The following is a 115343-nucleotide window of genomic DNA, read 5'->3' as shown; positions in this document are numbered from 1 at the left end:
GGGGCCGTCCGATCCGCGTCCGTAATCGGGTCGTCCGAACGGCGTGCCAGGTCGCCGGTCACCGCCGCGTCGTCGAGGACCAGCCAATCGACCGCGCCGTCGGGGAGTTCCCCGCGGTGCCCGGCGACGGTAAGTCCCACCCGGACATCCGAGTCGGTGAGCATGTGCCGCTTGCGCGGCATCGGGTAGTTCGGGTCGACCGGCAGGAACGCCGCGCCCGTCTTGGTCACCGCCACCAGGGCGTACACGGACTCTATGGAGCGGGACAGAGCAAGCGCGACAGTGCTTTCCGGTCCGACACCGGAGGCGATGAGGAGCCGGGCGAGTCGGTTCGAGATCCGGTCCAGCTCACCGTAGCTCAGCTCCCGCTCACCGGCTCGGACGCCGGGGCGGGCCGGGTCGATGGCGGCCGCGGCGGTGAAGATCTCGGCCAGCGTCCGCACCGGCGCGGCCGCCGCGCCGAGTACCGGTGTGAGGGCGTGGGTTTCCTCGGCGGTGAGCAGCGGCAGCTCCCCTACAGGCAGTTCCGGTTCGATCGCCGCGACGGTGAGCAGCCGGATGAAACGCTCGACGAGGCGACGTGCGGTCTCGGGGGCGAACAGATCCGTGGCGTAGGTCAACTCGAGATCGATGCCCGCCGGGTCGCCTGTGGCGGTATGCCTTTCGACGAGGGTGAACTGAAGATCCCACCGGGCGGCTGCGATGTCGAGTGCGGTCGCGGTCGCACGCAACCCCGGCAGTTCCACCGTGTCGGCCACCGCGCTGTGTACGGACAGCATCACCTGGAACAGCGGGTGATGCGCCGCCGACCGGACCGGGGCCAGTGCCTCGACCAGCCGCTCGAACGGCAGCTCGGCATGGGCGAAGGCGTCCAGATCCGTATCGCGCACGGTGTCCAGCAGTGCGGCGAACGGCGCGGCGGTGTCCACGGGCGTGCGCAGCACCAGGGTGCCCACGAACATGCCGATCAGGTCGTCGAGGCGGGGATCGGTGCGCCCCGCCACCGGTGTGCCGACGGCCACGTCGTCGGTGGCGGCGAGCCGAGCCAGCAGCGCGGCCAGGGCCGCGTGCAGCACCATGAAGACGCTCACACTCCGACTACGTGCCATCGCCGCCACCTCGGCATGCGTGTGCGCCTCGAGCCGGGTGCGGACCGTCGCCCCGCGCTGGGACGCCACCGGCGGCCGCGGCCGGTCGGTGGGCAGGTCCAGGCATTCGGGCAGCTCCGCGAGGCGTGCCCGCCAATGGGCGAGCTGACGCGCGGCCAGGCTGTCGGGATCGTCCGGTTCGCCCAGCGAATCCTGCTGCCACACCGTGTAATCCGCGTACTGGATCGGTAGTGGCGGCCAGTGCGGCGCGACACCGGAGAGCCGTGCGCGGTAGGCCACCACCAGATCCGCGGCCAGCGGCGTCAGCGACCAGCCGTCGGCGGCGATGTGGTGCACGACGACCACGAGCAGGTGCTCCTCCGGCGCGAGACGCAGCAGGCCCACGCGTATCGGCGTCTCGGCCGTCAGATCGAATCCGGCCGCGGCGAATTCGCGTGCGTCGGCGTCGGCGGTGTCGGGGGTGGACGCGATCCGCGCGACGGGCACCGCGGCGATCGGCCGCACCACCTGGTGCGGTCCCTCGGCATCCTCCGGGAACACCGTTCGCAGTACCTCGTGGCGAGCAACCACATCGGTAACGGCGGATTCCAGCGCAGGGTCCGTCAACCGGCCCGACAACCGCAGGCCGACGGCGATGTTGTACACACCCGATGCGGCGTCCAGTCGGTTCAGGAACCACAGCCGTCGCTGCGCCGACGACAGCGGAATCCGACCCGGCCGCTGCCCCGCCGTCAGGGCCGGGCGGCCGCCGCTGCCCGCGGCCGTCTCCAACCGTGCGGCCAGCCGCGCCACCGTCGGCGCGTCGAACAGCGCCCTGACCTCGACCGCCGTCTCGAGCGATCGGCTCAGGCGGGCAGCGACCTTCGTCGCGAGCAGGGAGTTGCCGCCGCGGGCGAAGAAATCGTCGTCCAGACCGATTCGCTCCACCCCGAGCACCTCGGCGAAGACCGCCGCCACCAGCCGCTCCGCCCGGCTCAGCGGTGCGCGGTAGCGAGCGGGGGCGAAGACCGGGTCCGGCAGCGCCGCGCGGTCCACCTTGCCGGTGGCGGTCACCGGCAGCGCGTCCAGCACCACGAGCGCCGCGGGCACCATGTAGGCGGGCAGCACGGCGGCCAGGCGGGCCCGCACGGTCTCGGGGTCCGGGGTGTGGCCCGGTGCGGGTGCGAGGTAGGCGACCAGCCGGTCACCGCCGTCGGCATCCGGACGGGTGACGACGACCGTGGCGGCGATGCCCTCCTGAGCGAGCAGCGCGGCCTCGATATCGCCCAGCTCGATCCGGAACCCCCGGATCTTGACCTGAAAGTCGGTGCGCCCGTGGTACTCCAGCTCTCCGGTCGTGGTCCAGGCCGCGAGATCGCCGGTGCGATACATGCGTTCGCCCGGGGCGGCGAACAGGTCGGGCACGAATCGTTCCGCGGTCAGCGCCCCCGCTCCGACATAGCCGTGCGCCAGCTGCACACCCGCGAGATAGAGTTCACCCACCACGCCGGGCGGAACGGGCCGCAGCCGTGCGTCCAGCACGTAAGCCCGGGTATTCCATTCCGGGCGGCCGATCGCGACCGTCGCGGTATCGCCGTCGTCCACCCGATGCGCGGTCACCGAGACCGCGGCCTCGGTGGGGCCGTACAGATTCCACAACTGGACGTGTGGATTGACCCGACGGAAGCGCTGTGCCGTCGCCGCGGGCAGTGTCTCACCGATGGCGAGCACCAGCCGCGTCGTGGCGGGCAGGTCGGCGGGCGATCCCGCCAGCAGCGCGGTCAGCAGAGACGGCACCAGATGCAATACCGACACTCGCTGTGCGTCGATGAGGGTGCGCAGATACGCCGGATCGCGATGGCCGTCCGGGGCGGCGATCACGGTGCGACCGCCGACCAGGGCCGCCGAATACAGCTCCCACACCGACAGGTCGAAGGTCGCGGCGGTCTTCAACAACACTGTGTCATCGCTGTCGAGGCCGAATGTGGCTTGTTTCCAGAGCAATTGGTTCACCACCGCGCGATGGGGCACCGCGACGCCCTTCGGGCGACCGGTGGACCCCGAGGTGAACACGATGTAGGCGGTGTGCTCCGGTCGCAACGGGGAACGCCGCTCCCCGTCGAGCACCGGGTAGGGCGGCAGAGCGGACAGGTCCAGGGCATCGATCGCCACCACCGGCACGGTGGTCGACGGCAACCCGGCGCTGTCGGCGACGGTGCTCAGCAGCACATGTGGTCCGGCGCCGCGCAGGATCCGATCGAGGCGTTCCGCGGGTTGGTCCGGGTCGATCGGAATGTACGCGCCCCCGGCCGTCAGCACCGCGTACACGCCGACCATCAGCTCCGTGGAGCGGCGCACCGCCAGCGCCACCCGCGTTTCCGGGCCCACCCCCAGTGAGATCAGGTGACGCGCGAGGCGATTCACCCTCGCCGAGAACTCCCGGTAGGTCAGGGTCAGGGGTTCGCCCGTGCCGTGATCCGCCACCAGAGCCACGGCGGCCGGTGTCCGCGCGGCTTGCGCGGCGAAGAGCGAGGCCAGCGTCTGGCGGTCCGGCACCGCATGATCGGTGGCGTTCCACTCGCGCAGGATTCGCGTCGCCTCGACGGTGCCCAGCAGATCCAGATCACCGACCGGCAGGTGCGGACGGGCGACGGCGTCGGTGAGGACGCGCGTGAAGCGCGTCGCGAGATCGGCGACCGTCGTCTCGTCGAAAAGGTCGGTGGCATAGACGATGTGCCCGGCGATCCCGGTCGGCGATCCGGTGTCGTCGTAGTGGTCGGTGAGCACCAATTGCAGATCGAACTGCGCGACACCGGTCTCGATCGCCGATCCGGACACGGTCAGGCCGGGCAGGTCGACCGTCACGGCACCCAGGTTCTGGAAAGAGAAGCCGATCTGCACCAGCGGATGCCGGGCGGTGGAGCGGACCGGATTCAATTCCTCCACCAGCCGCTCGAACGGCAGCCGCGCATGCGCGAAGGCGGCCAGGTCGGCGGTTCGCTGCCGGGACAGCAGCGCCCGGAAGGACTCGCCCGGATCCAGCCGGGCGCGGAATACCACCGTATTGACGAACATGCCGATCAGAGCGTCCAACTCCCGTTCGCCGCGCCCCGCCACCGGTGTGCCCACCGCGATGTCGTCGCCGCCGGACATGCGGGCCAACAGCACCGAGAACGCCGCGTGCACGACCATGAACGGTGTGGCATCGGTGTCGCGGGCCAGTCGCAGCAGTTCCGTATGGACAGCGGCATCGATCGTGACGGCAACCTTGGCGCCCCGGAACGACTGCACGGCCGGGCGCGGCCGGTCGTACGGCAGCGACAGTTCGTCGGGGAGGTCGGCCAGCTGATCGCGCCAGTAGGCGAGCTCGGCCGCGGCCGCGCTGTCGGGGTCGGTCGCGTCGCCGAGTGCCTCGCTCTGCCACACGCTGTAGTCGGCGTACTGGACCGGCAGCGGGGACCAGTCCGGGCCGTGACCGGACAGCCGGGCGGTGTACGCCGTGGAGAGGTCGGCGAGCAGCGGCGCCAGCGACCAGCCATCGGCGGCGATATGGTGGATGACGACGACAAGAACGTGCTCATGCGCTGCGACGCGCAGTAGTTCGATGCGTAGTCCCGGCTCCACGGTCAGGTCGAAACCGACGCGGGCGATGGCGCGCAGGCACTCGTCCGATTCCTCGGCGCGAACGTCGCGCACGTCGAGGCGCGGGGTGACAGCCTCCGGGGGCAGGATCAACTGCCGCGGACCGTCCGGGCCATCCGGGTATACGGTGCGCAGCGGCTCGTGACGAGCGACGAGATCGGCGACGGCCGCCCGCAGCGCGTCGCTGTCCAGCTCACCGCACATACGCACGGCGAACGGGATGTTGTAGGTGTGGGCGCGCTGGTCGAATCGGTTGATGAACCACAGGCGCTGCTGTGCCGGGGACAGCGGAATGCGCGCGGGACGCGGCCGGACCGCCAGCCGCGTGTCCCGGCCGTCGGGGTGCAGCGCCGCGACCCGCTCGGCCAGCGCGGCCACCGTGGACTCCTCGAGCACCAGGCGGATCGGCACGGTGACACCGAGCTCCGCGCCCAGGCGCGCGGCCACCCGGGTGGCGCTCAGGGAATTGCCGCCCAGGGCGAAGAAGCCGTCGTCCAGGCCGACCCGCTCCACCTCGAGCACCTCGGCCAGCACCGCCGCGGTGGCTCGCTCCGCCCGGCTGACCGGGGCGCGATAGGCCACCGTCACCGCGACCGGCTCGGGCAGCGCCCGGCGATCCAGCTTTCCGTTGGCCGTCAGCGGAAGGGCATCGAGCGGCACGAACGCCGCGGGCACCATGTAGTCCGGGAGCCGTCGTGCCAGATCTGTGCGCAGCTCCGGGAGATCCAGCGCCACGGTAGATTCGGGTACCAGATAGGCCACGATCCGCGGATTGTCGGTCTCGTCGTGTCGCAGGATCACCGCCGCCTGGCGCACCCGGCTGTCGGCCACCAGCGCCGCCTCGATCTCACCGAGTTCGATGCGGAAACCGCGCACCTTCACCTGTTCGTCCGCCCGGCCCAGATACTCGAGTTCGCCGGCGGCGGTCCACCGCCCGAGGTCGCCCGATCGGTAGAGCCGGGTACCGGGCGGCCCGAACGGATCGGCGACGAACCGAGCGGCGGTCAGCCCCGGCTGGCCGAGGTACCCGCGTGCGAGCTGGCCGCCGCAGACATGGATCTCCCCGGCGACGCCGAGCGGCACCGGCCGTAGCCGCTTGTCCAGCAGCAGGATTCCCAATCCCGGCAGTGCCCGGCCGATGCCGCCGCCGGATGCCGCGACGTCACGGTCGAGCGCACGGTGTGTGACGTGCACCGTGGTCTCGGTGATGCCGTACATGTCGACCAGCCGCGGCGCGGTGTCGTCGTGGCGGCGGTACCAGTCGGCGAGCCGGCGCACGTCCAGCGCCTCACCGCCGAAGACGATGTAGCGCAGCGATAGTGGTGCTGCGTCGGGATCGGAGTCGGTTCGTTCGACATCGGCGAGCTGGTGGAAGGCCGACGGCGTTTGATTGAGCACGGTGACCCGCTCGCGGCGCAGCAGAGCCAGGAAGGTCGCCGGGGATCGCGACGTCTGGTAGTCGACCACGACCAGGGTGCCGCCGGTGAGCAGCGGCCCCCACAGTTCCCAGACCGAGAAGTCGAAGGCATAGGAGTGGAACAGCGTCCATACGTCGTCGGGCCCGAACCCGAAGGCGGGCGCGGTGTTCCGAAACAGGGTCACCACATTGGCGTGCGGGATCTGCACGCCCTTCGGGCGACCGGTCGAGCCCGAGGTGTAGATGACGTAGGCGATGTGCTGCGGGGCCAGGATGGCCGGCCGCTCGGCGGCCGTGATCGGCGCACCGTCGGTCTCGGCCGCGTTCCAGCGCTCCAGATCGACGACCGGAAGCTCCGGAGGCAGTGTCAGGGGCGCGGTTCCGGCGGTGACGACGCAGGTCGGACGGGCATCGGAGAGCATGTAGGCGATGCGGTCGGCCGGATAGTCGGGGTCGACCGGCAGGTAGCCACCGCCCGCTTTGATCACGGCCAGCAGCGCGACGACCAGCTCGGGCGAGCGGGGCAGTGCGACGGCGACCAGCGCCTCCGGACCGACGCCCCGCCGAATGAGCTCGCGTGCCAGGCGATTCACCCGATCGTCCAATTCCCGATAGGTCAGGGTGCGGCCGTCGCCGCGCACCGCCACGGCCGTGCCGTGCGCGGCGACGGCGGCGTCGAAGAGGTCGGCGAGGGTGGCGGTGGGAGCGAAGCCGCCGTCGGCGGCGACCGCCGGCGTCAACGCCCAGTCCCGCAGCACCAGCTGTCGCTCGGCGGCCCCCAGCACCGACAGCTCCGACACCCGGGTCGGCGGTGCGGCACTGAGGAAATCGGCGAGAAAGGCCAGGAAGCGCCCATGGTGCGCGCGCAGTTCGTCGACGGTGTAGCGCGCCGGGTTGCCGATGAAGTCGATATGCAGCTCGCCGTCTCCGGAGCCGTTGTAGATGTTGACCGACAGATCCTCCACCGGGCCGGTCGACAGCAGATGCATGGTCGCGGCCGCGTTTCCGAAGCGAATGCCGTTGTGGAACAGCATGATATTGACCACCGGCCCGAGGAACCCACGGTCCGTACCGGCCGCGCCCCGGTCGCGGGCCATATCCTCGTGCCGATACCGCTGGTGCCGCAGCGCGTCACGAATGCCGGGATCGACCCGCCCCACGAGATCCTCGATCGAGTGGTCGCCGGTGACCTCGAAGTGCAGTGGAACCACATTCGATACGTAGCCCGCCGACATCCGCAGTCCGGCGGTGGTGCGCGCGGTGACCGGCAGGCTCAGGGTGACCTCCTGACGGCCGGTGACGGCGGCCAGATACGCGACCACCCCGGCCGTCAACAATGCCGGGCGCGAAGCTCCGAAGCGCGAACGTACCGCCGCGAGTTCGGCGGTCGCGGCCGGGTCGAGCAGGCCGCCCTCGATCAACCGTTCGGCCCCCACCGGACCGTGGCGGTCGCTGAGGCTGAATTCGGAACCGATGGCGGCCAAACGTTCGCTCCAGAACTGCCGGTCCCGTTCGAACTGCTCGGAGTCCCGGTAGTCGCGTTCGGATTCGTAGATCGAATACAGGTCCCTGGCCACCACCGGGCTCGCGGCGGTGCCGCCGATCAGCGCGGTGTAGTGTTCGGCGATCCGCGCGACCAGCAGCATCGCGCCGTAGCCGTCGATGGCGATGTGGTGCATCTTGGCGTACCACAGGTATTCGTCGTCCCCTACCCGCAGCGCGGCGGTTTCGAACAGCCGATCACCCAGGACCGGGATCGGAACGGCCGCGTCCCGTCGCATCCAGGACATCGCCGCCGCGCGTGGGTCGGCACAGGATCGGAAGTCGTGCGGTATCACCTCGATCGGGCTGTCGGGACCGACCAGCTGCCGCGGTTCCCCCGCCACCTCCACAATGCGCAGCCGCAGGCTCTGCAAATCGGCAGCACACAGCCGCATGGCCCGACCGAGAACGGATGCGTCGAATTCGCCGTGGATTTCGACGTACTGGGCAACGGTCAAGGGCACCTGCGGAGCAATGTGCTGCGCGTTCCAGATCCCGATCTGAGCCTCTGACAAGGGGAAAGAGAATTCGGTGTTCGATGCGTCACGACCTGCGGGCTCCGAGGCCAAGGCGGTCATCAAAACACTCCAATCGCCGATAAAAACCGTGGACTATCTCCGGACATGGCAGCAACTTCCCTGCAACGAGCTAGACAGGAAGTCGCACCGAACACCCGGACGGATTGGTCGTTTCGCTGAAACGATTTGGCAATCGCCATAATTCAGACAAAATGCGCGGTCACTGGCGCGATGCGCTCGGAGCCACGCACGTGATCACGGTCGTATGACCGCGATCCGCGATGTGCAGCCGTGCTCAGCGCACGGTGATCACGCGGTTGTGCCACCCGGTGGAGCCGTCGGGGAAGGGCGGGGTGCGCTGCTCGGTCTGCCGCTCCCCCGTGCCGTCGGTGGCGCGGACGCGCAGCGTGTGCGTGCCCGGTGTGGCAGTCCACTGCCAGGTCCACTGCCGCCAGGTGTCGACGGAATACTCCGCGGCGAGGGTCGCGGGCTGCCAGGGCTGGTTGTCGACCTGCACCTCCACGCTCGCGATACCGCGGCGCTGCGCCCAGGCGACTCCGGCGACCGTCAGCGGCCCCGCGGGCACGGTGGCGAACGACGCGGGGACGTCGATCCGGGAGGCGATCTTGATCGGGGCGCGGTCGGCCCAGCCGCGCTCGGTCCAGTAGGCCCGGGCGCGGTCGAAACGAGTCACCTCGAGCTCCACCACCCACTTGGTGGCGGAGACATAGCCGTACAGTCCGGGCACGATCAGCCGCGCCGGATAACCGTGCTCGATCGGCAGGGCCTCGCCGTTCATGCCGATCGCGAGCAGTGCGTCGCGGCCGTCCAGCACCGTCGACAGCGGAGTTCCGGCCGTGAACCCGTCGATACTGCGGGACAGCAGCATATCGGCGTCGGGCCGCACCCCGGCCTCGGCGAGCAGGTCGGCCAAGGGATAGCCGAGCCAGCGGGCGGTGCCGACCAGGTCGCCGCCGACCTCGTTGGACACGCAGGTGAGCGTGATGACGCGCTCCACGGCGGGGCGTCGCCGCAGCTCGTCGACATCGAATTCCACGGTGCGGTCGGTCATTCCGTGTATTCGCAGTCGCCAGTCGGCACTGGCCAGCGCGGGCAGTTGCAGTGCGGTGTCGACCCGGTAGAAGCGGTCGTTGGGGGTGAGCAGCGGGGTGATTCCCGGAACGGGCACTTCGGCCTCCGGCGGGATGGGCGGCGCCGTCCGGCGGGCAACGGGGAGCACGAATCGCGCCCGATCGGCCACCACGTCGCGCAGGCGCGCACCCAGCCAGCGACCGGTCGCCGCCGCACCGGCCGCGACCGCGCCCACGGCGACCGCGCCGGTCAGGAATCGCCGCCGCGACAATCCCTCCGGTTCCCCCGGGCGGGACATCGCGGTCCACACCAGGGCGCGCAGGGCCAGGATGCCGGCGGCGATCCCCACCACGGTGGGCAGCGCGAACCACGGTGTGGCAGTGGGCCGTTGCAGCGCCGCCAGCGCGGTGACACCGCCCAGCAGGAGCAGGAGCGCACTGCCGATGGGCCGGCGGCGTTCGAGCAGGCCCGCGATGGCCGCGCCGCTGGCCATCACCACGGCCATGGAGACGAACAGTGCCAGCTTGTCATTGCTGCCGAAGCGTCGAATCGCGGCTTCTTTCAAGGCAGTCGGAGTGTGGTCGACCATGGTCGCGCCGAGCGCGAAGAACGGCGAGGACGCCGGATCGACGAATACCGCGACCAGATGCCCCACCCCGAGCACCGTGGCGGCACCGAGCATCCCGGCCAGCGCGGCCCGGCCGCGACCGATCCCGGCGGCTGACGAATGCCGTGGGGAGCCGAGGGCGGCACTGTTCGGTTTCGACATCACGACTCCTTCGATCGAGTCGGCTCAGGTGAGGTTCAGGCTGGCCACCGGGGTGGTGGTCGGCAGCGGGGAGCCGCCGGCGGGTTCGATGGTGACGGCCAGGGTGTCGGTGGGGCCGAAAGCAGTAACCACCGGCATGGTCGACAGCGCGTCCACGATGGCGGCCGACCGCGGTTGGCCGCCCAGTTCGACCAACCAGATCTGATAGCAGCGGCCGACGGGCGGAACCGGTACATCCCGGAGGTCGACCGCCGCGGCACCCAGCATCGCCGAGGTGCGGATCGACAGTTCACCGCCGCCGGTGACCTGGACGGTCCGGGTCAGCGCGTCCGGCTGCCGCTCGATCATCGCCGCCGTAATCTCGCCGGGACCGGGTGGCTCCCCGGGGCGTTGCACGACGAAGCCGATCCCCGCGCCTAGCGCGATCACCAGGACGAAGGCCGCCGCCAACCAGTCCAGCCGGGAGAACGGACCCAGGCCACCGTGCCATCGGTATCGCACGCCGCGCCCGGCGACTCGGATGACACGGTCGAGCGCGCGCAGCAGCCGATCCTCCAATTCCACCGGGGGAGGCACGGAATCGACCACGGTGAGATCGGCCATGGTGTCGCGGATGGCGACGACCGTGGCGTCGAACTCGGCGGCGGTGAACCGGTCGGCGCGTTCCCGCCGCTCCTCGATGACGGCGCGCTCCTCGTCGGATACGGCGTCGATCGCGTACAGGTAGGCGAGTTCGAGCAGGTCCAGATCGGGCCGCTCGGTGGTGCTCATCGGACGTCGCCTCCTGTCAGGCAGGCCGCCAGGCGCTTCAGCCCGTCGCGGATACGGGTTTTCACGGTGGGCACGGGCGTGCCCAGGTGGTCGGCGACCTCGGAGTACGTGCGGCCGCTGTAGTAGGCCAGGGCGAGGGTCTCCCGCTGCAACGGCGTCAGTGTTTCCAGGCACCCGCGCACCGCCCGCTCGTCGAAACTCTGCTCCACGGCTTCCAGTACGACGTCGTGGTCACGACCCAGATGCAGGTGGCCGTAGGCGTTTTCCCGTCCGGTCGCCGACCGCTCCATGCGGATGCGGTCGACGGCCCGGCGATGGGTCAGCATCATCAGCCAGCCCATGGGACTGGCCATCCGCTCGTCGTAGCGACCCGCCAGTGACCACGCCTGGAGATACACCTCCTGGGCGATCTCCTCGGCGGTGGATCGGTTGCGCAGCATGCGCAAGGCCAGGCCGTAGACGCGGTGGCTGGTCAGGCGGTACAGCTCGGTGAACGCCGCCCGATCGCCCCCGCCCACCGCCGCCAGCAGGCCGACGAGGCGTTCGGCGAGTTCCCGGTCCCGCCCCGGGCGGTCGGCGGGACAGGACGGCTGCGCCACCGCGGTCTGCTCCAGGTCACGGAACAGCGGAACAACCGTCGAATGCTCGTCTTCGGTCATGCGGGCACCCGCGGCATTCCTCCGAACTCGGCCGAGTTGAACGGGATTCGCGGCGTCGGCATCAGACTCTCGTTTCCTGGCGGCGTGGTGGACGTGAGCGACCACGGGCGTGTCGGACCGTGCGCTCAGGCGGGCGGCATCAGCACGGAGTCGATCATGTAGACCGTCGCATTGGCGGTCTTGACCCCACCGCATACGACCGCGGCGTCGCCGACCTTGATGTCGTCCCCGTTCCGGGTGACCGTGACCGATCCGCCCTCGACGGTCTGATGCGTTCCGGCGATCTCGTCGGGCGCGATCTGTCCGGGGACCACGTGGTAGGTGAGGATCTTGGTCAGCGTCGCCGAATCGGTCTTCAGGCCGTCCACGGTCTCGCTCGGGATCTTGGCGAAGGCCGAATCGACGGGCGCGAAAACGGTGAACTGCCCGCCGTTCAGGGTGTCGACCAGGTTCACCTCCGGGTTGAGCTTGCCCGACACCGCCGACACCAGGGTGGTGAGCATGGGGTTGTTGGAGGCCGCCACGGCGACCGGATCCTGCGCCATACCGCTCACCGAACCCGCGCCGGTGGGCACCTGCTCGGCATATTCCGTACAGCCGGGCCCGACCAGGTCCGAGGCCGCGTCGGCGGTGGTCGTCGCGGCCGCCGCCGTGGTGGTCGACGAGGTCGCCGCCGTGGTGGTCGACGAGGTCGCGGCGGTCGAATCGGACTGGTCATCGGAGCACCCGGTCACGACCGCGGTGGCGGCGGCCAGGGCGACGGCCACCGCGAGGGTGCGCTGCGACATCTTCATGATCATCTTCTTTCGTCGTGCGGCCCGCGTGCGCGACCGCGGAATTCGGGACGGGAGGGACTTCGGCCAGCCGTGCCGGTCGGATTGGTGTCCTTTCCGCTCGGGCCTTCGCCTGGTCACCGGCCGCGGGTCGGGGGCGGCAGCGACCGGTGACGTCCAGCAGCGGGGCGGCTGAGACCCCGAGTACTCATGGCCGTCCACGAGTACCGGAAGGACTTCGCCCAGCCCTCGCCCGCGGTTTGGTGCCCGACGAGATTTCTTCGGGCAACCACCGAAACCGACAGAATCCGCGCACCGACCACACCGCGACGACGAGCGTGCCGCAATCGAGACACGAGTGGCCGACGCACAGCTGCCCGGTGGCCGAGGAGATCACCCAGGAGGTGCGCCTTCAGATCCGGGCCGAGGCGAGTCGGTACGCCGAGCGGTTGACCAGCCCGCTCGGATGGCTGATGATGCCGCTACTCCCGAGCGTCCTGGTCGGTGCCGGTCGACGGTTCGGCGCACAGCGCGTGCAGGGCGGTCGTCATCGCGGCCACCGTGGACTCCACCGTGCTGTGCTCGAAAAGCTCTGCGGCATACACCATCTCGCCTCGGATTCCGGCGTATTCGCCGTTCGGGCCGTATTCCTCGCGCAGGTTCAGCAGCAGTTCCCAGGGGGTATGGCGGACCGGGACGGGGTGATGGCGGATGGTGAGGCCGGTGTCGGCGGTGTCGATTCGGGTGCCGCGCAGGTAGGTCACCATGACCTGGAACAGGGGGTGGTGGGTCCGGGAGCGTGGCGGGTTGAGCAGGGCCACGAGATCGTCGAAGGGGAATTCCTTGTTGTCGTATGCGGCGAGGACGCGTTCACGGACCTGCGCCACCAGGTCGCCGGGGGTGGGGGCGGCGGACAGGTCGGCGCGGACGACGGCGGTGTCGACCACGCAGCCCACCAGGTCGTGCAGGCCCGCGGTGTCCCGGGCGCTCAGGGCCACGCCGATGGGCAGGTCGGGGCCCGCGCCGCGATCGTGCAGGGCGAGGGCGAGGGCGGTGTGGACGAGCATGTAGACGCTGGCGCGGTGGGCGCGGGCGGTGTGTGCGAGCTCGCGGTGGGTGGCGGCGTCCAGGTGGATGGGCAGCGACGCCGCGCTGTTGTCGCGGCGGCCTGCGCGGGGGCGGTCGGTGGGCAGTACCGGGTGCGGTGGCAGGCCGTCGAGTGCGGTGCGCCAGTAGCGCGCCTGTCGTTCGAGGAGGGGGCCGTCGGCGTGCGTCAGTTGCCGGAGCCACAGCGTGTAGTCGGCGAATTGGGTTGCGGGAGATTCCCATCGGGGCGGGTGGCCGACCGCCCGCGCGCGGTAGGCGGTGAGCAGGTCGTGCTGGAGCACGGCCAAGGATTCGCCGTCGCCCGCGACATGGTGCAGGACGCCGAGCAGGATGTGGTGTTCGGGGCCGGTGCGGTAGAGGCGGATGCGCAGCGGTGGACGCGTGGTGAGGTCGAAGCCCACGGCGAGTTCGGCGTCCATCGCCCGGTCGACGCTGTCGCCGGTGGGCAGGTCGACGATCCGGAAATCCGGGTGTGCGGATGCCGTCGGCAGGATGTGCTGCACGGGCCCGTCCGTGCCGTACGGCAGGACGGTGCGCAGGATTTCGTGCCGTTCGACCACATCGGTGACCGCCGCCGCCACGGCCGTCGGATCGAGCGGCCCGGATATCTCGAGGCCGGTGGCGATCAGGTAGTCGGGGCGGTTGCCGCCGAGGTAGTTCACGGTCCACAGGCGTTGCTGGGCGGGTGCGAGCGGGATCGGGTCGGTACGGCGCACGGTGGCAAGGCCGTTCGGGAGGCGTTCGGGCGCACGGTCGGCGAGCGCCTGCTCGAGCGCCGCGACGGTCGGCGACTCGAACAGGTCGCGCAGCGATACGGCGACCCCGAGCCGGGACCGCAGCGCCGCGACCACCCGGATCGCCGACAGCGAATTGCCACCGAGCGCGAAGAAGTCGTCGGTGACGCCGACCTCCGCAATACCCAACGCCGCCGCGAACTCGCGCACGAGGACCCGCTGGCGCGGTGTGCCGGCCGGAATCCGATCACCGTTCGCGGGTACGGGAAGCGCGTTCACGTCGATCTTCCCCATGGGCGTCAACGGCAGCGCGTCCAGGGCCACGATGGCCGAGGGCACCAGGTAGGACGGCAGCGTCGACGCCAGCCGGGTCCGCAGCGCGGCGGTGTCGACCGTATCGGTCGCGACGATGTGCGCGATGAGCGACTGCCCGCTGGCGGCCCGGCGCGCGGTGACGATCGCGGCGTCGACGCCGGGCTCGCGCCGCAGCGCCGCCTCCACCTCGCCCGGTTCGACACGAAAACCGTTGACCTTCAACTGCCGATCGGCGCGGCCGAGGAAGTGCAGCAGGCCGTCGGCGTCCCAGCGCCCGATATCGCCGGTGCGGTACATGCGTCCACCGGCGGGGCCGAACGGGTCGGCGACGAAGCGCTCCGCGGTGCGGGCCGGGGCGCGGTGGTAGCCGTTGGCCAGTCCCGCCCCGGACAGGTAGATCTCCCCGGCGACACCGACCGGCACCGGTCGCAGCGCCGGATCCAGCACCGCGACCCGGGTGTTGTCGGCTGGACGTCCGACGGGTACGGGTCGGTCCGCCGCCATATCCGCCGGAATCGCGAAGCCGAGCGCGTAGCTCGTCGCCTCGACGGGTCCGTACAGATTCGTCACCACGGGCGGGCGCGCGCCGCGCCGTATCGTCGCGGCGGCGCGCGGCGGCAGCACGTCACCGGCGGACGCGATCATCCGCAGTCCGGCGAGCGCATCCGGTATCCGTTCGGCCAGCAGGTCGAACAGCCCGGCCGGCAGCATGATCGAGGTGACCGCGCCCGCGCGCAGGATCTCGGTGTAGTCGTGCACGTCGAGGACGCCGGGGCGGGCGATGACCGTCGTCCGGCCGGTGAGCAGCGGCAGCCACAGCTCCCAGACCACCATGTCCCAGTTGTGCGGCAGGTGCATGAGCATGCGCCGGTGCCCGTCGTCGCGGCCGATCCGGTCGCGGGCGCGGGCCACGATATTGCGATGGGTGACCTCGACGCCCTTGGACGCACCGGTCGAGCCGGAGGTGAACATGAGGGTGGCGACGGCATCGGCCGGTACGTCCACGCCGAGGTTGCTGTCATCGAATTCCGCTGCCACGCCATCGAGTTCGTGTAGCACCAGCTCGGTTTCGGTGAAGGCCAGCAGCTGTCGCACCCGCGCGGGCGGATAGCGGTCGCTGATCGGCACGCACAGTGCGCCCAGTTTGGCGATGGCGAGGAAGGTAACCACCAGGTCGACCGACCGCGGCAGCGCCAGACCGATCGGCACACCGGGGCCCGCGCCGCGGGTGCGCAGCCACCGGGCTACCCGGTTGGCGCGCGCATTCAGCTCGGCGTAGGTGACTTCCGTTCCGTCGTACCAGAGCGCGATGTCGTGGGCGTGCTCCCGTACCGTCGTCTCGAAACACCGACCGAGGCCAGCGTTCTCGACATCGGTGTCCGCGCCGCGTCCGGCGGCCAGCAGTGCGGCGCGGCGGGCGGGCGGCAGCAGTTCGAGCCGACCGACCGGGGACGGGTGCGGCGCGGTCAGCGCCGCCGCGGCGGTGCGGATGCGCGCCCACAGCTCGTCGATATCGGCGAGGGCGTCGATGCGGTCCAGATGCGCGCCGATGCGGAAGTCCAGGTCCTCGGCTCCGGGCACCACGACCACGGTGAGCGGAAAGTGCGTGCCGCCGATGACATCCACCGAGGTGACCCGCACGTCGGCGTCCGAGCCGTCGAGCAGCGGGGTGTCGAACAGCGCGGTGTCGAGCGGGAAGTTCTCGAAGACGAGCGAGGTGTCGAACAGATCGCTCACCCCGGCCGCCGCCATGATGTCGGGCAGTCCGAGATGGTCGTGGTCCATCAGCGCCACCCGGTCGCGCTGTATCCGGGACGCCAGTTCGAGCGGCGTCCACGCGGGATGGCGGCGCACCCGCAGCGGCACGGTGTTCATGAGCAGTCCGACGGTGTCGTGCAGATCGCCGGTGTCGCGGCCGGAGACGGTGATGCCGAAGACGACGTCGTCGGTGCCGGTGAGATCGGCCAGCACCAGCGCCCACAGGGCCTGGATCATCGTGTTGAGGGTCAGGCCGTGCGCGGCGGCCCGTTCGCGCAGCGCGGTGACGACGGGGGCGGGCAGGGTGAACCGATGTTCGGCGGGTCGCCGCCACCGTCCCAGGTCGGCGCGGGCGACCTTGCCGGGTTCGGCACCGCGCAGCGCCCGCGCCCAGGCCGCGCGGGCCCGCTCGCGGTCCAGGGTGGCGGACTGGTCGAGAAATGCGGCGAAGGCCGGGGCGGCGGGCAATCCGTGCCCGTGATAGCTCAGCAGCAGTTCGCGCAGCAGGATGCCCAGCGACCAGCCGTCGAGCAGCGCGTGGTGGTGGGTGATCAGGAGGGTGGCCGACCGGGGGCCGGTGCGCACCAGGGTGGCGCGCAGCGGTGGGGCCGCGAGCGGATCCATGCGAGCGTCCTCGGCCAGTGCCACGCGCACCGCGCCGTCCCATTCGGTGGCCTGGTGGTCGACCATCGGGCGGTCGGCGGACGCGCGGTCGCCGAGATCTACTACGCGCCAGGGCAATTCCAGATCGGCGCGGATCTCGTAGCGCGGACTCTCGCCGTCGATGACGAAACGTCCCAGCAGGTGCGGATGCCGGCCGAGCACCATGCGCAGTGCTTCGGCCAGCCGTTGCGCGTCGATTCGACCATCCAGCGTCACTACGGCCTGGACGAGATAGGGATCCTCGCCCTCCCCCGCCTGGAGCAGCGAGTGGAACAGCAGCCCGGCCTGCAAGGGCGTGGTCGGCAGCAGGGTGCGGCCGTCCGGCGGGGCGGGGGCGGGGCGGGTGAGGCTGGGTGGGAGTGCCCCGGCGCTGCCAGCCAGTGCGCGAATGTGCTGCTGTTCGAACACATCCCGCGGCGTCAGAGCGAATCCGGCCGCGCGAGCGCGGTCCGCCAACCGGATGGCGAGAATGCTGTCGCCGCCGATGGCGAAGAACCCGTCCTCGACCCCGAAGCCGTCGTACCCGAGCACCTCCGCGAAGACCGCGTGCAACCGCGCCTCGGCGTCGGTGCGCGGCCGGGCATCGGCCGTGCTCCCGCCGGTCGCGAGCGCGCGCAGTCGGCGTTCGTCGACCTTGCCGTTGGGGGTCGTCGGAATGGCGTCGACGGTCACGATCGTGGCGGGTACCGCGTGGGCGGGCAGCCGTTCGGCGAGACCCGCACGAATCGCGCCCGTATCGATGCCGTCCCCGGCGACGAAGGCCGCCAGCCGCCGGTCCCCGGGCCGGTGTGCCACGGTCAGCACCACCGCCGCCCGCACGGCCGGGAGCGCGCACAGCGCGGCCTCGATCTCGCCGGGCTCGATGCGGAAGCCACGGATCTTGACCTGCCGGTCGGCCCGCCCGAGGTAGTCGAGCGTCCCGGCCTCGGTCCATCGCGCGATATCGCCGCTGCGGTACATGACCGTGCCGGGTGCGCCGAACCGGTCGGCGACGAATCGCGCCGCGGTGACGCCCGGCCGACGCAGGTATCCGGCGGCGACACCCGGACCCGCCACGTAGAGCTCCCCGGGCACCCCCGGCGGGCACGGGCGCAGGGCGGCATCGAGCACGTACACCGCCAGATCGGCCAGGGGCGTGCCGATGTCGCTCGCCGCGGCGGCGTCGGCCAGTTCGGTTCCGGTGGTGAACACCGTGGTCTCGGTGATGCCGTACATATTGACCAGCCGCGGCCGTCGCGGATCGTGCCGCGACCACCACTCGGCCAGCCGCCACGGCTCCACCGGCTCCCCGCCGAAGATGATGTGACGCAGGGCGAGCCGGTCGCCGTCGACCGGTCGGTCCGCCTCGGCGTCGACCAGCATGCCGAATGCGGACGGCGTCTGATTGAGCACCGTAACCCGCTGTGCCACCAGCAGATCCAGGAAATCGCGCGGTGAACGCGCCACCTCGGCGTCGACCACGACGAGCTTGCCGCCGTGCGCCAGCGCACCCCACATCTCCCAGACCGAGAAGTCGAATGCGGTGGAGTGGAACAGGGTCCAGACATCATCCGCGCCGAAGTCGAACCACGATCGGGTCGCGGTGAGCAGCCGGACCACGTTCGCGTGCGTGACCACCACGCCCTTCGGCGTCCCGGTGGTGCCGGAGGTGTGGATGACATAGACCGGGTGCGCCGGTCCGGGTCGCCGCGGCTGCCGGGGCGCGACCTGGGGCGGGTCGCCGATCCGCAGTACGTGCCGCGCCGCAGTGGATTCCGGGAGCACCACCTCCGCCCCGGCGATGACGAGCGTCGGGGCCGCATCGTCGATGATGGTGCGCACCCGCCGCTCCGGATAGGCCGGATCCAGCGGCACATATCCCGCGCCGGTCTTCAGCACCGCCAGGATCGCCACCACGAGATCGACCGAACGCGGCAGCGCGAGACCCACGAAATGCCCCGGGCCGACGTCGTATCCGGCGAGAACGCGGGCCAGCCGCTGTGCGCGCAGATCGAGTTCGCGATAGGTGAGCGCGGTATCGCCGTGCACCACGGCGGGAGCGGAGGCGTGCGCGACCGCCGTGCGCTCGAACAGATCGACCAGGGTGTCCGACGGTGCAACGGTGACGGCGGGTCCGGCCGGATCGGGCACGGTCCGCAGTCGGGCCAGCGGACGGTCCCGCGGCGCGGCGGCGAGGGCGGCGAGGGTTTCGGTCAGCCGCCGGTGGTGTGCGGTCAGGTCGTCGTCGGAGTAGCGCAGGGTATTCGACTCGAGCACCACCGACAGCGTCGGATCACCGTTGTCGTAGAGGCTGATGTTCAGATTGTCGGAGCGCCCGGCGGCGAGATGGCGCAGGGTGGCCGGTTCGGAGCCGAAGCGCAGATCCTTCTGCATGGGCATCACATTGACGGTGGGGCCGATGACGCCGCCGCCGAGCCCGCTCGCGCCCAGCTCCGCGAGCATCTCACCGTACTGGAAACGCTGGTGGCGCAGGATGATCAGCGATTCCGCGCGCACGGCCGCGAGTAGATCGCCGACCGTGGCGGCCGGGTCGACCGTGATCCGCAGCGGGAGCACATTGGCGGTCATGCCGAGCGCGTGCCGGGAACGCTTGGCGGGGACGGCCAGACCGAGGGTGACCGTGCGGACCCCCGAATCAGCGTGCAGCAGTAAAGCGATGGCCGCGAAGGCCCAGACCGGCCACGGTGTTCCGGAGGATTCCGCGCGGGCGCGCAGCGCTTTCCACTCGGACTCGCCCAGCACACCGGCACGGCGGAGGAATCGCGCGCCATCGGTGATCGGCGGCGAACCGCCGAACTGCGGTGCGTCATAGGGTTCGTCGGTCGCGAGCCGATCCGCCCAGAACTCTCGGTCGGCCGTGAACCGCGCGGAGGCGCGGAATCGCTCGTCCTCGGCGATCAGGTCGGCCACCCGGTCGAACACCGATTCCGCCACCCGATGCCCGCGCAGCAGCGCGGTGTAGGTGTCGGCCACGCGGCGAATGAAGGCGGCCGAGGACGCGCCGTCGAGGATCAGGTGGTGGGATCGGATGAACCACAGCGTGCCCGCCGCGCCGAGGTCGAGCAGGTGATGTTCGAACAGCGGCGTACGGCTCAGGTCGAAGGGCCGGTCCAGGGCCGCGTCCATATGGCGCGCCGCCGCATCGTGCGGATCGGCGGCGGCACGAAAGCTGGTGCGGTGCAACGGCCAGTCGGGCAGCTCCTCGATCACTTGCACAGCGGTGCCGTCGGTGGTGGTCTCGAAGCGCACCCGCAGGGTTTCGGCTCCGGCGACGACGATCCGCAACGCTCGCTCGAACACCGAGTCGTCGATCGCGCCGTGTATGTGCACGTAGCCGCCGACGATCAGGCGTCGGCCGGTGTCGTCGAGTTGCTGTGCGACCCAGACCTGTTGCTGTGCGCGCGTGAGCGGAAAGCGGGCGGTCACACCAGCTCCTCGATCGTCAGGTGCGGGTCGCTGGCGATGGTGGTGAGCAGTCGCCGCATAGCGGCACCGATCTCGGCGATCTTCGCCAGATCGAAGACGTCGCACAGATAGCCTATTCGGACGCGCAGTTCACTTCCCGGTTCCACGGTGACGGTCAGCGGATAGTGGGCGGCGTCGGTGACTTCCAGTCGCGCACCGGTCACGCCATCGACGGCGGCGGCCGCTGCGCTGAGCTGTTCGGTGTCCACCGGATAGGACTCGAAGGCGAGAACGGTATCGAACAGCGGGTCGCGGAACCCGGCGGCGGTGTGGATCTCGGTGAGGCCCAACTGATGATGCTCGATCAGCTCCGCCTGCTCGGCCTGCACCGCCCGCAATAGATCCGCCACGGACGTGCCCGCCACGACGCGCACCCGTACCGGCACGGTGTTGATACACAGTCCGACAATCGATTCCACGCCGGGCACCGTGGCCGGGCGGCCCGAGACTGTAGCACCGAACACCACGTCGTCGCGTCCGAGTGCGCGCCCCAGCTGAATCGCCCAGGTCACTTGCAGCACGGTGTTGACGGTGACCCCGAGTTCCGCGGCGGTGACGCCGAGTGCGGTGGTGGTCGCCGCATCGAGGGACCACCGGTGATCCGCCGTCGTGACCGCGCTGTCGTGGCTCCGGATCCCCGGGGCGACCAACGTCGGCGCGCGCACGCCATCCAGCGCCCGTCGCCAGGCTCGCGTGGCGACGACCGTATCTCGCCCGTGGTTCCAGGCGAGGTAGTCGCGGAAAGTGCCCAGCGGGGCAGGCAGCGACTCGTCGGTGGCGTAGAGCGCCAGCAGATCACGCAGCACCAGTGGGACGGACCAGCCGTCGAGCAGGATGTGGTGATACGTCACCACCAGAACGTGCTCCGCGTCGGCGACGCGGGCCAGCGTGAAGCGCAGCAGCGGCGGGTGGGCCGGATCGAATCGGCGCGCCCGCTCCCGCGCGGCCAGCTCCGCCAGGTCGTGCTCCGTCTGCAGGGCCACGTCCCGCCAGGGCAGTTCGACCATCTCGGGCACCACTTGCCGGGGCGTGCCGGCGGTGTCGAAAACGAAGGCCGCGCGCAGGTTCGGGTACCGCTCGAGAATGCGCTGCCCGGCCTGCCGTAACCGGTCGCGGTCGATCGGCCCGCTCAGTCGCACGACCGTCTGCACGTTGTAGACGTCGGCGATATCGGTGTCTCCCGGCGCCGCGACGGTGGCGTGGAAGAGCAGACCGGATTGCAGCGGCGCGAGCGGCCACACCTCGGTGAGGCTCCCGTAGTCCCGCTCCCAGCCGAGGATGTCGTCATGGCGCACCCGCACCAGCGGGAAATCCGACGGGGTGTGCCCGCCGGCGTCCGCGGCGCGCGTGTGCGTCGCGATCGCGTCGAGCGCGGTCACCCACAGTCGGGCCAGTTCCGACACCTCCGCTTCATCGAGAAGTGTGCTGGGGTAGGCGAATCCCGCGTGCAGGGCGGCGCCCGCCACGATCGCGTTCACTTCGAGCGCGGCCGCCGCGGGCAGATCCGGGTCGGGACGGGCGTCCGGTGTCGCGAACACCCCACCGTCCCGGTCCTCGACGCGGCCGAGGTAGTTGAAGGCGACCTGCCCGGGCATGGCGTCCGGAAGCTGTTCGCCCGTATCGGGATTGAGGTAGCGGAGCAGACCGTAGCCGATCCCGTGCTCGGGAACGGCGCGCAGTTGCTCCTTGATCGTCTTGAGCGCCGTCCCGGTCGCGGCGGTCCCGGCCAGCGCCGCGTCGATGTCGAGCTCGCCGAGGTCGAGACGCACCGGGTAGAGGGAGGTGAACCAGCCGACCGTGCGGGACAGGTCCGCACCCGGCGCGAGCTGCTCCGCGCGTCCATGACCTTCCAGCCGCAGCAGCGACACCGGGGCGTCCGTGCCCCGTCCGGCTCGCCATGCCGCGAGGGCGACGGCCAGCGCGGCGATCAGGATTTCGTCGACCCCGGCATGGAAACGCGCGGTAGCGGTGCGCACCAGCGCCGCGGTGACCGTGTCGTCCACGGTGATGTCCACGGTCGCGAGGCGATCGGCGGTGTCGATGACGGGGTCGAGCGGCCGCACGGTCAGCGGCGGTTCGACCGTCGCGCACACCCGCCGCCAGTGGGCGAGTTCGGCGATCCGGTCGGGTGCGTGCGCGGCGTCGAGCAGTGCGTGTGCCCAGCGGCGCATGGACGTGCCGACCGGCTCCAGCCGCGGCACGACCCCCTGGGCGGCGGCCGCCAGCGCGGTGAACAGGTCGGGCAGCAGGATCCGCCAGGAGACGCCGTCCACGGCGAGGTGGTGCGCGCAGATGATCAACCGGTCCGGTCCGCTCCCCTGTTCCGGGGTGAGGTGGACGAACTGCACCATCACCCCGGCCGCGGGGTCGAGCCGGTCCAGCGCGGCGTCGACGGCCGTGGCGGTCAGCGTGCGCACGGCCTCCGAGTCGGCGGCGTCCACGGTGATGTGCCGCACCGACTCCGCGGCCGCGAGCGCGCCCACCGGTTCGGTCCGGAAGCGCCATTCACCGGACTCGTCGCGGAACAGCCTGGCGCGCAACATATCGTGGCGGTCGATGAGCGCCGTGGCGGCGGCGACCACATCGTCGTGACCGGTGCGCGCGGGCAGTTCGACGGTCAGTGTCTGGTTGACCCGGCGGAAGCCGCCGCCGCGTTCGGTCAGCCACCGCACGACGGGCGTGAGCGGGATGTCACCGACACCGCCGCCCGGAAGTTCCGGCAACGCGTTCGGCACGTCGGCGTCGCTGCCCAGCAGCCTTGCGACAGCAGCGATCCCGGCGACCGTGCGGTTCTCGAAGATCTCGCGCGGGGTGACGTGCAGGCCGCGGGCGCGCGCCCGGGCGGCGAGTTGGATGGAGATGATGCTGTCGCCCCCGAGCGCGAAGAACGAGTCGTCCACGCCCGGCCGGTCGACGCCGAGCACTTCGGCGAAGAGGTCGGCCACCAGATGTTCGACCGGGGTGCGCGGAGTGCGGTCCGAGCGCGGGGCCGGGACCGGATCGGGAAGCGCCGACAGATCCAGTTTGCCGTTGCCGGTCAGTGGGATCGCGTCGACCGGCACGATGGCAGCCGGTCGCAAGTACACCGGAAGGCGCTCCGCGAGGTGGGCTTCCAGTACCTCCACGATGGGCGTGGCTGTCGAAGCGGGCACCACGTAGGCGATCAACCCAGCGGCCCCGGAAGGAGCGGTGCGGACCACGGCGACCGCTCGCGACACCGACTCGTGTTCCAGCAGTACGGCTTCGACCTCACCCGGCTCGATGCGATAGCCGCGAATCTTCACCTGGTGATCGGCGCGGCCGAGGTATTCGAGCTGTCCGTCGGCATTCCAGCGCGCCAGATCGCCGGTGCGATACAGGCGAGCGCCGGGCGCACCGATCGGATCGGCCACGTAACGTTCGGCGGTGGTCGCCGGGCGAGCATGGTAGCCACGGGCGAGTTGGACGCCGGTCAGATAGAGCTCACCCCGGACACCGACCGGAGTCGGTCGCAGCCGGGAATCCAGCACGCGCACGGTCATTCCCGGCAGACCACGGCCGATCACACTGGCCCGCATCGACTCGGCGTGTGCCCGCCCCACCACGAAGTGGGTGGCGTGCACGGTCGCCTCGGTGATGCCGTACAGATTCGAAATCCGGGTTTCCCCGGCCGGATCGGTGTCGTACCACGCCAGCAGCCGTCGCGGGTCCACCGCTTCGCCACCGAGCACGATCTGCCGCAGCGCCGGTGCGGCGGTGCGACCGAAACCGGAGTCCAGCAGTGCCGAGAAGGCCGACGGGGTCTGGCTCAGCACCGTGACGCGCTCACGGGCAAGCAGTTCGGCGAACTCGCCGGGCGACCGTGTCAGTCCGTCCTCCACGACGACGAGCGTGCCGCCGCCGGACAGCGCGCCCCACAGCTCCCACACCGAGAAGTCGAAGGTGTGCGAGTGGAACATGGTCCACACATCGGTGTGATCGGCGTCGACCAGGGTTCGGGCGGCGGTGAGCATGCCGACCACATTGCGATGGGTGACGCACACCCCCTTCGGGCGGCCGGTGGAGCCCGAGGTGTAGAGCACGTAGGCGGTATCGTCCGGCCGTGGCGGCAGCGGAACGCGATCGGCCGCCGCCGTCGTCTCTCCGTTTCGTGCCCACCCACCTACCCGGTCGCGCCCGGCAGCTGCCGAGCCGTCGTGGGCTCCCGTGCCGGCGGAATCCTGCGCGGCGGCTATTTCTCCGGCCCCGTCGAGAACCACCTGCGGCAGCCCGTGCGCGGGCAGCGCGGCGTGATCGGCCACGGAGGTGACAACGCAGACCGGATCTGTTTCGGCGAGTACGAATGCCAGGCGTCGCGTCGGATCGCCCGGATCCAGCGGTACGTATCCCGCCCCGGATTCGAGCACGCCGAGCAGCGCCACGATCAGTTCGACGGAGCGTGAGACACCGACGGCCACCAGCGATCCGGCTCCGACGCCGCGGACGGCGAGAGCCCGCGACAGCGCCGCGACGGCCGCACCGAGGGTGCGGTAGGTCAGGGTGCGGTCCCCGCAGCGCACCGCGACGGCGTCGCCGCGCGCGGCAACCTGGGCGCGAAAGAGGTCGACCAGGGTCGCTTCCGGCAGCCGCACGGCCGGACGCTGCCAGTCCCGCAGCACGCGAAGCCGCTCCGCCTCGTCGAGCACCTCGATGTCGGACACCGCGGTCGCCGGATTCGCGGCGAGCGCCTCCAGTACCCGGGCGAACCGCTCACCCAGACGCACCACGGTGGCCTCGTCGATCTGATCCGGCCGCCAGCCGGTGAGCAGGTGCAGCCGGTCGGTCTGCCGAACGGTCAGCGTGAGCGGGTAGTGCGTTGCCTCCCGGGAGCGCACCCCGGTGATGGCGAGGTCGGCGTAGGCGAGGGCGTCCGCGCGCAGCTGTGCCGCGTCGACCGGATAGGACTCGACGACCACGAGGGTGTCGAACAGTCCGGTCTCGCCGAAGCCGGTCTGTACGCCGATCTCGGGCAGGCCCAGGTGATGGTGCGCCGTGAGCCCGAACTGTTCCCGCTGCACGCGGCGCAGCAGTGCGCCCACGGACTCCCCCGGCAGCAGACGAATCCGCACCGGGATCGTATTGATGAACAGCCCCACCATGTTCTCGACGCCCGCGAGTTCGGCTGGACGACCCGAGACCGTGGTGCCGAAAACGATGTCGGTGCGATCGACGGTGCGCGACAACAGAATCGCCCACGCTGCCTGGACGACGGTGTTGACGGTCACCTCGAGCTCGGATGCCAGGCGGTGCACCGCACGGGTCCGGTCCTCGTCGAGGTCGAACGCCCGCTCCCGGGGCAGGGCCGCGGGGGCTGGCGCGATGGCGTCACCCGTGAGCAGTGTCGGCTCCGCGAGCTCCGCCAGCGCCCGCGCCCATGCCTGTCGGGAGGCCGAGTCGTCCTGTCGGGAGCGCCATTCCACATAATGGCGGTACGGGCGCGGCGATTCGAGCTCGAAACCGGCGTAACCGGCCATGATCTCACGCAGCAGCAGCGGAATGGACCAGCCGTCGAGCAACAGATGATGGCAGGTCACCGCGAATTCGGTGCGGCCGTCCGCGAGGCGGAGGAGCAGGAAGCGCAGCAGCGGCGGCGCGGTGAGATCGAACGGTGTGGTGCGGTCGGCGTCGAGCAGGCGGTCGTAGTCCTCGGCCGCCACCGTCAGGTCCACCTCATGCCACGGCAGGACCGCATCGCCGGTGACGATCTGGACCGGCGCGCCGTCGCTGGCGACCTCGAACGCGGTGCGCAGGTTGGCGTGTCGATCCAGCACCGCCGCGGCCGCGGAACGCAGCCGCGCCGCGTCCACCGCTCCCTCCAGGCTCAGCACCAGCTGCACCGTGTACACATCCACCATGCCCGGATCGAACAGGGCGTGGAACATCATGCCCGCCTGCAATGGCGTGACCGGCCATACCTCCCGCAGTGTCGGGTACCGCGCCTCCCAGGTATCGATATCGCCCTGGGAGAGGGCTGTCAGCGGGAAATCGGACGGGGTGTATCCGCCGCGGGTCCGCGGGTCCCGCGCATGCCGGGCCACGGCGGCGAGCGCCGCCCGCCAGAGCTCGACCAGTTCCGCACCGTCGTCGTCACCGAAAATGCCGCGCGCGTAACCGAAGCTGGTCACCAAACGGTTGCCGAGAACGATGGAGTCCACCTCCACCGCTCCCAGCGCGCCGCGGCGGGAGTCGGGCCGGATGATCAGCCTGCCGAATTCGGTGGACGGCAGGAAGCCGATTCCGGCCAGCTCGGCGGGAATGTCGAGCCCGGTGATGTGCCCGAAGTAGTTGAACGAGATCTGGCCGGGCTCGCCCGACGGCAGCGCGGCGGCGGTGTCCGGGTTGAGGTGGCGGAGCAGACCGAAGCCGAAACCGTTGTGCGGCAAGGCCCGCAGCTGTTCCTTGACGGCCTTGAGGGCGTGTCCCATGGCGGGTCCACCCGCGAAGGCGTCGTCGAGATCCACGCCGCTCAGGTCCAGTCGGGCCGGGACGATGGAGGTGAACCAGCCGACGGTGCGGGACAGTTCCGTCCCGGGTACCGCGTCCTGTTCGCGGCCGTGGCCCTCCAACCGCAGCAGTACCGTGCGTTCGTCCGCATCGCGCCGGGCGCGCCAGCGTGTCACCGCCAGCGCGAGCGCCGTCAGCAGGGCGTCGGCGACCCGGGCCCGGTAGCGGTCGGGGATGGCGGTGAGCAGGGCCTCGGTATCGGCCTCGTCGAGTTCGACACTGGTGTGCGCCACCTCGGTGGCCATATCGAGGTGTGGGTCGAAGGGCCGGTCGCCGAACGATGGATCCGGGCCGGTCACGATCTCGCGCCAGCGCGGCAGTTCGGCGGTCACCGATTCGCTGTGCGCGGTGTCGACCAGCGCGTGCGCCCAGCGACGCATGGACGTACCCACCGCGGGCAGCCGAGGCGTGGTGCCCGCGGCGACGGCCGCCCAGGCGGCGATGAAATCGGGCAGCAGGATGCGCCAGGAGACGCCGTCGACGGCGATATGGTGCGCGGCGATGATGAGCAGGCCGGGGGCGGTCGCCGAATCCGGTGTCAGCCAGACGAATCGCAGCACCTCGCCGGCGGACGGGTCGATGCGGTCGACGGCCCGGTTCACCTCGGCCGTGGCCAGGGCCAGCAGGTCGTCGTGTCCGAGATCGGCGGCGTGCTCCACCCGGTGGATTCGGGAGTCCACGTCGACGCTGCCGGGTGGGGTCACCAGGACACGCCAGTCGCCGGAGTCGTCGCGGTAGAGACGCGAGCGCAGCATGTCGTGGTGGTCGACCACCGCCGTGATGGTGGACACCAGTGCGGCGCGGTCGATTCCGGCGGGCAGTTCGAGGGTCATGGACTGGCAGAAGCGGTCGAAGGTACCGCCGCGCTCGACCAGGAACCGGATGACCGGCGTGAGCGGCAGTTCTCCGACACCACCGCCAGGCAGCTCGGCGAGCGGTGGAACCTCCTCCACGCCAGCGGTTTCGGCGATGGCCGCCAGCCGGGCGACGGTGCGGTGTTCGTACACCTGCTGCGCGGTGACGGCGACGCCGCGGGCCCGTGCCCGGGAGACCAGCAGAATGGACATGATGCTGTCGCCGCCGAGCGCGAAGAAGGATTCGTCGACGCCGACGCCGTCGCGGCCGAGCACCTCGGCATAGGCTGCGGCCAGGGCGGTTTCGGTCTCCGTGCGCGGAGCGCGGAAGGGCACCGGCTCGACGTCGGGGACGGGCAGCGCCGTGCGGTCCACCTTGCCGGAACGGTTCACCGGGAACTCGGCGAGCCCGATGATCGTCGCGGGCACCAGGTGCCGGGGCAGCAGGTCGCGCAATCGCTGGTCGAGGGCGGCGGTGTCGATGCGGTGACCGGCGGCCGGGGTGACATAGGCGACCAGTCGGCCACCGGAATCGCCGCCGTGCGCGACCGCGACCGCCTGTGCCACGGATTCCTGTGCGGTGAGCGCTGCTTCGAGTTCACCGAGTTCGATGCGGATACCGCGCAACTTCACCTGGAAGTCGGCGCGGCCGAGGTATTCCAGCTCACCGCGTCCGGTCGAGCGCACGATATCGCCGGTGCGGTACAGGCGCTGGCCGGGACCGCCGAAGGGGTCGGCGACGAAACGAGCCGCGGTGAGCGCGGCGCGGCGCACATAGCCGCGGGCGAGGGTCGCGCCGCCGAGGTACAGCTCGCCCGGTAGGCCGGTCGGCACGGGGCGCAGGCAGGCGTCGAGCACGTGGGCGCGGACGCCCCACGCGGGTGCGCCGATCGGCACCGCGGCGGTGGCGTGCTCGCCGACGGCATGCCGAGTGACGGCGATGGTCGCCTCGGTCGGGCCGTAGAGATTGTCGACGTGCGCGCCCGGTGCGACGGTGGGCAGGGTGGCGGCGAGGGCGGGGGTGAGCGCCTCACCGGCGAGCAGCACCCGGCGCACGCTCGGTGCCAGCGGTGCGGGCACGGCGCGCCGGTGCGCGGTGAGCGTGGACGGTGTGAACTGCACCGTGGTGACGTCGTATTCGGTGATGGTGCGGGCCAATTCGGCCGGGTCGCCGTACCCGCCGGAACCTTCGATCACCAGTCGCGCCCCGGTGGTGAACGGCCACAGCACTTCCCAGGCCGAGACGTCGAAGGTCAACGCGGTCTTGCGCACCACCGCGTCGGTATCGTCCAGCGGATGCAGTCGCCGCATCCAGGCGAGGTGGGTACGGACGGCGGCATGGGTGACGCCCACGCCCTTGGGTTCGCCGGTGGAGCCGGAGGTGAACAGCACGTAGGCGAGGTGGTCTGGACGCAGCGGGGCGATGCGGTCGGCATCGGTAATGGTGGTGTCCGATTCGCCCGCGAGGTCGAGTTCGTCGATGTGGATGACGCGGACACCGGCCGGGGCCTCGAATCCGGCCGCCCGCGTGGTGAGTACGCAGATCGGGCGCGCGATGTCGAGGGTGCGGGCGTGCCGGGCACGCGGGTGTTCCGGATCGAGCGGCAGATACGCGGCACCCGTCGCCACCACCGCGTGGACCGCGAGGATCTGTTCCGGCGAGGGGCCGATGGCGAGGCCCACCAACTGTTCCGGCCCGGCTCCCAGGGTGATCAGCCTGCGCGCCAGTCGATTCGAGTCGTGGTGCAGCTGCGCGTAGGTCATGCGGGTGTCGGACCCGACGAGCGCGATCGCCTCCGGTGAGCGGGTCGCCTGCGCGGCGAAGAGATCGGCGAGAGTGGCGGGGGTCGCGCTCTCGGCCGAGGGCTCGTCGCCGATGAGGTGATCGATCTCGTCCGGCGCGGCGATATCCACCCGCGCGATGGGCGTGTGCGGCGCGTGGGCCAGCCGCCCCAGCAGCCGGCCGAAGCGGTCTCGGTGGGAGCGCGGTGCGCCGGGAACGGCGATCCGCCAACCGCCTTCCGCCCGATCGTCCACGCATACGATGAAGGCGTCCCCGTTCCCGGACCACGCCGAAATCCGTACCGCCTCGATGCCGTCGGCAGCGGAGCCGCCCAGCATGCGCACGGCCAGCGGCCACCGCCCGTGCACCGGCGCATCCGGCCACGGCTCGTCGATATCCGGAAGATAGCGGTGTCTGCGCGCCTTGCGCAGCTCCCGCCCCACCAGGCGGGCAATGGCATCGAACCCGGCCCACGGCGGCACCGGAATACGCAGCGGCACAGCGGTATCCCCGTTGTCCAGTGCGACGACGACGGAATCCGCCATGGCGAGCCGAGTCCCGTACACCGCCAGCGCGGCCAGCACCACCGCCGGTGTGCCGCCCCCACAGGCACGCGCCAGCCTGGCGAGTTCCCGCGCCCCATCCACGGCCACCCACAGCGGCGCGGCCGAATCGCCGAGCGTAGCCCTATCGAGCGCCGTAGTCGTGGAACCACTGTCCGCCGCGGCGCGCGGATTCGGCGCTGCGATGCGACCGGACTCCTCCCCCGTGGGCTGGCGCACGGTGACATCGACTGTCGTCGTGTGAGATGTTCCGGGTGGCGATGGCCGTGTGGTCGCCCGGGACGCGGCGGAGTGGTTCGCGGGCATCGCGTCATCCGCCGTCGCGGGCGGTGGCGCGGGGAGAGGTTCGGGGCGGGCGGCGGTGGCGAGGGCGTGTTCCCAGAACTCGCGGTCGGCGGCCCACGCGCCGGATTCGCGGTATCGGCGTTCGTCTTCCCAGCGGTCGGCGGACGCGCCGAACGGCGGGGTGGGCTCGGCGGTCGCACCGCTCAGGTCAGCGATAGTCATGGAATCCTTGTCCGGTCTTGCGGCCGAAATGTCCGGCGGTGACGAGCGCCGCGAGCGCGGGCGGCACCCGGTAGTGCTGCTCGCCCGTCTCGCGCCGCAGCACCTCGATGGTGTCGGCGACGTTGTCCAGGCCGATCAGATCCGCGGTGCGCAGCGGACCCATGCGATGGCCCAGGCACTGTTCGAAAAGGTCGTCGACGGTGGCGGCGGACTCGCCCGCGTCGAGCAGGGCGGCGGCCTCCGCGATGCTCAGCATGAGCAGCCGGTTCAGGACGAAGCCGGGGCGGTCGCCGACCACGATCGGCTGCTTGCCGAGTGCGGTGAGCAGATCGGTGGCGCGGGCCATGGTGTCGGGCGAGGTGGCCGCACCGCGCACCACCTCCACGGCGTCGGTCAGTGGGGCCGGATTCATGAAGTGCAGGCCGAGCACCCGGTCCGGGCGGGCGGTCGCGGCGGCCAGCCGGGCGATGGGAATGGCGGAGGTGATGGAGGCGAGCACGGTGTCGTCGGGACACACGCGGTCGAGGTCGGCGAACAGCTTCTCCTTCAACTCGATCCGCTCGACGGCGCATTCGATGACGAAGTCGGCCGCGTCGAATTCGTCGATGGTGTCGGACCAGCGCACCCGGCGGGCGGAGTCGAGCGCGGTGCGGCGATCACCGCGGCCCAGCAGCAGGGCCAGGCGCACCGCCTCGTCGAGTCCGCGGCGCGCCCGCTCCACGGCGGTCGGATCGGGTTCGACCACGATCACCTCGCGCCCGGCCTGCGCGAGGCATTGCGCGATGCCCGCGCCCATGGTGCCCGCTCCGAGCACACCCACGACCCCGGTCATCGGATCACCTCCGCTTCGGCGATGCGACGCACCGCGATATCGGGCACCGGATCCTCCGGCGTCTCCCGCAGGCCCCGCAGCAGGCGGACCAGATCGGCGAGCAGCTGCCGTGCGGTCGATTCGTCGAAGAGTTCGGTGGCGTACGACAGTTCCAGCACGGAGAGGTCATCGGTTGCCCGTGCGAGCGCCAATTCCGTTGTTTCGGTAGGGGTATCGCCGAATCGCAGGGCTGCGGCACCGGCGGGCCCCGCCGGTGCCTCCAAGGTTTCAGCGGCCCGCGCGCACAGGTCGGATCCGGTGGGCTCGTCGGCGAGGTCCATGCGGGCCACGCCGTTCGGCAACGCCACGGCCACCTCGTCCGAACCGGAGTACCAGCTCAGCAGCGCCACCCAGGCGGCGAGCAGGTCCGCGTCCGCGGGCGCGGACTCCAGCCGCTCGCGCACCACGCCGGGCGTGTAGCCGGTATGTGTTCCGCGCGGGCGGTCCGTCGGAATATCCAGTGCCGCCGTCTCTTCCGCTTCGGCCAGCGGTGCGGGCGCGGGGGCGATCAGCTCCTCGATCGACCGTTCCGGGGCGGAATCCACCACTTCGGTGAGGATGTCGAGGTAGGCGGCCGCGAAGCCCGCGGCGGTGCGCTGCGTGAACAGTTCGGTGCTGTACTCGAAGCAGGCGAGCATGTCGTGGCCGTCGCTGCGGTCGTAGGTGATCAGGCTGAGGTCGAATTTCGCTGTGCCGGGCGGCAATCCGCCGAAGGCGTTGTGAATCGAGTGCTCCAGGTCGAAGAACTCCGTCTCCTCCCCGCTGAGCGGATTGGCCGCGCCGGTACTGGTGAGGTCCTGGTGGACGTAGAGCACATCGAAGATCGGGGTGCGGGACAGGTCGCGCTGATCGTCGAGCGCGTGCACGACGCGTTCGAAGGGGATCTCCTGATTCTCCAACGCTCCCAGGACGATTGCGCGCACCCGCTCCAGCACGTCGGCCAGCGTGGCGGGACCGGAGAGGTTGGCGCGCAGGGCCACGGTGCTGTTGAAGAAGCCGATGAGACCCTCCAGCTCGCGGCGGGTCCGACCGGTCGTGGGCGTGCCGACGACGAGATCGCGCTGCCCGCTGCGCCGGGCGAGCAGCAGATAGAAGGCGGCCAGTAGCACCACGAACAGTGAGACCGATTCCCGTTTGGCGACAGTGCGGGCCGCGGCGAGCAGCGCCGCCGGAACCGTGAACGGCTCCAGTTCACCGGTGAACGTCTTGCGGGCCGGACGCGGGAAGTCGGTGGGCAGCCGCAGTTTCGGCGCATCGCGCAGCACGTGCACCCAGTAGTCCAGCTCGTGGTCGAGTGCGCCGGAGTCGAGCAGCTCGCGATGCCAGCGCGCGTAATCGCGGTAGCGGATCGGCAGCGGCTCCAGTTCGGCGGTGCCCCCCTCCTGTCGCGCGGCGTAGAGCACCGGGATCTCGCGGGCGAGAATCCCCGGGGTCTGACCGTCGGTGACGCAGTGGTGGCAGACCACCTGCAGCACATGGGTATCGGGACTCAGTGTCACCACCAGCACCCGCACCATCGGGTCGCGGGCCAAGTCGAACGGCCGGACGGCGGCCTCCTGGATGAGCGCGCGGGCCCGGGCGACCGGATCCGGGTCGCCGGAGACGTCCACGACGCGGAAGAAGTCCACCAGCGCGGGGCGCACCCGCACCGCCGGAAGGCCGTTCTCCTCGACCAGGTTGTAGCGCAACGGTTCGTGGCGCTCGGCGAAATCCTCGAAGGTGCCCTTGACGGCGTCGATATCGATCGGCCCGCGCAGCAGGTTGACCACCGGGTAGTTGTAGAGGGTGGTGTCGGGCACGAGCTGGTGGTGGAACCACATGCGCTCCTGTCCGGGCGACATGACCAGCTCATCGGTGCGGGTGATGGGCGGCACCCCGCGCGCCGCCGGGCTCGCCGCGGGCTCCGCCGTGCGCGCACCGGTACGCAGCAGGTCGGCGAAATCGGCGACCGTGGGCCGCTCGTACACATCGAGCAGCTTGGGCCGGAACCCGAACGCCTCCTCCACCCGCTCGACCAGCTGCACGGCGATGATCGAATTGCCGCCGACGTCGAAGTAATCGTCGTCCGGCCCGATCTCGGCCTCCGCATGCAGCAGCTCACGCAGCACGCCACTCAGCCACGCGGTCGCATCCTCGGGTACGGGCGTGCGCCGGGTGCGGACGGCAGCCTCGTCGGACGCGCTCGCATCGGCAGGGGCGGCGGTCACCGCGCCCACCGTCGCAGCGACATCGGCAGCGGTCGCGCCAGCACCGACAGCCGAGTCGGACGTGCTCGCATCGGCGGGGGCGGCGGTCACCGGGGCCGCCGTCGTCGCGGCACCGGACGCGGCTGCACCGGCAGCGGGCGCGTGGGACGCAGCGGCATCGGACGCGGCCGGACGGGTGGTGGCAGCGGTCGCAGTCCCGCCGACACCGGCAGCAGCAATCGCGGTCACGGGCACTCCGGCACTCGTCACAGTCCCGCCACTGCCGGCACCCGTCGCAGTCGCGGCTGGATCGCTGACGGAAGCGGTCTCGGTCGCGCGGGTCGTGGCGGCATCGGACGCGGCGGGAGTGGTGGCCGCGCCGGTCGAGGTGGGGGCAGCGGCGGTGGGAAGGTCTACCCAGCACCGTGTTCCGTGCATCGGATGTCCGGGCAGTCGCACCCGGCGGCCCTCGACCGCCTGCATCCCCCAATCGAGGTCCACTCCCCGCTCGTAGAGGCGGGCCAGGATGCCGAGCGGTCCGCCGGAATCCGGCGCGCCGAACAGCACTTCCGCATCGGAGCGGTCCGCGAGGTCCTCGGCCAGGAAGCGACCCAGTACACCGTCCCGGCTGGGGTCGACGAAAACCACCGAGCCGTCCCGCAACAGAGTCTCCGCGGCGGTACGCAACCGCGCCCGGTCCACCGTGGGTGCCGCCGCCGCGGCGGCCAACTCCCCCGCATCCACCCTCTCGCGCGAACCCAGCAGATAGCGAGCGAGGAACTTCGACGCTCCTCCGCTGAGTACAGCTCCGAACCGAATCCCCCAGTCGCGCAGCAGGTCATGAGCCGCGAGCTGCCCGGCGAGCGCATCCGCTACCGCGCCGACGGCAGGCAACTGCACGGGCAGCGAGGCCCCCACCGAGTGCGTAGTCCCCTCCCCGATCGTCCCATTCGCATCGACGGAACCTGCTGCGGTCGAATGCGTTCCTTCGGCACCCGCACCGGCGGCAGCAGCCGCCCCCGCACCGGCCCCGACGCGCGGATCAACCGGCGTCGCACCGGGCGAGAGCAGCAGCGCCACTCGCGGCGCGACCGGCCGCGCACCGGCCTGCTCGACGGCGCTACCGCGCATGTCGAGCGCATCCGCCAATTCCGCATTGCCGCTGGCGGTTACCGCGACACGGTAGCCGAGGTGCGCCCGGCCCCGACCGAGGGTGAAGGCGACATCCGCGAACTCGACCGCACCGCCCCGCACATACCCCGCGAGCGTGCCACACAGTTCCGCCAACGCGGCGGGAGTCCGAGCCGACACCCCGACAAGCCGCCGAACCGGCGCACCGTCCACCCGCCCGACATCACGCGGCAAACGTCCGCCCTCGAGGTCGGCGTTCCGCCCTCGGCCGACGTCATCCGCCAGCACCCGACCGCTCTCAGCGGGATCCGCACGCAGTGACCGCCCGCCTTCCTCGCCCCGCCCCCGCCCGGCACTGTGTCGCAGGTCCGCATTCGCACGGTCGACAAATTCTTCCGGTCGCAGCGCGCCCCGCGCTCCCGAACCACCGCTGGTCGCTCGCGGCACCTCACCATTCGTGGTCAGCACCCCCGCCTCGCGGTCCTGCGGCACGGCATCATCCGCCGGTGGATGCCCGTCCGTCCCACTCACCGCCCGTCCGACATCCTCGGTGCGCATCCGCCCAACCATCCCCGGCTGCCCGACATCCGACCGCTGTGGAGAGTCGACGTGCGCACGGTCGCCGGGGGCTATCGGTGGCGGCGCGACCCATTCCGCGGTGTCGCCGTTGTTCGCTTGCCGCACAGCGCCATTCGTGGCCGGCTCCCCCGCCTCGCGAACGTGCGGCGCGGTGTCATCCGCCCTCGGCGCGGGATCGGTCGCCGGGGGCGCATCCTCGGTCGGCGATGACATTGCCGTGGCGGACCGGGCGGTCGTTCGGGCCGCGATATCGGTACGCGGGTCGGCATCGTGCGGCGAGGCCACGCGCGCGACCCGTTCGCCCATCAGGGCCATCTGCGCCACGGTTGCGGGCGCAGGTGGGCGCGCGTCCGGCGCTTGCTGGATGACGCAGTGGGCGTTCGCGCCGCCGAGGCTGTAGGAGCTCACGCCCGCCAGGCGGGGGGTGTCGCCCGGCCAGGGGCGCGGGGTGGTGACCACTTCGATTCCGGCGGCGGCCAGGTCGAGGTCGCCGGTGGGGCGGTGGAAGTGCAGGGACGGGAAGAGTTGACCGTGGGCGACGGAGAGGACCGCTTTGACCAGGCCCGCTACTCCGGCAGCGTGATCGAGGTGGCCGATATTGGTTTTGACCGAGCCGATCGGCAGTGGTGTGTCGCGGTCGGCGAAAGCGGTGCGCAGGCCCTCGAGTTCGACGGCGTCACCCAGGCGGGTGGCGGAACCGTGTGCCTCGAGGTAGCCGGCGGTGCGGGGGTCGACCCCCGCCTTGCGCCAGGCGCGGTCGATGACCCTGGCCTGGGTGGCGGCGCTCGGGGTGCTGATGGTGGCGCTGGAGTGTCCGTTGTGCAGGACGGCGCTGCCGCGGATGACGGCGTACACCGGTGCGCGGTCGGCGCGGGCGCGCGCGAGGGTGGTCAGCAGCAGGGCCGCGCCGCCCTCACCGGGGACGGTGCCGTCGGCGTCGGCGTCGAAGGCCCGCACCTGGTTGCCGGGTGAGGCGATCTCGGTCATGGTCCGCGCGGTCCAGGCCGGGGAGCCGCCCGCGCGTACGCTCACGCCCCCGGCGAGCGCGTAATCCGCGTCGCCGCCGCGCAATTCCCGGCAGGCGTGGTGCACGGCGATGAGGGAGGCGTTGCAACCGCTGTCGACGGCGTAACACGGACCGTCGAAACCCAGCAGATGCGCGATTCGGGCCGGGGTGGCGAAGGGCAGATTGCCCAGCATGGCGAGCGGTCCCGGATCGACGGCCATGGCGTGATAGCCGGGCATGGGTGCGCTGAACACCACCGCCGTGCTCGCCGACCGCAGGGTGTCGGGGGCGTATCCGGCGTCCTCGACGGCGCGGTAGGCGAGTTCCAAGGCGATCCGCTGTTGCGGATCCATCAGCGCCGCTTCGCGTTTGGACAGCCCGAAGAAGGCGTAGTCGAAGGTGTGGATATCGGTGAGGTGGCCCATGGGCAGGTACCGGACGCGGCGGTCCAGGCCGGTCGCCTCGGCGCGGGAATCCGGCATGGGGCCGATGGAATCGCGTCCGGCGGCGAGATTGGCGCGGAACTCGTCCAGGTTCGCCGCGTCCGGGAAGCGCGCGCCGATCCCGATGATGGCGATGTCGTCGTCACGTAATGCTGGCGTGGTCACGATGTCCTTCACACCTCGAATGCCAGGGGGATGTCGGCCGCCGTGGCGGGTTCGGCGGTGTGCGCCGGGTCCGCGGGCAGCGCGGCGGCCTGCGCGGCCACGGTGTCCAGATCGAACAGCAGGCCCACCGAGATCGCGCCCGGCCAGCGCGCCTCCAGCCGCAGGTGCAGCGCGACCACACGATGGGAGTTGCCGCCGACGTCGAGAAAGCGGTCCTCGCGGTCGAATTCGTCGTGCAGCAGCACTTCCGACCAGATCGCGCCGATCGCGCGCTCGGCCTCGGACCAGTCGTCCCGCGAAACCGGCTGCCGATCAACGGGTTTGTGCAGCAGCGCGCGCAGGGCGGATTCGTCGAGCTTGCTGCTGCCCGCCGCGATCGGCAGCGCGTCGATGGGTACGAAGCGCGCCGGAACCGCCTCGGGCATCAGACGTTCGGCACAGAACTCGGCCAACGCACTCGATGCGGGCGAGACGGCGGCGCTGTCCACCGGCACCCAGAAGCCGGCCAGATATACGGTGTCGTCGACATCGGTGACCGGCAGTACGACCGCTTCACGCACGGCCGGATGGGCTTCCAGCACCGTCTCCACCGCACCGCGTTCGATGCGCACACCCCGAACCTTGAGCTGACTGTCGGCGCGCCCGTGGAATTCGATATCGCCGTGGGCGTCCGTGCGGGCGAGGTCGCCGGTCAGGTACATGCGCGCACCCGGTTCGGCGGCGAACGGGTCGGCCACGAAGCGGGTCGCGGTCAGGCCAGGCTGGGCGGCGTAGCCATCGGTGATCTGTCCGCCGCCGAGGTACAGGTCGCCCCGCGTGCCACTGCGGACCGGACGCAGCCGATCGTCCAGCAGGTGCGCCGTGCTGCCCGCGGTCGGCCTGCCGATCGGCACCACCTGTCTCGGGATGTCCGCGACGGTGTGCACGATGCAGGTGACGGTCGCCTCGGTGGGGCCGTATTCGTTGTACAGGGCGGCGGCGGGCAGGGTCTCGCGGTGTTCGTCCACCACACGCGCCGACAGCGCCTCGCCGGCCAGCGTCACGATGTGCAGCGTCGACCGCAGTCCGACCAGACGCGGCAGTAGCAGCCGGTAGAACGACGGGGTGGCGACGAGGTGGGTCACCGCGTGGCGACGGGCTAGCGCGGCGACCGCGTCCGCGTCGCGCAGCATCCGGGCGTCGGGCAGCACGCTCGTGCCACCCACCGTGAGCGCCCAGGCCAGCGCCATCAGGGAACCGTCCCAGATCAGCCGCATGGCCGAGAAAGTGACCAGTTCGCCATCGGTGTACGGGTAGTCCCGCGAGCCGATCAGGGTGGCGAGATTCGCGCGGGAAACCACCACCACCTTGGGCACGCCGGTGGAGCCGGAGGTGGTGATGGCGTAAGCGGGCGCTCGCGACAGCGGCCGACCCGGCAGTGGCATCTCGGACGATTCCGCCCGCACGGCGACGTCGAGCAGTGGCGGACCCCCCGTCGCGTCCGCCACTGCCGCCGCCACCCCGCCCGGCGTGAGCGGATCGCGGCCGTCGATGATCACGGCCCCGCAGTCCACCGCCGCCAGCAACGCGCCCAAGGACGCCTCACCACCGGGGCCGGGTTCGATGACGCACCAGGCCGCCGCCGCGCGCTGGGCCGCGATCATCCCGATCAGGGTATCCAGGCTCTGTTGCTGGTAGACGACGACCGTCTGCCCGGGACGCACCCCGGCGGCGAGCAGCCGACGCGCCAACGACGCTGTCGCGGTGTCGAGTTCGCGGTAGGTGACCGAGCGCTCCCCCACCACGAGGGCGGTGCGATCGGGTACTCGGCCGGCTTGGTGCAGAAACCCGTCGAGCAGGTCGGCGCTCGGCACATCGGTACTCGGTATATCGGTACTCGGTATATCGGCGCTCAGCGGGTCCGTGTTCATCGGACCACCTCGACATGATCGGTGCCGCCGATAGTCGCGGCCGGAGCCGTGCGGGCGAGCAGCATGCGGTCCCCCGCGCGCTCGACCACGTCGTATCCGGCGAAACGCAGGGTCACCAGCATGACCCGGTTCAGCGGTGTGGCAACGAATTCCGCGGCCGAGCGCAAACCGGCCGCGTCGGCGCGCCGCACCACCTCGGCGATGAAGGCGGTACCGACGCCGCGCGACATGACCCGGCAGGACATGAGCAGCAGGAGCAGGACCGAATCGGATCCGCGCCGTTCGGTCACCGCCAGCCCGATGGTGCCGTAGCCGCCGAAGCGGTCGGTGAGCGAGGCGACGAGCACCTCGTGGCGCGGGGAGGCGCACAGGGCCCGCAGTTCGGCGAGGTCGAAGGTGACGCCGGTGGTATTGAGCTGGTGGGTGCGTTCGGTCAGCTCGTGTGCGCGCACCAGATCGGCTTCGGTGGCCGGGCGCACCGTCATGACCAGATCCAGCGAGGCGAGGAAATCGGAGTCCGAACCGGCGAATTCGGCCTGGGACTCCTGGCGTTCGCGTTCCGCGCGATACAGCGCGCGACGCTGCCTCGCCTCGGATGTCGCGGTGGCGGGCGTGAATTCGGGTAGCCCCGGCAGTTCGGCAATGCGCTCGACCGGGTAGCAGCGCACCTCCGGGAGGGCGGTGGCCACCTCGGCCAGCTCGACCGGATCGTTGTCGACGAAGGCGATGGCGTCGCGTCCGATGTTCAGTGCCGCGGCGATGCGGCGGACGGCCTCCGACTTGGGACCCCAGCCGATCTCGACGGCCGAGAACATGTCCTCGATACCGTGGGCGCGCAAATGCGCCGTGGCGGCGGCCGGTTCACCGCGACTCGCGACGGCGTGCAGGATGCCGCGCTCGTCGAGAGTTCGGATGGTGTGCAGCACTTCGGCTTTCGGTGCGCCACCATCGGCTTCCAGGACGACGCCGGGCCACACCGTGTCGTCGAGATCCCAGACCAGGCATTTCACCGTCGTCATCACAGCCTCCGCAGCAGTCCGGCGCTCCACGCTGCGACCGGGCTGCTGTTCAACAGCAGTGCGTACGCATCGGTCGCACGGGTGGGTGCGGCGGCTTCGAGATTGACCAGCATGTCCATCGAGCCGAGATGGCCGTAGGCCGCCAGATTGGCGTGGCAGACCTTGTCGACCGGGCGGTCGAGCGCCTCCTCCCAGAAGGCGAACGCTCCCGCCGACAGGTTCTGCATGAGCATCGTCCCCGGCGCGCCGTGAGGAACTTCGTTGCGGCGCAGCAGTTCCGGGATGATCGTGTCGAATCGCTTCTTGCTCTCCACGGCGAGCCGGAAGGAATAGGTGGACTCGTCGGCGCACTCCTCCACCCAGTCCTCGGAGTCGGTGTCGCGGTAGTCGATACGGAACAGATCGGCGTATTTGCCTTCACTGCGCACGATCTGGTCGACGAACTCCCAGCGACCCGGACCGGAGGTGGTGACCAGCACCGCCGCCGCACCGTCGCCGAGCAGCGTCATGGGGGCGCGATAGCGGTTGCGGGTGGGTGTCTTGGCCGCGGTGACCACCAGGGCGGTGCGGCAGTGGGTTTCGGCGCGCACCAGGGCGGCGGCCAGGGTCAGTGCCGAGGAGATGGAGACACAGCCGAGATCGCCGACCGCTGTGGTGAAGGCGCGGGTGGCGCCGAGCCGGTGTTGCAGCCGGGTCGCCTCCGAGGCCAGCAGGTAGTGCGGTGCGCGGCCGGTGACCAGGATCAGCGCGTCCAGGTCTGCGGCGTCGAGCGCGGCCTCGTCCAGGGCGATGCGTGCCGCCTCGGCGGCGAGATCGACCTCGGTCATGGCGTCGGCCGTGCGCACCGTGTCGATGCCCAGTGCCAGGGCGTGGTCGCGGCGGTGCGCGGGCAGTTCGGACAGTTCCGCCAGGGTCGCGACCTCGGCCACGGTGTCCGGGAACCAGGTCGCGACCGGACCCAGCAGTACGCGGTCGTGCGTCATCGCGCACCCCGTACGACATGTTCACCCATGGTCACCTCGGCGACCTCCTGTGCTCCCTCGATGATTTGCATGACCTTGGCGTCGCGGTAGAACCGGCCGACGCGGCCGTCCGGTGCGCAGCCCGCCGCGCCGAGTACCTGCACGGCGCGCTCGCTGACCGTGGCCGCGGCGGCCGCGGCCGCGTATTTGGCGGTGATGGTGGCGATCAGCGCCGCCGGGGATCCGGCGATCCGAGCGTCGGCCGCGCGTTCGCACAATGCTCGAGCGCCTTCGACGTCCGCCCAGCCGCGGCCGAGCGTGGCGCGGACCAACTGGTGTTCGGCGAGCGCCGTTCCGCCCTGGACGCGGGTGGCGGCGTGAGCGGCGGCATCGTCGAGGCAGGCGCGCGCGAGCCCGACGCAGCCCCAGGCGACGGTGTAGCGGCCGTGATCCAGCGCCGTGCCGATGACGTGGGAGAGGCCGAATCCGGGCGGTGCGATCAGCTGGGTGGCGGGGATGCGCACCCGGTCGAACCGAATGGTCGCCAGCCGCGCGCCGCGCAGGCCGAGACCGCTGTCGGCGGGCTCCACCGCGACGCCGGGACGGTGCCGATCCACCAGTGCCGCGCACAGGCCGCCCGGGGCGGAGCCGGGCGCGGTCGGCCCGGATGCCGAATCGGGCGATCCACCCACCTTGCCGAGTACGAGGTAGACGTCCGCGCGCTGGCCGAAGGTGACCCACAGTTTGGTGCCGGTCACCAGGAATTCCTGGCCGTCGGGTGCGAAAGTCGTAGCGACAGCGGATAGTTCGGTGCCAGCATCGGCTTCGGTCGCCGCCAGCGCGGCAATGAGCTCACCGGAGGTGAGCCGGGGTAGCCACTCGCCGCGCTGCGCGGCCGTACCCCAACGGTCCACCGCGGCGGCGACCATTCCGTGCACCGTCAGCAGCGAACGCAGGCTGGTGCACGCGTGCCCCAGCGTCGCGGCCAGTTCGCCCAGCTCGCGCGCATCGCATCCGGCACCGCCGAATGCCACGGGCCGATCCGCGCCGAGCACCCCGGCCCGCGCCGCCCGCTCGACCATCGCATCGGGCAGCCCGTCACGATCCCACCGCGCGCCGTCCACGGCCGCGGCCCGGACGAGGTCGTCCACCGCGATCACGAGCGACTGTCCCCGCCCCGCTTGCGCTCGACGAAGGCGGCCGCCCGCGCCGCGCTGCGAAAGTTGTCCAGCTCGAGATCCTCGACCTCGACCGTGATGCCGTATGTCTTCTCGACATGCACGACGATCTCGAGCGCCCGTAGCGAATTCACCAGCCCGAGCGCGAAAATATCGTCATCCGGCGATATTTCGATCTCGGCCATCGACCCGAAGTAGGCCAGCAGCTCCTTCGTCAACTCCGCGCGCCGCGTCTCGACCCGCTCCAGGTCTCCCACGAAAATTCCCTCTCGCCGTCATCCCGCGGCGAGCTCCTCCCGATCCCTCACCGCGCGTAGACCACGACACCATCACGGGTGATGGCGAACAAGCCCAAGGTTCTACGGGCGAAACAGGCGCAAGACGCGACCGCGAGCCCACTGGGTACTGTTCTCATACGAATCGTTCGAAGGAGGGATGGGTGGACAGGCCGGGATCGGATTCGCTCGGTACCACCGAGTCGCTGGGCACGAAGCTGGACAAACTGGCCGAGGCGCTGACCGAGGGGCACGCCGCCGTCCGGTCCGACGGCGTCTACGTCGATGTCAAGGCGGACGGCCGGGTCACCACCGTCCACATCGACGAGGACGCGTTCCCGGGCGGGCGGCAGCTGGGTCCGCTGCTCACGCGCCTGCTCAACAGCGCCCGCGAGCAGGCCCAAGCCCGGGTCGAAGAGCTGGTGCGCGAGGTGCGCGAGGATCCCCGGACAGCGGCGATCGTCGAACAGATCGGAGACGCGCCCCAGCGTGACCTGCCACCGGCGGCCACCCGGCCACCGGGGCGCATGGATTACGGCCACGGCGACGAAGACGATGAGGACTATCACCCGTTGCGGCCGAAGTCGCCTATCGCGGCCGACTGATGGGTCTACCGGGGCGGGCTGGTAGTGCAGATTCGGTGCGGGAATCCGGCGATCCGCGTCCAGTAGAGTAATCGCGGAAAAGACCAGGTTGACTCGAGGGGGATGGGCCGATGGGCTACGACGCCGACGATTTCATCTTCGTCGATCCGGAACGAGTTCGCGGCCTGGTGTCGGCGATGAACACCGCGGCGGACGCGCTCGGTGCGATCCGCGCCGACGACCAGACGCTGTCCTCGGCGCTCACCATGAGCACACTGCTCCCCGGAACCGGGATCAACGCGGCATGTATGGCCGGTTCCACCCATGCCACGACCGCCATGACGGCGACCACCGAGCAGGTCCGGGTGATGGCCGCGCGCACGGACAACGGCCTGTCCGCGGTCCTGGCGCAAGAAGCCGAGTCCGCGAGCCGGTTCCCCAAGTAACGAGGACCGGCGATGAGCGAGGCCCCCATCCCCACCGTGTCGCAGGTGCGTGACTGGCAACTCGACCAGCTCGAGCAGCAGGGCGGCTTCTGGAACCAGCAGGCGAGCAAGTTCCAGACCGAACTCGACGTCGCCTACGACAATGTCGGCAACTCCGCCGACTACCTGGTCGGCAAGTTCGGCAACGGCCTGCGCGACAAGAGCGTGACCGTCCGCGACACCGGTTACCGGACCGTCGGCGCGCTGCAAGCGGCCGGTGCCGCGATCGGCAACGGACTCGAGCCGCTGCGGTTCGCTCAGAAAACGGTAACCACCCTGCTGACCGCGATCACCTCCGGCGGCTTTCTCTGGGGTGAGGACGGTACCGTCACGCTGTCGCTGGCGCAGGTGGCGAACGCGCTCTCCGGCGACGATGCCGACAGCGCGGCCATCAAACTCGCGGCACTGGAACGCCAAGCCAACGACTACACCCGCGCCCTGCAAGCCGGGCTGTCCGGGGCGGCGGCGGCCGCGCAGAGCGTCGTCAATGGCATCGACGCCGCGTTCGCGGAGCTGCCCGCCGCCGGAGACGGTGCCGCGCCGTCGGGCAATACCGGCGCCGACCTGGGTGCGGAAGTCGCCAAAGAGGGCCCGGTCCCGCCGGAGGCCATGACCCGCATCGAGCAGGCCCTCGACCGGATCAACCTCTCCGACGACGACCAGGCCGCACTGGCGGCCGGTGAGACCGTCGTCGTTCCCGCCTCCACACTCGAGTTCACCCAGCGTCTGCTCGACACCGCCGGACCGGACGGCTTCGCCGAACTCAGCGAACAACTGCGGGCTCGAGGACCCGAAGGCGAAGCGCGGGCGCAGGCCCTCGGCAACGCGGTCATGCTGCTGTCCAACGAGAAGGTCGTCGGCGTCGGAGCCGACGGCACCCAGACCCCCGGCGGCTACGACCGGCTCCCCGGCGATGTCCAGCACATGATCTCCACGCGGGTGAGCCTGAGCGGCGCGGCACCGGACGACAATGCCGGTCAGTACCCCGATATGGGGCTCCCGGGCATCGCGAACCAGGGCGCGTTCCTCTCCCAGCAGGGCCGATTCCTCGACGCCCTCGCACAGTCCGACCCGGGCTACCAGCCCGGCACCAAACTGTCGACCGAGCTGCACCGACAGGGCATGCATCTGGCCTGGCTGGAATCGCACAACATTCAACTGGGTCCGGACACCACTATCCCGCTGGACGATTCGCTCACCAACGCGATCGAGATCGCTTCCCGCAACCACGAGGGCACCACCGCCATTTTCACCGGCGAGGGCGGACCGGAGATCCTGGGCGACGGTTACCACCCCGACACCGCGATGCTGTCGCTGCTGCAACGCGAATCCAGCGACCCGGACAGTCCGCTACTCGGCGCGATGACCGACTGGATTCCACAGGAAGCGCACGTCACCGTGCCGCCGGGTCACCCCGACCATCAAGCGCAGGTCGACCAGGCCACCCAGGCCGGGCGAGCGGCCCGCGGACTCGCCGACATCATCTCCACCACCGAATCCGCCGACGGCACCAATAATTACAAAGTGCTGCTGTCCGGTAAGAATCCCGACGATCTCGGCACGCTGGACAGTGCCGGGATGTCACCCGATGCCGCGAAGCAGGTCGCCGAGGCGCTACAGCCGTTCGTCGGCAAGCTGGTCGGCATGCCCGACGACCTGTCCGGAACCCTCGGATTCGGCAACGACTTCGGTCCCCGAGAAACGGTGCGGGTGCTGAGCGTGCTGTCCACCGACCCCGACGCCAGTCAGATCATCAACGGCGCGGCCCTGGCGGAGTCGCAGCGGATGGACAAGGTGTTCGTTACACCCGGTATGCCCGGTGCCGGTGATCCGGATATCGGCCGGTATGCCAACCGGATCGAATGGGCGGTGAACGAGGCTCTCACGACCGAGTACTCCGAACGCACCGGCGAGGCCAGAGACGCCGCCAGCGACAAGACCGCAAGATGGAACGCCGCCTACACCGGCGCGCAGATCTTGACCGGTGGATTCGGACCCGGCGGGGCCGCGGTCGCGGCCGTATCCGAACCGTTCAAACTGGGGGTGTTCCCGTTCGAACCCGAACAGGTCGACCCGAACGATCCGTTGAAGTACAATCTTCGGCCCGACCAGGTCGGCCAGTACGACCCGTTGACCGCCAAGAGCAGCGATTTCAGCAGGACTACGTTTGGCGACCCGGAGCACCGCAAGTACACGGCCCTGCTGGAACTCACCAATCAAGGCAGGATCGACATCAATGACGTGCCAGCGGAATACAAGGACGCCACCGGGCAACGATTCAAGACCTACGCCGATTACAGCGCCGACATCAACGGCCAGCCACAACGTGATCAGACCGATTCCGCAGATCGAGTGAAGGCACTACTCGCGAACGCTGGCATCGACACGACGGAATTCACCATATATGGCCAGACAGCGGATAGGGGTGAGACCGTGACACTCAACGACACGATCGCTTCCCTAGATCGCGGGAAATCGGCCAATGATGTTCTCGCTGGCCTCGCCGCACCCAAGGACCCCAAAAATACATGGCCCACAGGATGACACGACGACCACCGGCACGGCTGACCGCGACCATCGGCGCGGTGGTCCTCCTCGCCACCGGATGCGGCGAAACCGACACCGGAGGCACGCCGCCAACCAGCACCAGCGCACGACCCTCGAGTGGCGTGTACGAACCACCCGATGAGGTCCGCAACGCCACCGTGGTGTGGTCGGCCGAACCTGGCATCGACCTGTTCTCCACCGCAGCCACACTGATGCGAGCCGCGGACGAATCCGATGTCATCGGCCGGTACGCCGGGCTCGAACACGCCTATCCCGGCTACGCCAAGGCACTGGAACTAGCCGACACGCCTCGCTACGAGATCGAGCGTTACCGCGGAACCATCGCTGGAACCCTGCTCAATCACATCCAGCGAATCCAGGACACCGAAGACGGGTACCTCGTCGAATTCTGCGCCCTGTCCAACGCCTACGGCGAACTCCGCGACGGCCGGTACAAGATGTGGTACGGCCGAGGAACCGCCCTCGCGGCCCGGTTCACCCGTAACAACGACGCACCCGCCCGCGCAACCACCACACCCACGACCACACCGAGCCCGGCGCCGGACCGGCTGCATTGGCAGGCACCCACCTACAACGTGTTCACCGGATGGACCATCTCCTACGTCGAGAGCGGGGCATCGTGCGATGACTGGGCCCTGAGCCTGTACCCGGACGCACCGGTCGAGAACGAGATCAGCTACAGCGACACGCCACCACCCGTGCAACCCGCCTACCCGGGCTGGCCCACCCAACCGGACTAGACCCCCACGTCTGGCAACTCGAGACGCTCAACGACCCTCCGCGGACCCGGGACTGTCGCAAACAGTTGGAACAGTCCAGCCTGATCGCGATCTCGCAACTGGCGATCACCGAGGTCGATCATCGAAGAGCGATACCGCGACCTCGCACTGGACCTGGCAGATACCGTTATGTGCCTTTGGCAACCGAATACGACACCGACGCGATATCGACGTTGGATCGGCGTGATTTCCGCGCAATGCGCCCACTCAGCCGCTTCGCGCCCACTCAGCCGCTTCGAGGATTTCGGCGTCCTACTCGACGACGGCTAACTGGCGTTCGGGCTTGCAGATTGGGGAATGATTGCAGGGCGGTGGGTTTCGGCCTTGTCCATGTGTTGAGGTGTCGGCCGTCGTATCGGGTTCGGGGTGTTGCTGCAGAGATGTGAAGAGATGAGTGTGGTGGCGTTGGGTGTCTTACCTGGCTTGCGCTGACGCCGGGTTGGGTGCCGCGCGCGTCTGCCCCAGCCCACGGACTGGCTGGGGTTGCGTTCTCGAGACGGGCCCTTGGGCGAGGGTGGTCTATTGGCGTAAGTGATCGCCTCGGGTCGGGTCCGGCCGCTGGGCGTGGTGCGGGGGCACCGTGCGGGCGTGATGATCTGACCGGTCGTGGTGGTCGGTGGCGTTTCGGTCGATCTGTCGCGGGGACGGGCGATCACACGCGCCTGCACCCTGTCGACCCAACGGCGGAGGTATCGGCCGACCGACGACCGAGGGCTTCGACTGGCCGACTGTTGGGAGCGTCGACCGTGCGAGCGCAGCGGACATCGGCTGTCCGAGTGTTGGGGAGGTCGATTGGCTGAGCGTCGGGGGCGACTGCCCGCCCGGGGCATCGGTGAGCCACTGCTCCGGATGATGATGCAGATTCACCCGAGGAACCCGCGCCGGATCGATCCGCGTCGGCGGCGCCCACACGACACGACCCGGATACCGGCCACTGCCGACACCACCACCGCGATTGCCGCCGCTACCGAGGCCGTTGCCGATACTGCCGACACCACCACCGCGATTGCCGCCGCTACCGAGGCCGTTGCCGATACTGCCGACACCACCACCGCGATTGCCGCCGCTACCGAGGCCGTTGCCGATACTGCCGACACCGCCGCCGCGGTTGCCGCCGCTACCGAGGCCGTTGCCGCCATTGCCGCCGACGCTGCCGATGCTGTTGCCGCCGATGCTGCCGCTGCTACTGCTGTTGCTGTTGCCGCGTCCGAGGGTGGCCCACCCGGTCGGATCCTCGACATCCTCAGGAATCTGAGCATGACAGCGATCGCACACCAACGTCAGGTTCTCGATATCGGTACGACCACCCCGCAACCACGGCACCATATGATGCACCGCACACATCGTCGCCGGAGCCTCACACCCCGGACGCGTACACCCCCGATCAGCGGCGATACACGCCAACCGCTGCCACGGCGACGCCAACCGATACCTCCCCCGCCCCAAATGCAGGGGCAAACCCTTACCGTCGAACAACATCAACAACGGGTAGCTGCCCTCGGCCATCCGCAACGCGTCGGGGATCGACATCACCGATCCCGATGCGGTGTGGGCGTACCCGGCCCCGGCCTGCAAGTCGGTGAGACTCATCGTCAACACCACCGACACCGGCACGCCCCGGTGAGATCCCAGGTTCTCCGGTCCGCCTGCGGCGGCGAGGAAGGCTTTCACTGCGTCGTGGTTACGCTGCCCGGCACTACGCCGATCCCGCCGCGCCGCCACCTCCATGAGATCCTTGTCGACCGCACCCGGCCCCATCCGGGGGCTGTCGGGATCCTCGGGGTTGCACATGCCCGGCCGCGCCCACTTCGCCAAGACGACATCCAGCAGGGCACGCAGTTGCGGGTCGAGCACGCCCTTGATCTCGCTCATGCCGTCCACGCGTTGTTTGCCCACCCACAGCTCGCGGCGGCGGGCGCGGTCGTCGTCATTGGTGAGGACCCCGTCCGGGTCCAGACACGACAGCAGCACGTGCCCGACCTTGCTCACATACTCCGGCGGCATCTGCACCGCCGCCCGAGCCAACTGCTGTTCGGCCTCGGCCTGCGTCTCGACAGGCACCGCGTTGGGGATGCGGTCCATCACCCGCATGATCACCCGCGCGTGCTCCGGGGACACCACACCCTCGGCCTGCAACGCCGCGGTGGTCGGCAACAACGCCGGACCCGGTTCCCCACAGAACGCGCGCGGCCGCAACGACGCCGACGCGCGTACCCGCGCTCCGGCCTCGGCGGCCGACAACCGCAGCACATCGATCAGATAGCCGCGCATCCCCTTGGCCCCGGCACGCTCCCACAGATGCCTGGACTCGACTTCGGCGATCATGCGATGCGACAGTGCCGCCACCCGACACCGCACCGACTCCACCTCCCGCATCACACCCACGAGAGCGGTGTCGGACAGTCCGGTGAGATCGGTCGCGAGCAGGGCGTCCATCGCGGCCGACAGACCGGCCGCGGTATCACCGCCTCGCGTTCCCCCCTCCGGAATCATGCATTTATTCTACCGCGAAATCCATTGCAGCAGAACAGCAATAGCCATGTGGTATCGAAATCTTCAGATGCTTACTCACATCATCGAAGCGACAAGCACGCGGACGACTATTGGCAATCCCCAGCTGCCATTCCGACACATGACGGATGATTACGAAGTCAGCGACTATGTCGAAACTCGCCGCAGGATCTCGAATATCGCAGATATCCCACCCGAATCAAAGCGTCGTCCGGTTTCCCACCGCCGACCGGCCCACCGGGTGGCCTCCCGAACCCGCGGGCATCAAGCGAGCCGCTTGTTGACCCGCCACGTCATCGCCAAATTCTGAGATTCCGCCAGGTTGCGGCGCAACTGCCGCCCTCGCTCGGCTGCGCCCGCATCCGGGAACTGTGAGACGCCTGGCAGCGGCTCGCCGAACTCGCCGTCGGCTACGACGACCTCACCGACGAGGTCGCCACCGGGCACCCACGCAACCCAGCCGTCAAGTAACGCCCCAGGTGAGAGGCCGATAGATCGGTACACGGCCGGAATCCACCGCGGCTCGCCTTCGCTCGTGGGGGCACGATGTCATATCCCCGAGAACATCCGCCGCCGCGACCAGCACGGCACGGTGCGGTGCCGCCTGTAGGTGTCGTCGTGGTCGGTATCGCCGCGGCGGTGTGGGTGGTCGTGTTCGGTGCGACACTTGCCGTCCTGCTCGGTGGCGTCGACCGGTACGAGTCAACGACGCCTCGGTACACGGAGTACTCGAAGGCGATTCCTACCGCGTCGAGTGGGCCGGACTCGGAGCGTTCACCGGTGACAGCGCCGCCAGAGGTCGCCGCGCCGCCGTCCGCGACCGCACCACCCGCCACCCCGACCCGACCTCCGGCCACCGCCGAGACGCCACCGATCGCGCCAGCCGCACCGGTGCCGCAGGCCGCGCCGACGGAACCTCAAACCGCACCGCCCGCAGCGGATTCCGGCTGTCACCCCTCCTACGATCCCTGCCTGCCGATCGTCAGCGATGTGGACTGCGCCGGTGGGAGCGGCAACGGGCCCGTGTACACACCGGGACCCGTGCGGGTCATCGGGCCGGACGAGTACGGGCTCGATCGCGACCGCGACGGGGTGGGCTGCGAATAGCGCGGAGGGGTAGACGAGCCGCCGCTCGACGGATCGCGTTCAGGACCAGACCTCGAACGGGACATGCCCCACCGCGATGCCGCTGCGGGGGTCGAGCAGGCGGCCCATGCGTTTGAGGGCGCTGAGGGTGTAGGAGCGTTCGGTGATGGCGATGGCCGGAAAGTGGTGCAGGAGGCGGGATTCCAGGGTGACCAGCTCCTGAGGGGTGCGCAGCCAGGCGATCAGCATGACATTGCTCTCGTCGTCGGCGGTCACCACGCAGAGCCGGATCTCCGGCCACTCGGGTAACGCCGCACCGAGGGCGTCCAGGTCGGTGGCCGGGATGCGCGCCCGGATATTGGTGTTCACCCGCCAGCCCGCCGCCTGCTGGGCGAAATCGCAGCGGAAGATCAAGCGGCCGGAGCGGCTCATCTCCGAGATGCGGCGGCGCACCGTGGCGTCGCTGAGGCCGGTGTCGGCGGCCAGTTCGACCGCGCTGCGGCGGGCGTCGGCGCCGAGGGCGAGCACCAGTTCCCGATCGCCGCGGCGGCGGCGCGGCGCTCCCGGTGCGCGCTCGTCGCCCTCGGTCAGCAGCGCTTCCTGCGTCGGGTCCAGGGCACGGGGACGCCAGTGGCTGCCGTCGGAGTACTGGTGCACGGCCACGGCCAGGCGGGCCTCCTCGATGCCGGGGTGCTCGGCCAGCCAGCGGACGCGGAAGTCGTCCAGGGCGGCTGGTGATTCGGCCGCCACCGACAGTTGCAGGTCGTAGCGTCCGCTGGTCCGGTCGACCGCGAACACGCAGCCGTACGTGCTGGACCGGGCGGACACCTCGGCGACCGTATCGGGGCGACATCGCAGGCGCACGTAGCCGACCGTGGCGAACTCCGGCGCGTACGCGGTCGTCCAGGCCAGGCCGGTATCGGTGAGGTGCTGCCAGCGGCGGGCCGCGGTGGTGGCGTCGATGCCGAGGGACGCGCCGATCAGGGACCAGGGTGCCCGCGGGCTGATCTGCAGCGCGTTCACCAGGTCCAAGTCGCGCTCGCCGAACTCGACCGCGACGTCGAAACCCTGCGCGGGGGTGTTACCGATGTCGGATTCCGGCGTTTCCGATGTGCTGTAGAACACATGACCCATTGTGACAGCACCGCCACGCCAAGAGGAGGAACCACGGGTTTGCTGCGTACCACTCGAATCACGGTGCTGCTGTTGTCGGCAGCTTGGATCGCCGACTACATCGACCGCATCGTCATCAATTTCGCGCTGCCCGCGATCGGCGACGACCTGAACCTCGACCACACCCAGCTGGGCATGGTGGTGTCGGTGTTCTTCCTCGCCTACGCGGGCATGCAGATTCCCGCCGGGTTGCTGGCCGACCGTTACGGCGCGCTCACGATGGGCACCATCGGCCTGCTCGCCTGGTCGGTCTTCACCGGACTGACCGCGGTGGCCTGGTCGTTCTCCACACTGCTCGCCTTGCGGTTCCTGTTCGGGCTGGTGCAGGGCGTCTTTCCCCCGGCGGCGCTGAAGGCGCTGTCGGAACGCAGCCTGCCCGAGCAGCGCACTACCGCCAGCGGCTGGACCAATGCCTCCAACGCGGTCGGCACCCTGCTGGCCGCCCTGGTGGCCGCGATCCTGCTGCCCACCGTGGGCTGGCGCATCATGTTCGCCATCATCTCGCTGTTGGGCGTCGCGGTACTGCTGGCGTGGCGACGCTGGATGCCCGAACCGCTGCCGGAGGCGGTGGCCGCACCCGATGCCCGACCCGCGCGCGACGACCGGTTGCGACGGCTGGTCATGCGCTCACCGGCGCTGCTGGGATTCGCGGTGATCTTCTTCGGCTACGACGCGATCGTGTGGGGGCTGAGTGCGTGGATGCCCACCTATCTGCACGACGAGTACGGCGTCTCGACCAGCACGGCCGCGTTGATCGGACTGCCCGCCACGGTTTTCGCGGCCGTGGGAACGGTGGCGGGCGCGCGGCTGTCGGACCGCATCGGCGGGCGGCCCCGGCACATCGTGGTACCGGCCATGATCGTCACCGCCGCACTGGCCGTGGCCCTGCCGTACGCCGGGTCGGTACTCGTCTTCGTGATCGCGGCGACAGTGCTGGGCACGGTGGCGTCGCTGTGCTACATGCCCGCCTTCGCGGTCCCGCTGCGGGCACTGCCCACCGAGCTGCTGGGTTCGGCCACGGCGGTGATCATCTTCGGCGGCCAGCTCGCCGGAGTCGTCACTCCCCTGCTGTTCGGCGCGGTCACCGACCACGTCTCGTACACCGCGGCCTTCGCCACGCTGACCCTCGGACCGGTGCTGGCCATCGCGGCGGCGGCCGTCGTGCCGCAGACCGCCGATGCCTTCCGCGCCCTGCTGCCGCAACCACCCGCTCCCGAGCCGAAGGAGACCCTCGCATGACCATCACCCCGGACCAGTTGCGGCACAACGGTTTCCCCATGCCGGACGGGCCGGTCGACCCGCACTGGCAGCAGGTGTACCGGCACCTGCACGCGCATCCGGAACTGTCCGGCGCGGAATTCGACACCGCCCGGCTGGTCGCCGACGAGCTGCGTGCCCTGCCCGGCTGGGAGGTGAGCGAGGGCATCGGCGGCACCGGCGTGGTCGGCGTGCTGCACGGCGGACCCGGCCCGGTGATCTGGCTGCGCGCCGATATGGACGCGCTACCCGTACAGGAGGACACCGGACTGGACTACATGTCCCGGAACCCCGGTGTGATGCACGCTTGCGGGCACGACATGCACGTCACCGCCCTACTCGCCGCCTGCGCACGGCTCGCATCCGAACCCTTCACCGGCACCGTGGTGGCCATCTTCCAGCCCGCCGAGGAGACCGGCGGAGGGGCGCGCGCCATGCTCGACGACGGCCTGCTGGAGCGGGTGCCGCGACCGCGAATCTGCCTGGGCCAGCACGTGAGTCCGCTGCCCGCGGGGCTCATCGCCAGCAAGGGCGGCCCCATCATGGCCGCCTCGGATTCGGTGCGCATCGTGCTCAGCGGCAAGGGCGGCCACGGATCCACCCCGCATCTGGCCGTGGACCCGGTGTCCATGGCGGCGTCGCTGGTGCTGCGCCTGCAATCGCTGACCGCGCGACAGACGGCCCGGCCGTCGTCGCCGGTGCTCACGGTGGGCGCGCTGCACGCGGGAACCCGGCCCAACATCATTCCCGAGACGGCCGAAATGCTGTTGACGCTACGAACTTTCAGCGACAGCGCCCGGCAGCTGATGCTGGACGGGATCGAGCGGCTCGCCCGGGCCGAGGTGGATGCCGCCGGTGCGCCGGAAGCGCCGCGGATCGAGTGCTACGACCGCTTCCCGGTCACGGTCAACACCCCCGCCGACACCGATCGCGTGCTCACCGCGTTCACCGCCGCCGGACTCCCCGCGCTCACGCTGCCGCACCCGCAGACCGGCAGCGAGGACTTCGGCGTACTCGGCACCGCGGCCGAATGCCCCTCGGTGTTCTGGCATATCGGCGGATACCCCCTGGACCGGTTCTCCGAGGAGGACCGGGCGGTCATGCTCGCCGACCACACCCTGCCCGCGAACATCCCCGCCAATCACTCGCCGCACTTCGCGCCCGATCCGGAACAGACCCTGCCCGCGGCCACCGCGGCGATGGTCACCGCCGCGCGCACCGAACTCGCCGTCGAGGCGTAACCCCCGGCCGTCCCTGTCGGACGGCATGCACCACCCATGATGAGGAACAACAGATGAGTATTCGTCGAGCAGCCCTGACCACGGCCCTCCTGGCAGCGAGCGTCGTCACCGGCACCGCGACCGCGACGGCCGCACCGGAGACCGCCGCCGAACCGGTCTCCTTCCGCGCGAACCTGACCGGCGACACCGTGGTCACCACCCTCGAGCACGGGACCTTCACCCTGGCCGCGGATACGGGGGCGGTCACGATCAGCGATACCGCCGGACGCCCGCTCCAGGTGGTCCCGCTGTCGTTCACCCTCGACGGGCAACGGCTGCCGCTGCGGCAGCAGATCAGCGCCGACGGCCGCACCCTCCGGCTCACACCGGAGCTCGACGGCCTGAACCGAACGGCGCTGCGACCGGTGGCCTCACCGCTGGAAAACCAGCTCGCCATGAACGATCTCATCAATGCCGTCAGCCTGGGCACCTCGGTCGGCAGCCTGATCGGCACCGCGATCGGCGCGGTCGCGGGCGTCGGCGTGGGCATCGCGCTGGCCGGTGCGTCGTGCCTGGTGTTGAGCCTGGGCTGTGTGGTGGCGGTGCTGCCCATCGTCAGCATGGTCGCCGCGGCCGGTGGTCTCGCCGGTCTCATCCTCGGCGGCGGCCCCACCGCGGCGGCAGCGGCCTTCGACTACTGGACCACACTCAACGCGGCTCCGGGCGAGAGCCGGTACGCCCCGCACCTGCCGGGCGTCCAGGCACCCGCGAACTGAGTGGACGGAGACCGATGATGCGCATTCGCACAACAGCTTTCGCCGCGATCGTGACCGCCGGGGCAATGGGCGCGGCGGCCACACCCGCCGCCGCCGACCCACCGACGGCGCACTACAGCTCCGTCGTCGCCGACGGCTCCGTCACCACCACCCTGGAGGGCGCGACGTTCGCGCTCACCGCGGACGGGCGGACGGTGCTCGCCCACGACCCGACGGGACACGAGGTCCTGCGCCTGCCACTGGCGTTCGAACTCGACGGTGCGGTGCACCCGATCCGGCACCGCATCGACGATGCGGGACGCACGCTGGTGCTCACCCCGGACCTCGAACCGCGCCCGGTCGCCTCACCCATGGAAAACCAACTGGCACTGGGCGAATGGGCCGGGAACATGACCAAGGGCGCACTGGTCGGCACCCTCGGCGGATTCGTGCTGGGCGCGCTGGTGGGCGCCGCACTCGGCCTCGGCTCATGCCTGGTGGTCGGTCCGGGCTGCCTGGCGACCACACCGGCGGCGATCATGGCCTTCGCCGCCGGTGGCGGCCTGCTCGGCACCCTGGCGGTGGGCGGCGTGGCCCTGGCCGACGGCCTGTGGAAATACATCACCACCCTGCAGGCCGCACCGGGTGAGAGCGCGTACGCCGACGACGACGGCCTACTCGACCCCAACGGCACCGGCGTCCCCGACGCCAACCTGCGCCTGCCGCCGCTGCCGTTCAAGGCGTTGATGAGCGGTTCCGCGGGGCGCTGACAGGGGCCGGGGAACAGACCGGGCCGCCGCTCAGCGCACGCGCGTTGGCGATGGTGCATCTGGCCATGCACGACGGGTACATCGGCGCACTGGGTGCGGGCGCGAAATATTGCCCGTACCTGCCGGATTCGGCACCGGCCCCACCGGGCGCGGCCGCGGACGCGGCGGTGGCCGGAGCGGCGCATCGAACGCTGACATCCTTGTACCCGAGCCAGACACGAGCGTTCGACGAGGCGCTGGACTACCCGGGGCTCAGCGGTCCCGGCGTCGACGAGGGGTTGAAGTACGGCCGCCTGATCGCCGAACGAATTCTCGACGACCGCTCGGACGATCCCGGGGGTCGGCATTCGGGAGCACGACCCGCCGCTTCTACGGCATACCCGCCGACGACCAGAATGCCGACACCCTCACCGAGGGCCTCACTTTCATCTCCGACGAACTGAACGGCGTGACCACGGACAACACCGGCGCGGTCCGCCCCCGCCACGCCCGCACCTTCCCCGACGGCCTCCTCCAGATACGCCTGCTCGCTGCGGCCGTTCAGCAACCGGGTGCGCAGGCGTTCGTAGCGGGCCAGTTTCGCCGTCGCCCACGCCAATTTCTCCTCCAGGGCGGTCCGTACACCAAGGCATCCTCGTTCTCCATGCCCTGGACCTTCACCAGCAACTCGTCCCGGATGGCGGTGGGCTTGACGGGCTCGGCGATGAACGCGCGCAAGGCGGCGCGGCCCGCGGGAGTGATCGAGTGCAGGCGCTTGTTCGGCCGCCGCTCCTGCTGCACCGATGTGGACATGGTCACCCGAGTGGTCGCCTCCAGCCTCGGCCGGCTGCGCCGCCACGAACCCGAGTACGCCGCCATCGTGGAGCTGACTCGGTCGCCGCTCTCGGTGGCCGAGATCGCCGCCCGGCTGCACCTGCCGATCACCGCGACCAAGCTCCTGGTCGGAGATCTCATCGGTGACGGCGTCCTCGACATCCGCGCTCCCGCCGTCGGCCCGGGTTCCGCCGACGACCTCACTGTGCTCCGTGCGGTCCTGAAAGGGATTCAGGCCCTGTAACAGTCGGCGGCAGCTATCTCGGCGGCTGGGACCAGCCGAAGGTGAGTTCCACCGCGCGCTTCCAATTGCCGTACTCGGCCTTCACGTGTTCGGGATCCGCCTGCGGCTGCCATTCGGCCGCGCGATGCCAGTTGCGGCGCAGCACCTCGAGGTCGGCCCAGTAGCCGACGGCCAGCCCGGCGGCGTAGGCGACGCCCAGGGAGACGGTCTCGATGACCATGGGGCGCTTGACCGGAACGTCGAGGACATCGGCCACGAACTGCATGAGCAGGTGGTCGGTGGTCATGCCGCCGTCCACCTTGAGCGCGGTCGCCTGGAGCCCGGAGTCGGCGTTCATGGCGTCGACGACCTCGCGGGTCTGCCACGCGGTGGCCTCGAGCACGGCCCGGGCCAGGTGCCCCTTGGTGACATAGGAGGTGAGCCCGACGATGATGCCGCGGGCCTCGCTGCGCCAGTGCGGCGCGAACAGGCCGGAGAAGGCGGGCACGATGTAGCAGCCGCCGTTGTCGTCGACGGTGCGGGCGAGCGTCTCGATTTCCGGTGCGCTGGAAATCAATCCGAGCCCGTCGCGGAACCACTGGACCAGTGACCCGGTGACGGCGATGGAGCCTTCCAGCGCGTACATGGCCGGCGCGTCGCCGATGCGGTAGCCGACGGTGGTGAGTAGTCCATGAGTGGACCGGACCGGCGACCGGCCGGTGTTCATGAGCAGGAAACCGCCGGTGCCATAGGTGCATTTGGTGTCCCCGCGGGAGAAACAGGTCTGCCCGAACAGCGCCGCCTGCTGATCGCCGAGCGCGGCGGCGATGGTAATGCCGGGCACCACGCGGCGCGTGACGCCGTAGACCTCGCTGGAGGAGCGGATCTCCGGCAGCATGGCCGGGGGAATATCGAAGAAGGACAACAACTCCCGGTCCCACTCCAGGGTCTCGAGATTCATCAGCAGGGTCCGGCTGGCATTGGTGACGTCGGTGAGGTGGATGCCGCCGTCGACGCCGCCGGTCAGATTCCAGATCAGCCAGGTCTCCATGGTGCCGAACAGGACATCGCCGCGTTCGGCGCGGGCCCGCAATCCGGGGACGGAGTCGAGCAGCCAGCGCAGCTTGGGCGCGGAGAAGTAGGTGCCCAGCGGCAGCCCGCTCAGCTCGGGCACGCGGTGGGCGTCGGGCCGATCGCTCAGCGATCGCACCAGATCCGCGGTGCGGACGTCCTGCCACACGATGGCCTTGCCCACCGGATGCCCGGTGTAGCGGTCCCAGACGACGCTGGTCTCGCGCTGATTGGTAATGCCGAGCGCGACAATCTGCTCGCGGGCGATGCTCGCATCGCGCAGGGCGCGGGGAATGATGCGATCGACATTGCGCCAGATCTCCATCGCGTCCTGTTCGGCCCAGCCTGGCTTGGGAAAGTAGTGCTGGTGTTCGCGCTGCGCCACCGAAACCAGCCGACCGGCTGGGTCGAACACTATGCAGCGGGTCGAGGTCGTTCCCTGATCGATGGCCATCACATAGCGCTGCGTCATTGGGCGCGCCTTTCTGCGGGTAGAGCGAATCGGGGCCCTCGCGCCCCGGGATTACTTGTTCTCGACCAGATCTCGCGACACCGCGCGGGCGGCGTGACGCACGTAGCCGAGCAGTGCCGGGTCCGGTCCCCGGCCGGTCGGGAAGATCCGTTCGGCGGCGCCGGAGATGCCGATCGCACCGACCACCAGGCCGCCGTGCGAGCGGATCGAGGCGGCGATGCTCGCCTCGCCGGGCTCGAGCTCGCCGTACTCGCCGGCCCACGCGTTGTCCCTGACATCCGCCAGCGATTTGGCGAGCAGCGCCGGTTGGATCACGGTGCGGCGGGTGAGCGACTCGAGCTTCCCGGCGCGGATGCGGGCCGCCAGATCACTGTCGTAGGCGAGCAGGATCTTGCCGAGCGCGGTGGCGTGCAGCGGCAGCAGCGCGCCCACATCGAGGGTCTGCGGGGTGTCGTCCGGCCGGAAGACATGGTGCGCCACGAGAACACGGTCCTGGGATGCCACACCGATCCGGACGGCCTCACCGCTGCGCGCGGCGAGAGCGTCGGCCCAGTTGATCGCCCGGGAACGCAGTTCATTGGCGTCCAGGTGACCGGCGCCCAAGTACCGCAGTGCCGTACCGAGCCGGTACTTCCCGCCGCCGCGATCCTGTTCGACGAAGCCGATGGCCTGCAGCGTCCGCAGGATGCCGTGCGCGGTCCCCTTGGCGAGCTCGAGCGAGCTGGCGATATCACCAACACCCAGACCGCCTGAACTGCGGGCGAGCAATTGCAGCATCGCGCCCGCACGCTCGATCGATTGCACCGGGCCCGGCATAGCGGACAACGTATTCCATCGAACGCGGTCCGACAATGTCGAACGCCGAACCGCCGTTGACCCACGGTCGGCGCCCCATCATGACCTGCGCCTTCTTCAATGTGATCTAGATCATAGCGCCTTTCGGCAGCGTAACGCGCAGATTAGGCGGAATCGAGCGTTCGGCATTGTCGAACCGACCGGATTGAATGTGTGCCACGTCACCGTAGAGTTCTGCGCACTTTCGGGGTCCGGGCAACGTGGTCCGGGACCACCCCACGGACGATTGGAGCAATCGTGGGTCTCGCAGAGGTTTTCGTCAGCGAGGTGTTCGGCACGGGAGTGCTGATACTGCTCGGCGGCGGAGTCGTGGCCAATGTCCTGCTGGCGAAGTCCAAGGGCGCCGACGGCGGCTGGCTGCTGATCAATTTCGGATGGGGATTCGCCGTGATGGCGGGCGTCTACGTCGCCTTCAAGTCCGGCGCGCACCTCAATCCCGCGGTGACACTGGGGATTCTGAGCAGCGGGGCCCAGGAGTACGCCCCGGGCGTCGCCATCTCGTTCGGATCGACGGTGGCCTATGTGGCCGGGCAGCTCCTCGGCGCGTTCCTCGGCGCCTGTCTGGTATTCGTGGCGTACAAGCAGCATTTCGACGCCGAGACCGACGAGGGCAAGAAGCTGGCCGTCTTCTCGACCGGCCCGGCCATCCGCAGCTACAGCTGGAATCTCGCCACCGAAGCGATCGGCACCTTCATCCTGGTGCTGGTGGTCCTCTCGTTCGGGAAGACGCCCTCCGGTCTCGGCCCACTCGCGGTCGCGCTGCTGGTGGTCGGTATCGGCGCCTCGCTCGGCGGCCCGACGGGCTACGCCATCAACCCGGCCCGCGACCTCGGCCCGCGCATCGCGCACGCGGTACTGCCGCTGCGGCGCACCGCCCCGGAACCGGTCCACGCGCACTCCGCGAGCCTGGGCGCGGCCGCCCGACCGGCGCCCGAACCCGCGGCCGGATCCAGTGACTGGGCCTACTCCTGGGTCCCGGTCGTCGGCCCGCTGATCGGCGGCGTGCTGGCCGGGCTCGTCTCGCAGCTCATCTTCTGATCGAATCACGCGCAGCACCAAACAGTTTCGCCGAAGGAGAAATCCCCATGTCACGATACGTCGCAGCGATCGACCAGGGCACCACCTCGACCCGCGCCATGATCTTCGACCACGCAGGCACGGTCATCGCCGTCGACCAGCGCGAGCACAGCCAGATCTTCCCGCGCGCGGGCTGGGTGGAACACGATCCGGCCGAGGTCTGGGAGAACACCCGCGCGGTGGTCGCGGGCGCACTGGCCAAGGGTGATCTCACCGCCGCCGATATCGCCGCGGTCGGCATCACCAACCAGCGCGAGACCACCGTGGTCTGGGATCGCGCCACCGGGGAACCGGTCTACAACGCGATCGTGTGGCAGGATACCCGCACCGACCGCATCGCCGAGGAGCTGGGCCAGCTCGGTGGCGGACAGGAACGGTACCGGGAAAAGACCGGATTGCCGCTGGCGACGTACTTCTCCGGACCGAAGATCAAGTGGATTCTGGACAATGTCGACGGCGCCCGGGAGCGCGCGGAGGCGGGCGAACTGGCCTTCGGCAATATGGACACCTGGATCCTGTGGAATATGACCGGCGGCACGGACGGCGGCGTGCACGCCACCGATCCGACCAATGCCTCGCGCACGCTGCTGATGGATCTGGAGACGCTGCAATGGGATTCGGAGATCGCGGCGGAGATGGGCGTGCCGTTGTCACTGCTCCCCGAAATCCGTTCGTCCTCCGAGGTGTACGGCACGGTGCGCGCCCGCGGCGCGCTGGCCGGCGTGCCCATCGCCGGCATTCTCGGCGACCAGCAGGCCGCCACCTTCGGCCAGGCCTGCCTGACGCCCGGCGAAGCCAAGAACACCTACGGCACCGGTAATTTCGTGCTGCTCAATACCGGGAACGACAAGGTGCTCTCCAACAACGGCCTGCTGACCACGGTCTGCTACCAGCTCGGCGACGCCAAGCCGGTGTACGCGCTGGAGGGGGCCATCGCGGTGACCGGTTCGCTGGTGCAGTGGCTGCGCGACAACCTCGGCATGATCGGTTCGGCGGCCGAGATCGAGGAGCACGCGCGGACCGTCGAGGACAATGGCGGCGCGTACTTCGTGCCCGCCTTCTCCGGCCTGTTCGCGCCCTACTGGCGCTCCGATGCCCGCGGCGCGATCGTCGGGCTGACGCGCTTCGTCAGCAAGGGCCATCTCGCGCGGGCTGTCCTGGAGGCCACCGCCTTCCAGACCCGCGAGGTCATCGACGCCATGAACGCCGACTCCGGTGTCGCGCTCACCTCGCTCAAGGTGGACGGCGGCATGGTCGTCAACGAACTGCTCATGCAGTTCCAGGCCGACATCCTGGGAGTCGAGGTCATTCGCCCGGTCGTCGCGGAGACCACCGCGCTCGGCGCGGCCTACGCCGCCGGTCTCGCCGTCGGATTCTGGGAGAGCGAGGACGCCATCCGGACGAACTGGGCCGAGGACAAGCGCTGGCACCCCGCCCTGGACGAGACCCGCCGGGAAGCCGAGTACCGCAACTGGAAGAAAGCTGTCACCAAGACCTTCGATTGGGTCGAGGACTGACCTTCCGCCCCTGAATCCACCCGGCTACCAAGGAGAAACTGCAACGCCCGCCCCACGTCTCGGCCCGGACTATCGCACGTCCGCGTTGCGGAAGCTCGCCGACGCCGCCCGGCTGGCCGCCGGAAAGCCGTCCCCGGCCTGAGCAACGGACGAGGATGCGTCCGGCACATACGAAAACGGCCCGGAACCTACTGGTTCCGGGCCGTTTTCCCTAGTAGCGGGGACAGGATTTGAACCTGCGACCTCTGGGTTATGAGCCCAGCGAGCTACCGAGCTGCTCCACCCCGCGTCGGTGGGTACTACGCTACCCAGTACTTGGGGGTAGTACCTAATCCGCTGGCGGGAGGGGGTTTTGCGGTGGTGAAGGTGGGGTCGGCGGCTGTCGCCGAGTAGGGCCGGGGCGGCGCGCCAGGCGCGGGCCAGGCCGAATTCGGCGACGCCGCGGATCAGGTCGCGGAAGGTCGCGTCGGTGGCGCCGTCGGTTCGGGCCAGTTCCGCGCGCAGGCGCAGGGCATCGAGGGTGCGTTGAGGCAGAACGCGGCCGAAAGTGCTCATCGGGCGGGACTTCTTGCCGACCGGATAGCGGACGCGGGGCCTGCGGGCGGTCACCGCGTGCAGGATGGCCTGGGCGACCACGTCCGGGCTGGAACCGGCCCGCTCCTCACGCAGCGAGGCGGCGCGGCCGCGTCCGTCGAATGACCGATCGCCTCCCCGCCGCGCGAGCTGCCGTCCCACCTCGCGACCCTGACCGAGGACATCGACGCGTCGGAGACCACCGTGTTCCGCGCGGTCCTGCGCCCGCCGGGTGAAGGCGACGAGCTGCTCGCAGCCCGGGGCATCCGACCGGCGCGCTTCGACGTCGTCGTGCTGATCCGCACCGAATCCGTCGACGCCGCACTGGCGGTGCGGGACAGCCCCGCCTATCGGAAGCTGGCCGAGACGCTGGGCACGCAGGCCCGCCGCACCCACGAGATCGTGGCGCGCAACGCCGGCCGACTCGGCGACGTGGACCACGGCCGAGACGACCGCTTCCTGGTCAATTACTTCTACGCCGACGACCGCGAAACCCTGCTACAGGTGTGGCAGTACACCGCCGGTTGGTTCCAGGCGAAGACCGCGCTGCCCAACTCGGCGCTGATGCAGCCGCTGGAGCACGAGCCGGCCGACTACGGACTGATCAACCATGCCAGCTGGCCGCACTGGCGGACCTTCCTGCCCAGCCTGATCTTCCGGCCGACCTTCCGCAGTTTTCGTGCTGGCCAGTTTCAAGCCAATGGCATTGCCGCGCAACCGATCATCTACCGCAAGGTGTGACGTCCTCAGCTCAGCTCCGGGAACCTGCTCAACTCGGCGCGCGAGGAGACCCCCAACTTGGGAAACGCCTTGTACAGGTGGGAAGCGACGGTGCGGGGCGGGCGAGCCGATCGCGGGAGCGCGCCAGATCACCCACCCGGACCGCGGCCTCGACGTAATCCGGCCAGGAGTACCGCCACCCGCCCGTACCGCATCACTCTCCAAAACAGTTGGCCGCCAAGTGGATAACGGAATGTATCACCGGTCGTCGCGGCGTGCCGGACGGTGCGCGGCTCGGCGGCGGGTCAGCGGGTGGCGGGCGTGAGTTCGCGGACCACGTTCGCGCTCAGGAAGTCCGGCGCCTTGATCACGTACCGGAGCATGAAGCGAATGAAGGCGGGCATGTCGGCGGCCGTGGGATCGCGGTAGACGTGCGGATTGTCGACCTCGTAGGTGCGCCGCCGCGTCTCGAGCTGGAAGTGTCCGGCCGCGAGCACATTTCGCACCCAATCGGATTCGGGACCGTAGGTCAGCGCGATCACGAAGCCACCGTCGCGGAGGAACGCCCACAGCGGAGTGCGGAAGACCTTGCCGGATTTGCGTCCGCGATGCACCACCACCGCCCATCCGGGCGCCCACGGCGCGATGAACTTGGTGATGCGATTGAGCCCGGCCTTGTTGACGCGAGCAACCCAGCGTGGAGCAGGCATCTCAGAAACTCCTCACTTGTGGAATTATACGCCCCAGACTACCGCCGCCACACGCCAGAAGTCAACGCTTGTAGAATTCCTGACACCATGCCACCGATCGGACGCAGACCAGGAAAAACCGATACCCGCGAGGTGCTGCTGGCCACGGCCCGCCGCCGCTTCGCCGCCACCGGCTACGAACGGACCAGCGTGCGTGAGATCGCGGCCGAGGCGGGCGTCGACCCGGGCCTGATCCGTCATTATTTCGGCAGCAAGGCCGAACTCTTCCGCGCCACCATGGGCTGGCCCTTCGAGCCCGCTGACATCGCCGCCCGCATTACCGACGGCGACCCGGAACAACTCGGCGAACGCCTGACCCGCGTCTTCTTCGAGATCTGGGACGAGCCCGACACCCGGGCTCCACTGTTGGCCATCCTGCGCGGAGCCGCCACCCACGACGAGTCCGCGACACTCGTCCGCCAGTTCATCCAGGGTCGCGTCTACTCCGAAATCGCCTCCGCCCTACCGTTTCCCGACGCGGAACTGCGCATCGACCTGGCCATGGCGCACCTCGTGGGCGTCGCCTACCTCCGCTACATCCTGCGGGTGGAACCGGTGGCCTCCGAACCCCGCGACAGCCTCGTCGCCCGCATCGCACCCGCAGTCTCGCTGCACCTCGGCGACGACCCGAGTACCGACACTCCCGCCTGAGGGCGACGGCCGCCGACCAGCGGTCCGAGACGCACCCGCTCGACTTCCCCGGAGTGGAAAGCTTCGTCCAACTCCTGTGACACACTCAATAACGTACCGCCGCTTAGCGGCACGATATTTAGGGAAGTTATCTCGGGTTGTCGCCGCCGAAGACGGCGACCCGTGACACACGTCGTGCCACCGCCGTGACGAATACGCGCCGTCGGGTATCTGCCTCGGGTACCCGGAGACGCGCTGAAAGGGTCTTGATGTCTGCGAACACAATAGGTTTCGCGTTACTCCTCATCGGAGTGATGATGTTGGTTTCCAAGGTCATCCGTGTGAAATGGCGATTGGCGCAGAAGCTGTTCATTCCGAGTTCGATCATCGGCGGTGTGCTCGCGCTGCTGATCGGCCCCGATGTGCTCGGTCGGATCGCTTCGGCGGTCGGATTCGACGGGTTCGCCGACGCGGGCCTGTTCACCACGGAGATCCTCGACGTCTGGAGCAGCCTGCCGGGGCTGCTCATCTCACTGGTATTCGCCGGGCTGTTCATGGGACACCGCCTGCCGTCGCCGAAGGAGGCCCTGAACATCGCCGGGCCGCAGATCTCCTTCGGTATGACCATCGCCAGCGGCCAGTACGTCGTCGGCCTGCTGTTGGCGATACTCGTGCTGGTCCCGCTGTTCGATGTGCCGGTCTGGACCGGCGCGCTGATCGAGATCGGCTTCGAGGGTGGACACGGCACCGCCGCCGGAATGGCGGACACCTTCGCCGAATTCGGATTCGCGGAGGCGCAGGACCTCGCCCTCGGTCTGGCCACCGTCGGCATCCTGTCCGGTGTCATCGTGGGTATCGCCCTGATCAATTGGGGTGTGCGCCGCAACAAGACCCAGATCCTCCGCAGTGACGCCTCGCCCTCGGTGGCCGAGCAGGCCGGGCTCGTGGAGAAGGAGCGCCGTCGCGCCGCGGGCACCCTGACGGTGCAGCCGTCGTCCATCGAAACGCTCACCCTGCACTTCGGCCTGCTGGCGCTGGGCGTGCTGATCGGCTGGCTGCTGCTCACCGGCATCCAGTGGGTCGAATCGAAGCTGTGGGCCGACAGCTTCGAGCTGTTCGCCTATGTCCCGCTGTTCCCGATCGCCATGGTCGGCGGCATCATCGTCCAGCTGGCCATCCAGGCCTTCGACCGCGACGAAATCGTCGATCAGCAGCTGATCGAACGGTTGCAGGGCTTCTCGCTCGACGTCCTGGTGATCGCGGCCCTGGGAACGCTGTCGCTGTCGGCCATCGCGTCGAATATCGGGCCGTTCCTGCTGCTGGCCGGTGCGGGTCTGGCCTGGACGGTGGGCGCCTTCATCTTCCTGGCGCCGCGAATGCTGCCGAACTTCTGGTTCGAACGCGGCATCGCCGACACCGGCCAGGCGCTGGGCGTCACCTCCACCGGGCTCATCCTGCTCCGCGTGGTCGACCCCAACCTGGAGACACCCGCCTACTCCGCCTTCGGTTACAAGCAGCTCCTGCTGGAACCGTTCTTCGGCGGCGGTCTGGTCACGGCCGGGGTCATTCCGATCATCGCCAACTTCGGCGTCGGCTGGGTGCTCGGCTCGATGCTGGTGCTGCTCGTGGCATCGCTGACGGTCGGCATGCTGTACTTCGGGCGGCAGCGAACGCCCGCGCCGCCGGTGGCCAAGGATCAGGTCACGACCGGCTGATTCGGTACACGACAGGGCGCTGAGACGGATTACCCGCTCAGCGCCCTCGTCGTATGCCCGGTGCTCACCTCGTATGCGCGGTGCCGAGGTATCGCACTCGGCGGGGCGGCCGGCTAGCGGTGGGGTGCGCGTAGGACTTTGCGCCCGAGCAGGCTGCAGACCTCGAGCGCCACGGCGATATCGAGTTTGCTGTGCGGTGTGCCGCCGTCCTGGATCATGTCCAGCGCCTTGGTGATTCGATACTTGACCGTGTTGCGGTGCAGGATCATCCGCTGCGCGGTGTGCAGATGGCTTTCCCCGGTCGCGTAGTAGGTGCGCAGCGTGTCCCGGAGGGGTGCGGCCTGTTCGGTATCGTTGGCGAGTTCCCCGAGCACCTCCCGTACCCAGGCCCGGGTCGCGTCCAGGTTCTGAGCCAGCAGCGACACCACCGCCACGCCCGGATCACCGAAGCTCATGGACCGGCGACTGGGCGGCGCGTCCGGGACGGTGGCCACGAAATAGGTGGCCTCGGCCTGCTGATGGGAGCGCCGGAATCCGCACAGCCCCCGACCGGGCAACCCGGCGGCCAGCCGGATCCCGGTCGGCAGCCCACCCGCCGCCACCGACTCGGGGATATCGACAGCCGGGCGATGATCCCCGAACGGCAGCCATGCCCACACCAAGCGCCGGTCGACCGCGGTCACCAATGGCGGCCCATCGGTCTGGAGGTCACGCGCGAGCGCCCGTGCGCCCGCACCGAGCACATTCAGAACGGTCGACTCGTCACCGCCTGTGTACCAGAGGAACACCGCCACGTGGGTTCGGTCCAGACGGTAACCCGTGGCGTCCTCGAAAGCGGCCTGGTCGGGAGTCGTCGTGGACAGCAGCACCTGAACCGTAGAGGAATTCACGGTGCCGCGGGCATTTATCCACCGAATGCGTTCGGCCTCATAGGTTTCGAAAACGTACGAGGTGATCCAGTCGGCGTAGGCGTAGATTCTGTCGTTGAGCAGCTTGACCACGGCCAGCGCCAATTCGACCGGCAGCTTCCGGCGCTCCACCTCTTCATGGAGCGTGCGCATGATCGAATTCTGTCCCATATGGTACGAACGCACCAGAAGGTTGGACGGGATCTCCCGCTGCGCCGCCCGGCGCGCGGACTCGACCGCGGCCACCGGTGGTTGCATATGCTCGAGCGGAATGTTGTTGGCCAAGATCTCGATCATGGTCGAAACATTCGAATGGATTGCGGCGACCCGCATTTTCTCCATTCGCGGATCGGCCCGCGTGAAGTCGTTCTCGTTGAGTATTCGGATGGTCATCTCCTCGACCAACTCCGATTCCCGCGCCCGCAACGCCGTCCCGATCTCCTCGATCACACTGGCTACCAGAGCCGGTGACGGCTCGGACGATACGGCGGCTCGATGTTCGGGTGGGAGCGCGGAAACAGTCATCGAGCTGGACCTCTCAACAAGATCGTGCGCGGAACGCGGCCGCTACGGCACCCGAGCCCCGAACGTCGCGAATCCCGAGCACACCGACACTCCCGTCGGCGGTGCCCAGTTCGGCGATGTGCGGGCCGAGACCAGACTGAGCCGCGATCCCAGCACCATCGCCGCAACGAAATTCATTCCGATCACATCGGCTCGGGCCAACGGCAGCGAGATCCTGCAGTGGTCGGATCCGGTGAGACCCAGGCACCGGATTGTATCGGCCGCCACCTCCCGTAGCCACCCGTGGGAAAACACGCCGCAATCCGGCCCGGCACCGGATCCGAAACACACCAGAGCGGAATCCTCGCTCTTCGGGTCCGGCGGCGCGACCCATCCGACGGGCACCGGACGCGCCAGGACCTCGATCGCCAAGCGCGGAACCCCGGCGATCCGATGTGAAGGACCGGGCACCGGGCGATCATCCAGCACCACCACGGCGTCGGCGGCGACGATCTGTTCTTCGATCAGCGGCTCGTCGCCGTCCGGGTCCAGCGGTGCCGCGATCGCACCCAACCGCCACACGGCCATGAGAGCCACCAGCAACTCCAGCCGATTGGGCAGCACGATCGCTACCGTGGCGCCACGCCGAACGCCCGTAACCGCCAACTGGGCGGCCGCGGAATCGACACGCTCGGCGAATTCGCGATATCCCCAGCGGAGACGATGGTCTTCGAGACTGGGCGCGCCGGGGCCGAATTCGGCCCGATGCCAGACAAAATGATCGACAGCTACAGACACGACCCTCACCCGTTCCGTACTCGACATGTCGAACGCTAACGGCTGACCGCAGCCCGGGGAACGTACCCGGACGCCATAGTCGGCGGGGCGCGTTGTGCACACAGCACAATCGACCGGTAGCGCCGCGCCCGCGCGCTGTGTGGAGGCCGGTCCGCGCGCACGAGGCGGAATGCGGAGCCGGACAGGCCCGATCGAACTACGCCAATCGAATGCCGCGCTGCGCCAGCCAGGACTTCGGATCCACGGCCGAACCGTTCTGCCGCACCTCGAAATGCAGGTGCGGACCGGTGGACCGGCCCTCATTGCCCATCCGGGCGATCTGCTGCCCGGCGCTGACCTGCTGCCCGGGCTGTACGGAGTAGCTGTCGACGTGCCCGTAGATCGTCTCGGTGCCGTCCGCGTGCCGGATCTTCACCCATTGGCCGAATCCGCTGGCCGGTCCGGCGGCTACCACCACTCCGTCGGCCGCGGCGAGAATCGGCGTGCCGATCGCGTTGGCGATATCGACACCGTCATGGTGTTTGCCCCAGCGCGGACCGTATCCGGAGGTGAAGGTGCCCTGGGCGGGGAGCACGAAGCGACCGCTGCCCGCGCCGCCGCCGACACCGGTGTGGGTGGACGGATTCTGTCCGGCGAGGTTGTAGAGGTACTGGTTGGTGAGTTGGTTGATGTGCGCGGCGGTCTGGGCGGAATTGGCTTGCCCGGTGCCGACGATCTGATGGGCGTACTGGAGGGCGCGGGTGAGGATCTGGTGGGCTTTGCGCTGTCCCGCCGGCGTGTAGGTGTCGGGCCCGAGAGTCGCCAACGCGACATTGGTTTCGCGGATGAGGTGCAGGAGTTGGTCGCGGTCGACGGTGTTGGCACCGGCGAGATTGGTGACGTAGTTGGCGAGCCGGTTGTCGAGGTTGGTGAACGCGGTGGCGGCGTGCTTCTGGAACAGGGCGGCGGCGGTGTGCCCGCTGGCTGTCGCACCGGCGCCGCCGGTCTTGCCGGTGGCCGAGTCGAGGCCGGTGGCGGATGCGGCGGCGGCTTCGCGCGCGCCGTAGAGAGCGGCCAGTACCTTCAGGATTCGCAGGGCCCGCTCGGCCTGCGGTGACAATCCGACGGTGACGGGTTCGTCGTCGGCGCCGGTGACCGTGGTGTCGGATATCCCGGTGCCGGTGCCGGAGTCGGTCGTGTGCGGGCTGGCCGCGCTCGCGGTGGGGGATTGCGGTGTGGACAGGGCCTGTGACAGGGCGGGTAGCAGCTGCGCCAACGCGTCCTCGATACCGGACCGATCGGCATCGGCCGCATCGCTGTCGGCATCGCTATCGGCCTCGCTGTCGCGGTCGAGCCCCGGGCTCGACCGCTCGCGGGGCACGCCGAGCCCCTCGGGGAGCGGCGTCCCGGCTACCGACACCGCGGTATCCGGTCCGGTCACCGCGGCCACGGGGACGATCGCACCGGGCTGCGCCACAACCGCGTTCGGGAGCGACGCCGGACCAGCCACCGGCGTCACCGCCGACGGTGCTGCGGCCGAAGTGCCCGGGCTCGGCCCGGACGTCGACGCGGGCGCGGTGGGTGCCGAGGCGGGCGCGGTGGTTCCTCCGGGATGATTTCGCCTGGGCGTCCACGGTGTCGCCGATATCTGTCCCGCACCGTCGTCCTCGTCGAACCCCACCGACAGTGCGGAGTCCGGCTCATCCGCGGTCTCGTCGACGAGCTCGGCACCGGCCCCCGGTTCGGCCACGGTCATCACTCCCCCGCCCCGTCCGACGCCACCGCCCACACGGCCATCCGATGCCTCCTCGACCCGCTCGGGGAACCGTCCGACAACCATCCTGACCACCCGCGCCGCCACACGAACCGCCACCACTGGGAATACCAGGCCGACCTGGCCGGAGCGGGTTCGCATGACAGGGCCGAACCTCTGCCCTACCGACCGAGATCGCGGTCGAGTCCTGTTCGCACGAAGGCGTTTTCGCTACCCCGTGAATCCGAACCGATGGATACGGGGGAATTCCGACAGCCGTCGCGGCGCGGCGCGGTCGCGGCCTGCGGCCGCCTTCAGTAGTCCCACGGACCCGGTCCCTCATCGGGGTGTCCGTGGCCGAGGACCGAAATCCGGTGTGCCGTGTGGTCGGCCAATGCGCGATTCCGCCCGGTGGGCGCGTCGTAGTACCGCGCGACCGCCGCGCTGTGCGCCTCGGCCGCCTCGGTACCGATGACATGCCGGGTCGCGGCACCGACCGATCGCCACCGGTCCGCCGGGATGACGGTGCGCAGCGCCCCCGGGGTGTCCCAGTGTCGGCGTACGAGATCGACGAATGCCGAGTCGACCTCCGCGTCGATTCGCGGCCCCGGCGCATCCCGGGCGAGCTTGCGCGCCGCGACCTGGGCCCGCGCGGCGAAGGCCAGATGCTCACGCAGGTCCCGCTCCGGTCCGACCGGATGGTTGTGCACCGATTCCCAGGCGGCCAGGGCCTGTCGCACCCGGTTCGGCAGATAGGTGTTCTGCGACATCGACGCGTTCTGCACGGCGATGGCGCGGTCCGCGTGCAACGCGTCGTCCGGACGGACTCCGATGGTGGCGAGCGCGCCGTTGAGTTCCGCCTTGGGGATTCCGGAATCCATGAGCGAGTCGATGACCTCGGCGACGGCCAGCGGCGTGTCCACACCGCCGTGCTTCTCGGCGCGATAGCGCGCCGCGCGCTCCCAGGAGTCGCGGTTCGCCTTCGCCCATCGCTGCCGGTGCAACGACAGCGAGCTGTACTCCGCGAAGTCGAGCGCCGTGCTCCGACGTCTGCGCGCGTAGGGCGACAACGGATTCCGTGTCTTGCCCAACAGCCACGCGGTGGCGGGTGATTTGTTGACCGTGGACACGGCGGCCAGCCCGACGAGCAGCCCCGCTCCCGATGACAGCGAGTTCGCCGCGCGCACCGTGCCCATGCCGAGAGCCACCGGGTCGGACGATCCCGCACCGGCCGGGGCGCCGCCCTGCGCCGTCAGCGCGACCCGATTCGCTATCCACGCGGCGCCGCGATCCAGGCCCCGCTTCAATCTCCGCAGTTGCCAGATCGCCACGATCTCGACGACCCCGCCGATGGTGAGGACGGCCAGCACCTGGTCCCCGGCCAGTCGGAACAGATTCCCGAGAAACAGCACGTAGACGCCGAGGAAAACGGTGTAGACGACCATGCGCGCGGCGGCCATTCCGATATCGACGATATTGCGAACGAGGAAGGTCTGCGTCGGCCCGTAGACGAATCCTCCGGCCGCGAAGCCGAAGATCGCCATGAACCCCTGATACACCGCGTCCAGCGCGGACCGGATGATCTGCAAGCCCAGATAGGCCGCGAACGCCAGGAGCGACGAGCCGAAGACGAGCAGCGACAATCCGGTACCCAGCTGGGCCGCTCCGGGATTCTCGATGGCCGCGTGCGCGGTGGTATCCCCGCAGTCCCGGAGCCCGTCGGCGACTTCGGACATCTCACCGGACCGGATTCCGGCGGACCAGGCCGCTCGGCAGCTGTAGCGCTCGTCCACGACGTGCCCGAAGTTCCACACCTGCACCGGCCGCCGCGCGAAGTTGTCCGCCAGGTCGCCCTGCACCGCCGCCACCAGCCCGCTCGGTTGCGGGTTGCCGTCGCCGTTGAGCCCCGCCGCCACCGACAGCCCGATATCGCGCCCGTGTACCAGCAGTCCGTCGGAGGACAGCACAGCCGCGAGCGGTTCGGCGAGAAAGAGCGGGCCGAGCACGGCGACGGCGAGCATGGCGACCGTCTGCGCGGTGGCCCTGGCTCGATACCCGCGCACGAGCAGCCAAGCCACCACGACCGCCCCGACCGTGGCGGCGGTGAGCAGCACGATCGGAGTCGCCAGCTGTGCGGCCACACCATCCGCGACACCGATCAGTGCGTCGGCGAAAAGATCGAGCCACCGAAAACTGAGGACATATCCGATAAGCCAGATCGCCGTGGTGACGATCACCATGTAACCGGCGAATTCCAGCGTGATCAACAGGGCCCACATCCCGCCACCGGGATTGAGCAACGATCCGTGATCGGTGGCGAAATGGTACTCCGACAGCGGCACACCGGAAGTGTCCCGGATATCCATCCAGCCGAGTCCGCTGTTCACCCAGGCGCTCGGTCTCGCAGTGCCCGGTTGTGCGGTCGCGACAGTACCCAACGCGCCCGGGACCAGCACCAACAAGACGAAGCAGGATGTTATCCATGCTGCGCGACGCCGCGATGGCTTTTCCCGAACCCATCGCCGAATGTCCGGCGCAATGTACACGCGGATAACGTACCGACGGACAGCGATCGATTACAGGATCGCCCCTTCGTCGATCAGACGAACAATCAGTGAATTCGCAGCAAGGAATTCAACCGTTATTCACGGTTCGTATGTCTTGTCGCGTTCACCCGTCAGGAGCCTCCCATGTCGAGCACCCGCTTGACCCGGACGTCGTCGGCGCGCGGGAGCCCCTGCCGTACGTAGCCACCGGCCGACGGATCGCCGGTGACGACCTGACCGTCGCCCACGACGACGCCGACCCGAGTCGGCGCGTTGCCCCGGTACTCCCAGAACACCAGATCGCCCGCCGAGGCAGCGGACGGATCGACGCGCTGCCCGCACACCCCCTGTCCGGCGATCGTGGTCGGCAGCACCGGTGCGCAGCCGTGCCGGTCGGCGGTCGGGGTGGGCGCTGCCACCAACACACACGTACCGGTGGTGGTGGCGGCCAACTCGGCCGAGTAGACGACGGACCGGGACAGATCCGCCGGCCCGGACGCACCGTCGGCCCCCTCTCCCCACCGCCTTCCCTCCTGTGTCATCGCGAGCTGCCCGGCGCATGCCCCGGCGGGGCCGGTGTTGGGTGTCCGCAGAGCGGGGAGCTGATAGGGGGCCGAGCGCATGGCCTCGACGCAGTCGCGCTGCCACTGGGAGACTTCGGTCTCGTCGGGGTCCAGGGTGATGGCGGCGTACGGATTGGTCGAAGGCGGTGCGGTGAGGGCGGCTGCGCCGGTCGGGGGCACGGTGGATGTCACCGGAGTCTCGGTGAGCGAGGGGTCCGGCCCCAGCGCGGTATCGCACTGATAGTGCAGGTCCGCCGAGGCCGATTGGCCAGCCGTTCCGATCACGAGACTCAGCAAGACCAGGACCCCGGCGATCATCAGGCCGAACAGGATCATCACCAGGATCGGAAAGGGAACCATAGCGACGAGGAACGTGAGTCGGCGCCTGTCGGTCGATGCCATGTCACGAATCCCACGGATCGAGACCGGCATCCGGATCCAAGTGGTCCAGATTGGAGATGCGCCGGGCGATCTGGTCGACCGCCACCCGATTCTCCTCGACGGGGTTGTTGTAATAGCGCAGGACGGCGTCCCGGTGCTGGTTCGCCAGCTCGGACCCGATGTGATGGCGAGTGTTCGCGCCGACCTGGTTCCACCGGGCCGGCGAGATGGCCGCCTGCAGGGCAGCCGCCGAATCCCAGTTCGCCCGTACGTCGTTCACGAATGCCCAGTCGATATCGGATTGGCCGCCGATGAAGTGCGGTACCCGCGAATGCCTGGCGAAGTTGGTCGCGGCGACATGGGCCTGCGCCACGAACGCCCGGTGTTCGCGCAGGCTCCGCCCCGGTTCGATCGGGTGGTTGTTCACCGACTCCCACGCCGCCAATGCCTTCTGCAACGGTGCGAATCCGTACGGGTTCTGCGACTTCGACGCGTTCATGACCGCGACGGCCCGGTCGACGTGCAGAGCGTCCATCGGATCCACGGCCTTGCCGTTGAAGCGGAGTTCGGCCAGCGCGCCGTTGAGCTCCGCCTTGGGAATGCCGGAGTCGTACAGGCCGTCGATGATGTTGGCCACCTTCAGCGGATCATCCACGCCGCCCGCCTTCTGCGCGCGTCGCTCCGCCGCCCGCAGCCACGATTCCCGGTTGTGCAGCAACCATTTCTGCCGGTGCAGCAGCCATGGCGTGTATTCCATCCGGGCGAGCTCGGCGCGCTGGCGCTGGCGGGCGTACGGCGCCAGCGGATTCAGGGTGCGGCCGAACAGCCACTCGGTCGCCGGCGAGCCGCTGATCGTCGACAGCGCCGCGAAACCGGCCAAGGCACCCAGCCCACCGCCCGCCGCACCCGCCGCGACAGCCTCGCCCATGCCCAGTGCCCGGCCGCCGCCACCGCCGCCGCCCCCTCCCCCGGAGCCCTGGCCGATCTGGCCCTGGGTCGCGAGCGCGAAGCGGTTCGCCACCCAGTCGTTGCCCTTGCGGAGATTCTTGCTCAACCGGCGCAGCTGGCTGAAGGCCACGAGTTCGACGATCGCACCGATCACGAACACCGCCATCACCTGTCCCCTGGCCTGATCGAACACATTGGCCAGGAACAGCACATAGACACCGAGAAAGATGGTGAACACGGCCATCTGCGCCGCCGCCATCACGGAGTGGACGAGATTCCGGATCAGAAAGGTCTGCGTCGGGCCGTACACGAATCCGCCTGCGGCGAACCCGAAGATGGCCATGAATCCGTGATAGATGGTGTCGAGCGCCGACTTCATCACCTTGAGGCCCAGGTACACCGCGAACAACAGCAGGACGGTCCCGCAGATCAGCAGCAGCAGTCCGGTGCCGATCTGCCCGGCGCTCGGATTGTCCGCCGCCGCACGGGCATAGGTGTCGTTGCACGCCTCCAGCCCCTCCTTCACCTGCCCCGAGTCACCGGCACGCATCCCCGAAGTCCATTGCGCGCGACAGGACATCCGATCGTCGATCACATGCCCGAAGTTCCACACCTGGAGCGGCTTCCGGGCGAAGCTGTCGGCGAGGTCCCCCTGCATCGTCTGCACCAGGACGCCCGGATTCGGGTTGAGGTGGCCGTTCAGTCCCGCCGCCACCGAGATGCCGATGTCGCGGCCCTTGGCGAGCAGACCGTCGGAGGCCAGCACATCCGCCAGCGGCTCCGCGAGGAACAGCGGCCCGAACACGCCCACCGCCAGCATCGTCACCACCTGCATCGTCGCCTTGGCGTGGTAGCCGCGGACGATGAAGTAACCGACGAAGAACGCACCGATGGTCGCCGCGGTGACCAGTAGGATGGGGGTCGCGATCTGGCCGGTCAGGGCGTCGGCCACGCCGGTCAGCGCCTGGGCGAACATATCGAGCCAGCCGAAGCTCAGCGCGAAGCCGATCAGCCAGATGGCGGTCGTGACCAGCACCATGTAGCCCGCGAACTCGAGCTCCAGAACCAGCGCCAGTGCGGTCTTGCCCGGTTCGAGCACGCTGCCGTGATCGGTGACGAAACGGTAGTCCGAGAGCAGAACACCATCCGAGTCACGCACATCCATCCAGCTCAGGCCGCTGTTGGCGGTTCCCTGTGCGAGAGTGCCCGTTTGGGCGACGGCCACCGCGCCGAGCAGGGCGGGCAGCACGAGCGTCACGAAGGCCACGAACAGCGCCCACGCTGTCCGGCGACGCCACGGCGAACCGGCCAGCCAACCGCGGAACCGCCGGGCGACCGCGCGGGGTCGCCAGCGCTCACTATCCCAGAAGGCCAACTCCCAGGCCATATCCCGACGCCGGCCGGTACTCATCGCGCGTCCCGGCGCTCCAGCGACGCGGACTGGCGCTCCAGCGACGCGGACTGGCCGGACACCGTCGGCGTGCTGGTGATGGCCTCGGCCCGGTCGCCGCGGGCGGGACCGAGGATCTTGCCCCGGCCGATCCGGCTCAGCGCGTCGCGCATGAACATCTCACCGCGCCGTTCCGGGGGAACCTGCCGACCCTGGCCGACCGGCGGAGACGTCTCCTCCCGCAGGATCTGCAACAGGTACGGCGCTTCGTCGAGGTCGACGCCGAGCCATTCCAGGCTGTTGCGGGCCAGCGTCTCGTCCCGTTGCCGGAAGACGAAGCGGTTCGGGATCAGATTGTGCGCCGCGCCCTGGAAGTCGGTGGCGGGGTCGTGCGAGGCCAACCCGATGGCGGCCAGATGTTTACGCCCGTCGCGGCTGAAGTCCGAGGTGACCGCGGCGCCCACCTGCGTCTGGGTGAAGTGGTGAGCTTCGTCCCCGACCAGCAGGCCGAATCTGCCGTTGTCGGTCAGGAACGCCTCCCGCGCGGCGACCCCGACGAGTTCGTAGAGCGCGGTACCGAGCCGCTTGGTCAGCGGCAGCCGGTGGTACAGATGCGGTGTGGTGAGCTCCTCGGCGGTGGGCAGCGCCAGGCCGTGGCTGCGCACGACGGTCGCCGCCGCGGTCAGTCGCAACGGTTTCAGTGTCGGATCGAACAGCACCGGGACCCGGTCGACGACGGCGCCGAGCCGAGCCGCCAGATCGGCGTATTCCGGGCCCGAACCCGGCTCGTCCCGCAGCCGGTGCGCGGCCCGCACCAGATCCAGCATGGAGTGGATGCCGTGCTCGGCGCGCCCCTTCTCGGTGAGCATATTGCTGACCACCGCGCCGGCGCTCGCCGTCGGCGACAGGTCGAGCATCGGCAGCAGTGAGTCGAGCGCTCGCTCACCGGCCACCCGGGCGTCGAAGAGCCGCAACGGATCCAGCGACACCGTCGGGGTGGTCAGATCGATCACCACCGCATCGTCGATGGCGGCGGCGAAATGCGCCCACTCCCCCACCTGGCTGCGGTCGATGGCCAGGAACTGACCGCCCATGTCGTGGACGAGCACCGCCATGAGCTTGAGGAAGAACGACTTGCCCGAGCCGAGTTCCCCGGTCACCGCGAACGACGCGGACAGGTCGTGCAGCGCCGCCTCCATGATCCCGAAGTGGATGGGCTCGTATTGCCCGGAGAGCAGGTTGATCCCGATCACCGGGCCGCTGTCGTCACCGATGTCACTGGAGGTGAACGGGACGAAACCCGCCCACATGTCGGAGGGGACGATATGGGCGAAATCCTCGTAGGCCCGGCGCACGGGACTGCCCGGGATGAGCATCGACCACAGGTCCACCTGCGCGCCCACCGGCGCTGTCAGTTCGACCTGAAAACGCTTGTAGCGGCGCTTGAGTGCGTTGACCGCGTCCAGTGTCGCCTCCCGAGTGTGGCCACCCACCGCGATGACGGTCGTGAACGACACCTCCGACTCGCCGCCGTTCACCTCGAAGTGTTGGTTGTACTCGTTGAGCAGCTGTGCCTTCGACATCAAGGTGTTCTGGGCGAAGGAGACCTCGGTGTCGCGCTGTTCCATCTGTTCGCCGAGCCGTCGGAGGCCGAGTTCGTTGTTCTGCAATACCTCGTCGGCGGATCTGGTGGACACCCGCATGCCCCAGTCGACGGTCACGTCGCCGAGACCGTCGAGCATGGCGAGGAATTCGCTGCCCCCCGGAAAAGTCATGCCGCCGTAGGGAAATGAGCGCGGCGTCAGCACCGATTGATAGGACGGGCGGTCCGGGCTGTCCGGCTGTACCACCTTGATCACCGGGGTGAAGGACGGCCGGAACCGCCGGGTGTTGTCGGCCTGCGCGCCCTCATCCAGTGCGGCGGAACGGAATACCGCCGCGGTGGCGTCCTCGAGCACCCCGACCCGGGTGGGTGCGGCCGGGTCCCCGACCGCGCCGCGGGACAGGTAGTGCTCCCACAGCCATTGGAACAGCGCGGCCGGGACCGGGGTCGGCCGGAAGTCGCCGCCGATCCGGGACAGGATCTTGTTCGCCTCTTCGTCGTAGGTGGCCAGTTCGGTCCGCGAGACGGCGGCGACATCGACGGAGCTGTTGCCACGCCACAATCCGGCCAGCGACGATATCCCGGTCGAGGTGGAGCCCACCGGGATGGACAGCAGATAGATCCGGGTCTGCGGCACGATCGCCTGGATGCGCTCGTAGGAGGCGACGACCTCGGCGGCGTAGTCCTCGCACTCGTCGAGGTCGACGCCCTCGACCATCTTCCGCAGCACATCGAGGGTTTCGAGCCGAGCCTGGATGCCGAGCAGCAGCGACCCATTGGGCACATTCGTGATCAGGGCGTGGTGCGCCAGCTTCACGTCGTATTTGTCGCGCGGCGAGCGCAGGCCGTATCCGAGCGGCTCGATGAAGTAGGTCGCCGTGACCAGGCCGGCGTGAGTGAACTGCAGGTTCCCGCGGATCGCCGCGGTCGGCTGGATATCGCGCCCGGATGCCATCATTGTTCGTTCCGAGGTTCATCCCGGGTCGGATCGGCGGTCCGCCCGGCGGCCAGTTCGAGTATTCCGCTCGTCAGCGCGCGGGCCGGCGGCTCCGGTCGCGGTACCCCGTCGAGGTCGGGCAGGATGACGACGACGGAGTCCTCGATGTACACCGAGTAGCGGGCCGAGTCCGGGCTGACCGGCATTCCGGAGGCGGACACCGGTTTCCGGATCAGGATCAGCCGACCGAACCACAGCACCCGGGAGGTCAGCCGCACCCCGGTGTCCGGCACCAGACCGAGTGCGAACACCACGATCACGGTGAGTACCAGGCCGAGGATGAAGACCACCGCGGGATTTCCCGGAATCGACATGGCGGCGATCGAGGTGACGAGCATGAGCGCGACGCCCGCGGCGACCTGCGGCAGCGTATACGGCCCGAAGGGGATCTTCTGCCCGTTCTGTGCCTTGCCGATCACGGTGGGCACGCGCTTGATCGGCGTGAAGACGCGGATGACCTCGGCCATCAGTACCCTCCGACGGGCCGATCGGGAATGACGGTACCGACCTCGGCACGCGAATAGTTGATGAGCGTGGGCAGTACCCAGATCAGGACTCCGGCCAGGATCGCCGAGCCTGCGACGGCCAGGACCTTCCCCGGCGAGAGGCGCTCCTTGACGGCCTCGCTGATCAGCACACCGATACCCACGATCGCGATCAGGATGAGGCCGGCCCAGCGAACGAACAGCAATATGCCGTACAACATATTGGTGAGACTGCTACCCATGGTCGCTCCCGTCAGTTCTGCGTCGCCGGCGGTACGGTGACCGACGGCGACGGCGCGGTGGTCGACGCCGAACTCCGCGGCGTGTTCGGGGCCACGCCGCCGGCTACGACGGTGATCGGATCCGGCAGTGCCGGAATGGAATCGATGGTCTGCACCTGCCACTGCTCCTCGACGCGCACCATCGTCAGCGGGTAGTCCAGCGGCGCCAGGGTGTCGTCGCCGACCGCCGGGGTCACCGTCGCCAGCACGCGCGCGCTCGTTCCGGTGGTTCCGCAGCCGGAGTCCTGAGCCGACACCGAGACCGACTCGAGTTCGGCGAACGGCGCGGGTCGCAGGGCGGTGATATCGGAATCGTGGCTGGTGTACCGGGTCACGTCGCCGGAGCCGGTGAGGAAGACCTCGAGGAAGCCGGCGGCGACGTGGGCGAGCGGCGACTCCTCACCGCAGGGCGATGAGTACACCGTGAGCAGGTCCTGCCCTTCGGCGGGCGGCGCGACCAGCCACGGCCGCGAGAGTGCGCGCAGCCGACCGTGATTCACCGCGACCCCCACGCGGTAGTACTGCGGCATCGGAGCGGCGGAGGTCTGTTTCCCGCCCGCGGTCCTCGTTGCGGTCTCGGGACGGACCGATACCGTCACCGACCAGATCTCGATCGGAGTCGAAGCCCTGGTCCGGCGCACGGATACCACGGCGGGATCGGAGACCTGCCGAGCGGTCGCGGGCAGCCCGATCGACTCGCCGCCCCCGATGAAAGCGGCGATCCGGTCCTGATCCCCGGCCGTCGCACCCAGATAGGCGACCACGAATTCCTGCGCGAAGGATCCGGCCAGTTGGGCATTGCCCACGATCGCCACCGTCGTATCGTCCGACGGACCGGGCGGCGCTTCGGAGAACAGACTCAGGACCGCGTGCCCGCCGCCGAGTACCGCGAGCCCGGCCAGCACCGTGAAGATCACGTTGTCGCGACGGCGTCGGGCGACCATGCGGCGTAACAGCGCATCCCCCGAATCCACCCGTGCGTCCGCTGCTTTCCTCACCTGTCAGAGCGTAATGAGACACCGAAGTCGGAGCCGCGGCGCTGTTCCCACCGCTGGGGAGCTGACTACGACGCCCGATCGAACCGGTCCCGCCTGGAGATGTGCCGGCGCAAGTGGTCGTCGTATCCGAGCGGCTCGGGCAGTCGGCACGGCCCCGCGCGACTGGACGGACTGTCACAGCGATCGTCGGCCAGACGTAATTCACCGATCACGAGCTGGCTGCGGGAGTAGCCGGGATACGGGTAGAGCCGCAACCGCGTCGAGAGATAGTCGCCGGAGTAGCCGAGTGTCCGCACCGTCACCTCGGCGGTCTCCCCGGCTCGGATACCGTCCCGCACCGCGACCAGTCGATCGCGGTCGTCGGGATGAAACACATCCACGGGGCGATACAGGAACTCCCACCGCACCCAGGGCGCCGGATCCGTCAACCAGTGTGAGATCGAGGTGTGCTCGAGTTGTACGACGGCGAGGTGAGTTCCGGCCCGCCGGTGCGCTTCCCGTAGGCCGACCTGTTCCAGCGTGGGCCAGGCCGGCGGCGCCGACTGCTCCCTGATGTCCTCGATCAGCAGCCACGCGCCGCGACCCCGGGGACGAGCCGCGACCCGCCACCGACCCAGCGGTCCCGCGGAACGGCCGGCCAGGGGGCCGATGTCCACGTCGAATTGCAGTTTGTCCTCGGGACCCGGGTCGTACAGGAGATCGAGCACCTCACCGTGGCGATCGAACGCGGCGGCCCGATGGAACAGCTCCGTGACGGACATCGTGGGCACATGTTCGTCGGCCGACACTCCGCGCAGGGTGGTCATCGCACCGGGCTGGTGCACCGTCTGGCTGTCGAGGTCCCAGACCGCGCCCACCGCCGGGGGTGGCGGGGTGACCGCACCGGCGGGACCGATCCACAACTGCACCGCATGCACTCCACCGGTGGGTCCGAGCACCGGCCGAGCCCGAACCAGGTGCTGGCCGGCGGCCGTCGGCACCTCCAGATCGGTCTGCCGCGCCTGCCCGCGGGCGGCTCGGACGACGTCGATGATTCCGCGAGTGGTGATGCTGTCGTACACGGCAGGTGTTCTGGTGAGCACTCGCTGCAGCACGCGGCGCACGCTCGCGAAGGCGCGCTGCTCGCCACCCACGGTCGCGACCGACATAGTGTCGGGAGTCAATGTCTCCACCGTCACCCACGGTATCGCCCGAGCTGATTCCGTCATCGGTTCCTCAGTTGCCTTATCGCTTGCTCTACTGCTGGCTGACCGGTACCGCACCCGTGTGAACCTACCTGATGGCACGATAGCCAGCGGCACGCCGAAAAGAGACGGTTACCAAGCTGAAATATGCCGATCTGAAACATGCATCGCCACCGCATGGCCGCTCACCACCGCAGACGAGCCCACCGCAGCGAAACGACGATTGTCGAGCCCATAGTCTCGGGGGCAACAGCCCGCCGAGCCAGAATGTTCCCGGTTCCACCCGATTCCAGCGGCCGCCAATGCCGTCGAGGCTTCATGAGTTGAACCTAGAACACGTGTCCGACAGCGATCAGCTAAACCGAGGCTTTGAACTCCGAAGATCACACAGCGCAACCCTCCCGCACACCGGTCATGAGCAACGTGACGTCCGACGCCCGGGGTTTGCGGCTCCTTGCCACCGGCTGACACGCAGGTGTAGCGTACCGTATCGTACCGTTATTTAGCGGTACATCGACTAGGTAATCTCAAGCGATCCACAGTCAGGAGCTCACATCATGTCGAGCCATCGGGAAGGCGTGCGTTGACCATGCGGCCCACGCAACGCCGATCAGCCACTACCACGACCTCCGAAACCGAACTGCCCACGCGCACCGCACTTCCCGATTCCGCCGGTGGTGATCCGACGTCGCTGCAGATGGCGTACTTCCGTCAAGTGCGTTCCGGTGCCGCACTTTCCGGCCCCGGCGAATCCGAAAGCATCTTCCGCCGGCACTTGGCCCTCGCCGCGACCCGGACTGCCGGAACCGCCAGCACCCGCGTGTATCACCCGGACGAGCCGAACGGCATCGGACCTGCCGTCCAGGTGGTCAATTCCGATATGCCCCTGCTGGTCGAGTCGCTGGTCTCGACGCTGCGGCGGCTCGGCGCCACCGTCACCGATGTCATCCATCCGATCTTCGAGGTGGTTCGCGATCCGAGCGGACGGCTGCTCTCGCTGGCACCGTACGAGGGCGACAGCACGGCGACGCAGCCCGTCGGCGGGACGACCCGCGAGTCCTGGATACACATCCAGCTGAGCCCCGCGACCGCGAACGGCGTACTGGCGACGATCGCGGCCGTCCTGCCGCCCCTGCTCGCCGACCTGCGCCAGATCGCGGACAGCACCGTCGCCATGCAGCGCAGGCAGTCCTTCCTCGCCGATCAGCTGCACGCGGACGCTCCCCCGTACAGCGGGGCCGACCCGGTGGAGGCGCGCGAGTGCGCGCGGCTGTTGCGCTGGCTCGCCGACGACCGCTTCGTCCTGCTCGGCTACGCCCGATACGCCGTCCCCGAGAGCGCGGACCCCGAAGCTCCCGCCACCATGCGACCGGTCCCGGGCACCGGGCTCGGCATACTCGGCGCCGGATCGGCGACCAAAATCGATGTTCCCACCCCCGGACCGGAACGTGGCCTGCTGCGGCTGGCTCCGGGGGCGATCGAATCAGCGGCGCCGGGCTGGATCAATCCCTATCTCATCGGCATCGCCGAATACGACACCGACGGCCGGGTGGTGGGCGAGCAGCTGTTCGTCGGGACCTTCACCATTTCCGCACTGCACGAGAACATCCTGGACATTCCGGTGATCGAACACCGGGTGCGCCAGGTCGTCGAATGGGCCGGGTTCGAACTCAATTCGTTCTCCGGCCGATCGATGCTGGAGGTGATGCAGTCCTTCCCGCGCGTGGAACTGTTCTCCTCGGACACCCGGCGACTCTTCGATACCACGTCCGCGGTGCTCACCCTCGGTCAACGACGACAGGTCCGGCTGTTTCTGCGGCCCGATCCGCGCGGTAGGACGGTGTCGTGTCTGGTCTATCTGCCGATGGACCGATACAACACGGCCGTGCGCCAGCGGATGCAGCAGATTCTGCTGTCCGAATTCGGCGGCGACCATATCGCCTACTCCGCGCGAGCCACCGAATCCGAGCTCGTCAACATCTATTTCACGGTGCACCGCGGCAAGTACGCGGCACCCGCGGACCTCTCCGAGGCGCGACGGCAGCATCTGCAGGATCTGCTCTTCGCCACCACCCACACCTGGGCCGATCGGCTGGTTGCCGAGGCGGCGGCCACGGCCGCCGTGGACTCCAGGACCGCCAAGCGGTACGCCGACAGCTTCCCCGACGGCTACAGGGAGAGCTTCACCCCGAGTCACGCGCTGGCCGATATCCAGCGACTCGAGGAGCTCGGTGACAACGCGATCGATATGCACCTGTCCCGGGCGGCCGACGCCGCGGTCGACGACTGGCAGTTCGCGCTCTACGTGAGCGGCGCGGGCGTATCGCTGAGCCGAGTGCTGCCGATCCTGCACAGCCTCGGCGTCGACGTGCACGACGAGCGGCCCTATCCGATCGAACTGCCGGACTCCCGGCCGCGCTGGATCTACCGGTTCAACCTGCACGCACCGCGAGAACTGCTGGACACCGCCCTGGACGGCGCCATCGACGCCGCACTCACCGCCACCGACGCCCTGTCCGCGGCGGTCACCGATGCCCAGCGACGCTTCCCCGAGGCATTCGCGGCCATGTGGTACGGCCGCGCCGACACCGACGGGCTGAACGAACTGGTCCTGCGTGCCGGACTGCACTGGCATGAGGTGGCCGTCCTGCGCGCCTACGCGCGATACCTGCGGCAAGCGGGATTCGCCTACAGCCAGAGCAACATCACGCGGGTGCTGCTGCGGCAGCCCGGCGCGGCGCGGGCCTTCGTCGAACTCTTCGGCGCGTACTTCGACCCCGATCGCAGCGACCCCGCCCGGGCGGAGCGGATCGAATCCGAGTTGCGAGCCCGCATCGACGCCGTCACCAGCCTGGACGCCGACCGGATCCTGCGCGCCTTCCTCGGATTGATCGGTGCGACGCTGCGGACCAACTACTACATGAGCGGGTCACCGGCCACGGTGCGGTCGCAGGCGGGGGTGTCGCGCGACTATCTGGCCTTCAAGTTCGCCCCGCGACGCATCGACGAACTGCCGAAACCGAAGCCGCAGTACGAGATCTACGTCTACTCACCCCGGGTGGAGGGGGTGCATCTGCGCTTCGGCGCGGTCGCCCGCGGCGGCCTGCGCTGGTCGGATCGGCGGGAGGACTTCCGCACCGAGATCCTCGGCCTCGCCAAGGCGCAGGCGGTCAAGAACGCGGTCATCGTTCCGGTCGGAGCGAAAGGTGGCTTCGTGGTGAAGAATCCGCCCGCCGCGACCGGTGACCCGGCCGCGGATCGGCAGGCTCAGCGCGAGGAGGGCGTGGCCTGCTACCGCACCTTCATCTCCGGCCTGCTCGACCTCACCGACAATATCGACAATCGCACCGGCGCGGTCCTGGCGCCCGACCGGGTGGTGCGCCGCGACGGCGACGACACCTATCTCGTGGTGGCCGCCGACAAGGGGACGGCGACCTTCTCCGACGTCGCCAACGAGGTCGCACACCGATACGGCTTCTGGCTCGGCGACGCCTTCGCCTCCGGCGGCTCGGTCGGCTACGACCACAAGGCCATGGGCATCACGGCCAAGGGCGCCTGGGAGAGCGTGAAGCGGCACTTCCGGGAGTTCGACATCGACGTCCAGACCGAACCGTTCACCGTGGCCGGCATCGGTGACATGAGCGGCGACGTCTTCGGCAACGGAATGCTGCTCTCCGAACACATCCGGCTCGTCGCGGCCTTCGACCACCGGCACATCTTCCTCGACCCGAACCCCGACGCGGCCCGCTCGTTCGCCGAGCGCAAGCGGATGTTCGCCCTGCCCCGCTCGTCCTGGGCCGACTACGACGCCGAGCTGATCAGCGCGGGCGGCGGAGTGTGGGACCGCACCGCCAAGAGCATCCCGATCAGTCCGCAGGCGCGTATCGCCCTCGGATTGGACGACAGCGTCACCGAGCTGTCACCGCCGGAGGTGGTGCGCGCGATCCTGCTGGCACCGGTCGATCTGCTGTGGAACGGCGGTATCGGCACCTACATCAAGGCCGCCGACGAGACCGACGCCGAGGTCGGCGACAAATCCAACGACGCCGTGCGGGTGAACGGAAACCAGTTGCGGGCGAAGGTGATCGGCGAGGGCGGCAACCTGGGCGCCACCGCACGGGGCCGGATCGAGTTCTGCCGATCCGGCGGCCGGATGAACACCGACGCCCTCGACAACTCCGCGGGTGTGGACTGCTCCGACCATGAGGTCAACATCAAGATTCTGCTGGATCGCGTGGTCGCCGCCGGCGAACTCGACGCCGGTGACCGTGATCGGCTGCTCGCCTCCATGACCGAGGAGGTGTCCGATCTCGTCCTGGGCGACAATATCGCGCAGAACTTCCTGATGGGCCTCTCCCGCGCGGACGCGGCGGAAACGCTGGACCTGCACCGCCGCACGATCCAGGCGCTGGAGACCGGCCACGGCCTGGACCGCGAACTCGAAGCCCTGCCCTCGGAGGCCGAACTGGCCCGCCGCGGCGCCGAAGGGCGCGGCCTGACCTCGCCCGAACTCGCGACGCTGATGGCCCAGGTGAAACTCGCCGTGAAGGCCGATCTGCTGGCCGGGTCGCTGCCGGACGACGCGATGTTCGCGGATCGGCTGCACACCTACTTCCCGGCACCGCTACGCCAACGCTTCGGCCGCGCCATCGACGCGCATCCGCTGCGCCGGCAGATCGTGGCCACCGTGCTGGCCAACGAGGTCGTCGATTTCGGCGGAATCACCTACCCGTTCCGCCAATCCGAGGAGGCGGGCGCCGACACCGCCGACGCGGTGCGGGCCTTCGGGGTCGCGGTGCGGATCTTCGATCTGCACGAGCTGTGGGATCGCATTCGTTCCACCGAGATGCCGACGGCGGCCCGGGACGCGCTGGAGATGGAGACCAAACGGACGCTGGACCGCGCCTCCCGGTGGCTGCTCGGCAGTCGGCCGCAGCCGCTCGACATCACCGCGGAGATCGACCGGTACGCGCCGGGGGTCCGCGCGCTCGCCGCCACGGTGCCCGATCGGCTCGGCGCCGACCACCGTGCCGACCTCACCTCACGCGCCCGAACGGCCATCGACCTGGGGGCGCCCGCGGAGTTGGCCGACGAGGTGGGTCGGCTGATCTATCTGTTCCCGCTGCTGGACGTCATCGATATCGCGGAGATCACCCACCGGGACCGCTCCGAGGTCGCCGAAATCCATTACGTGCTCGACGATCATCTGAAGATCGAACAGCTGCTCAACGAGGTGCGGCGTCTGGAACGGGCCGGCCGCTGGTCCTCATTGGCCCGGCTGGCCGTTTCCGACGACATCTACGCGGCGCTGCGTTCGCTGACCATCACGGTCCTCGATCTCACCGGACCCGACGAGTCCGCGGCGGAGAAGATCGCCCACTGGGAATCGACGCACCGCTCCAGGATCGCCCGGGCGCGGGCCATGTTGGACGAGATCCACACCGGACCGGGCCACGATCTCGCGACCCTCTCGGTGGCGGCTCGACAGATCAGGAGCATGGCCAGCGGGCCGGCCGAATTCGAGCGTCGGACCTGATCGCCTATCGCCGGTGCCGTGTCCGGGGACACGGCACCGGCGACTGCGGTGTCAGCACCCGGTTATTCGCCGTCCGAACAGCGAATCACGCTGCGGCCGAGCACGATCTGCCGCTGAATTCCGCCCCGCGGCGTCATCGACGCGGCCCGTGCCGTGGTCAGCGGCTCGCCGGAACCCTTCTTGCACACCGCCTGCGTACGAACGATCCTGGTGGGACGTTGGCGATCGACCGGCGCGATGCGGTGCCGATCCAGATTCGGGATGACCCTTCCGGAGTTGTCGTAGCCGACTCCCGCCCAGATCATGGCCCGTGGCCCTTCACCGGCTTCGACCAGGGCGGTCGCCATCCGTTGACACTGGACGAACAGCGGGCACGCGTGGCAGGCCGCTACGGCTTGGCGCCAGGCGTCCGGCGTGCCGGTGTCCAGGTCCCAGCCGTCGGGATGCTCAGCGCACGGCGGACGCGGTATCGATGTGTTCTCCGCGTGGGTATCTCGGTCCAGTGAGCGATTCTGCGTAACAGTCATGGCAAGTCTCCGGGTACGCCGGGGAGCATCGGGCGATGCCTTCCCCGTGGCGCGCGAGTAAGCGCAAGTCCTCATCAGGGCTGCTCAACAGTCCCCGGAAACCAGCTGCGGATGAGCTGTTCGTGAACAGTAGCCCAACGCCGAGCCGCCGAGCAACCCTTAGCGTCCCGCCATTTAGCGGCACATTGCCTAGTGTACCTCTATCCGATGTGGTTTCCTTGTCGTATGACGACGGAGTCCGAATTCACCATCGATGCACTGGCCCGTGCCGCCCACACCACCGTGCGCAGCGTGCGCGTCTACCATGAGCGCGGTTTGCTACCGGCCCCGCAGGTCCGCGGCCGGATCGGCTACTACCGACCGGAGCACCTGGTCCGGCTGCAGACCATCGGCCAGCTGCTGCGCAAGGGCATGAAATTGACCGGTATCAAAGAGCTCCTCGACGCCTGGGATCGCGGCGAAGGACTCGATGAGGTCCTCCAGATACGGAGCAATGCCCTCGCGGGCGGCACCGCATACCGCCGATCCACCGACGACGACAGCCGATTGGCGACAACGCTGCAACAGCTGCGCACGACCGGCGAGACCGGACCGGATGTCAGCGCGCTACAGGCCACCCATCCCAAACTGCACGCCCTGGCAGCCGGGCTGATCGACGCCGGACTTCCCGCCGACGAGATATTCCGGCCGCTCATCCGCCTGCATGCCGATTGCAGCCGGGTCGCCGCCCGGCAGGCCGAGATCGTCCGCCGACTCGCCGAGCACCGGCCGGCATCCGTCGACGCCGACGGGGAAGGACAGGAGCGGGCCGTGGAGCACGCCCGGCAGCTGGCGATCGCGGCCACCGCGGAACTGGTAGCGCGATCGCTGCATGAGCGTTTGGAGGGCCAAATCCCTTCCTACCAAGGCTCTTTGGAACGCGACAGGCATTGAATCGCTGACGCCGGCCCAAGCCCGCGAACCAGGTGCGGCAGGGCCGGCGTCACCGAATACTGTGACACCGAACCGGATTACACGGCGCCCGCGGATCAGACCGAGACGCTGGTCGTCATGGCACCCGCGATGCTGTTCGCGTTGGCAATGCGCTTCGCACGCGCCGAACCGTCGCTGCGCTCGTAGTACTGGTCGAATACCGCGGCAGCCTCACCGGGTGTCCGCGCATTCCGAAGATGCGCGTAGGCAGCCGATTCCTTGTTCTGGAGCTCATGCGAGATGTAATCGATCTGGATACGCCAATCGGTGACCGAACCGCCGCGCGCGGCCGCGAATCGCTCGAGACCCTCCAGCCGGTCGCCTCGCCACTGCGCCAAGCCCAGGGATGCCTCCCCCGCGTTCCAGGCATCGGTGCGAAAACCCGACTCCGCCTGGAGATTACCCAGGATGCCCGCCGCCTGCGCCGGTGTGAAGCCGTTGTCGAGTAGCCGCTGATACATCTCGTCCACCCGGGCGCGCTGCCCTTCGGGAATCGCCTCGGCACCCACCGTCTGTACGTATCCACCACCGCCGGAATCATTCCCGGCGGGGGCGTAGCCGCCGTAGCCGCCGGTATTCATCATCATCGGCAGTGTCGGCGCCCCGTAGGTCGGCGACGAATAGGTGATTCGCTCAGCCTCTTCCGCGACTCCGTCCGACGCGGACTCGATGATGTCGGAGACGGCGTCGACGGTCCGCAGAATGGCACTCAGGAGCCGAGCTTCGGCCGCCACCGACAGACGCTCCTCGCCCGGGGCGGGTCCTTCGGCGGCGAGGGTCGACTTCAGTCCGTCCACCTCGTGATCGATATCGGACATCGCCGAACTGGTCTTGGTGGAGGTCGCGTAGGCGGACGTGTCCACTTCCTTGTTCTGCCGGTGCAGTTCGGCCGCGATCGCGTCGATCTCGTCCTTGTTCGAGGCGTAATCGTCCGCCATGACCGACTGATTCCCGGAATCGTCGACCAGTCCCCGCTCCGCCAACTTCTCCACCAGATCCGGCGCCTGCGCTCCCGCCCCGGACCCGAACAGGTCCACCGAGAGCTGGATGGCCCGCTCAGCCGCGTCGATCACCGAATCGAGCCCCGCGGACCCACCGCGCGGATGCGGCAGCTCGACGGTCCAGCCTCGATAGTGCGCCACCGCCGCGTTCTGGCCGTTCACCACCATGTCGGCACCCGACTCTCGGATCCGGACGAGCCCGTGGCCGGCGCGCGCACGATCATCAGCATGCTCAGCTCCTCGATCGACTCGTCGGCACCGCCGTCCGGCCCCGACTCTCCCGACCGTTCCAGTCTCGCGCATCCCCGGAGCTGGGAAGAGCCGCGCGATGGCAGCAAGGGAGCCGAACTCGACTCGCCGTTCTCAGTGCACCCGGTACCACTTGAACGGCTCGTTCGCGGTCGGGCCGTAGCGCTGGATCTGGTCGAAGAGCCAGCTGGCCGGTTCGACTATCGCCTCGCGGTCGCGGTCGTTGACGTATGCCATCGCGATGCCGACGAAAGCCGCGTGGCCGTCGGAGGTTTGGCGGTATACGACACCGCCCGAGTCGCCGTGTTCGAACCAGAGGTCCCGGGTGGTGTAGATGACGCCGTCCTCGACCTTGGTGATGGTGCCGCAGTTCCAGCCGGTGCTGGCGCCGATCTTGCAGACCTGCTGGCCGCGGCGCGGGTCCATGTCGATGGAGCTGAGACCGAAGGCGCCCATGGACGCGGATACACCGACCCCCTCGTACAGGCGAATCAGCCCGAACCCCAGGGTGAGTCCGCGATCGGGTCGATACGACTCGTACCAGCCGATCGGATTGCCGTCGGCATCGGTGACGACCCCCGGCCGCCGACAGTGCCCGGCCGTGACGGCGTAGCGCGCCTTTCCGACGAATCCGGTCAACCCGACAGTGCATTGGAAACCGACGACCTTGCCGTCCTCCTCGCTCATGGTCCGAATCGCCAGCCCGGGGTGCACCACGACGGCCGGATCGGTGGCATGCGCGGTCGACGCGGGAAACAGGGTGCCCGCCGTGCCACACACCGCCGCGGAGACGAACGCCACCACCAGGCGGCGGAGGCGAGCCGGTGGCGACCAACCCAGCGTTGTCGCTCGCGATTCGTGATTCCCGCGGCTGCGCAACGTCGTGTCCGTCCTTCCTCGAACATGCCTTCCTCGAGCCCGGTGCGGACTCGATTCCCGCTCGGCACAGTGGAATTCTCCCGGATTCCCAGCGCCGGGAACTCGACCGGAAGTCAGCTTCCAGGGGAGTCTGGGACGCCGCGACGCCGAATGTCCGTGGTGGCGCAGTGGAATGAGCCGCCAATGCTCCGCACATTGCGGAACGGGCAGCGGATCGGGTCGAAACCCAGGTCGGCCAGTAGGTCGGCGACCTGGTTGTCCTGCGCCTCCACCACCACTCGTTCCCGGTCGATCACCAGAACATCCATCTGCGCTCCCGCGTCGGCCATATACAGCGGCGGCCACTCCCGAGGCGTGGTGCGCGGCGCCGGGACGAGATCCCATTCGGCGAACATGCAGCGCCGCAGGCAGTCCGTGTCGACCCGGTCGGGATCGAACAGCAGGGTTCCGGGACGCAACGGCATGATCGTGCGGTCCAACCGCATGGCGTGCGGATCGTCGCTGTCGAGTATGTGGATTCGGTAGGTGTCGCCGAGGTGCCTGCGCAGCCAGTCGATACCGGCCCGGTTGGTGACGTGGCTGCGCTGCGCGACGATATCGCGGCCGAAGCGCAGGAAGTCCGTGGCGGCGAAGGCGGGCTGGGTTTCGTTGATCGCCCACCGGGCGTCGGGCGCACCGTCGAGCAGGCGGTCGTGGTCGAGCACCCGCGGCGCCGACACCCACCGCGCGCCCGACTCGTGATAGTGCTGCAGGAGAGGGCGATACGCCAGTACCTCACCGCGCCGAGACCGCCAGGCCGTCGGCGCTTCGATGATGGTCGAGCCGACGACCAGGAGCGAGTCGCGGGGCAGTGCCGAGGTGTAGCCGTCCAGGCTCGCCGGATCGACCCAGGTGGGGCGCTGGACGACGACACCGGCGTCGGTCAGCACCCTGTCGAGATTGTCCAGCTCGGCCTGTGCAGCGGCGATGATACGGGCGGGGAACGGGCGGGCCGTCTCGAACAGCTGCCAGTACCGGCGCGGCATGGTGGCCTCGACCATTCGCCGCGCCTCCACGGGGAAGACAGTACCGACGGCGACCCCGACGATGATCTCCTCCAACGGATCCCACTCGTTGCGGGACCAGACCCGTGACGACTCGGTCGATGTCTCCGCGGTGGTTCCAGGACCGGTGACAGTCGTGTCGGCGATTTTCTTGCCACTGTTTGAGTGCACGTTATTGATTGAACCACCATATGTGGTTAAGATGGATATCGGGCGGTGGTTCCCCTCATCACCACCGGCCTTGCCAGCACGGCTGTCGTCCCCGCAGACCGCGGCAGCTGTGCTGGCTTACAACAGCGCCGCTGCGCTCTTGCAACAGCGCCGCTGCGCTGCCGCTACTGTCCATCCGGCGGTAGTGCGAGCAATCCGGCACCGGTCAGCACCGCCGTATCGCCCAACTGTGAGGGCATCACCCGCAGGCCGGACAGGAATCCGATCCGCGCATGCGCGCCTACCGCCGCACCCAGTGACTTCCAGAGCGCGGGACCTGCCGTCGCGGCCTCGCCGCCGACCACCACGCGGTCGACGTCGAACAGTGCCGCCACCGACGACAACGCCTGTCCCAGAACGGTTCCCATGCGCTCCACCGCCGCACCGGCAGTGGCGTCACCCGCGCCGGCCGCGGCGATGAGCGCCGCGAAACCGTCCCCCTGCCAGCCGCGCTTCTCGGCCCAGCGCACGGCCGCGGACGTGCTGGCGATGGCCTGCACACACCCCCGGGCGCCGCAGTCGCAGAGATCGTCGTAGCCGGACATCACCATATGACCGATATTGCCCGCGTTTCCGGTACGTCCCACCGCCACGAAACCACCGACAACGATGCCGCCGCTGATCCGAGAGGACACCGACACGACCAGTGCGTCCGGAACACCGCGCAGCAGGCCGTGGCGCTGTTCGGCCAGCGCGGCGCAGACGCCGTCGAGCGCCATTCCCACGGTGGCCGACGGGAATTGCTTACGCGCGGCCTCGACCAGGCCGAAGCCAACCTGCCATTCCGCGATATCGGGCGGGGCCGCCACCCCGGCGGCCATATCGATCGGCCCGGTGGTGCCGATGCCCAGACTGGTGACATCACCGCCGGCGGCCACCTCGCCCAGCAGATCGCGGCAGCTGTTCCAGGGCGCGCGCGAGGTCACCGGGATCGCCCGGACGTCCTGCACCTTCCCGTCCGGTGCCACCCGACCGGCCGCGAACCGGGTCGGGCCGATCTCCAACGCCAGAACCGTCATTGTTTGTGCTCCAATCCAGCTGTTCGCCTGTTCGTCCTCGGTTCATCGGTTCAGGCACGCGGCGCCGAGAGCGCGGCCAGCGTGTTCAGGTCGCCGTTCAGTGTCTCGACGATCTCGTTGATGGCCAGCGCCGTCGCCCGAACCTCCACCCGCAGACCATCGATGTGGTCGGCCGCCAGTTCCGCGTCGGTCGCGACCGCCAGCAGCGCGGTGATGTCGAGGCCCACCCCGACCGTGCGCTCGGCGATCTCGGCATTGGTCAATTCGGCCTGGAGTTCCGCCAGATGCGCGCGGTAGGCGGTCAATGCGCTCACCCGAGCGACCAGACCGGTCCACACCCGAGCCAGGGCCGCGTGCGCGTTCTCGGTGGCCTGCCGCGCCGTCGTCGCGGTCGTGGAATCGCCGACGACGTCGGTGAGCGGCCTGGACGCGCACTCCACCCGCAATGCGTGCTGGATGATCGCGTCGAGCTCGGCGTCCAGGTCCAGCCGCAGACGATGCGACATCAGGTAGCCGCTCTGCCAGGCGGGCGAATCGGCGATGCTGTCCCGCAATTCCACGGCGCGCGCGATGAGTTCGGGAACCGGGAACGCCTCGATCGGATCGCCGCGCAGCCCCCGATCATCGCTCGGATCGGGCACATACAACCGCCTGGTCGCGGCGGCCACGGCGCGCCGGTCACTCGCGGTCAGCGATACGGTGGAACGCGCGGTGCGGCGCAGCGTCGCACCGGCGGCGACGACCGCCGCGGCGAGCACGAGGCCCCACAGCCACGGCGGTCCCGCGCCGATGAGGAGCAGCAGCAGCGCACCCGCCCCGAGTACACCGGCGGCACCCAGCACAACGACGGGATCGCCGCCCCCGGTGATCCCTTGATGGACCGGCGGATATCCCGCGGCGCGCCGCTGCTCGAGCCGCTGCCGCAGCTGCGCCGACAGCTGTCGCTCGTCGACATAGGTCAGCCAGGTTCCGTCGAAGGTGTAGTCGATCAGGCGTGTCATCGGTTCACCCAGCACTACCACCAGGTGCGCGGTCGCACCTGGTTGGCCAGGTCGACCAGATGGTAGCGGTGCATCCGGTCGTCGCATTTGCGCGCGAGCAGTCGCAGGGACTCCGAGACGCCGTGGCGCACGCCGTCCTCGGTGAACGGCACACCCAGCAGCGTCGTCTGCGGGCGCTCCGGACCGCGCCGCGTGGTCAGCCACATCAGTGCGGCGTTCAACACCAGCACGCGCATCTGCTGCGCGCGCGGTTCGTCCGCGGGCAACTCCCGCACCCGAGTCGCGGCGGCGTGCAGGTCGGACTCCTCGAGCTCGGCCGGCGGCCGGGACACCAGCAGCACGCAGCCGGTCATCCGGGCCAGCGCGTGCAGGCTCGAAGTCCGTGCCACTTCGTCCAGGACCGCTACCGCCGCGAGGGGATCGCGGGCGGCCGCCAAGCGGCGGGCCATGCCGAAAGCGGCGCTGACCGCGCTGCGGTTGGTGCGCCAGACGATCGTGTAATACCGCAGCGCCACCTCGTGCCAGCGCCCGGCGTGATCATCGGCGGGTTCGGTCTCCGACCGCGAAATCCGTTCCTGCAGAAGGAGTTCAGCAGTCGCGGCCAGAGCCAGAGAGGGCGTGAGCTCCCCCGGCACCCTGGTGTGCACCGTGTCGAATCGGGTGAATGCTTCGTCGAAGTCCTCCGCCAGTAAGGCCGCGACACCCCGGTACCAGGCGATACGCCAGTCCGCGCGACTGTCGGACGCGATCCGGTCCAGCCGCTGCCTGGCGGCGACCGGATCGCCCATATCCAGATACGCACGCACCTCTGCCAGTGCGCCCTCCAGTTCGTACGAGGCCGGGGTGTCGATCTTGCCGGCCTGCGACCACTCCGCGACCATCCGCAGCGTGTCGAGCACCTGCTGCGGATCACTGGGCAGTGACCGCGACGACAGATTCACGCTCGGATCGTCGACATCGGTCAGCGGCACCGGCAGCGCCGCGACCACACTGGACGCGTCCAAGGTCCCGTGCCGGTACACGCCGTCGGCGAGGCTGTCGGTCGGCGCGATCAGCGCCGTGGTCCCGAAACTGGTGCGCTGCGCGCTGAACAGGGTCGACGCCTGCGGGTACTCCTCGCCGGTGTCGGTCGCGAGCACGGTGGCGAGCACGCCGGTCAGCTGCGTGTGCAGTGCCTGCATGGTCGGAAACCGCAGTGCCGGATCGGGATCGGTCGCCCGCAGCAGCAGCCGGTAGAACGCCTCGTAGCGGCGCAGCACCGGCTGCTCGATCGGGGTGGGCAGATCGTCGTTGCCACCGCGCGCCCGGCGGGCTGGATCGAGGGTCAGCGCGGCCAGGGTCCGGCCGACCGTGTAGATGTCGGAGGCGACCGTGGGCCCGGTGCTGGTGAGCTCCGGGGCCTGGAAACCCGGTGTGCCGTAGAGATATCCGGCCGAATCCATGGCCGCCACCGCACCGAGGTCGATGAGCTTGACCCGTTCCCCGACCATGATGTTGCCGGGCTTCAGGTCGTTGTAGGCGAGGCCGTTGGAGTGCAGATACTCCAGCGCCGGAACGATTTCCAGGACGAAGGCGATGGCCTCGGCGACCGAGAGCCGATGCGGGGCGGCCGCGTGCAGGATGTCGTCCAGAGATCGGCCGTCGGCGTACTCCATCACGATGTAGCCGCACGGCTGCCCGTGCGGGGGCTGATGCTGAACGAAGTTGTAGATCTTCACGATATTGGGGTGCGACACCTCGGCCAGGAACTGCCGCTCGGCGACGGCGACCGCATGGGCCTCGAAGTCGCCGTAGGTCATCAGCCCTTTCAGCACCACCCACCGATCGCTGACATTGCGGTCGATCGCGAGATACACCCAGCCCATACCGCCGTGGGCGAGGCAGCCCTGCACCTCGTATTGGTCCGCGACCAGATCGCCCTCCGCCAGCGCGGGCCGGAAATCGAATGGCGCGTCACAGATCTCGCATTCGCCCGATGCCGTGGCGGGCACGGCCGGCGTGGAACGGCCGACCGGCTCGTCACACCGCCAGCAGAACCGTTTCTCTTCTCGGACAACCGGTTCGGCGAGGACCGCGGTACGCGGATCGATCGGCTCGGCGGGCGGCAGTTCCACCCAGCCCCCACCCAGTCGGCGGACGCTGGGCCGCGAACGCGGGCCGCGTCCGGCACCGAGCCCGGCATCGTCGAGCGCGGCGACCAACCCGGTGGTGGACAGCTCTGGTGCGGATTCGGTGCCGTGGTCCAGCATTCGGCCCTCTCCCGGTCTGCCTCGGCGGCGTGTGCCTCGGCATTCTGCGCGCCCGGTCACCAATGTGCCACGCGCCCCTTCCCCACCGTGGGAATACGGCGCTCGGACAGCCCGGGAAGCGACCGTATCCTCGACGACATGGCCTGGTTCGAGCGGGAATTCATCGCTGTTCCCGACAGCCGCAAGAACCAGTTGGTGTACAAGTGGCCGGACGTCAACATCCGGCGCTTCTCCCGCGTGATCGTGAACTCCGGCGAGGTCGCGCTGTTCGTGCACACCGGACAGGTCGCGGGTCTCATGACCCCCGGTCGGCACCGGGTCGACGCCACCGAGCTGCCGGGCCTGGGCGCCCTGCTGGACGCCGTCACCGGCGGCAACGCCTACCGTGCGGAGCTGTATTTCGTGGGAACCAGGGAGTTCCCGGGCAACAGGTTCGGCGGCCGGCTCGACGACATCCTGGATCCCCGCAGCGAGCAGGTCGTCACCCTGCGCGTCTTCGGCGAGTACGCGCTGACCGTCCAGGACCCGGCCGCCCTGGTCACCGGGCTGATCGGCACCGTCGACCTGGCCGACCCCGACCAGATCACCGCGTGGTGCTCGGACCTGCTGCTGCGCTCGATGAAGATCGCGGTGACATCCGGGATCACCAATGGCCGGTGGCCGGTGCTCGGTCTCTCGGCGCACATGCCCGAGATCGACACCGACGTGCTGGCGGTGACGAACCGGCAGCTGCGCAGGTATGGGCTGCTGATCACCCGCATGGGCAACTTCGACATCAACCTGGCACCCGAGGATGCCGATCGGCTCAAGCGGCTGGCCAAGGACACCCGATACCTCGAGCTGGTGGGCGACTACGGGCAGTACGCGGCGGGTGAGCTGGCGATCGGAGCCGGTCAGGGCATGGCGCACGGCGGCGACGCCGCTCTCGGCGGAGCCTTCCTCGGCGCCGGGCTCGGCCTGAGCGCCGTCCACCCGCAACTCGCGGCGAGGCCCCGGTACAGTGCTTCCGGAAATACGGCGGACCGTGGGCATTCGGGTTCCGCGTGCCCACGGTGCCGGGCCGTGCACCCGGCATCGACGGCGTTCTGCACCAGCTGCGGCGAGCGGATGAGCACCGAGCGGTCGTGCACCGGCTGCGGGGCCGCGCTGCCGCCCGACGCCCGGTTCTGCGGTGCGTGCGGCACGCGATCCGCCGACCGTTGACCCAACCGGTCTGAACTTCGGTGTGACACTTCCTGACGTACCGCTGAATATCGTGTCGTTCTATTTTCAAGGAAATGCCACTGTGGTTTCCTTGAAGGATGGCAGTCGAGGCGAAGTACACGATCGACGAGTTGGCGCGGGAAGCTGGCACCACCGTCCGCAGCCTGCGTGTCTATCACGAGCGTGGCATTCTTCCCCCACCGATGGTGAAGGGCCGAACCGGCTACTACAGCCCGGAGCATCTGAGCCGGGTGCGCACCATCAGCCGCCTGCTCAACCGAGGGATCAAGCTGAGCGGTATCAAGGAACTGCTGAAGGCTTGGGACCGCGGCGACGGGCTCTCCGACGTGCTCGGCGTCATCGACGAGACGACCGCCCGATCCGGCAAGTTCCCCAATGAGACCATCTCGGCCGCCGAACTACAGGAGCGGTACCGCGACGTTCCCGACGGCCTCGCCCGAATCGTCGCCATCGGGCTCTACCAACCCGTCGACGCCGTCACCTATCGGATCGCCAATCCTCGGCTGATCACCATCGGCAGTCGACTCACCGAGGCCGGGCTGCCGCTGAGCGAGGTCGTCGACGAGCTGGAGAATCTCTACGCAGACTGCGACCGCATCGCGCGCCGGCACGTCGACCTCTTCCACCGGATGGGCTGGGCCCGTTTCCAGCAGTCCGAGCGCACCCCGGACGATCTGGCCAGGGTCACCGAGCAACTGGCCGCGACCCGCGTCGTTCCGGGGCGCGCGACGGTGGCGCTGGTGAGCCAGTTGGTGCTGCGCTACCTGGAGGACGACACCGCGGAATTGGCCGAACTCTACGACGATCCGGCGGATCTGACGGCGGCGCTACGTCACGAACCGTCCTGATCGAGCAGCCCCGACCGCTCCAGAAAGCTCCGGGCGCTCCGGTCCCCGTCGAAGGCCCCGGTCTCCAGGACGATACCGGTCCTGATGTCGGCGTAGCGCACGGTGGCCGAGGGCCCCACCGCCGCGAACACGTCGCCGTCGGCGACGATCGTCCGGGCACTCGAACGCCAGTGCTCGACGGTGGCCGCGAGCGCATCGGACGGCGGCGTGCGCACATGGAAGGTCAGATCCCGGCCCGCCGACAGGCCCCGCAGTAGCGGGTCACCGGCCGCGAGTACGCACCGTTCGCCGGACTCGGCGTGGTAGGGCCGACAGGTCGCGGCACGCAGCGGTTCGGGCAGCCGGGCAGACGCGGTCGTGGCGGCGATCGGCGTGAGCGGCGGCGAGAACCTGCCCGCGATGAGCACGCCGCACACCAGCAGCACGGCCAGGCCCCCGACGGTCAGCAGCCAGTGCCGCGGTGAATACCGCTTCCGCTCGGTCAGGCTCCGAACCCCGGAGGCCAGACCGTGTTCGACGGCGCCCACCGCGCGGAGGGCGTCCGCGCCACCGCGGGCAGCCGCTCCGCCGAAACGGACCGCGGACTCCGCATCGTGCGCGATTCGGGCGGCGGCGGTACCGATCCCCGGATGCCGGTGCTCCGGAACCGGCGGCACCTCGCTCGGCCGCGGATCCGCCGCCGGTCCGGCGGCCGGGGCGGCCAGCGGCGCACCGCAGTACGCACAGCGCGCCAGGTCGCCGTCATTGCGATGCGAGCAGTAGCCGCACGTCACCGCGGACATCTCGACTCACCCCTGCTGCTTCCCGGTGATCACTATCGAGGACACGGCGGTGTCCTTCAGCGATCGATCGCCACTCGATTCGAGAATCGTCAGAATGATCTCCGATGCCCGCACCGGCGGGTTGATCTCGGTGGTCACGACGCCGCGCTGGTCGAGGGTCTCCTGGGTGTAGGTGGTGAAGTTCTCGTTGTCGAACTGGTACGACACCCGGCTCGCCGTCCGGTGCCTGGCCCACTCGTCCACGCCGTCGGCGCGGATGTGGTCCCAGCCGGGCACGATCGAGATGGATTCGACGAGATAGGTTGCGCCCAGGTCGATGGTCAGCACCTGGCCGTCGACGTTATAGGCCCGCACACACGACCATGCCTTGCCCGCCTCACCAGAGAAGGCATCCATACCGTCGGTGCTGCCCGGCGGACAGTGGCTCGTCGCCGACACCACCTCGATCGGCTTCCCACGGCTCACCGCCTCGGTCGGCTCGGCGGGCGGCGGCGCGGGCGTCGGCGCCGCCGACGTCACGACCAGTGGTTGCCCCGCCTGTTGCTGCTCACCACCGGTGGTGATGAGCACGACCAGTAGCAGGACGGCCAGCACCGCACCGACGGACAGCAGTACCTTGGGTTTGCGCAGCTGTGGAGCGATCCGCTGCGTCAACGCGCCGAGACGGCCGCCGGGCGTCGGCCGCAACAGGTCGTCGAACCGGTCCTTGCCGACCGGCTCCTCCCGCCGTTTCGGTGGGGCCTCGGTATCGCGCCGCTCCGGTGGCATCCGAGCCGGATCGGTGAACCCCTGTGCTCTGGGCTCGATGGGCCCCGAGCCGTTCAACAGCGCGTTGATCTGCTCACTGGCCGAGGACCTCCGTGCCGAACGCGGGCGGACCGGCGCCGGGCTGCCCGCCCCGGTGGTGCGCCGTGGTTCCGGAACGGTTTCCGCCTCCGCCAGCTCACGGTCCGCGGCATCCGGGCCCGTCGCGGCCGAGCCAGTCGAAACCGGTTCGGGCGCTTCCTTTTCCGCCTCCGGCTTCGCCCCGGACGAGCCCGGCAACAGCGCGGCCAGGACCACGCTCCGATGGCGGAGGAAGACATCTCCCGGTTCCTCGTCGGGCATGCCGGGAATCGTATCGATTTCTCGGTCACCGCCCGTTCCCAAGCGTGAGAACGCCACCGGCTACTGATTGGGCTCGGTGATGAAATACTCTGGCGCGACATCGAATACGCGCGCCAGCGCGACGATCAGATCCAAGCGCGGTATGGCCTCACCGTGGATGAGGCGGTACAGGCCGGACTGCGATATCGGCACGTCCGGGTAGGCCAGTTCCAGGTGTTGCGCCAGTGAGTACAACGTCAGCGACCGCACCGGACCGTCGTCCTCGGTGGATACGACCGATTCCGCGACGAGTTCGGCGAGCCGCTTGGAGAACACCGCCGCCGCCAGCTGTCGCGGCGTCAGTTCCTCACCGCCGCTACCATTTCGGGGTTCCGCCTCCGCTGACACGATATTCGACCTACTTTCCATCCGAGCTGGACGCGGAACGGGCGCCCGCTAGTTCGGGTACCGGACCCCGCCGGTCCGGGGACGAGATACCGGCGGACTCGTCGACACCGGTCAGGAACCGGTCCTCGCCGATCGGCTCGATCAGATCGATCCGCACGGTGTGCATCGGGATACCGACATCGATCGCGGCCGCGCCGGTCTGATCGATGGACAGGTCGGCGGATCGCTGCCGCGGTCCGCCGGGTGCGCTGATGACGATCGTGGTGGGCGCGGCCGTGGAACTCGGCACGAGCTGGTCGAAGACCGCCACGGTCGCCGGGCCCACTTCGGGCTCGGCACCATTGCGCGCCCCGATCGGGCCGTGCGCACCGACCAGCCGCAACGACCGGGGATCTCCGACCGCGTCCACCAGGTGCTGCCACCGCCCAGGGCGGCTCGAGTGGACCTCGACATCGGCGCCGACGGCCACGGTCCGGAGCACGATCTGCTGGGCGATCGGCAGCTCCGCGTGCACGTCGACGGTGCGCCGCCGCGGGTTGTACCGCACCGGATCGTAAAGGGGCAGTGCGAGATTGTGTTCGGCCCGCCCTCTGATCGCACCGAGAATCTGCCCGCTGGGACCGATGGCCATGCGCAGTTGTTCCGCCGCTACCTCGAGCTGTTCTCCGACCTGCCACACGACCGGATCGACGCGGCGGGGGCGGCCGATACGGTGCCACCGTTCGCGGCCACCGACCGGTAGCGATGCCAGGAGCGCGGCGCCTTGACGACCGCTCAGCGGATGCAGGTAATCGGGTCGGCCGACCTGCGGCCCCGGGCCGACATAGCGCGCCATGGCACGCACCTCGACCTCGCGGTCCTCGGCAGCGCCCGTACCGCCGTGTTGAACGCCCCGGCTGGTCAATGCCACGGTGAGGGTCGTCCGGCCGGTGTGCCACGTCCAGCAGGAATCGAGGGCATCGTCGATCCGCGCGAGATCGATCTCATAGCTGGTGACGTGGCGAGTCGGCACCGGTCCGACCAGCATGCGCCAGCTCTCTCGCAGATCGGTCAGTTCGAATCCGGTGTGCAGCGACCGAGTCGCCGCCTGCATGGCCTCGGCGGGCAGCGGATGAGCGGCGATCTCTATCTCGCGCAGCCGGGCCGCGATGCGATGTGCCGCGGAGGCAAGCGCTTTCGGCGCCGCGGCCGCCGCCGAACCACGCCGGGCGAGGGGCTCGAGGTTCCGTTCGACATCCAGGCGCAGCACCAACCAGGTCAACCGCTCCCCGACCGCCGGGTCGGTGCCGATCAGCTGGTCGTACAGCATGCCGTAGCTTCCCACGGACCGAACCCGCCGGCCAGTCGTCACGATGTCGATATCGATCGCGATGCCGTACTGGTCGAGCATCTCGGCGAGCACCGGCACCGGCACCGTGTCCTCGGTGTAGGTGGTGCCCGCGCCGATGATCGTCGGTAGATCCAGGTTCGGAGCCAGCTGGATCATCGCGATAAGGGTGTCACCCCCACGCCGGATACCGCAGACGCCCGCGGCCACACGCACGTCGACCACCGACTCCGGGCGCACGAGTTCGCGGGCCCGAGCCGACCGGCCGGCACGGTACCCGATCCAGTCGCGCAACCAGCGGTAGGCGGTGCGCTGGCCCACGGGCACCACGACGACGGTTGACCACAGCGCGAGCACCAGTGCGGCGACCCACCACGGATGGGTCCGGGACAGCACGACCAGCATGAGGACGGCGATGAAAACCGCCCCGGCGACGGGGCCGGGTTCGGCGCCGAACGGTAGCCGCGGGGCCGGGGTGCCGCTCGGACCGGCGCCGCGGAACGATACGGTCACCGCGACCTCGACGACTGGGTGCCGGATCGCCGGATCCCGGCGAACCCGGGGCCGAAGCCGGCCGCGAGACCCAGCAGTACGGCACAGGCGATGACCACTGTCGCGGTGATCGCGGGGCGCAGGTCCCGCGGTCGTTCGGGTGGTTTCACCGCCAGCGGTGCGGACTGGAAGAGCCCCTCCGGTCGGCTGGGCGGTGTCCGGTAACTGAGCGCCGCCAGCGGGTCGATGAGCCCGGCGCCGACCACATTGTCCACACCGCGAGCCGGCGAATGGGCGCTGGCTTGCAGGCGCGTCGCGATCTCGGCCGGTGTCTCGCCCGGGAACCGCGACCGCAGCAGGGCGGCGACACCGCTGACATACGCGGTGGCGAAGGACGCACCGCCGATCTCGGACAGCGCGGCCGGATCTCCGACCCCGCTGACGACGCCACCGCCCGGACCGAGAGATACGATGCCGGTCCCCGGTGCGGCCACCGAGACCCAGGGTCCGGCGAGCGAGCTGTCCAACGCGGCACCGGCGGCGGTGGTGACGCCGACGGTGAGCACCTCGGGGGTGAACCAGCCGGGTGTGGATATGGTCTGCACCCTCCGCCAGCCGCGCGGATCCACCGAATCGGTGGGATCGACACCCGGATTCTGCTGGTTGCATCCCGATCCGCCGGTGTCACCGGCGCTGGCGACGATCAGTGCGCCACGTACCCGGACGGCATAGCCGATGGCCGCGGAGAGCTGGGACTGATCGACCGCCTCCCGCACCGGCACGCATATCGGCAGCGCCACGGTGATCACACCCGCGCCCTGCCGGGCCGCGTGCACGATGGCGCGGGCCAGCGCACGGACCTGCACGGCTGCCTCGGCCCCCGGTCGGAAGTGCTGCGGATCCTCGGCGGTGAACGCCGCGGACCGGTAGCGAATGGACAGGATCCGGGCCTCCGGGGCGACGCCGATGAATCCATCCGTGGGATCGGCGGTGCCGGCGATGATTCCGGCCACCAGGGTGCCGTGCGCGTCGCAATCGGACAGTCCCTCGCCGCCGTCGGCGACATAATCCCCACCTCCGACGACATCGCGCAGCCGGTGGCTCGGTTTCACCCCGGTATCGATCACGGCCACGGTGACGCCCGCGCCCCGGCTCAGTTCCCTGGCTCGGGACAAGTTCAAGGCGGTGTCGACGGGGGGCTGCCGCGCCGGATCGGTTCCCGGAAGAATACCGGCCGCCACGCATCCTTTGTCCTGTTTCATCGGAAACTCCGGTTTCGGCGGCTCTTCCGCCGGTGGCGGTCCTACGACGACCTGTGGCGGCTCGACGGCCGCCGCGGGCGCCGCACCGGTGAACAGGGCGGCCGCCACCAGCGTCACGGCGCATCCGGTCGTACGCATCAGATCGCCCTCATCGCCGCATAGATGCCCATGATCCAGAACGCCAGGATCGGCACGATCAGCAGCAGCAGGTATTCGAACAGGTCGGTCACCCGCCGGGTCACCGGGGACAGCCGGACATTCGGCAACCGGACCGCCGCGAGACAACCCAGCACCGCCGCCACCAGAACGAGGGCCGCGACCAGCAGCCGGACGCCGACCGTATCGTGCACGCCGACCAGCACGATTCCCAGCCCGATCACCGTCACCGCGGATCCGGTCACCAACGCGATGGCCTGCACGCGGTCCGGGTACCAGCGGGCCCGCATCGTCAGAATCCCCGCCACCGCCACGGCGAGCACGATCTCGCGGATCTTGCCGGGGTGCGTCGCGGCCGCCAGCACCGTGGCGACGGACAGCGACAGCGACAGCGCCACGACCAATCCGCGCAGGCTCGTCACCGCCAGACGCGCCCGTGATTCGAAGGTGGCCTCGATGCGTCGGCGTTGCGGGTCGTCGGGTTCGCTCTCGTTGCCGGTCTCGGCGTCGAAGATGTCGGTGAGTGTCGCGGGCGCCACCTCATTGCCCGGGTCGGGCAGATCGGGTGGCCGGATCCGGGCGATCACCGCGGCCACACGCGGCGCCGATCCCAGCAGCATCACGATGACCAGCACCGCACCGGCCGCCACCTGGCTCGCCGACAGCTCCAGGTAGGCCGCGGGCAGCGCTGCGAGAACGCCGAGGATGCCGAGCGCGGTCACCGACATCAGCGTCGCGATGCCCACCCGGGTCACGCGCATCATGGTCGCCGCGGCGACGGCGGCGACCACGGCGCCCGCCGCGAGGTTGGCCGCGGTGAATCGGCCGGTTTCGTCGTATTCCGTCGGCACCAGCATGGCGCCGCCGGCGAACAGCAGCACCAGCGCGGCGAGGGCCGATCCCAAGCAGGCGCGGGGTGCTGCGAACCGCTGGCCGGCGACGACCGCCGCCCCCAGGAACACCGCGCCCAGCAGTAGGGCGGGAACCGCACACCACAGGATCGATCCGCTGCGCAGCCATGCCCACGTCAACATGCTCGCGGCCGCCGTCGCACCGGCCACCAGCACGCCGAAGCCGACCACCGCCGACGTTCCGGCGTCGTACTCGGCGAACTCGCGCTCGTTGATCAGGGCGAGCGCATCGGTGATGTCCTCGACGATCGGCCGGAACACCTCCGCGGACTCGACCGGCGTCAGCACCAGCACGGCGCCGTCGGCGATGTCGTGGTCGGCAAGGCTGCGCCAGCGCGGAATCGGGAGCTGTCCGGGCCGGGCCAGACTCCACTGCCCGACCGGCGGGGTGAAGTCGACGTCATCGTCCTCGACCGCCGCGGCCAGCACCTCGAGCAGATCGTCGATGAATGTCTCCACCGCGAACTTGGTGGGCACCACGACGTCCACCTGGTAGGTGGCCACCATGATCGCCACCCGGACCCGGGCCACGTCCGCCGAGGTCGCCGCGTCCGCGGCCGGTGCGGCAACGGCGGTCACCGCGTCGCCCCCCGGAATGTCGGAAACCCGTCGGACAGCGCCGCGGCCAGCTCCTCGAAGGCCAGGACGGTGTCGCTGCCCAGCAGCCGCAGGTCGATCTCGCCGCCCTCGGCCAGATGCGCGTCGTAAGGCAGTGTGTACGTGGGCCGTTCCGCGGTCGCGAACAGCTGCTCGATGGCCGCCACATCGACATTCGGCTTCACCGGATGCTGGTGCACGATGGCCACGCTGGACCGGTGGACCAGGCGCTCGAGGCCGTGCGAGCCGAGCCAGTTGAGGGTGGCCACCGCCCCGGTCACCCCGCCGACCGTGGCCGGGGTGACAACCAGAACGGCGTCGCTGCTGGCCAACACGCTGTTGGTCGCCGAATCGAAGACACCGGTACCGCAGTCGACCAGGACCAGGTTGTAGTGCACCCGGAGGGTCTGCACGGCCGCCGCGTACTCTTCGCCGCTCAATGCCCGGGTGGCATCGGTCGCCCACGGCGACGCGACCACCACCAGATTGGCGTTGTTCGTGGTGGTGTACGCCTGCACCGCCGAGAAGGCCCGCAGATCGCGGGCCTGCGCCAGATCGCGGAGGGTGAGCCCGTACGGATGCCGGACGGTCCGGGTGCCGAGATCGCTGAAGTCCGGGTTGGCGTCGACCGCGACTACGCGGTCGTAGCGAATGGAGGCGAAGGTCGATCCCAGGGTCGCCGCGGTCGTGGTCCGGCCGACGCCGCCCTTCACGCTGACCACCGCGATCTGATAGGTGCCGGGAATCTGCCGCCGGATCCGGGTGCGCCGGTCCTCGGCGCGCTGCTCGGCCGGTGACAAACCGAAGCGGAAACCCACTTTGTTCAGCGCGCCGCGCACGCCGGTGGAGGCCCGCAGGGTCGCTCGATTGGTCGCGGTGATCTCCGCCAGCAGATGCGAGGCGGCCTGTGCGGCCGAGATGACCTCCACGCGGCCCGCGGGCTCGGACCGCTGGGCGATCGGCTCCACCCCCATGGTGACGTCGGGCTCGAGCGCACCGGTCGCCGACCACTTCGCCACGTCTCGTCCCGCCTGCTCGGCGGTGCCGGAGGCCTCCGATGCGGCGGTACCGGCCGCGGCGGCGGCGGTGCCAGCGGACCACCCGGCCGTGCCGTGGCCCGCGTCTCGCGATGCGTGACCCTGCTGGTACGCCCCGGCGGGCGGTTGCGAGGTGGACGCGTGGGCGGAGGCTCCGGCGTATGTCGGTGTGGCGGCACCGGGCGGGTTCGGCGGTTGCGCCACGGCCCGCGGGGCAGCCGCCGCGGTGGCGTGCGGCGGCGTCACCGCCTGCGCAGACGTGGGAGCCGCGCTAGCGGCCGGGTTCGACGGCTGGGGGTTCGGCTGGGGGTTCGACGCCTGAGCGTTCGACGGCGAGGGGCTCGGCGGTTGTGGACTCGGCGGTTGTGGACTCGGCGGCGCGGCGGACATGTCCGGGGCGACGGCCGAGTCGGCACCGGACCGGGTATCGCCCGGTCCGGAAGGAGCCGCCCGCTGCCCAGCGGCATCGGGACCGGTGGCATCGGGGAGCAGGTACGTGCCGTACCCACCCAACGGACGAGCCGAGTCGGCTCCCCGTCCATTCACAGTCGGTGGTCGATTCACCATGTGCCTCTTCCTCGCACGATCATTCGTTCCCTCGCCGCCGCCACCGTTCAGACCCGGCTGGTGTCGAACCAGCTGCGGCTCGGCAACATCTCGACCAGGGCGGCGACACCCGCCGCGACGGTGGCGTCGTCACCCGGGGCGAAGGTCGCCCATTGCTGCCCGTCGTAACCGACGCCGGGCGTCGCGACGACCCGGCCGAATTCGGTGTCGAACACGCTCATACACACTCCCGCCTCCGCGGTCCCGCCGTCGTGATGTTCGAGGACCACCACCTCCGCACGCCGCAGCACCTCTTCGAACACCCGGCTCAGCACACCTGCGGTGTGCGGAACCGCACCCAACTCCAGCAGCCGTTGCTTCCACTCGATCGCACCATCGGACGGCTCGCCACCGAATGCCTCCGGTTCGGCGGTAACCGGCTCGAAATCCAGTGCGGGGCAGGGTCCCAATGCCGCGAGCAGCGCTCCGGCCACCGCAGACAGGTCGCGTGCCTCGTTGAAGATCGGTTGAATCACCACGTGGTCGTCGTACCGCAAGGCCAGCACATGGGTCTCGTCCCGGCGGACCAGCGACATCCGCAGCATGCCCGCCGGAACCTCGTCGGCTCCGGTGTCGATGATCCGCGCGGCGAGCTCCACATCCGGTCGATAGAGGCATTCCAACCAGTGCGCGACCTGTGGATGCACCCGGTCGTCCACGAGTACACCCGCCTCGACGAGCTGCCCGCGCACAACAGCGTGCACCCTGTCCCGATCCTCGACTCGGTAGATGTTGGGCATCAGTGCGAGTACGAGCGGATAGGAGTCGATGCCGACCAGCTGCCGAAGCAACAGGGCGGCATCGACATTCAGGTCGACCGCCACCGGATCGAACTCCGTGTCACCTGCCACCGGATCACCTGCCCCCGCGATCGACGCGGAGGAGCTAACCAATCGACAGGAACCGATTGCCCTGGGCGATATCGACGTTCCGCATGTCGCCTGAACTGCCCGAGGTTGTCGAGATCGCCCTGGCTACGGAGCGCATCGTGCTCTCGTAGTTCTGCATGTCGGTGTTGAACTTGGTCCAGATGCTCGAGGCAGCCGTCGACATATCACCTGCGGTAATACTCTCCAGGTTCGCCTTGAGCGACCGCAGGTTGGCGAGATTCTGCTCCATCGCGGAGATCATCCCACCAATTTGCGCGGTTGCTCCATCGACCGCTGTGAAGTTGTACTTCATTCCGCCGGCCATGATTTCTTACCTTTCAACTATTTGAGAATTTCTATTGCGGTGTCGATCACCAGGTATTGGTATCGACCTTGCTGTTCACAGCGGTGTCGGCCACGGTCCAGGTACCGGCGGCGGTGCCGCCATCCAGAATCCCATCGGCTCCCGCGGCCGCGTAGACCCGCGCCTGTGCGTCCAGGTCGGCCATTTCGATCTTGCCACCCGAATCGGTCAGCGCATCGATGATCTGCTGCAGCGTTCCAGCGAGTTTTACACCGGCTGCATGCGCGTTACCGAGGGTGTTGTAGATCGCTTGGCCCGCACCGGCGCTGACGACCGCGGTATGCAGTTCGTCCTGCGAGGAGGCCAGGGTCTTGAGGTTGCCTTCGAGTTCGCCCAGACATGCCGCCGCGTGGGTGGCATTATTGGTGAGAACTTCGGGTTCGGCGTCGAACAATGACATGGAATTTCCCTTCCCGGTTCACTATATTGACCTCGGTGTTACTCACCGGGGGTGCTTCGAAGCGGATGGCACTACACCATCCCTTTCGTCGTCGACGGCGCCGATGACACCGATCGAAAAATTCACTTCGCGGTCAGGTTCCCGGTCGGCATCGAAGTCGCTGCTGGATGTCTCGATGACACCGATGTTCAACGGCCGCTCGAGCACCGGCACGTCAACGGGTGCGCCGGGAATGAAAACTTTCGGCTTCCGCTGCTTCTCGTCCTCTCTTCGGCGCCGCATCCGCGCCGTGGGGGCGCTGACCCCGCGACGCGGAGCTCCGCGGGCGACCGGCGCGCTCGAGGTGGTCGCGGGCGCGGCCCCGAACGCGGTACCGACCCCGGCGGGCCAGCTCGGGGGCATGCGGAACCCGGTCGATGCCCCTGACATGGCGCCGAGGCCACCTCGTACGAGTCCCATCGCCACCATGCTGCCCGCGCCACCGTTGAGCCCAGCCAGTGTGGTCGACTCCATCGAGGTGCCGGGAAATCCCATATGCGCCAGCGGATCGCCGGGAAATTCCGCCAGGCCGGGGTCGGACATCGATGAGATCGCCCGCTCCACATCCGAGATACCGTTCTGGATCTCCGAGCCAGGCTGGCCTGGGTCACCGATGGGCTGCGTGGGATCCGGCATCGAACCACCCGCGTCACCGCCACCGCCGGAACCACCGCCGCTGGAACCACCGCCGCTGGAACCACCGCCGCCGGAACCACCGCCGCCACCGCCCGAACCACCAGCACCGCCCGAACCGGTCACGGCTGTCGAACTTGTAACAGGAGGCGAACCGCCTGTTTGCGGCGCAACGTAATTCGAGGAGCCGCCGGGAAGGGTGGGTGCGGGACCACCGCCGGCGACGATCGGTGGCGCGGGCAGTGGCGGCGGCAGCGCGGCCAGATGCGCCATCGTCTGTCCCGCGTACCCGTACATCGAGGCCGCCGCCGCCACCCACATGGCCATGTACATGGCTTCATTGGCCGCGAGCAAAGGTGCGGTAGCCGTCGCGAGCGGGCCGCCGGTACTCGCCACCGCGGTCAATGCCGCACTGGCAGCCCGATTGGCCAGGATCAGCGGCAACGGCGGCATGGACGACAGGGCGGCGGTGTACGCCTCCCCCACCCCGGTGGCGTGCGCGGAGGCCGCCTCGGCGACCTGCGCCTGCTGCCGCAGCCAGTTCGCGTGCGCGCGGAACGCGCTCGTGGCCGACGTTGCCGACGGACCCTGCCACGATGCCGACATCGCGTTCATCGAGCCGTCGGACGATGCGGCCGTGCCCGAGAGCGCCGCCGCGATACCGCTGTACCCGGCCGCCGTGGCGGTCATGGGCCCCGGCCCCGGGCCGGTCGAGAGCCGCGCCGAGTTCACTTCCGGCGGCAATGCCGCGAAATCGAGACCCAGCGGAAACAAGAGCAGCGGAAACACGGCACGCTCCAGGGAACTCAGCGAACGAATCCGGCACCATGCGGCGCGACCGCCGCACCGCCCGCCGTGTCGGTGGTCCGATAACTGACAGCCACGGGCACCAGTTCCTGGGCGCCGGCGTGCAGTTCCCGCATCCCTGCCACGGTCGTCTCGAAGAAGGGTGCGGCATATTGGGCGAACGCCGCGGAGGCCAGCATGCTGACCGGGTCCATCGCGGCCGGTACCGGCACAGCGACTCCTGCGGCAGCCGAAAGTACCCCGCCGAGGGTTGTTTCCGCCAGGGACAATTCGGCAGTGGTGATTGGAAGATGTTCCGGGACAACATGCAGAGCCATCGCATGAACTCCTATACCAAACGGATACCACCCCAACCGGGGGGACAATCAGAACACTAAGGCATCCCCACTGATGGGGATACTCGATGACACCGGTGCCGAATCGCCTGCTGTCACTGCCGTTCCGGTTCCCATGCGGCCTGCACCAGATCCTTGCGGGCGTGCAGCGGTTCCACGAATATGCCGCGCCCGGTCGGCTGCTTCATCGGCTTCACGTCACCGATCAGCACGCCGTCGAGTTTCGAGCCGTCCATGATGAGGCCGGAGGAATTGAGGTTCTTCACCTGACCGAGAATGTTGTCGTAGAGCGCCATGTCGGCCTGGGCGATATTGCGAGCCGCGATGACGTGCAGACCGGTATCACGCCCGTCGACGATAATGTCCTTGATCGGGTCGAGCGGATTCATCGCTCCGCGCTGGGCCACCATGTGATAGTCGTCGATGACCAGGAAGATCTCGGGTCCACTCCACCAGGACCGATCCCGCAGTTGCTGCGAGGTCACGCCATCCGGTGCCCGGCGGCTGCGCATCTTGGCGGCGAACGCGGGCAGCCCTTCGGCCAGATCGCGTTCGGAGGTCAGATACCCGATCGATTGCTCCGCGGGTATCGCGTCCATGTGCGCGCGGCGGTAGTCGACCAGCAGGACCCGCGCCTGGTCCGGAGTGAACTGGCGCCTGATCGATTCCAGGAATGCCGCTATCACAGTGGACTTCCCGCTGCCAGAGGAACCGAGCACGATCATGTGTGTGGACACGCCGAAGTCGACAGCGGCCACACTCAGATCGGATTCGCGAAGCCCGAACGGTACCACCAACCGCTGCGCCAGCGTCTGTGGCGATGGGCCGGGATGGATCTCCGCCCAGCTGATCCGGGACGGCAGCAGCTTGACCGCAGGTGCCTTCCGACCGGCATAGACACCGGACAGGTGGTCGATCGCAGCAGCCAGCCCCTCGGCGGCCGATTCCGACTCCCCCACCCCGTCGATGCGCGGTAGGGCCGTCAGCATGTGCAGGGCGTCGGTGGAGATGCAGCGCCCCGGCCGATTCGGCGGAATCGCGGCAACCAGGGCGCGGTGTGAGTTGAAGGCGGTATCGGTGAGATCGCCGAGCCGCATTTCCACCCGGGTCTGCAGCATGTCCTTCATGGCGGGCCGGATCGCGGCCCAGCGTGAACTGCTGATCACCAAATGAATGCCGTAGTTCAGACCTTGGAGGGCGAGGGCTTCCAGCGTCGGCATGTACTCGTCGTAGTACGGACCGGTGACGGTGAATCCGATATCCCAGCCGTCGACTACCAGGAAGACATCACCGTGCTGATCGCGGCCGGTCAGCTCGGCCGACTCCGTGGGCGAAGCCAGTCGTCGCCGGAACTCCCGCATGCTGTCGATGCCGAGCTCGGCGAACAACGCCTGCCGACTCGCCAGCAGATTGTTCACCAGCGCGATGGTGCGCCGGATCCGGTCCGCGTCCCGGGGCAGCGCCACCGAACCCACGTGCGGGAGGTTCCGCAGTGCCGCCAGACCACCGGAGAAGTCCAGGCAGTAGAACTGCACCTGTTCGGGGGTGTGGGTGAGGGCCGCGGACAGGATGAGGGTCTGCAACGCGGTGGACTTGCCCGACTGCGGGCCGCCGACGATGGCCGCGTGCCCACCGGCACCGGACAGATCCATCGACCACACGTCTTGGCGCTGCTGGCGCGGCTTGTCCACGATCGCCAGCGGGATGCGCAGTCCGCCCGGCTCGACGGCGGGGACCAGCCGATCCAGCGTGGGCGCGACATTCAGTGGCGGCAGCCACATCTTGTGCGCGGGCCGGCCGTGCCCGGCCAGCTGTTGCAGCACCGTCTCCATCACGGTGACCGCTTCGCCCTCGGGCTCCGGCTCCGGCGTCGTCGGCTGCTCCGGTTCGGGCGCCGGTGGCCGGATGTCGGCGACCGCGGCCGCCGTGAACAGCTGCGGCGGCCGATAGCCGCCGCCCGGTCGGCGGGCCCGATTCGAGGCCGCCGAACCGGCCGAGGCCGGGGTCGGCGCGGTCCACGACTCGCCGACGTACGCGGCCTGGAATCGCTGCAGCTCACCGGCACCGACGCGCAGGTACCCGGAACCGGGTTTCTTCGGTAGGTGGTAGGCGTCCGCGGTGCCGATCGCATCGCGCGAGTCGCTGGTCTGGTTGGTGCGCAACGCAACTCGGTACGACAGGTGCGCCTCCAGTTCACCCATCCGATTGGAGGGCACCTTCTGCGAGGACAGCAGCAGGTGGATGCGCAGCGAGCGGCCCAACCGCCCGATCGCCACGAACAGTTTGGCGAAATCCGGGTACTGCTCCAGCAATTCGGCGAACTCGTCGAGAATGATGAACAGGGTGGGCAGTGGCGCCAGGTCGGCGCCCTGTTCCCGGGCCTTCTCGTAGTCGGCCACATTGGCGAAATTGCCCGCGTCGCGCAGAATCCGCTGCCGGCGCGCCATTTCGCCGTTGATCACGTCCTCCATACGAGTGACCAGGTCGGATTCTTCCTCCATATTGGTGACCACGGCCGTCACGTGGGAGAGGCGGTCGAAGCCCAGGAAGGTCGCGCCACCCTTGAAGTCGACCAGCAGCAGATTGAGGGCGTCCGGCGAATGGGTGGCGACAGCCGACAGCACCAGGGTGCGGAGGAACTCGGATTTGCCGGATCCGGTTGCGCCGATGCACATTCCGTGCGGGCCCATACCCTCCTCGGCGGATTCCTTGATATCGAGGAACACCGTCGCACCCGCCGGATCGTGGCCGAACGGGATGTTCAACCGGGCGCGGTCGCTGTCCCGCCGCGGCGGCCACTGCCGGTCGATGCGGATCGCCCCGGGATCGGCGATGCCGACCATCTCCTGCCACGATGTGCCACCGCTGGCCTGCTCGGCGGCCACGGCCTCCACCACCGACGACAGCCGGTACGGGGAAACGCTGCGGGCCAACGCGGTCATGGCGGACACCGATATCCGGTCGGCGATGGCGACCTGCCGGGTGGACCGCGAGGTCACCTCCCGGATGGTCCGGTCGGCGTCGACGGTGAATCGCAGCGAGCGCGGCAGCGGTTGTTCCGTCGCACCGAGCCGGATCCAGGTGCAGCCGTCGATACCGGAGATATCGCGTTCGTTCGCCGAGCCGCCGACATCGACGATCAGCACGAGATGCTTCTTGTCCACGGCGGGTTCGGCGGTGGTGGAGAACGGGCCACGGTTGAACTGGGCCAGCACCTTGGTCCTGATCTCACCGACGGTGCGGTAGACCATCCGGCCGGAGCCGATGCCGTCGGTGGCGTCGCGATGTTGACTGTGCGGCAACCATTTCAGCCAACCCCACTCCGGCGCGTCCGGATCCTGCAACGCGGCGGCCACCGCCACCTGGTCCGGTCCGTGCAGGACGACGATCTCGGCAAGCATCGCCCGCACCAGCGCGGCGACCGCGTCCTGGTCACCCTCGAAGATCACCTGGGGCGTGGACAGCAGGTTCATCGCCACCGGCATCCCGCCGACGGTGGAGTACGCCTTCGCGAAGCGGGTGATCTCGACGACGCCCACCGGATCGAGGTCGGAGGTGGGCGCCGCCTCCGGCACGATCACCCGGACCTGATTGGCGATGCGCCCCAAACCGATTCGCACGCGCAGGAACTGCGGGTGCGGCGCCTGGATCTCCCACATCCGCTTGCCGCCGACGAGCTTGCCGATCTCGTCCGGCCCCGGGTGTGAATACCGCAGGAAGCGGTGCAGTTCGGCTTCGGCGTCGTGCACGGTCTTGCGATGGTCGGTGATACTGCGCAGATAGTCCTTGCGGTCCTCGTTCACCTCGGCGGCGGAGCCCTTGTTACCGCCCCCGCCCAGCCCGCCGCTCATCATGCCGACCATCGACACCATCATCATCATGGGGAAGAACAGCATCATCGGTGACATGGCCCGCCCGCCGCGGAACATCATCACCATCATGCCGACCATCGCGGCCACCATGACGACGGGCAGGATCATCTTCAGTTTGGACGGCGGCACCGGCCGGGGCAGTTCGGTCGGCGGCTGTAGTTTCAGCTCGGCCACCGCCGGAGCCTTCGGCCCCGTCACCATTCGCGCCGGTCGTACGAACCGTCGTGTCGTAGTCATCGTCCGTCCCCGCCGAAGCCGACACCGGTGGCGTTGGATGGAATGCCGTCGTGCTGGATCCGAGCATCCACCTGGGACAGCGTCGGCCCCACCGCGAACAGGGATACGATCGACCACGGTGCGGGCACCGGCGAACCGAGGTTCAGCGACCGCAGTGTCGGGTCCGCCGACGGCTCCCGGCCGGGTTCGACGGCGATGCCGTAGCGGACTCCGCTGTCGGAGACCCACCACAGTGACTCCCGCAGCCCGGATCCGGGATCATCACCGGTCACCTGAATGAATCGCCCGCTGGTGCGCGGCAGGTAGGCGGCATCGGCGGTGGTGCCCGCCGAACCGGCCGCGGTCACCAGCCCGACCGGCAGCCGCTGTTCATCGGGGGCGAGCGGCAACTGCCGGCCCACCAGAAGATCGATCATGGCACTCGGTTCCGTGTCGAGACGCTCCCAGGACAAACAGGTCACCGCGTGCGTCGAGGTGTCCACCAGGTGGACGGGACGGCGGGGGTAGTGCTCGGTCCCCGGCCAGTCCCCGGGCCGTAGGTTCGCGGCGATCACGCTCGGGCTCACCGTCTGCGACGAAATGGCGCCGCGCACATCGAAATTGCGGACCATCGCCGCGAGCACCGGGCTCACCCGGACCGCGCCCGACGACGAGACCAGGTAGTACTCCGCGCCCCGGTCCGGCTGCGAGACCGTCAGCACCGACCCGACCGGCACCGTCAGGCCGGTCGAAAAGGTCATGCTGGCGCCGAAATCGGGAATCTCGGGCACCCGGAGAGCCGGAACCTCGGGTATCGCTTCGATCAGTCCGTCGGAGGCGGGCATGACGGGTGCGGTGGCGTCGAGCCCGAGGGCCAGGGTCACCGCGGAGTCGGCGAGGTCGATCATGGCGCGCACCGCGCCGTTCGCACCGTCACGGTACACCAGCCAGATCGTGCGCCCGTTGCGCATCAGCCGCGCCTCGTCCGCCTCCAGTTCCCGCGCGCCGTCGCCGTCCACCGTGAGCGGGCCGCCGATCGCGGTGGTGTGCACCGGCGCCGTCGTCGCCGTCGGCACGCCGGTGTCCGGGTCCACCGGAGCGGCGGCCCCGCCCCGCGCGCGGTCGCACACCGCCCAGTACGAGTCGCGATCCGAACTGCCCACCATGCGGCCCGGTGCGCCGGGAATGCCGACCCACG

70 protein-coding genes, 1 tRNA gene and 2 pseudogenes (2 of these 73 running past the window's edge) are annotated in these 115343 nt (G+C 69.4%); 20 read left to right on the top strand and 53 right to left on the bottom strand.

What is annotated here, in order from left to right:
* The 14 genes from QJS31_RS04635 to QJS31_RS04570 all read right to left on the bottom strand — a co-directional run.
* Positions 1-8267, bottom strand: partial view of a non-ribosomal peptide synthetase gene (locus QJS31_RS04635; RefSeq protein WP_306355998.1) — the 5' end (the start) only. The gene continues 14821 nt to the left of window position 1, outside the view; the window shows 8267 of its 23088 coding nt (coding positions 1-8267); it begins with the start codon at positions 8265-8267; its stop codon lies off the left edge, out of view.
* 235 nt (positions 8268-8502) lie between these two features.
* Positions 8503-10068 carry a molybdopterin-dependent oxidoreductase gene (locus tag QJS31_RS04630; RefSeq protein ID WP_372341494.1) on the bottom strand — a complete coding sequence of 522 codons (1566 nt, stop codon included), beginning with the start codon at positions 10066-10068 and terminating at the stop codon, positions 8503-8505.
* A 24-nt stretch (positions 10069-10092) separates the two neighbouring features.
* On the bottom strand, positions 10093-10839 hold the full coding sequence (locus QJS31_RS04625) for an anti-sigma factor (RefSeq protein WP_306355997.1): 747 nt from the start codon (positions 10837-10839) through the stop codon (positions 10093-10095).
* Positions 10836-11498, bottom strand: coding sequence for a sigma-70 family RNA polymerase sigma factor (locus tag QJS31_RS04620; RefSeq protein ID WP_282785067.1), 663 nt, complete (start codon positions 11496-11498; stop codon positions 10836-10838). Before QJS31_RS04620 ends, QJS31_RS04625 begins: the two co-directional genes overlap by 4 nt.
* Before the next feature lie 125 nt (positions 11499-11623).
* Positions 11624-12292, bottom strand: a complete 669-nt coding sequence (locus tag QJS31_RS04615; protein ID WP_306355996.1) for a fasciclin domain-containing protein — start codon at positions 12290-12292, stop codon at positions 11624-11626.
* Between the two features lie 461 nt (positions 12293-12753).
* Complete coding sequence (locus QJS31_RS04610) at positions 12754-20274, bottom strand: non-ribosomal peptide synthetase (protein ID WP_306355995.1); 7521 nt, start codon at positions 20272-20274, stop codon at positions 12754-12756.
* Positions 20271-30542 (bottom strand): non-ribosomal peptide synthetase, encoded by a 10272-nt coding sequence (locus tag QJS31_RS04605; protein ID WP_306355994.1) that lies wholly within the window; start codon positions 30540-30542, stop codon positions 20271-20273. The genes QJS31_RS04610 and QJS31_RS04605 overlap by 4 nt, the downstream gene beginning before the upstream one ends.
* Complete coding sequence (locus QJS31_RS04600) at positions 30529-31374, bottom strand: 3-hydroxyacyl-CoA dehydrogenase family protein (protein ID WP_282780367.1); 846 nt, start codon at positions 31372-31374, stop codon at positions 30529-30531. The genes QJS31_RS04605 and QJS31_RS04600 overlap by 14 nt, the downstream gene beginning before the upstream one ends.
* Complete coding sequence (locus tag QJS31_RS04595) at positions 31371-36935, bottom strand: condensation domain-containing protein (RefSeq protein ID WP_306355993.1); 5565 nt, start codon at positions 36933-36935, stop codon at positions 31371-31373. Before QJS31_RS04595 ends, QJS31_RS04600 begins: the two co-directional genes overlap by 4 nt.
* Positions 36932-38833 carry an amino acid adenylation domain-containing protein gene (locus QJS31_RS04590; protein ID WP_306355992.1) on the bottom strand — a complete coding sequence of 634 codons (1902 nt, stop codon included), beginning with the start codon at positions 38831-38833 and terminating at the stop codon, positions 36932-36934. Before QJS31_RS04590 ends, QJS31_RS04595 begins: the two co-directional genes overlap by 4 nt.
* Positions 38830-39852 (bottom strand): HAD family hydrolase, encoded by a 1023-nt coding sequence (locus QJS31_RS04585; protein ID WP_282784429.1) that lies wholly within the window; start codon positions 39850-39852, stop codon positions 38830-38832. The genes QJS31_RS04590 and QJS31_RS04585 overlap by 4 nt, the downstream gene beginning before the upstream one ends.
* Entirely contained in the window at positions 39852-40835 is a 984-nt protein-coding gene (locus tag QJS31_RS04580; protein WP_282784427.1) for a 3-oxoacyl-ACP synthase, read from the bottom strand. Before QJS31_RS04580 ends, QJS31_RS04585 begins: the two co-directional genes overlap by 1 nt.
* A complete protein-coding gene (locus QJS31_RS04575) occupies positions 40832-41974 on the bottom strand; it encodes an acyl-CoA dehydrogenase family protein (RefSeq protein ID WP_282784425.1) in 1143 nt (380 codons plus the stop codon). Before QJS31_RS04575 ends, QJS31_RS04580 begins: the two co-directional genes overlap by 4 nt.
* Positions 41971-42249, bottom strand: coding sequence for an acyl carrier protein (locus QJS31_RS04570; RefSeq protein ID WP_282784423.1), 279 nt, complete (start codon positions 42247-42249; stop codon positions 41971-41973). The genes QJS31_RS04575 and QJS31_RS04570 overlap by 4 nt, the downstream gene beginning before the upstream one ends.
* A gap of 182 nt (positions 42250-42431) precedes the next feature.
* Between QJS31_RS04570 and QJS31_RS04565 the strand changes: the two genes are divergently transcribed.
* The 4 genes from QJS31_RS04565 (at position 42432) to QJS31_RS04550 (ending at position 46644) form a co-directional block, all read left to right on the top strand.
* Positions 42432-42872 (top strand): YbaB/EbfC family nucleoid-associated protein, encoded by a 441-nt coding sequence (locus QJS31_RS04565; RefSeq protein ID WP_306355991.1) that lies wholly within the window; start codon positions 42432-42434, stop codon positions 42870-42872.
* A gap of 110 nt (positions 42873-42982) precedes the next feature.
* Positions 42983-43297, top strand: coding sequence for a hypothetical protein (locus QJS31_RS04560; protein ID WP_282784419.1), 315 nt, complete (start codon positions 42983-42985; stop codon positions 43295-43297).
* Between the two features lie 12 nt (positions 43298-43309).
* Complete coding sequence (locus QJS31_RS04555) at positions 43310-45880, top strand: hypothetical protein (RefSeq protein ID WP_306355990.1); 2571 nt, start codon at positions 43310-43312, stop codon at positions 45878-45880.
* A gap of 125 nt (positions 45881-46005) precedes the next feature.
* Complete coding sequence (locus QJS31_RS04550; RefSeq protein ID WP_306355989.1) at positions 46006-46644, top strand: hypothetical protein; 639 nt, start codon at positions 46006-46008, stop codon at positions 46642-46644.
* 558 nt (positions 46645-47202) lie between these two features.
* On the opposite strand, the gene QJS31_RS04545 is transcribed toward QJS31_RS04550, so the two are convergent.
* Complete coding sequence (locus QJS31_RS04545) at positions 47203-49176, bottom strand: HNH endonuclease signature motif containing protein (protein WP_306355988.1); 1974 nt, start codon at positions 49174-49176, stop codon at positions 47203-47205.
* A gap of 798 nt (positions 49177-49974) precedes the next feature.
* On the opposite strand from QJS31_RS04545, the gene QJS31_RS04540 reads away from it, so the two are divergent.
* Complete coding sequence (locus QJS31_RS04540; protein WP_282776851.1) at positions 49975-50301, top strand: hypothetical protein; 327 nt, start codon at positions 49975-49977, stop codon at positions 50299-50301.
* A 39-nt stretch (positions 50302-50340) separates the two neighbouring features.
* Here the strand turns inward: QJS31_RS04540 and QJS31_RS04535 are convergent, their stop codons facing one another.
* Positions 50341-51405 (bottom strand): Lrp/AsnC family transcriptional regulator, encoded by a 1065-nt coding sequence (locus tag QJS31_RS04535; protein ID WP_282776849.1) that lies wholly within the window; start codon positions 51403-51405, stop codon positions 50341-50343.
* Between the two features lie 48 nt (positions 51406-51453).
* Here QJS31_RS04535 and QJS31_RS04530 point away from each other — a divergent pair, with 48 nt between their 5' ends.
* Genes QJS31_RS04530 through QJS31_RS37315 form a run of 6 tightly spaced genes read left to right on the top strand, consistent with a single transcriptional unit; the run spans position 51454 to position 56512 of the window.
* Entirely contained in the window at positions 51454-52692 is a 1239-nt protein-coding gene (locus QJS31_RS04530) for an MFS transporter (protein ID WP_306355987.1), read from the top strand.
* Positions 52689-53951, top strand: coding sequence for an amidohydrolase (locus QJS31_RS04525; RefSeq protein ID WP_282776845.1), 1263 nt, complete (start codon positions 52689-52691; stop codon positions 53949-53951). Before QJS31_RS04530 ends, QJS31_RS04525 begins: the two co-directional genes overlap by 4 nt.
* Positions 53952-54004: 53 nt before the next feature.
* Positions 54005-54706, top strand: coding sequence for a hypothetical protein (locus QJS31_RS04520; protein WP_282776844.1), 702 nt, complete (start codon positions 54005-54007; stop codon positions 54704-54706).
* 14 nt (positions 54707-54720) lie between these two features.
* Positions 54721-55455: a hypothetical protein gene (locus QJS31_RS04515; RefSeq protein WP_306355986.1), complete on the top strand. Its 735-nt coding sequence runs from the start codon at positions 54721-54723 to the stop codon at positions 55453-55455.
* A complete protein-coding gene (locus QJS31_RS04510; protein WP_306356122.1) occupies positions 55452-55898 on the top strand; it encodes a hypothetical protein in 447 nt (148 codons plus the stop codon). Before QJS31_RS04515 ends, QJS31_RS04510 begins: the two co-directional genes overlap by 4 nt.
* A gap of 5 nt (positions 55899-55903) precedes the next feature.
* Positions 55904-56512, top strand: a complete 609-nt coding sequence (locus QJS31_RS37315) for a DUF742 domain-containing protein (protein ID WP_372341495.1) — start codon at positions 55904-55906, stop codon at positions 56510-56512.
* A gap of 13 nt (positions 56513-56525) precedes the next feature.
* Here the strand turns inward: QJS31_RS37315 and glpK (QJS31_RS04495) are convergent, their stop codons facing one another.
* Entirely contained in the window at positions 56526-58034 is a 1509-nt protein-coding gene (gene glpK / locus QJS31_RS04495; RefSeq protein ID WP_306355984.1) for a glycerol kinase GlpK, read from the bottom strand.
* Between the two features lie 51 nt (positions 58035-58085).
* Positions 58086-58850 carry an IclR family transcriptional regulator gene (locus QJS31_RS04490; protein WP_306355983.1) on the bottom strand — a complete coding sequence of 255 codons (765 nt, stop codon included), beginning with the start codon at positions 58848-58850 and terminating at the stop codon, positions 58086-58088.
* A 276-nt stretch (positions 58851-59126) separates the two neighbouring features.
* Here QJS31_RS04490 and QJS31_RS04485 point away from each other — a divergent pair, with 276 nt between their 5' ends.
* Positions 59127-59927 (top strand): MIP/aquaporin family protein, encoded by an 801-nt coding sequence (locus QJS31_RS04485; protein WP_306355982.1) that lies wholly within the window; start codon positions 59127-59129, stop codon positions 59925-59927.
* A gap of 47 nt (positions 59928-59974) precedes the next feature.
* Complete coding sequence (gene glpK, locus QJS31_RS04480) at positions 59975-61483, top strand: glycerol kinase GlpK (protein ID WP_306355981.1); 1509 nt, start codon at positions 59975-59977, stop codon at positions 61481-61483.
* 215 nt (positions 61484-61698) lie between these two features.
* Here the strand turns inward: glpK (QJS31_RS04480) and QJS31_RS04475 are convergent.
* Positions 61699-61772, bottom strand: a tRNA-Met gene (locus QJS31_RS04475).
* Between the two features lie 488 nt (positions 61773-62260).
* Here QJS31_RS04475 and QJS31_RS04470 point away from each other — a divergent pair.
* Positions 62261-62797 carry a hypothetical protein gene (locus tag QJS31_RS04470; protein WP_306355980.1) on the top strand — a complete coding sequence of 179 codons (537 nt, stop codon included), beginning with the start codon at positions 62261-62263 and terminating at the stop codon, positions 62795-62797.
* Between the two features lie 284 nt (positions 62798-63081).
* Here QJS31_RS04470 and QJS31_RS04465 read toward each other — a convergent pair whose 3' ends face one another.
* Positions 63082-63486, bottom strand: coding sequence for a nitroreductase family deazaflavin-dependent oxidoreductase (locus QJS31_RS04465; RefSeq protein ID WP_306355979.1), 405 nt, complete (start codon positions 63484-63486; stop codon positions 63082-63084).
* An 87-nt stretch (positions 63487-63573) separates the two neighbouring features.
* On the opposite strand from QJS31_RS04465, the gene QJS31_RS04460 reads away from it, so the two are divergent.
* Both QJS31_RS04460 and QJS31_RS04455 read left to right on the top strand, forming a co-directional pair.
* Positions 63574-64176 (top strand): TetR/AcrR family transcriptional regulator, encoded by a 603-nt coding sequence (locus QJS31_RS04460; protein WP_282776823.1) that lies wholly within the window; start codon positions 63574-63576, stop codon positions 64174-64176.
* Between the two features lie 320 nt (positions 64177-64496).
* On the top strand, positions 64497-65870 hold the full coding sequence (locus tag QJS31_RS04455; RefSeq protein ID WP_282776822.1) for a sodium/glutamate symporter: 1374 nt from the start codon (positions 64497-64499) through the stop codon (positions 65868-65870).
* 113 nt (positions 65871-65983) lie between these two features.
* On the opposite strand, the gene QJS31_RS04450 is transcribed toward QJS31_RS04455, so the two are convergent.
* The 12 genes and pseudogenes from QJS31_RS04450 to QJS31_RS04400 form a co-directional block, all read right to left on the bottom strand.
* Positions 65984-67228 carry a CdaR family transcriptional regulator gene (locus tag QJS31_RS04450; RefSeq protein WP_306355978.1) on the bottom strand — a complete coding sequence of 415 codons (1245 nt, stop codon included), beginning with the start codon at positions 67226-67228 and terminating at the stop codon, positions 65984-65986.
* A 117-nt stretch (positions 67229-67345) separates the two neighbouring features.
* Complete coding sequence (locus QJS31_RS04445) at positions 67346-68107, bottom strand: class I adenylate-forming enzyme family protein (protein WP_306355977.1); 762 nt, start codon at positions 68105-68107, stop codon at positions 67346-67348.
* A 169-nt stretch (positions 68108-68276) separates the two neighbouring features.
* Positions 68277-68657 (bottom strand): annotated as a pseudogene (locus QJS31_RS37310) (M23 family metallopeptidase); the annotation flags it as partial.
* Positions 68658-68729: 72 nt separating this feature from the next.
* Positions 68730-69815, bottom strand: a pseudogene (locus QJS31_RS04440) (DUF4226 domain-containing protein); the annotation flags it as partial.
* A gap of 311 nt (positions 69816-70126) precedes the next feature.
* Complete coding sequence (locus tag QJS31_RS04435) at positions 70127-72358, bottom strand: hypothetical protein (protein WP_306355976.1); 2232 nt, start codon at positions 72356-72358, stop codon at positions 70127-70129.
* A 131-nt stretch (positions 72359-72489) separates the two neighbouring features.
* The gene (locus QJS31_RS04430) at positions 72490-73281 is read right to left on the bottom strand and encodes a hypothetical protein (protein WP_282785062.1); all 792 of its coding nucleotides are present in this window, start codon (positions 73279-73281) and stop codon (positions 72490-72492) included.
* Between the two features lie 43 nt (positions 73282-73324).
* Entirely contained in the window at positions 73325-75661 is a 2337-nt protein-coding gene (locus tag QJS31_RS04425) for a hypothetical protein (protein ID WP_306355975.1), read from the bottom strand.
* A complete protein-coding gene (locus QJS31_RS04420; protein ID WP_282783024.1) occupies positions 75658-78201 on the bottom strand; it encodes an ATP-binding protein in 2544 nt (847 codons plus the stop codon). The genes QJS31_RS04425 and QJS31_RS04420 overlap by 4 nt, the downstream gene beginning before the upstream one ends.
* On the bottom strand, positions 78198-78707 hold the full coding sequence (locus tag QJS31_RS04415) for a hypothetical protein (RefSeq protein WP_282783026.1): 510 nt from the start codon (positions 78705-78707) through the stop codon (positions 78198-78200). Before QJS31_RS04415 ends, QJS31_RS04420 begins: the two co-directional genes overlap by 4 nt.
* Positions 78707-78967, bottom strand: coding sequence for a hypothetical protein (locus tag QJS31_RS04410; protein ID WP_029931741.1), 261 nt, complete (start codon positions 78965-78967; stop codon positions 78707-78709). Before QJS31_RS04410 ends, QJS31_RS04415 begins: the two co-directional genes overlap by 1 nt.
* 11 nt (positions 78968-78978) lie before the next feature.
* A complete protein-coding gene (locus QJS31_RS04405; RefSeq protein ID WP_306355974.1) occupies positions 78979-80004 on the bottom strand; it encodes a conjugal transfer protein in 1026 nt (341 codons plus the stop codon).
* Between the two features lie 65 nt (positions 80005-80069).
* On the bottom strand, positions 80070-81212 hold the full coding sequence (locus QJS31_RS04400) for a GAF domain-containing protein (RefSeq protein ID WP_306355973.1): 1143 nt from the start codon (positions 81210-81212) through the stop codon (positions 80070-80072).
* A 673-nt stretch (positions 81213-81885) separates the two neighbouring features.
* On the opposite strand from QJS31_RS04400, the gene QJS31_RS04395 reads away from it, so the two are divergent.
* Positions 81886-86724 carry an NAD-glutamate dehydrogenase gene (locus tag QJS31_RS04395; protein WP_306356120.1) on the top strand — a complete coding sequence of 1613 codons (4839 nt, stop codon included), beginning with the start codon at positions 81886-81888 and terminating at the stop codon, positions 86722-86724.
* Between the two features lie 62 nt (positions 86725-86786).
* Here the strand turns inward: QJS31_RS04395 and QJS31_RS04390 are convergent, their stop codons facing one another.
* Positions 86787-87251, bottom strand: a complete 465-nt coding sequence (locus QJS31_RS04390; protein WP_306355972.1) for a hypothetical protein — start codon at positions 87249-87251, stop codon at positions 86787-86789.
* 225 nt (positions 87252-87476) lie between these two features.
* Between QJS31_RS04390 and QJS31_RS04385 the strand changes: the two genes are divergently transcribed.
* Positions 87477-88184: a MerR family transcriptional regulator gene (locus tag QJS31_RS04385; protein WP_282780247.1), complete on the top strand. Its 708-nt coding sequence runs from the start codon at positions 87477-87479 to the stop codon at positions 88182-88184.
* Positions 88185-88279: 95 nt separating this feature from the next.
* Here QJS31_RS04385 and QJS31_RS04380 read toward each other — a convergent pair whose 3' ends face one another.
* The 6 genes from QJS31_RS04380 to QJS31_RS04355 all read right to left on the bottom strand — a co-directional run bounded on the left by QJS31_RS04380 (position 88280) and on the right by QJS31_RS04355 (position 95874).
* Positions 88280-89392, bottom strand: coding sequence for a phage tail tip lysozyme (locus QJS31_RS04380; RefSeq protein WP_282780246.1), 1113 nt, complete (start codon positions 89390-89392; stop codon positions 88280-88282).
* A 195-nt stretch (positions 89393-89587) separates the two neighbouring features.
* On the bottom strand, positions 89588-90277 hold the full coding sequence (locus QJS31_RS04375; RefSeq protein ID WP_282780244.1) for a hypothetical protein: 690 nt from the start codon (positions 90275-90277) through the stop codon (positions 89588-89590).
* A 188-nt stretch (positions 90278-90465) separates the two neighbouring features.
* Positions 90466-91566 (bottom strand): hypothetical protein, encoded by a 1101-nt coding sequence (locus tag QJS31_RS04370; protein WP_306355971.1) that lies wholly within the window; start codon positions 91564-91566, stop codon positions 90466-90468.
* Positions 91567-91730: 164 nt separating this feature from the next.
* Positions 91731-92624 (bottom strand): ROK family protein, encoded by an 894-nt coding sequence (locus tag QJS31_RS04365; RefSeq protein WP_282780240.1) that lies wholly within the window; start codon positions 92622-92624, stop codon positions 91731-91733.
* A 50-nt stretch (positions 92625-92674) separates the two neighbouring features.
* Positions 92675-93625 carry a hypothetical protein gene (locus tag QJS31_RS04360; protein WP_306355970.1) on the bottom strand — a complete coding sequence of 317 codons (951 nt, stop codon included), beginning with the start codon at positions 93623-93625 and terminating at the stop codon, positions 92675-92677.
* A 14-nt stretch (positions 93626-93639) separates the two neighbouring features.
* Entirely contained in the window at positions 93640-95874 is a 2235-nt protein-coding gene (locus QJS31_RS04355; protein ID WP_282780236.1) for a serine/threonine-protein kinase, read from the bottom strand.
* 138 nt (positions 95875-96012) lie between these two features.
* Between QJS31_RS04355 and QJS31_RS04350 the strand changes: the two genes are divergently transcribed.
* The gene (locus QJS31_RS04350) at positions 96013-97077 is read left to right on the top strand and encodes an SPFH domain-containing protein (protein WP_306355969.1); all 1065 of its coding nucleotides are present in this window, start codon (positions 96013-96015) and stop codon (positions 97075-97077) included.
* Between the two features lie 98 nt (positions 97078-97175).
* On the top strand, positions 97176-97946 hold the full coding sequence (locus QJS31_RS04345) for a MerR family transcriptional regulator (RefSeq protein ID WP_051037977.1): 771 nt from the start codon (positions 97176-97178) through the stop codon (positions 97944-97946).
* Here QJS31_RS04345 and QJS31_RS04340 read toward each other — a convergent pair.
* The 14 genes from QJS31_RS04340 to eccB all read right to left on the bottom strand — a co-directional run.
* A complete protein-coding gene (locus QJS31_RS04340) occupies positions 97931-98728 on the bottom strand; it encodes a hypothetical protein (protein WP_306355968.1) in 798 nt (265 codons plus the stop codon). The genes QJS31_RS04345 and QJS31_RS04340 overlap by 16 nt on opposite strands.
* 6 nt (positions 98729-98734) lie before the next feature.
* Positions 98735-99835, bottom strand: coding sequence for a discoidin domain-containing protein (locus QJS31_RS04335; protein WP_306355967.1), 1101 nt, complete (start codon positions 99833-99835; stop codon positions 98735-98737).
* A 60-nt stretch (positions 99836-99895) separates the two neighbouring features.
* Positions 99896-100222: a helix-turn-helix transcriptional regulator gene (locus QJS31_RS04330; protein ID WP_282780229.1), complete on the bottom strand. Its 327-nt coding sequence runs from the start codon at positions 100220-100222 to the stop codon at positions 99896-99898.
* A gap of 10 nt (positions 100223-100232) precedes the next feature.
* The gene (gene eccE, locus QJS31_RS04325; RefSeq protein WP_306355966.1) at positions 100233-102062 is read right to left on the bottom strand and encodes a type VII secretion protein EccE; all 1830 of its coding nucleotides are present in this window, start codon (positions 102060-102062) and stop codon (positions 100233-100235) included.
* Positions 102059-103441, bottom strand: coding sequence for a type VII secretion-associated serine protease mycosin (mycP, locus tag QJS31_RS04320; protein ID WP_306355965.1), 1383 nt, complete (start codon positions 103439-103441; stop codon positions 102059-102061). Before mycP ends, eccE begins: the two co-directional genes overlap by 4 nt.
* Complete coding sequence (gene eccD, locus QJS31_RS04315) at positions 103441-104949, bottom strand: type VII secretion integral membrane protein EccD (RefSeq protein ID WP_306355964.1); 1509 nt, start codon at positions 104947-104949, stop codon at positions 103441-103443. Before eccD ends, mycP begins: the two co-directional genes overlap by 1 nt.
* On the bottom strand, positions 104946-106250 hold the full coding sequence (locus QJS31_RS04310) for a MinD/ParA family protein (protein WP_306355963.1): 1305 nt from the start codon (positions 106248-106250) through the stop codon (positions 104946-104948). Before QJS31_RS04310 ends, eccD begins: the two co-directional genes overlap by 4 nt.
* A 368-nt stretch (positions 106251-106618) precedes the next feature.
* Positions 106619-107461 (bottom strand): ESX secretion-associated protein EspG, encoded by an 843-nt coding sequence (locus tag QJS31_RS04305; protein ID WP_306355962.1) that lies wholly within the window; start codon positions 107459-107461, stop codon positions 106619-106621.
* Positions 107462-107495: 34 nt separating this feature from the next.
* Positions 107496-107804, bottom strand: a complete 309-nt coding sequence (locus QJS31_RS04300) for a WXG100 family type VII secretion target (RefSeq protein WP_282784805.1) — start codon at positions 107802-107804, stop codon at positions 107496-107498.
* 46 nt (positions 107805-107850) lie between these two features.
* Positions 107851-108237 (bottom strand): hypothetical protein, encoded by a 387-nt coding sequence (locus QJS31_RS04295; protein ID WP_306355961.1) that lies wholly within the window; start codon positions 108235-108237, stop codon positions 107851-107853.
* 48 nt (positions 108238-108285) lie between these two features.
* The gene (locus QJS31_RS04290; RefSeq protein WP_306355960.1) at positions 108286-109704 is read right to left on the bottom strand and encodes a PPE family protein; all 1419 of its coding nucleotides are present in this window, start codon (positions 109702-109704) and stop codon (positions 108286-108288) included.
* 17 nt (positions 109705-109721) lie between these two features.
* Positions 109722-110039, bottom strand: coding sequence for a PE domain-containing protein (locus QJS31_RS04285; RefSeq protein ID WP_282784800.1), 318 nt, complete (start codon positions 110037-110039; stop codon positions 109722-109724).
* Positions 110040-110152: 113 nt separating this feature from the next.
* Entirely contained in the window at positions 110153-114130 is a 3978-nt protein-coding gene (eccCa, locus tag QJS31_RS04280; protein WP_306355959.1) for a type VII secretion protein EccCa, read from the bottom strand.
* Positions 114131-114162: 32 nt separating this feature from the next.
* On the bottom strand, positions 114163-115343 hold the 3' portion of the coding sequence (eccB, locus tag QJS31_RS04275; protein WP_306355958.1) for a type VII secretion protein EccB. Its footprint extends 379 nt past the window's final position; only the last 1181 of its 1560 coding nucleotides appear in the window; the start codon falls outside the window, past its right edge; it ends in the stop codon at positions 114163-114165.

It is taken from the genome of Nocardia sp. CC213A (genome assembly GCF_030766805.1).
Taxonomy (GTDB): domain Bacteria; phylum Actinomycetota; class Actinomycetes; order Mycobacteriales; family Mycobacteriaceae; genus Nocardia; species Nocardia otitidiscaviarum.
The sequence above is the reverse complement of the archived record's forward strand: the minus strand, read 5'-3'. Positions and strand labels throughout refer to the sequence as shown.

What these genes read in the sequence shown, in the direction of transcription:
- QJS31_RS04630 (WP_372341494.1), bottom strand. Translation starts at nt 10,068, where the DNA reads ATGTCGAAACCGAACAGTGCCGCCCTCGGCTCCCCACGGCATTCGTCA.
- QJS31_RS04625 (WP_306355997.1), bottom strand. Translation starts at nt 10,839, where the DNA reads ATGAGCACCACCGAGCGGCCCGATCTGGACCTGCTCGAACTCGCCTAC.
- QJS31_RS04620 (WP_282785067.1), bottom strand. Translation starts at nt 11,498, where the DNA reads ATGACCGAAGACGAGCATTCGACGGTTGTTCCGCTGTTCCGTGACCTG.
- QJS31_RS04615 (WP_306355996.1), bottom strand. Translation starts at nt 12,292, where the DNA reads ATGAAGATGTCGCAGCGCACCCTCGCGGTGGCCGTCGCCCTGGCCGCC.
- QJS31_RS04605 (WP_306355994.1), bottom strand. Translation starts at nt 30,542, where the DNA reads ATGACTATCGCTGACCTGAGCGGTGCGACCGCCGAGCCCACCCCGCCG.
- QJS31_RS04600 (WP_282780367.1), bottom strand. Translation starts at nt 31,374, where the DNA reads ATGACCGGGGTCGTGGGTGTGCTCGGAGCGGGCACCATGGGCGCGGGC.
- QJS31_RS04590 (WP_306355992.1), bottom strand. Translation starts at nt 38,833, where the DNA reads ATGAACACGGACCCGCTGAGCGCCGATATACCGAGTACCGATATACCG.
- QJS31_RS04585 (WP_282784429.1), bottom strand. Translation starts at nt 39,852, where the DNA reads ATGACGACGGTGAAATGCCTGGTCTGGGATCTCGACGACACGGTGTGG.
- QJS31_RS04580 (WP_282784427.1), bottom strand. Translation starts at nt 40,835, where the DNA reads ATGACGCACGACCGCGTACTGCTGGGTCCGGTCGCGACCTGGTTCCCG.
- QJS31_RS04560 (WP_282784419.1), top strand. Translation starts at nt 42,983, where the DNA reads ATGGGCTACGACGCCGACGATTTCATCTTCGTCGATCCGGAACGAGTT.
- QJS31_RS04555 (WP_306355990.1), top strand. Translation starts at nt 43,310, where the DNA reads ATGAGCGAGGCCCCCATCCCCACCGTGTCGCAGGTGCGTGACTGGCAA.
- QJS31_RS04545 (WP_306355988.1), bottom strand. Translation starts at nt 49,176, where the DNA reads ATGATTCCGGAGGGGGGAACGCGAGGCGGTGATACCGCGGCCGGTCTG.
- QJS31_RS04525 (WP_282776845.1), top strand. Translation starts at nt 52,689, where the DNA reads ATGACCATCACCCCGGACCAGTTGCGGCACAACGGTTTCCCCATGCCG.
- QJS31_RS04520 (WP_282776844.1), top strand. Translation starts at nt 54,005, where the DNA reads ATGAGTATTCGTCGAGCAGCCCTGACCACGGCCCTCCTGGCAGCGAGC.
- QJS31_RS04515 (WP_306355986.1), top strand. Translation starts at nt 54,721, where the DNA reads ATGATGCGCATTCGCACAACAGCTTTCGCCGCGATCGTGACCGCCGGG.
- glpK (WP_306355984.1), bottom strand. Translation starts at nt 58,034, where the DNA reads ATGACGCAGCGCTATGTGATGGCCATCGATCAGGGAACGACCTCGACC.
- QJS31_RS04490 (WP_306355983.1), bottom strand. Translation starts at nt 58,850, where the DNA reads ATGCCGGGCCCGGTGCAATCGATCGAGCGTGCGGGCGCGATGCTGCAA.
- glpK (WP_306355981.1), top strand. Translation starts at nt 59,975, where the DNA reads ATGTCACGATACGTCGCAGCGATCGACCAGGGCACCACCTCGACCCGC.
- QJS31_RS04465 (WP_306355979.1), bottom strand. Translation starts at nt 63,486, where the DNA reads ATGCCTGCTCCACGCTGGGTTGCTCGCGTCAACAAGGCCGGGCTCAAT.
- QJS31_RS04460 (WP_282776823.1), top strand. Translation starts at nt 63,574, where the DNA reads ATGCCACCGATCGGACGCAGACCAGGAAAAACCGATACCCGCGAGGTG.
- QJS31_RS04445 (WP_306355977.1), bottom strand. Translation starts at nt 68,107, where the DNA reads ATGTCGAGTACGGAACGGGTGAGGGTCGTGTCTGTAGCTGTCGATCAT.
- QJS31_RS04430 (WP_282785062.1), bottom strand. Translation starts at nt 73,281, where the DNA reads ATGGTTCCCTTTCCGATCCTGGTGATGATCCTGTTCGGCCTGATGATC.
- QJS31_RS04425 (WP_306355975.1), bottom strand. Translation starts at nt 75,661, where the DNA reads ATGAGTACCGGCCGGCGTCGGGATATGGCCTGGGAGTTGGCCTTCTGG.
- QJS31_RS04420 (WP_282783024.1), bottom strand. Translation starts at nt 78,201, where the DNA reads ATGATGGCATCCGGGCGCGATATCCAGCCGACCGCGGCGATCCGCGGG.
- QJS31_RS04415 (WP_282783026.1), bottom strand. Translation starts at nt 78,707, where the DNA reads ATGGCCGAGGTCATCCGCGTCTTCACGCCGATCAAGCGCGTGCCCACC.
- QJS31_RS04410 (WP_029931741.1), bottom strand. Translation starts at nt 78,967, where the DNA reads ATGGGTAGCAGTCTCACCAATATGTTGTACGGCATATTGCTGTTCGTT.
- QJS31_RS04400 (WP_306355973.1), bottom strand. Translation starts at nt 81,212, where the DNA reads ATGACGGAATCAGCTCGGGCGATACCGTGGGTGACGGTGGAGACATTG.
- QJS31_RS04395 (WP_306356120.1), top strand. Translation starts at nt 81,886, where the DNA reads ATGGCGTACTTCCGTCAAGTGCGTTCCGGTGCCGCACTTTCCGGCCCC.
- QJS31_RS04390 (WP_306355972.1), bottom strand. Translation starts at nt 87,251, where the DNA reads ATGACTGTTACGCAGAATCGCTCACTGGACCGAGATACCCACGCGGAG.
- QJS31_RS04385 (WP_282780247.1), top strand. Translation starts at nt 87,477, where the DNA reads ATGACGACGGAGTCCGAATTCACCATCGATGCACTGGCCCGTGCCGCC.
- QJS31_RS04380 (WP_282780246.1), bottom strand. Translation starts at nt 89,392, where the DNA reads ATGGTGGTGAACGGCCAGAACGCGGCGGTGGCGCACTATCGAGGCTGG.
- QJS31_RS04365 (WP_282780240.1), bottom strand. Translation starts at nt 92,624, where the DNA reads ATGACGGTTCTGGCGTTGGAGATCGGCCCGACCCGGTTCGCGGCCGGT.
- QJS31_RS04360 (WP_306355970.1), bottom strand. Translation starts at nt 93,625, where the DNA reads ATGACACGCCTGATCGACTACACCTTCGACGGAACCTGGCTGACCTAT.
- QJS31_RS04355 (WP_282780236.1), bottom strand. Translation starts at nt 95,874, where the DNA reads ATGCTGGACCACGGCACCGAATCCGCACCAGAGCTGTCCACCACCGGG.
- QJS31_RS04350 (WP_306355969.1), top strand. Translation starts at nt 96,013, where the DNA reads ATGGCCTGGTTCGAGCGGGAATTCATCGCTGTTCCCGACAGCCGCAAG.
- QJS31_RS04345 (WP_051037977.1), top strand. Translation starts at nt 97,176, where the DNA reads ATGGCAGTCGAGGCGAAGTACACGATCGACGAGTTGGCGCGGGAAGCT.
- QJS31_RS04340 (WP_306355968.1), bottom strand. Translation starts at nt 98,728, where the DNA reads ATGTCCGCGGTGACGTGCGGCTACTGCTCGCATCGCAATGACGGCGAC.
- QJS31_RS04335 (WP_306355967.1), bottom strand. Translation starts at nt 99,835, where the DNA reads ATGCCCGACGAGGAACCGGGAGATGTCTTCCTCCGCCATCGGAGCGTG.
- mycP (WP_306355965.1), bottom strand. Translation starts at nt 103,441, where the DNA reads ATGCGTACGACCGGATGCGCCGTGACGCTGGTGGCGGCCGCCCTGTTC.
- QJS31_RS04300 (WP_282784805.1), bottom strand. Translation starts at nt 107,804, where the DNA reads ATGGCCGGCGGAATGAAGTACAACTTCACAGCGGTCGATGGAGCAACC.
- QJS31_RS04285 (WP_282784800.1), bottom strand. Translation starts at nt 110,039, where the DNA reads ATGGCTCTGCATGTTGTCCCGGAACATCTTCCAATCACCACTGCCGAA.
- eccCa (WP_306355959.1), bottom strand. Translation starts at nt 114,130, where the DNA reads ATGGTGACGGGGCCGAAGGCTCCGGCGGTGGCCGAGCTGAAACTACAG.